This window comes from Paraburkholderia sp. BGA-UO-ETr-F12, from assembly GCF_059567945.1.
Genome location: NZ_JCAQOZ010000027.1, coordinates 57,084 through 170,782, shown reverse-complemented (window position 1 = coordinate 170,782; position 113,699 = coordinate 57,084). Strand labels below are relative to the sequence as shown.

At 61.3% G+C, this 113,699-nt stretch carries 108 protein-coding genes and 2 pseudogenes (2 of these 110 cut by a window edge); 50 read left to right on the top strand and 60 right to left on the bottom strand.

The annotated features are described in order from the left end of the window. Positions 1-1,735: the 3' portion of a glycoside hydrolase family 15 protein gene (locus AC57B6_RS11740; RefSeq protein WP_496421381.1), read on the top strand. 137 nt of this gene lie to the left of the window's left edge; the window shows 1,735 of its 1,872 coding nt (coding positions 138-1,872); its start codon lies off the left edge, out of view; it ends in the stop codon at positions 1,733-1,735. An 84-nt stretch (positions 1,736-1,819) separates the two neighbouring features. On the opposite strand, the gene AC57B6_RS11735 is transcribed toward AC57B6_RS11740, so the two are convergent. After that, positions 1,820-2,182 carry a winged helix-turn-helix transcriptional regulator gene (locus AC57B6_RS11735; RefSeq protein ID WP_028195824.1) on the bottom strand — a complete coding sequence of 121 codons (363 nt, stop codon included), beginning with the start codon at positions 2,180-2,182 and terminating at the stop codon, positions 1,820-1,822. 21 nt (positions 2,183-2,203) lie between these two features. On the opposite strand from AC57B6_RS11735, the gene AC57B6_RS11730 reads away from it, so the two are divergent. From AC57B6_RS11730 to AC57B6_RS11710, 5 genes are all read left to right on the top strand, one after another. After that, on the top strand, positions 2,204-2,887 hold the full coding sequence (locus AC57B6_RS11730) for an SDR family NAD(P)-dependent oxidoreductase (RefSeq protein WP_496421433.1): 684 nt from the start codon (positions 2,204-2,206) through the stop codon (positions 2,885-2,887). Between the two features lie 140 nt (positions 2,888-3,027). Beyond that, complete coding sequence (locus AC57B6_RS11725; protein WP_046573169.1) at positions 3,028-3,444, top strand: nuclear transport factor 2 family protein; 417 nt, start codon at positions 3,028-3,030, stop codon at positions 3,442-3,444. A 369-nt stretch (positions 3,445-3,813) separates the two neighbouring features. Next, positions 3,814-4,416 carry an FMN-dependent NADH-azoreductase gene (locus tag AC57B6_RS11720; protein WP_496421380.1) on the top strand — a complete coding sequence of 201 codons (603 nt, stop codon included), beginning with the start codon at positions 3,814-3,816 and terminating at the stop codon, positions 4,414-4,416. Between the two features lie 28 nt (positions 4,417-4,444). After that, positions 4,445-5,074 (top strand): NADPH-dependent F420 reductase, encoded by a 630-nt coding sequence (locus AC57B6_RS11715; protein WP_496421432.1) that lies wholly within the window; start codon positions 4,445-4,447, stop codon positions 5,072-5,074. Between the two features lie 63 nt (positions 5,075-5,137). Further along, positions 5,138-5,986, top strand: a complete 849-nt coding sequence (locus tag AC57B6_RS11710; RefSeq protein WP_496421379.1) for a pirin family protein — start codon at positions 5,138-5,140, stop codon at positions 5,984-5,986. Position 5,987: 1 nt separating this feature from the next. Here AC57B6_RS11710 and AC57B6_RS11705 read toward each other — a convergent pair whose 3' ends face one another. Then, positions 5,988-6,299, bottom strand: coding sequence for a hypothetical protein (locus AC57B6_RS11705; RefSeq protein WP_496421378.1), 312 nt, complete (start codon positions 6,297-6,299; stop codon positions 5,988-5,990). Between the two features lie 343 nt (positions 6,300-6,642). On the opposite strand from AC57B6_RS11705, the pseudogene AC57B6_RS11700 reads away from it, so the two are divergent. The 3 genes and pseudogenes from AC57B6_RS11700 (at position 6,643) to AC57B6_RS11690 (ending at position 10,130) form a co-directional block, all read left to right on the top strand. Beyond that, positions 6,643-7,625 (top strand): annotated as a pseudogene (locus AC57B6_RS11700) (sensor domain-containing diguanylate cyclase). A gap of 256 nt (positions 7,626-7,881) precedes the next feature. Next, positions 7,882-8,178: a hypothetical protein gene (locus AC57B6_RS11695; protein WP_496421377.1), complete on the top strand. Its 297-nt coding sequence runs from the start codon at positions 7,882-7,884 to the stop codon at positions 8,176-8,178. A gap of 566 nt (positions 8,179-8,744) precedes the next feature. After that, positions 8,745-10,130 (top strand): sensor domain-containing diguanylate cyclase, encoded by a 1,386-nt coding sequence (locus AC57B6_RS11690; protein ID WP_496421376.1) that lies wholly within the window; start codon positions 8,745-8,747, stop codon positions 10,128-10,130. On the opposite strand, the gene AC57B6_RS11685 is transcribed toward AC57B6_RS11690, so the two are convergent. Then, positions 10,099-10,710 (bottom strand): class I SAM-dependent methyltransferase, encoded by a 612-nt coding sequence (locus AC57B6_RS11685; RefSeq protein WP_496421375.1) that lies wholly within the window; start codon positions 10,708-10,710, stop codon positions 10,099-10,101. The genes AC57B6_RS11690 and AC57B6_RS11685 overlap by 32 nt on opposite strands. 207 nt (positions 10,711-10,917) lie before the next feature. Here AC57B6_RS11685 and AC57B6_RS11680 point away from each other — a divergent pair, with 207 nt between their 5' ends. Together AC57B6_RS11680 and AC57B6_RS11675 are read left to right on the top strand one after the other, a co-directional pair. Beyond that, positions 10,918-11,508 carry a c-type cytochrome gene (locus AC57B6_RS11680; protein ID WP_042274646.1) on the top strand — a complete coding sequence of 197 codons (591 nt, stop codon included), beginning with the start codon at positions 10,918-10,920 and terminating at the stop codon, positions 11,506-11,508. 652 nt (positions 11,509-12,160) lie between these two features. After that, positions 12,161-13,744, top strand: a complete 1,584-nt coding sequence (locus AC57B6_RS11675; protein ID WP_496421374.1) for an EAL domain-containing protein — start codon at positions 12,161-12,163, stop codon at positions 13,742-13,744. 211 nt (positions 13,745-13,955) lie between these two features. On the opposite strand, the gene AC57B6_RS11670 is transcribed toward AC57B6_RS11675, so the two are convergent. The 5 genes from AC57B6_RS11670 to AC57B6_RS11650 all read right to left on the bottom strand — a co-directional run bounded on the left by AC57B6_RS11670 (position 13,956) and on the right by AC57B6_RS11650 (position 16,615). After that, the gene (locus AC57B6_RS11670; RefSeq protein WP_028195835.1) at positions 13,956-14,246 is read right to left on the bottom strand and encodes a hypothetical protein; all 291 of its coding nucleotides are present in this window, start codon (positions 14,244-14,246) and stop codon (positions 13,956-13,958) included. 89 nt (positions 14,247-14,335) lie between these two features. Continuing rightward, a complete protein-coding gene (locus tag AC57B6_RS11665) occupies positions 14,336-15,031 on the bottom strand; it encodes a hypothetical protein (RefSeq protein WP_496421373.1) in 696 nt (231 codons plus the stop codon). A 30-nt stretch (positions 15,032-15,061) separates the two neighbouring features. Next, positions 15,062-15,613: a hypothetical protein gene (locus AC57B6_RS11660; RefSeq protein ID WP_028646049.1), complete on the bottom strand. Its 552-nt coding sequence runs from the start codon at positions 15,611-15,613 to the stop codon at positions 15,062-15,064. Next, positions 15,610-15,813 carry a hypothetical protein gene (locus AC57B6_RS11655; protein WP_028646048.1) on the bottom strand — a complete coding sequence of 68 codons (204 nt, stop codon included), beginning with the start codon at positions 15,811-15,813 and terminating at the stop codon, positions 15,610-15,612. The genes AC57B6_RS11660 and AC57B6_RS11655 overlap by 4 nt, the downstream gene beginning before the upstream one ends. A 331-nt stretch (positions 15,814-16,144) precedes the next feature. Next, positions 16,145-16,615 (bottom strand): hypothetical protein, encoded by a 471-nt coding sequence (locus AC57B6_RS11650; protein WP_496421372.1) that lies wholly within the window; start codon positions 16,613-16,615, stop codon positions 16,145-16,147. 469 nt (positions 16,616-17,084) lie between these two features. Here AC57B6_RS11650 and AC57B6_RS11645 point away from each other — a divergent pair, with 469 nt between their 5' ends. Then, positions 17,085-18,023: an SDR family oxidoreductase gene (locus tag AC57B6_RS11645; RefSeq protein ID WP_216750799.1), complete on the top strand. Its 939-nt coding sequence runs from the start codon at positions 17,085-17,087 to the stop codon at positions 18,021-18,023. A gap of 193 nt (positions 18,024-18,216) precedes the next feature. Further along, positions 18,217-18,516 (top strand): annotated as a pseudogene (locus AC57B6_RS11640) (alpha/beta fold hydrolase); the annotation flags it as partial. Positions 18,517-18,587: 71 nt separating this feature from the next. On the opposite strand, the gene AC57B6_RS11635 reads toward AC57B6_RS11640, so the two are convergent. The 5 genes from AC57B6_RS11635 to AC57B6_RS11615 form a co-directional block, all read right to left on the bottom strand. Further along, complete coding sequence (locus tag AC57B6_RS11635; protein WP_491563744.1) at positions 18,588-19,667, bottom strand: saccharopine dehydrogenase NADP-binding domain-containing protein; 1,080 nt, start codon at positions 19,665-19,667, stop codon at positions 18,588-18,590. 14 nt (positions 19,668-19,681) lie between these two features. Continuing rightward, positions 19,682-21,178 (bottom strand): coniferyl aldehyde dehydrogenase, encoded by a 1,497-nt coding sequence (locus AC57B6_RS11630; RefSeq protein WP_496421371.1) that lies wholly within the window; start codon positions 21,176-21,178, stop codon positions 19,682-19,684. Positions 21,179-21,209: 31 nt separating this feature from the next. Next, complete coding sequence (locus AC57B6_RS11625) at positions 21,210-22,190, bottom strand: acetoacetate decarboxylase (ADC) (protein ID WP_496421370.1); 981 nt, start codon at positions 22,188-22,190, stop codon at positions 21,210-21,212. Between the two features lie 316 nt (positions 22,191-22,506). Beyond that, complete coding sequence (locus AC57B6_RS11620; protein WP_496421369.1) at positions 22,507-23,013, bottom strand: hypothetical protein; 507 nt, start codon at positions 23,011-23,013, stop codon at positions 22,507-22,509. A 292-nt stretch (positions 23,014-23,305) separates the two neighbouring features. Next, positions 23,306-24,874 (bottom strand): FAD-dependent monooxygenase, encoded by a 1,569-nt coding sequence (locus AC57B6_RS11615; protein ID WP_496421368.1) that lies wholly within the window; start codon positions 24,872-24,874, stop codon positions 23,306-23,308. Between the two features lie 599 nt (positions 24,875-25,473). On the opposite strand from AC57B6_RS11615, the gene AC57B6_RS11610 reads away from it, so the two are divergent. Next, complete coding sequence (locus tag AC57B6_RS11610; protein WP_496421367.1) at positions 25,474-26,229, top strand: hypothetical protein; 756 nt, start codon at positions 25,474-25,476, stop codon at positions 26,227-26,229. A 297-nt stretch (positions 26,230-26,526) separates the two neighbouring features. Here the strand turns inward: AC57B6_RS11610 and AC57B6_RS11605 are convergent, their stop codons facing one another. Continuing rightward, a complete protein-coding gene (locus AC57B6_RS11605) occupies positions 26,527-28,800 on the bottom strand; it encodes a xanthine dehydrogenase family protein molybdopterin-binding subunit (RefSeq protein ID WP_496421366.1) in 2,274 nt (757 codons plus the stop codon). A gap of 1 nt (position 28,801) precedes the next feature. Continuing rightward, positions 28,802-29,332 (bottom strand): (2Fe-2S)-binding protein, encoded by a 531-nt coding sequence (locus tag AC57B6_RS11600; protein WP_496421365.1) that lies wholly within the window; start codon positions 29,330-29,332, stop codon positions 28,802-28,804. Between the two features lie 150 nt (positions 29,333-29,482). On the opposite strand from AC57B6_RS11600, the gene AC57B6_RS11595 reads away from it, so the two are divergent. Next, on the top strand, positions 29,483-30,379 hold the full coding sequence (locus AC57B6_RS11595; RefSeq protein WP_496421364.1) for a LysR substrate-binding domain-containing protein: 897 nt from the start codon (positions 29,483-29,485) through the stop codon (positions 30,377-30,379). A gap of 8 nt (positions 30,380-30,387) precedes the next feature. Here the strand turns inward: AC57B6_RS11595 and AC57B6_RS11590 are convergent, their stop codons facing one another. Continuing rightward, a complete protein-coding gene (locus AC57B6_RS11590; RefSeq protein WP_496421363.1) occupies positions 30,388-31,293 on the bottom strand; it encodes a LysR substrate-binding domain-containing protein in 906 nt (301 codons plus the stop codon). A gap of 242 nt (positions 31,294-31,535) precedes the next feature. Here AC57B6_RS11590 and AC57B6_RS11585 point away from each other — a divergent pair, with 242 nt between their 5' ends. The 8 genes from AC57B6_RS11585 (at position 31,536) to AC57B6_RS11550 (ending at position 40,378) form a co-directional block, all read left to right on the top strand. Further along, on the top strand, positions 31,536-32,501 hold the full coding sequence (locus AC57B6_RS11585; RefSeq protein ID WP_042274649.1) for an amidohydrolase family protein: 966 nt from the start codon (positions 31,536-31,538) through the stop codon (positions 32,499-32,501). Continuing rightward, complete coding sequence (locus AC57B6_RS11580) at positions 32,501-33,427, top strand: amidohydrolase family protein (protein ID WP_028195848.1); 927 nt, start codon at positions 32,501-32,503, stop codon at positions 33,425-33,427. Before AC57B6_RS11585 ends, AC57B6_RS11580 begins: the two co-directional genes overlap by 1 nt. 90 nt (positions 33,428-33,517) lie before the next feature. Then, positions 33,518-34,915, top strand: coding sequence for a UbiD family decarboxylase (locus AC57B6_RS11575; protein ID WP_496421362.1), 1,398 nt, complete (start codon positions 33,518-33,520; stop codon positions 34,913-34,915). Then, positions 34,912-35,526: a UbiX family flavin prenyltransferase gene (locus tag AC57B6_RS11570; RefSeq protein ID WP_046572166.1), complete on the top strand. Its 615-nt coding sequence runs from the start codon at positions 34,912-34,914 to the stop codon at positions 35,524-35,526. The genes AC57B6_RS11575 and AC57B6_RS11570 overlap by 4 nt, the downstream gene beginning before the upstream one ends. 50 nt (positions 35,527-35,576) lie before the next feature. Further along, on the top strand, positions 35,577-36,698 hold the full coding sequence (locus AC57B6_RS11565) for a CobW family GTP-binding protein (RefSeq protein WP_406869129.1): 1,122 nt from the start codon (positions 35,577-35,579) through the stop codon (positions 36,696-36,698). 89 nt (positions 36,699-36,787) lie between these two features. Beyond that, complete coding sequence (locus AC57B6_RS11560; protein WP_030099393.1) at positions 36,788-38,134, top strand: nucleobase:cation symporter-2 family protein; 1,347 nt, start codon at positions 36,788-36,790, stop codon at positions 38,132-38,134. Between the two features lie 90 nt (positions 38,135-38,224). Beyond that, on the top strand, positions 38,225-39,604 hold the full coding sequence (locus AC57B6_RS11555) for an isoxanthopterin deaminase (RefSeq protein ID WP_496421431.1): 1,380 nt from the start codon (positions 38,225-38,227) through the stop codon (positions 39,602-39,604). Positions 39,605-39,646: 42 nt separating this feature from the next. Beyond that, positions 39,647-40,378, top strand: coding sequence for a maleate cis-trans isomerase family protein (locus AC57B6_RS11550; RefSeq protein WP_046572162.1), 732 nt, complete (start codon positions 39,647-39,649; stop codon positions 40,376-40,378). A 108-nt stretch (positions 40,379-40,486) separates the two neighbouring features. Here AC57B6_RS11550 and cyoD read toward each other — a convergent pair whose 3' ends face one another. The 7 genes from cyoD to AC57B6_RS11515 form a co-directional block, all read right to left on the bottom strand. Continuing rightward, positions 40,487-40,819, bottom strand: a complete 333-nt coding sequence (gene cyoD / locus AC57B6_RS11545; protein ID WP_028195854.1) for a cytochrome o ubiquinol oxidase subunit IV — start codon at positions 40,817-40,819, stop codon at positions 40,487-40,489. Continuing rightward, positions 40,820-41,428, bottom strand: coding sequence for a cytochrome o ubiquinol oxidase subunit III (gene cyoC, locus AC57B6_RS11540; protein ID WP_216750814.1), 609 nt, complete (start codon positions 41,426-41,428; stop codon positions 40,820-40,822). After that, complete coding sequence (gene cyoB / locus AC57B6_RS11535) at positions 41,428-43,437, bottom strand: cytochrome o ubiquinol oxidase subunit I (RefSeq protein WP_496421361.1); 2,010 nt, start codon at positions 43,435-43,437, stop codon at positions 41,428-41,430. The genes cyoC and cyoB overlap by 1 nt, the downstream gene beginning before the upstream one ends. A 3-nt stretch (positions 43,438-43,440) precedes the next feature. After that, complete coding sequence (cyoA, locus tag AC57B6_RS11530) at positions 43,441-44,334, bottom strand: ubiquinol oxidase subunit II (RefSeq protein ID WP_183797161.1); 894 nt, start codon at positions 44,332-44,334, stop codon at positions 43,441-43,443. Between the two features lie 305 nt (positions 44,335-44,639). Beyond that, complete coding sequence (locus tag AC57B6_RS11525) at positions 44,640-45,086, bottom strand: PCC domain-containing protein (protein WP_491564867.1); 447 nt, start codon at positions 45,084-45,086, stop codon at positions 44,640-44,642. Further along, complete coding sequence (locus tag AC57B6_RS11520; RefSeq protein WP_146153366.1) at positions 45,083-45,616, bottom strand: hypothetical protein; 534 nt, start codon at positions 45,614-45,616, stop codon at positions 45,083-45,085. Before AC57B6_RS11520 ends, AC57B6_RS11525 begins: the two co-directional genes overlap by 4 nt. Positions 45,617-45,795: 179 nt before the next feature. Beyond that, positions 45,796-46,695, bottom strand: coding sequence for a LysR family transcriptional regulator (locus tag AC57B6_RS11515; protein WP_028195858.1), 900 nt, complete (start codon positions 46,693-46,695; stop codon positions 45,796-45,798). A 192-nt stretch (positions 46,696-46,887) separates the two neighbouring features. Between AC57B6_RS11515 and AC57B6_RS11510 the strand changes: the two genes are divergently transcribed. After that, positions 46,888-48,030 carry a sigma-54-dependent Fis family transcriptional regulator gene (locus AC57B6_RS11510; RefSeq protein WP_216750820.1) on the top strand — a complete coding sequence of 381 codons (1,143 nt, stop codon included), beginning with the start codon at positions 46,888-46,890 and terminating at the stop codon, positions 48,028-48,030. A 72-nt stretch (positions 48,031-48,102) separates the two neighbouring features. Here the strand turns inward: AC57B6_RS11510 and AC57B6_RS11505 are convergent, their stop codons facing one another. Then, complete coding sequence (locus AC57B6_RS11505; protein WP_183797158.1) at positions 48,103-49,008, bottom strand: DMT family transporter; 906 nt, start codon at positions 49,006-49,008, stop codon at positions 48,103-48,105. Positions 49,009-49,152: 144 nt separating this feature from the next. On the opposite strand from AC57B6_RS11505, the gene AC57B6_RS11500 reads away from it, so the two are divergent. Then, complete coding sequence (locus tag AC57B6_RS11500) at positions 49,153-49,965, top strand: AraC family transcriptional regulator (protein ID WP_370577230.1); 813 nt, start codon at positions 49,153-49,155, stop codon at positions 49,963-49,965. Positions 49,966-50,040: 75 nt separating this feature from the next. On the opposite strand, the gene AC57B6_RS11495 is transcribed toward AC57B6_RS11500, so the two are convergent. Then, positions 50,041-51,627: an acyl-CoA synthetase gene (locus AC57B6_RS11495; protein WP_496421360.1), complete on the bottom strand. Its 1,587-nt coding sequence runs from the start codon at positions 51,625-51,627 to the stop codon at positions 50,041-50,043. A gap of 67 nt (positions 51,628-51,694) precedes the next feature. Then, positions 51,695-52,861 (bottom strand): acetyl-CoA acetyltransferase, encoded by a 1,167-nt coding sequence (locus AC57B6_RS11490; RefSeq protein ID WP_496421359.1) that lies wholly within the window; start codon positions 52,859-52,861, stop codon positions 51,695-51,697. 392 nt (positions 52,862-53,253) lie between these two features. Here AC57B6_RS11490 and AC57B6_RS11485 point away from each other — a divergent pair, with 392 nt between their 5' ends. The 3 genes from AC57B6_RS11485 to AC57B6_RS11475 all read left to right on the top strand — a co-directional run bounded on the left by AC57B6_RS11485 (position 53,254) and on the right by AC57B6_RS11475 (position 57,052). Further along, positions 53,254-54,273, top strand: a complete 1,020-nt coding sequence (locus AC57B6_RS11485; RefSeq protein ID WP_496421358.1) for a TRAP transporter substrate-binding protein — start codon at positions 53,254-53,256, stop codon at positions 54,271-54,273. A gap of 6 nt (positions 54,274-54,279) precedes the next feature. Then, positions 54,280-56,160: a TRAP transporter large permease gene (locus tag AC57B6_RS11480; RefSeq protein WP_030099380.1), complete on the top strand. Its 1,881-nt coding sequence runs from the start codon at positions 54,280-54,282 to the stop codon at positions 56,158-56,160. A gap of 91 nt (positions 56,161-56,251) precedes the next feature. After that, positions 56,252-57,052, top strand: a complete 801-nt coding sequence (locus AC57B6_RS11475; protein WP_244207629.1) for an SDR family NAD(P)-dependent oxidoreductase — start codon at positions 56,252-56,254, stop codon at positions 57,050-57,052. Positions 57,053-57,116: 64 nt separating this feature from the next. On the opposite strand, the gene thrS is transcribed toward AC57B6_RS11475, so the two are convergent. Further along, positions 57,117-58,322: a threonine--tRNA ligase gene (gene thrS, locus AC57B6_RS11470; RefSeq protein ID WP_106356250.1), complete on the bottom strand. Its 1,206-nt coding sequence runs from the start codon at positions 58,320-58,322 to the stop codon at positions 57,117-57,119. A 532-nt stretch (positions 58,323-58,854) separates the two neighbouring features. On the opposite strand from thrS, the gene AC57B6_RS11465 reads away from it, so the two are divergent. Then, positions 58,855-59,340 carry a GNAT family N-acetyltransferase gene (locus AC57B6_RS11465; RefSeq protein WP_496421357.1) on the top strand — a complete coding sequence of 162 codons (486 nt, stop codon included), beginning with the start codon at positions 58,855-58,857 and terminating at the stop codon, positions 59,338-59,340. 67 nt (positions 59,341-59,407) lie between these two features. Here AC57B6_RS11465 and AC57B6_RS11460 read toward each other — a convergent pair whose 3' ends face one another. Then, positions 59,408-59,992: a flavin reductase family protein gene (locus AC57B6_RS11460; protein ID WP_028195867.1), complete on the bottom strand. Its 585-nt coding sequence runs from the start codon at positions 59,990-59,992 to the stop codon at positions 59,408-59,410. Positions 59,993-60,181: 189 nt separating this feature from the next. On the opposite strand from AC57B6_RS11460, the gene AC57B6_RS11455 reads away from it, so the two are divergent. Continuing rightward, positions 60,182-60,847, top strand: coding sequence for an aspartate/glutamate racemase family protein (locus AC57B6_RS11455; protein ID WP_496421356.1), 666 nt, complete (start codon positions 60,182-60,184; stop codon positions 60,845-60,847). 75 nt (positions 60,848-60,922) lie between these two features. Here the strand turns inward: AC57B6_RS11455 and AC57B6_RS11450 are convergent, their stop codons facing one another. Genes AC57B6_RS11450 through pdxR form a run of 3 tightly spaced genes read right to left on the bottom strand, consistent with a single transcriptional unit; the run spans position 60,923 to position 63,025 of the window. After that, positions 60,923-61,252 (bottom strand): hypothetical protein, encoded by a 330-nt coding sequence (locus AC57B6_RS11450; RefSeq protein WP_028195869.1) that lies wholly within the window; start codon positions 61,250-61,252, stop codon positions 60,923-60,925. Then, the gene (locus AC57B6_RS11445; RefSeq protein WP_149029735.1) at positions 61,221-61,430 is read right to left on the bottom strand and encodes a hypothetical protein; all 210 of its coding nucleotides are present in this window, start codon (positions 61,428-61,430) and stop codon (positions 61,221-61,223) included. The genes AC57B6_RS11450 and AC57B6_RS11445 overlap by 32 nt, the downstream gene beginning before the upstream one ends. Positions 61,431-61,477: 47 nt before the next feature. Then, positions 61,478-63,025, bottom strand: coding sequence for a MocR-like pyridoxine biosynthesis transcription factor PdxR (pdxR, locus tag AC57B6_RS11440; protein WP_496421355.1), 1,548 nt, complete (start codon positions 63,023-63,025; stop codon positions 61,478-61,480). Between the two features lie 109 nt (positions 63,026-63,134). On the opposite strand from pdxR, the gene AC57B6_RS11435 reads away from it, so the two are divergent. Continuing rightward, complete coding sequence (locus AC57B6_RS11435) at positions 63,135-63,875, top strand: GNAT family N-acetyltransferase (RefSeq protein ID WP_496421354.1); 741 nt, start codon at positions 63,135-63,137, stop codon at positions 63,873-63,875. Between the two features lie 87 nt (positions 63,876-63,962). On the opposite strand, the gene AC57B6_RS11430 is transcribed toward AC57B6_RS11435, so the two are convergent. After that, positions 63,963-64,499, bottom strand: a complete 537-nt coding sequence (locus tag AC57B6_RS11430) for a GNAT family N-acetyltransferase (RefSeq protein WP_281662744.1) — start codon at positions 64,497-64,499, stop codon at positions 63,963-63,965. Between the two features lie 336 nt (positions 64,500-64,835). Between AC57B6_RS11430 and AC57B6_RS11425 the strand changes: the two genes are divergently transcribed. After that, on the top strand, positions 64,836-67,028 hold the full coding sequence (locus tag AC57B6_RS11425) for a GNAT family N-acetyltransferase (protein ID WP_281662745.1): 2,193 nt from the start codon (positions 64,836-64,838) through the stop codon (positions 67,026-67,028). Beyond that, the gene (locus tag AC57B6_RS11420; RefSeq protein WP_106356242.1) at positions 66,994-67,431 is read left to right on the top strand and encodes an ASCH domain-containing protein; all 438 of its coding nucleotides are present in this window, start codon (positions 66,994-66,996) and stop codon (positions 67,429-67,431) included. The genes AC57B6_RS11425 and AC57B6_RS11420 overlap by 35 nt, the downstream gene beginning before the upstream one ends. Positions 67,432-67,587: 156 nt before the next feature. Here the strand turns inward: AC57B6_RS11420 and AC57B6_RS11415 are convergent, their stop codons facing one another. Then, entirely contained in the window at positions 67,588-68,454 is an 867-nt protein-coding gene (locus AC57B6_RS11415; RefSeq protein ID WP_028195872.1) for a LysR family transcriptional regulator, read from the bottom strand. Between the two features lie 124 nt (positions 68,455-68,578). Between AC57B6_RS11415 and AC57B6_RS11410 the strand changes: the two genes are divergently transcribed. The 6 genes from AC57B6_RS11410 to AC57B6_RS11385 all read left to right on the top strand — a co-directional run bounded on the left by AC57B6_RS11410 (position 68,579) and on the right by AC57B6_RS11385 (position 73,382). Next, positions 68,579-69,544, top strand: a complete 966-nt coding sequence (locus tag AC57B6_RS11410) for an AEC family transporter (protein WP_496421353.1) — start codon at positions 68,579-68,581, stop codon at positions 69,542-69,544. A 117-nt stretch (positions 69,545-69,661) separates the two neighbouring features. After that, positions 69,662-70,510 (top strand): AraC family transcriptional regulator, encoded by an 849-nt coding sequence (locus AC57B6_RS11405; RefSeq protein WP_496421352.1) that lies wholly within the window; start codon positions 69,662-69,664, stop codon positions 70,508-70,510. 173 nt (positions 70,511-70,683) lie between these two features. Beyond that, positions 70,684-71,649 (top strand): quinone oxidoreductase family protein, encoded by a 966-nt coding sequence (locus AC57B6_RS11400; RefSeq protein WP_496421351.1) that lies wholly within the window; start codon positions 70,684-70,686, stop codon positions 71,647-71,649. Between the two features lie 55 nt (positions 71,650-71,704). Next, on the top strand, positions 71,705-71,881 hold the full coding sequence (locus AC57B6_RS11395) for a DUF1427 family protein (protein ID WP_035519351.1): 177 nt from the start codon (positions 71,705-71,707) through the stop codon (positions 71,879-71,881). 220 nt (positions 71,882-72,101) lie between these two features. Then, entirely contained in the window at positions 72,102-72,680 is a 579-nt protein-coding gene (locus AC57B6_RS11390; RefSeq protein ID WP_106356232.1) for a DUF4337 domain-containing protein, read from the top strand. Positions 72,681-72,764: 84 nt separating this feature from the next. Then, positions 72,765-73,382 (top strand): LysE family translocator, encoded by a 618-nt coding sequence (locus AC57B6_RS11385; protein ID WP_028195877.1) that lies wholly within the window; start codon positions 72,765-72,767, stop codon positions 73,380-73,382. Positions 73,383-73,404: 22 nt separating this feature from the next. Here the strand turns inward: AC57B6_RS11385 and AC57B6_RS11380 are convergent, their stop codons facing one another. The 5 genes from AC57B6_RS11380 to AC57B6_RS11360 all read right to left on the bottom strand — a co-directional run bounded on the left by AC57B6_RS11380 (position 73,405) and on the right by AC57B6_RS11360 (position 76,693). Then, positions 73,405-74,682, bottom strand: a complete 1,278-nt coding sequence (locus AC57B6_RS11380) for an RNA polymerase sigma factor (protein ID WP_030099369.1) — start codon at positions 74,680-74,682, stop codon at positions 73,405-73,407. A gap of 4 nt (positions 74,683-74,686) precedes the next feature. Then, positions 74,687-75,094, bottom strand: coding sequence for a VOC family protein (locus AC57B6_RS11375; protein WP_028195879.1), 408 nt, complete (start codon positions 75,092-75,094; stop codon positions 74,687-74,689). Positions 75,095-75,148: 54 nt separating this feature from the next. Next, entirely contained in the window at positions 75,149-75,676 is a 528-nt protein-coding gene (locus AC57B6_RS11370; RefSeq protein WP_028195880.1) for an SRPBCC family protein, read from the bottom strand. 97 nt (positions 75,677-75,773) lie between these two features. Further along, a complete protein-coding gene (locus AC57B6_RS11365; protein WP_496421350.1) occupies positions 75,774-76,190 on the bottom strand; it encodes a YciI family protein in 417 nt (138 codons plus the stop codon). 155 nt (positions 76,191-76,345) lie between these two features. Beyond that, positions 76,346-76,693: a YciI family protein gene (locus AC57B6_RS11360; RefSeq protein ID WP_028195882.1), complete on the bottom strand. Its 348-nt coding sequence runs from the start codon at positions 76,691-76,693 to the stop codon at positions 76,346-76,348. A gap of 230 nt (positions 76,694-76,923) precedes the next feature. Here AC57B6_RS11360 and AC57B6_RS11355 point away from each other — a divergent pair, with 230 nt between their 5' ends. Both AC57B6_RS11355 and AC57B6_RS11350 read left to right on the top strand, forming a co-directional pair. After that, on the top strand, positions 76,924-77,112 hold the full coding sequence (locus AC57B6_RS11355) for a glycine zipper 2TM domain-containing protein (protein ID WP_496421349.1): 189 nt from the start codon (positions 76,924-76,926) through the stop codon (positions 77,110-77,112). 244 nt (positions 77,113-77,356) lie between these two features. Beyond that, a complete protein-coding gene (locus AC57B6_RS11350) occupies positions 77,357-79,315 on the top strand; it encodes a carboxypeptidase-like regulatory domain-containing protein (protein WP_496421348.1) in 1,959 nt (652 codons plus the stop codon). 119 nt (positions 79,316-79,434) lie between these two features. Here the strand turns inward: AC57B6_RS11350 and AC57B6_RS11345 are convergent, their stop codons facing one another. The 3 genes from AC57B6_RS11345 to AC57B6_RS11335 form a co-directional block, all read right to left on the bottom strand. Continuing rightward, positions 79,435-81,147, bottom strand: a complete 1,713-nt coding sequence (locus AC57B6_RS11345; RefSeq protein WP_496421347.1) for a hybrid sensor histidine kinase/response regulator — start codon at positions 81,145-81,147, stop codon at positions 79,435-79,437. Positions 81,148-81,348: 201 nt separating this feature from the next. Next, on the bottom strand, positions 81,349-81,567 hold the full coding sequence (locus AC57B6_RS11340; RefSeq protein WP_046572139.1) for a hypothetical protein: 219 nt from the start codon (positions 81,565-81,567) through the stop codon (positions 81,349-81,351). Between the two features lie 346 nt (positions 81,568-81,913). Then, on the bottom strand, positions 81,914-82,228 hold the full coding sequence (locus AC57B6_RS11335) for a hypothetical protein (protein WP_030099364.1): 315 nt from the start codon (positions 82,226-82,228) through the stop codon (positions 81,914-81,916). Positions 82,229-82,865: 637 nt separating this feature from the next. Here AC57B6_RS11335 and phoU point away from each other — a divergent pair. Next, the gene (phoU, locus tag AC57B6_RS11330; RefSeq protein WP_028195888.1) at positions 82,866-83,564 is read left to right on the top strand and encodes a phosphate signaling complex protein PhoU; all 699 of its coding nucleotides are present in this window, start codon (positions 82,866-82,868) and stop codon (positions 83,562-83,564) included. A gap of 18 nt (positions 83,565-83,582) precedes the next feature. On the opposite strand, the gene AC57B6_RS11325 is transcribed toward phoU, so the two are convergent. Both AC57B6_RS11325 and AC57B6_RS11320 read right to left on the bottom strand, forming a co-directional pair. Next, positions 83,583-84,056 carry a hypothetical protein gene (locus AC57B6_RS11325; protein ID WP_030099363.1) on the bottom strand — a complete coding sequence of 158 codons (474 nt, stop codon included), beginning with the start codon at positions 84,054-84,056 and terminating at the stop codon, positions 83,583-83,585. 568 nt (positions 84,057-84,624) lie between these two features. Beyond that, positions 84,625-84,921 (bottom strand): hypothetical protein, encoded by a 297-nt coding sequence (locus tag AC57B6_RS11320; protein ID WP_127837979.1) that lies wholly within the window; start codon positions 84,919-84,921, stop codon positions 84,625-84,627. Positions 84,922-84,944: 23 nt separating this feature from the next. Here AC57B6_RS11320 and AC57B6_RS11315 point away from each other — a divergent pair, with 23 nt between their 5' ends. Together AC57B6_RS11315 and AC57B6_RS11310 are read left to right on the top strand one after the other, a co-directional pair. Next, positions 84,945-85,418 carry a GNAT family N-acetyltransferase gene (locus tag AC57B6_RS11315; RefSeq protein ID WP_496421346.1) on the top strand — a complete coding sequence of 158 codons (474 nt, stop codon included), beginning with the start codon at positions 84,945-84,947 and terminating at the stop codon, positions 85,416-85,418. Positions 85,419-85,454: 36 nt separating this feature from the next. After that, complete coding sequence (locus AC57B6_RS11310; protein WP_408333637.1) at positions 85,455-85,805, top strand: DOPA 4,5-dioxygenase family protein; 351 nt, start codon at positions 85,455-85,457, stop codon at positions 85,803-85,805. Positions 85,806-85,845: 40 nt separating this feature from the next. Here AC57B6_RS11310 and AC57B6_RS11305 read toward each other — a convergent pair whose 3' ends face one another. The 5 genes from AC57B6_RS11305 to AC57B6_RS11285 form a co-directional block, all read right to left on the bottom strand. Then, a complete protein-coding gene (locus tag AC57B6_RS11305) occupies positions 85,846-86,157 on the bottom strand; it encodes a high-potential iron-sulfur protein (protein WP_444514199.1) in 312 nt (103 codons plus the stop codon). 39 nt (positions 86,158-86,196) lie between these two features. Beyond that, positions 86,197-86,886: a nitroreductase gene (locus AC57B6_RS11300; RefSeq protein WP_496421345.1), complete on the bottom strand. Its 690-nt coding sequence runs from the start codon at positions 86,884-86,886 to the stop codon at positions 86,197-86,199. Between the two features lie 121 nt (positions 86,887-87,007). Beyond that, the gene (locus AC57B6_RS11295; protein WP_496421344.1) at positions 87,008-87,730 is read right to left on the bottom strand and encodes a PepSY-associated TM helix domain-containing protein; all 723 of its coding nucleotides are present in this window, start codon (positions 87,728-87,730) and stop codon (positions 87,008-87,010) included. Continuing rightward, a complete protein-coding gene (locus tag AC57B6_RS11290) occupies positions 87,727-88,410 on the bottom strand; it encodes a Fe2+-dependent dioxygenase (protein WP_030099359.1) in 684 nt (227 codons plus the stop codon). The genes AC57B6_RS11295 and AC57B6_RS11290 overlap by 4 nt, the downstream gene beginning before the upstream one ends. Positions 88,411-88,488: 78 nt before the next feature. Beyond that, positions 88,489-90,681: a TonB-dependent receptor gene (locus AC57B6_RS11285; RefSeq protein WP_496421343.1), complete on the bottom strand. Its 2,193-nt coding sequence runs from the start codon at positions 90,679-90,681 to the stop codon at positions 88,489-88,491. Positions 90,682-91,130: 449 nt separating this feature from the next. Between AC57B6_RS11285 and AC57B6_RS11280 the strand changes: the two genes are divergently transcribed. Next, positions 91,131-92,126, top strand: coding sequence for an aldo/keto reductase (locus AC57B6_RS11280; RefSeq protein ID WP_144193085.1), 996 nt, complete (start codon positions 91,131-91,133; stop codon positions 92,124-92,126). A gap of 60 nt (positions 92,127-92,186) precedes the next feature. Here the strand turns inward: AC57B6_RS11280 and AC57B6_RS11275 are convergent, their stop codons facing one another. The 5 genes from AC57B6_RS11275 to AC57B6_RS11255 all read right to left on the bottom strand — a co-directional run bounded on the left by AC57B6_RS11275 (position 92,187) and on the right by AC57B6_RS11255 (position 100,146). Beyond that, entirely contained in the window at positions 92,187-92,756 is a 570-nt protein-coding gene (locus tag AC57B6_RS11275; protein ID WP_496421342.1) for a YbhB/YbcL family Raf kinase inhibitor-like protein, read from the bottom strand. Positions 92,757-92,773: 17 nt separating this feature from the next. After that, on the bottom strand, positions 92,774-93,574 hold the full coding sequence (locus AC57B6_RS11270; protein ID WP_178370614.1) for an ROK family protein: 801 nt from the start codon (positions 93,572-93,574) through the stop codon (positions 92,774-92,776). 33 nt (positions 93,575-93,607) lie between these two features. Then, positions 93,608-95,209, bottom strand: a complete 1,602-nt coding sequence (zwf, locus tag AC57B6_RS11265; protein WP_496421341.1) for a glucose-6-phosphate dehydrogenase — start codon at positions 95,207-95,209, stop codon at positions 93,608-93,610. Positions 95,210-95,328: 119 nt separating this feature from the next. Beyond that, the gene (locus tag AC57B6_RS11260; RefSeq protein ID WP_496421340.1) at positions 95,329-98,106 is read right to left on the bottom strand and encodes an MGH1-like glycoside hydrolase domain-containing protein; all 2,778 of its coding nucleotides are present in this window, start codon (positions 98,104-98,106) and stop codon (positions 95,329-95,331) included. Positions 98,107-98,157: 51 nt separating this feature from the next. After that, entirely contained in the window at positions 98,158-100,146 is a 1,989-nt protein-coding gene (locus tag AC57B6_RS11255) for an amylo-alpha-1,6-glucosidase (protein WP_496421339.1), read from the bottom strand. A 374-nt stretch (positions 100,147-100,520) separates the two neighbouring features. Between AC57B6_RS11255 and AC57B6_RS11250 the strand changes: the two genes are divergently transcribed. Together AC57B6_RS11250 and AC57B6_RS11245 are read left to right on the top strand one after the other, a co-directional pair. Beyond that, positions 100,521-100,688, top strand: coding sequence for a hypothetical protein (locus AC57B6_RS11250; protein WP_278501928.1), 168 nt, complete (start codon positions 100,521-100,523; stop codon positions 100,686-100,688). A 64-nt stretch (positions 100,689-100,752) separates the two neighbouring features. Next, positions 100,753-102,906 (top strand): phosphocholine-specific phospholipase C, encoded by a 2,154-nt coding sequence (locus AC57B6_RS11245; protein WP_496421338.1) that lies wholly within the window; start codon positions 100,753-100,755, stop codon positions 102,904-102,906. Between the two features lie 465 nt (positions 102,907-103,371). Here AC57B6_RS11245 and AC57B6_RS11240 read toward each other — a convergent pair whose 3' ends face one another. Continuing rightward, entirely contained in the window at positions 103,372-104,490 is a 1,119-nt protein-coding gene (locus AC57B6_RS11240) for a succinylglutamate desuccinylase/aspartoacylase family protein (RefSeq protein ID WP_028195905.1), read from the bottom strand. A gap of 36 nt (positions 104,491-104,526) precedes the next feature. After that, positions 104,527-105,294 carry a transporter substrate-binding domain-containing protein gene (locus AC57B6_RS11235; RefSeq protein ID WP_496421337.1) on the bottom strand — a complete coding sequence of 256 codons (768 nt, stop codon included), beginning with the start codon at positions 105,292-105,294 and terminating at the stop codon, positions 104,527-104,529. A gap of 123 nt (positions 105,295-105,417) precedes the next feature. Here AC57B6_RS11235 and AC57B6_RS11230 point away from each other — a divergent pair, with 123 nt between their 5' ends. Next, complete coding sequence (locus AC57B6_RS11230) at positions 105,418-106,359, top strand: LysR substrate-binding domain-containing protein (RefSeq protein ID WP_046572124.1); 942 nt, start codon at positions 105,418-105,420, stop codon at positions 106,357-106,359. On the opposite strand, the gene lysA is transcribed toward AC57B6_RS11230, so the two are convergent. After that, positions 106,356-107,624: a diaminopimelate decarboxylase gene (lysA, locus tag AC57B6_RS11225; protein WP_496421336.1), complete on the bottom strand. Its 1,269-nt coding sequence runs from the start codon at positions 107,622-107,624 to the stop codon at positions 106,356-106,358. The genes AC57B6_RS11230 and lysA overlap by 4 nt on opposite strands. An 85-nt stretch (positions 107,625-107,709) precedes the next feature. Between lysA and AC57B6_RS11220 the strand changes: the two genes are divergently transcribed. After that, complete coding sequence (locus AC57B6_RS11220) at positions 107,710-108,639, top strand: LysR family transcriptional regulator (protein ID WP_496421335.1); 930 nt, start codon at positions 107,710-107,712, stop codon at positions 108,637-108,639. 58 nt (positions 108,640-108,697) lie between these two features. Continuing rightward, the gene (locus tag AC57B6_RS11215) at positions 108,698-109,552 is read left to right on the top strand and encodes an oxidoreductase (protein WP_144194484.1); all 855 of its coding nucleotides are present in this window, start codon (positions 108,698-108,700) and stop codon (positions 109,550-109,552) included. Positions 109,553-109,554: 2 nt separating this feature from the next. Here the strand turns inward: AC57B6_RS11215 and AC57B6_RS11210 are convergent, their stop codons facing one another. The 4 genes from AC57B6_RS11210 to AC57B6_RS11195 all read right to left on the bottom strand — a co-directional run. After that, positions 109,555-109,968 (bottom strand): rubredoxin, encoded by a 414-nt coding sequence (locus AC57B6_RS11210; RefSeq protein WP_025495981.1) that lies wholly within the window; start codon positions 109,966-109,968, stop codon positions 109,555-109,557. A 649-nt stretch (positions 109,969-110,617) separates the two neighbouring features. Further along, the gene (locus AC57B6_RS11205; protein ID WP_025495980.1) at positions 110,618-111,856 is read right to left on the bottom strand and encodes a Rieske 2Fe-2S domain-containing protein; all 1,239 of its coding nucleotides are present in this window, start codon (positions 111,854-111,856) and stop codon (positions 110,618-110,620) included. A 204-nt stretch (positions 111,857-112,060) separates the two neighbouring features. Next, the gene (locus tag AC57B6_RS11200) at positions 112,061-113,524 is read right to left on the bottom strand and encodes a glycosyltransferase family 2 protein (RefSeq protein WP_030103746.1); all 1,464 of its coding nucleotides are present in this window, start codon (positions 113,522-113,524) and stop codon (positions 112,061-112,063) included. A gap of 58 nt (positions 113,525-113,582) precedes the next feature. Continuing rightward, on the bottom strand, positions 113,583-113,699 hold the end of the coding sequence (locus AC57B6_RS11195) for a cytochrome b (protein WP_025495978.1). 483 nt of this gene lie beyond the right edge of the window; the window shows 117 of its 600 coding nt (coding positions 484-600); its start codon lies off the right edge, out of view; it ends in the stop codon at positions 113,583-113,585.

Below are 113,699 nucleotides of genomic sequence, written 5' to 3'. Positions count from 1 at the left end.
CTCGCCAACCATCTTCGCTGGCCTGCTTGACGCCGAGCACGGCGGCGCATTCGGGATCCGGCCCATGTGCGACGAGTTCAACGTCAAGCAGATGTACATCCCCGAAACCAACATCCTGCTGACGCGTTTCATGACGCCTGAAGGCGTCTGTGAACTGCTCGACCTGATGCCCGTTCAAGGCGATACCGGCGGCGAGGCATCGGGCGACGTCGCCGAGGACCATGAGTCGCTGCCCAACTGTCTCGTGCGCCTGGTGCGAATGGCGCACGGAACCATGAGCTTGCGGATGCACTGCGCGCCGCGCTTCGACTACGCGCGCACGGCGCACCGCGCGGAGATGCCGGACGAGGGTACCGTCGAGTTCACCCCGGAAGACGACGGCATGGCGCTACAGCTTCAATCGGGCGTGCCGCTCGCGGTTGAAGACGGCTGCGCTCGCGCCGAATTCGAATTGCACCACGGCGAGTCCGCCTGGTTCGTGCTCGGCTCCGCTGAGGAACTCCGCGGCCGGCGTCTCGATTGCGACCGTGTCTACGCTGACACGACGCGGTTCTGGCAAAGCTGGGCATCCCACTCCACCTATCGCGGACGATACCGTGAAGTGGTCATGCGCTCTGCCCTCACGCTCAAACTGATGAGCTCGAGCGAGCATGGCGCGATCGTCGCGGCGCCGACCTTCGGTCTCGCCGAAGCCCTGGACGGTTCACGACGCTGGGATTACCGCTTTGCGTGGATACGCGATGCCGCTTTCTCCGTCTACGCATTGCTGCGCCTCGGCTATACGTCGGAGGCGCGGCACTTCATCCGATGGATTGCCGCGCGCAGTCAGCGCTGCGATTCCGATGGCTCGCTGCACGTCATGTATGCCGTCGACGGCGAACGGGCACCGGAGGAAATCGAACTTGATACGCTGACGGGCGACAGGCAAGGCGGCCCGCTCATCGGCAACGGTGCGCGTGATCAGACCCAGCTCGATGTGTACGGTGCGCTGCTAGACGCCCTCTATTTGTACAACAAGTACGGTTCTGCGGTTCCGTACGAGGGATGGCGGCACGTCACACGAACGGTCAACTACGTGGTCGAACACTGGCGCGAGCCGGATCAAGGTATCTGGGAGCTGCGTAATGGCGCGCGACCGCTGCTCCATTCACGCCTGATGTGCTGGGTCGCGCTCGACCGGGCGATTCGCCTCGCCGACAAACGGTCCCTACCTGCGCCGTTTTCGAAGTGGTTCGAAGTAAGGGATGAAATCTACCGCGACATTCACGAAAATTTCTGGAATGAAGAGCTGCAGTCCTTTGTGCAAACACCGGACTCCGCTACGCTCGACGCGGCGGCTCTGATGATGCCGCTGGTGCGCTTCATCGGCCCGACCGACCCGCGTTTTCTCGGTACGCTCGACGCGATTGGGCGCGAGTTGCGGGTCGATCCGCTGATCTTCCACTACACACGAGGTTCCGAACTGGACGGGCTGCCCGGCATTGAAGGCGGATTCAGCGCCTGTTCGTTCTGGTATGCCGAGGCGCTTGCTCGAGCCGGGCGTGTCGATGAGGGGAGGCTCGTATTCGACAAGATGCTTGAATATGCGAACCACCTTGGACTGTTCTCGGAGGAAGTGGCCACGACGGGCGAGGCCCTGGGTAACTTCCCGCAGGCGCTCACCCATCTCGCCCTGATCAGCGCTGCGTATCAGCTTGATCGGAGTCTGGATAAAGTTCATGTGCCGTGGACGTAGTAGCCGATGGGCAGCGCGCGGCGGCAGTGTGTCTTCAGGGACTGGAAGACAACGAGGCTCAGCGATCGGCTGATTGAGCCCCCGCTAGGGCAAGGCATCACGCGCGGCGAAGATGCTTGCCATTTCCGCCGCGTGTTCGGTTCCCCAAGTGCACAGTGGGATGATCGCCTCGGCCAGGCTGCGACCAAGCGGAGTCAGCGCGTAATCCACGCGAGGCGGCACCTCTCCGTAGTCCTTGCGCGCCAGCACGCGATCGGCTTCCAGATCCTTCAATTGCTGGATCAGCACCTTGTCGCTGACGTCCGGAATCAAGCGCTTGAGTTGGCCATAGCGCTTTGGGCCGCCGCGTAGGAAAAACAGGATCAGCGGTTTCCACTTGCCCGAGATGATGCGAAGCGTGGCGTTGAGCCCGCAGCCGGTGTCGCAGATTTCAGGGGGCGTCGTCATTTTACCGGTGGCGCTACCGGCATCGGTTTTGCCGCAGCAAAGCGTTTCATCGAAGAAGGCGCGTTCGTCTTCATCGTCGGCCGCCGGCAGGAAGCGCTCGACACCGCCGTGGCCCACCTCGGGCCCAATGCCCGCGCGGTGAAGGGTTCGGTTTCCGATGAGGCCGACCTCGACCGGCTCTACGCGGCGGTGAAGGCCGAGCGCGGCACCCTCGACATCGTCTTCGCCAACGCCGGAGCGGGAAGCCCGCTTCCGCTCGGGCAGATCACCGCCGAGCACATTGACGAGACCTTCGACACCAATGTGAAGGGTACGATCTTTACGGTCCAGAAGGCGCTGCCGCTGATGAGCGCGGGCGGTTCGATCATCCTGACCGGATCAAGCGCCGGGACCACGGGCGCCCCGGGATTCACTGCCTACAGCGCGAGCAAGGCAGCGGTGCGCAACCTTGCGCGGACATGGGCGCAGGACCTGAAGGGCACTGGCATCCGGGTAAATGTGCTCTCGCCCGGCGCGACGGCGACCGAACTCGCGAAGGAAGCGCTGGGCGAGGAAGGTCAGAAGGCCTACGGTGCGATGACTCCGCTCCTGCGTATGGCCGAGCCGGCTGAGATCGCAGCGGCGGCCGCCTTTCTCGCGTCGCCGGACAGCAGCTTCATGACCGCCAGCGAGGTCGCCGTTGACGGCGGCCTGGCGCAAATCTGACGTGGCTTCGCTCTATGGCGCTCCTTTCAATATTTCGGAGCCCGTAGGGCGTGCCAAACCCGGCACAGCTTCGACCCAGTCAAATTCGATACAAAGGCCGGTTGGACCTCAATGGAAATCAACAGAATGGAGAAGTTATCGTGAGTACTGAAGACGATGTCCAGATTGTGAAGGGTTTCTTTGGAGCTATCGGCCGCGGCGATAAGCAAGCTCTGCTGGCGTTGTGTGCCGAAGATATTGAGTGGATCATTCCGGGCGAAAACTGGCCGCTGGCCGGCACGCACCGCGGGCACACGGGAGTGGCGGATGTGCTTCAGAAGGCATCCCAAGAGGTGGAAATGACATCTCCAGAGCCTCCTGAATTCGTAGCGCAGGGAGGACGGGTAATGGTCCTTGGCGTCGCGATAGGGAAAATCAAGGCTACCGAAAAGCCGTTCAAGGACGACTTTGTCTTCGCCATCACCGTTCGAAACGGCAAGATAACGAACATCCGGGAGTACGTCGACACCCAAGCCTTGGCGCGGGCCTCGGAGATGGACGCATCCGGGCCGGCGTAGCGCTGTCCATCTCCGGCCATCGGGTCAGGATAGACCGGTAGATCAGCCGCGGATCGCCCCTCCGCATGCCGCGCGTGCGCGAGAGGACAAATATAAGAGGGCGGAGGTGCCGTGCTCGGCGGCAGAGCTCGACCAGACGACCGACAGCCACGTCTTCAGCGACCAAGTTCACGGGCCTGTGGCCCCAACTGAGCCCCGAAATCAGAAGGTGCGAAGTTAGCTGATGAAACCGTGTCGAGCATGGCATCTACTCATTAGATGGATTGAAGCGATATTTCGTCAGTTTTCAAGATGATTCACTTTAACTATCTTCCATATCACGCGAGCCCACTTGGGCGACGCTTCAAAGCTGATAGGAAACAGACCGAAATGCCGACACTTCTCGCGATACAGGCAAGCCCTCGCCACGAACACTCGACCTCCCGCAAGCTCTCGGCGGTATTCGTTGAGAAATGGCTGGTCGCACACCCCGGCGGTAAAGTCATTGAACGCGATCTGATCAAGACCAATCTGCCGTTTGTCGATCTGCCGTGGATTGGCGGCGCGTTTACATCCCCGGAGCAACATTCGCCGGAGAGCGCTGCCGCCATCAAGATATCCAACGATCTGGTCGCCGAGCTGCAGGCAGCCGATCGCATCGTCATCGGCACACCGATGTACAACTTCACTATCCCGGCGGTGCTGAAAGCCTACATCGACCATATCGTCCGGGTCGGCGTCACGGTGGTCGACAATGTCGGGCAGCTAACCGGCAAGAAGGCCACCGTCATTCTTGCGAGCGGGGGTGATTTCAGTCCTGGCTCTCCGATCGAAGGCTACGATCACGCCAGCAGCTACCTCCGTCAGGTGCTGGGGTTCATCGGAATTACAGATCTGGAAATCGTACTCGCCGGATCGGCGCGCGCTGGAATGTCAGGCGAGACGGCGGTGGAGGCGTTCGGCGAGGTGATTGCGTCGGCCGCAGTTGCTTGAGTCGTCGGTTGATCTCGGAGAAACGGTCATGAAAGTTGGGTTCATCGGCGCCGGTCGCATGGCTACGACCATCGGTCGTCACTTGATCGGTGCGGGCCATGAGATCGTCCTGTCCAGTTCGCGCGGGCCGGAGGCTTTGGCCGAAATCGTCAGCGAACTTGGTCCGGCCGCCAGCGCAGGATCCAGGCAGGACGCTGCGGAATGCGATGTGGTGATCCTCGCCACGAATTGGGCGGACGCGCCGGACGCGCTCAAGGATATCGACTGGAGCGGCCGCATACTCGTCGACGGGACGAACCCCCACATGGGCGAGCAACCGGACATCAGCGCTGCCGGCGTAGCGAAATCGGTTGCCGCGCTGGGGGGCCGCACGTCGAGCGAGATAGTCGCCGCAATGGCGCCTGGGGCCAGGCTGGTGAAGTCAATCAGCAATATGCCGATGGCCTGGATACAGGATTTCTCGCCACAGAAGCGGAAGACCGTACTGTTCGTGTCGGGCGACGATCGCGATGCCAAGGCGCTTGTGGTCGAACTTATCAATTCGACGGGTCTGGTCGCGCTCGACCTCGGCTCTCTTGCGGACGGCGGTGCGATGCAACAGCTCGGTGGCCCTCTGTCCGCTGTTGAATTGCACTTCGTCCGCCGGATCGTTCGCTAAGGAGAACTCGAGCCGCGTGCATTGTGAGTTCGCGAATTGGTCGCCGTTTCAGAGGAATGCAGAATGAACACCCCAAAACCGATGTTTGTTCGAAAAATAGCCCGCATCGACGACCCCCAGTTCGTATCGGGACAAGGAGCCGGACATCGCGCTCGCCGTCTGATCGACGCACCGGACGCCGTATTCGCCGATCCGTTCGTCCTGATGGCCGAGGATTGGACGTCCGAAGGGGTGTTCCCTTTTCACCCACATCGCGGCATCGAGACGGTTACGTTCGTCATTGAGGGGGCGATTGAGCATCGAGACAGCGCCGGATATAAGGGGGTCATCCGTGCCGGCGATGCCCAGTGGATGACCGCCGGCCGAGGCATCCAGCACGAGGAAAACCCTCCGGCCGGGACAAGTGCTCATACCCTGCAGCTCTGGGTGAATTTACCTGCGGCCGAGAAGATGGCCGTTCCGCGGTATCAGGATCTGGTGGCTTCCGGCTTGCCAGTGTGGAGTGAGGACGGCGTTGAGGTCAGGATCTTTTCCGGCGCGTACGCCGATAGGGTCTCGACCACGCTCAACCACCATTCTGTCACGATGCTCGAGGTGCGGGTCGAAAACGGCGGCGGGTTTCAGCACTCGCTTGCGGCGACCGACAATGCTTTTGTCTACGTCCTCGAAGGTGCGGTCGAGATCGGGGCCGCCGGTGACCTTTTGGAGACCAGCCAGCTTGGCTGGTTAACGCGATCGGAGGAGCCGGGATTGTCGGAAATTACCATAACGGCGCGGGGCAACGCCGGCCGCTTTCTTCTTTTCGCCGGGCAGCCTTTGCATGAGCCGATCGCGTTTGGAGGCCCCTTCGTCATGAACACGCAGGCGGAAATCAAGCAAGCGTTCGCCGACTTCCGAGCCGGCCGATTCTGAATCAGGGCAAGCGGGAGTGTTCAGGAGTTCGACATATGTCGACTTCCGCCAGCAACTCACCTGGCGACTCGCGCAATCCCTGCTCCATCGCTTTGAGGTCCTGCATCCGCTGCCTGACCTTGCTGATCTTGTCGCTGATCCGACTCGTATTCGCCTCGGCAACATCGGATTTAGCCCGATCTGCCGTCTTCATCGCGCAAAGATATCGCGCGATGCTCTCATCGACCTGCTGCAGGCGCGCCTTGACCTTCGCGCTCGTAAAGTCGCGATCGCGATTGTTGACGGCCTTGAACTTGTTGCCGTCGATGGCCAAGAAGGACGTTCAGGCCGTCGGCTTCAATACCGACGGCGGAGCGTGGGCAGGCGTCGCGCCATCGGCAGGTTGATCACCCCCTCTCCCCGGCATAGTCGGCTACCCGAATACGACGGCGCGATCTGATACGCATATTTTGACAGATAACTGCTACTCGCTTTCGGACCGCAGTCACGTCATAGTACGCAACTGAGATTCGTGTACAGGGATTTCTGTATTTCGTTCATTCCGCGCATCGCACCCAATGTCAAAGATCATGAACACGATATCCTTAACGCCTGTCGCTCAAACCCTGTTTATGCGGGACCCAAATTCAAAAGGCTGTTAGAACCGAGACACTGTTATGCTTGCCGCGCCCATTCCCAACAACGAACCTGCGCGCCTCGCCACGCTGCGCGCGTTGCGACTGCTAGACACGCCCAGTGAGGAACGATTTGACCGGCTGACGCGAGTCGCACGTCGCCTGTTCAAAGCGCCGATCGCGCTTGTAAGTCTCATCGATGAGAACCGACAGTGGTTCAAGTCATGTATCGGCTTAAACGTCGCGGAGACGTCGCGCGACATCTCCTTTTGCGGGCACGCCATTTTGCACGATGACGTCCTGGTGATTCCTGATGCACGCAACGATGCGCGCTTTTATGACAATCCGCTCGTCACAGGCGCGCCCGGCATACGCTTCTATGCCGGGCAGCCGCTGACTGCACCGAACGGTAGCAAACTCGGCACGCTCTGTGTGATCGATACGCACCCGCGAGAATTCGGCAGCGAAGAGCGCGGACTCTTGCGGGATCTGGCGCAGATCGTGGAACGGGAGATTGCGCGATCGAACTCGCCACCATCGACGACCTCACGCTACTGGTAAACCGGCGCGGCTTCGAAGCGCTCGCGCAACAAACGCTGCACGTCTGCAAGCGCCTCGGCCGGCACGCGTCGCTGCTGTTCTTTGACCTCGATAGCTTCAAGCAGATCAACGACACGTATGGGCACGCCGAAGGCGATCGCGCGCTAGTGACGTTCGCCGATGCTCTACGTGCCGCGCTCCGCGACAGCGATGTAATCGGTCGTCTCGGCGGTGACGAATTCGTCGCGCTTCTCACCGATGCCAACGATGAAGAGACACATCGCGTGCTCAAACGCCTGCGCGACACGCTCGCGGAGGCCAACGCTGGATTGACACGCGGCTACGAAATCCGCTTTAGCGTCGGACAAGCACAGTTCGATCCGGAGCGGCATCAATCGGTCATCGACCTGCTTGTCGAAAGCGATGTCGGCATGTATGCGCACAAGGCTAAGCAGAGGGGCGGCAGCTCGACGCGGCAGATGTAGAAGTTTGGAAAGCTCGTCGGCGCTCTAACAGAACAGCGCAGATCACTCGCCGCGTGTCCTTGCGGCTTTTCTCGCGGCTGCGCGCCTCCATTACCTCAATCGAATTGAAATCGCAGTTCGTGCCATGCGAAGCGATTTGAATGATTCGGTGCGTCGCTTCCGCGCACATTTCCTTCGGCCGGGATAAAAGAATGCGTGGTAGCTGTCGATATCCGAGCAAGCGGTGGAACGGATTAATCTAAAACAAGGAAAAAGGATGACAAGAACGCTAAGCAAAATGGGATTCAGCCTTTATATTTTGCAGGCCATCGGTATCCTCGGCGTCCTGATTTCCCTTGCTCACCACAGAGTCGCCGAAATCTTGATTTTTGGCTTGCTGACGGGACTTAGCGGCGTGCTCGTCAATCGCATCGTGCGCCGGAATCCGGGCGTGCTTCAACGGTCTGGATTTATCACGCGAATTCACACGCTATTTTTGTGGTGCGTCATAGGGTGCATAGCTTTGCTCTTGATTGGGCCGCCCTTGCTCCAACTTCTGAATCAGCATCATTGATATCCTCCATCGACCCGGCAGCGCCGTGACCGGGCATAACCTCATCTGGATGACGGGTATGTCGCAGACCTTGTGTGCCACCTAGTCAGCTACAAAGGTGTGGTGTTCAAGGTGAAAAGCCTTCAGGAAATCTACGACCCCGCAACAAAAAACATCCTGCTGTTTATTAACTGGCATGTGACTTACGCTTGGGGCGGCCCAGACTCAATTGACGTGAAGCGGCTTATGAGCAGCCGGTAAGCATCGCTTCACGGCGTCGATTGTTAGCAATCCAGACACCCGTGGGCAACGTCCGCAGTTGGCCGAACCCGGAATTTCGTCAGCCTGATCGCACTGCACCCATGCAACTCTTCGCCTAGGACGACGAATTCGCGCTTAAGGCTGTCGGGCCAGTTGCACCGAAGCGGCGTGCAGTACTTCCAGCGCTAAAGAAACTCCGCCGGCCGCCGTAAAACAGAGGCTCCCACTCTGCGGCAAGGTTTATAGTGGCGTCTGCCGCAGCTGCGCCTCCTTCTTCCATGCAAACAACGCTTATCCACCTGCCGTCCACGCCCCGGCATCGTGTCATGGCCGCGATTGTCGCGGCGCTTGCGATTGCCGCCGCCGCGCTGGTCTGGCCACACGCCAAAGATCCGGGCTTGGTGGTTGCGCCGTTTTTTCCGGTGTTCATTACGTGGGTTACGTTGACCGAAGGCCTGACAGCGCTGCTGCTGTGGACGCAGTACGCCGTCTCGGGCAGGCTTCTGTTCGCGGCTCTGAGCGGCGCCTACGCGTTTACCAGCGTCATCGCCGCCATCCAGCTGCTCGTCTTTCCGGGCGTGTTTTCGCCTACCGGCCTGCTAGGCGCGGGACCGCAGACAGCGGTATGGATCTGGGTGTTCTGGCACGGCGGCTTCCCCGCGTTGGTGACGGCATCGCTGTTCGCCCGGTCCGTTCCGCCGAGCTTGACGCACCGCGCTCGCGGCAGAGCCGTCGCAATCGGTGCCGCGGCTGTGGCGGTCGGCCTGTGCATCCTCGCCACCGCCGGACACTCGCACCTCCCGCCTGTTGTCGCGACATCGGGTTCGTACGCCCAGTTGTCCGACAGCCCCGCTGGGATCGTTGTCGGAGCGCTCTGCCTCGCGGCGCTGGGACTGCATGTGTCGACGACCCGCCTGCGCTCGTTGATGGACTTGTGGCTCGCCATCGCGCTCCTCAGCGCGCTCATCGATGTGACGCTCACCCTCTCCGCGGGCGCGCGATACAGCGTCGGGTGGTACGCGGCGCGCGTCGCCTCGATGGTGTCATCGAGCGCCGTGCTCGGCATGCTCATCTACGAGACGACGGGCCTCTACCGGCGGTTGTCCGAGACCCACCGGAAGCTCGTTGAGACGTCGGCCCGCGACGGCCTGACGGGCGTTTTCAACCGCGCCTATTTCAACGACCGGTTCGCGCGCGACTTTGCCGGAGCTTCCGCCAGCAACCAGCCGTTTTGCGTATTGCTGCTCGATGTCGACCACTTCAAGCAGTACAACGATACGTTTGGACATATGGCGGGCGACGACTGCCTGAAGGAAGTCGCAGGCGCGCTCTCGAGCACGCTGCGGCGGCAGAGCGATTTCGTCGCGCGCTATGGCGGCGAAGAATTCGTGGTGGTTCTCCCGGCGTGCGATAAGGCGGCGGCACTGCGCGTCGCGGAATCGTTGAGAGCCGCCGTCGAGAAACGCGGGATCCGGTCGGCATCCCCGAGCGGGGCACCCGTCACCGTCTCGGTCGGCCTGGCGAGCACGTTCCCACATCAGCCAGAGTCGGCGTCCGCATTGCTGGGGCTCGCAGACACAGCCTTATACCGGGCGAAGGCATGCGGTCGCAATCGGGTGGTCGATGCCACGGAAATTGCCGGGCGGGAGTCGCCAAACGCGGTCGCCGCCACACAGATCCTCACTTCCGGAAAGCAAGCCGAGTCCAGATGACTCCCATGTTCCTGTTTGCTTGCTGAGCTGAGTCGCTGCAAACATTGAGCAGAAGTTGCAGACGATGGGCCTCGGCAAGCCTGATCGTGTCAGCGGCGGAGACGTCAAACATGCGCCGCCGCGCCGGGACCGGCCCATGACGCAACGACATGATGAGGAGGCCGCCGTCGTCTAGCAGCTCAGACAGGGTGCCCATGCCTCGTCGACGCTGCGCTTCGTCGAGATGCATCCATACCGCAGTAATCATGACAACGTTGAAGGTGTTCGCCCTCTCCCGGACGAGGCGAAGTTCTGGAAGGCTGTCGTCGAGCCAGACGACGCTGGAAGCCGGATAGAAGTTGATCGCAGCAGCCCGCAATTCGTCGACGGGCTCAACCGCTACCACCGCGTGCCCCATCGATGCCAATGCGGCAGCGTCGCGGCCCATGCCGGCACCCACGTCGAGAATGCGCGAAGGCGCCGTTGGTATCAAATGCAGAACGGGCTGGTGGTGGTCTCGGAACGAAATCTTGTGCCAATCATTAGCCAAGGCCGCGGCATACTCGGCATAACCTTCGGTTCCCGGAACGTCGATCGACATTGATGAAAATTGGATTGTCAGATCGGCTGATTGTCGACGATTCAGGCCGAGGTGTCGAATGACTGCGCCTGGCCCACTCAGGTCCGGCCTGGACCGAGGCGGCCTGCTCGGCCATGTCAGATAACAAATCGGTAATCTGCGCGTCGCTGTTCGGTAAGCAGGGCCACGGAGAATAGGAGTTCACCAACCCTACACGGCGCGCCCATCATGCTGTCCCTTCGTTCCAGAATTGCGACGATTGTCGCAACCGTTGCTGCGTTGTTCCTTTTGCTTGTCGCCGCAGGTTTGGCCTTTATGTATTCCGGCGTGTATGACGTCTCGGCAAGTTCTAAAGACAACCCGCTCGTAGCGAAGCTGTTGCATGGAACGTATGAAGCCTCGTTGCACCGGCACGCCGGATCTGACGTCGCGCCTGGCGACCTGCTGTCGTTTGAAAACATTCGTTCAGGTGCGCGGATGTACGACTCCACCTGTGCCCTCTGCCACGGTGCGCCCGACCGGCCACTGAGTGCCACCGGACAAGGTATTCAACCCGCCGCGCCCTCGCTCTTGTCTGCCAGCCGTAGGAATAAGCCGGCGCTGATGTTTTGGACGATCAAGCATGGGGTGAACATGACGGCTATGCCATCGTTCGGGAAGACGCAGTCAGACCAGGCGATGTGGCAAGTCGCTGCCTTTATCTACGCCGAGCGCGGAATATCGAAGGATAAGTACGACGAGCTCGCACATGGCGACGCCCAGGGTGACAACGCGCGCGTGTCTCTTAGAGGTCCGACGCCGGAGCCTGGTAAAGAGTGACTGCGCTGTTCTGATTCACATGCCCGGTTGGTTCAGTGGTCATCCTAGGTCCATAACATGAAGCGCGTTGTCATTGCTTTCCAATTTTTAGTGCTGTTGACCGCTTGTACAACAGAACCCGCGACCCGCTCGGTGACCGACGAGCCGACTACGCAGGGCGAGATCGTCGATTACGCGGGCCACGTATGCAGCAATCAAAACATGCATGTGAAAATACCTCTATGCCTTTTCCCCCGAACGATCACGCAGATACCCACGCAACCTTCGCAGTCTGGGTAAGACAGCTCATTGTCACAGCGACCGGTGCTTGTCTCGTTCCGTGTGCCGCGTTATGCTTTGGCACTTAAACCGATCCCACATCGACTCGATTATTACCGCCGCGACAGTCTCGGCGGAATATCTATTGAGTTGACGATACACATTCACAACCCGCCCAGAAGGCGGGTTTTTGCTTTCTGGGCCCCCATTAGCGCGCCTGGAAATGATGAGGGAGAGATCGGCTAATAGAGGACGCATAAATCGGGCACATTGAAAAAATAGCGCCAGATACTATCCTTGATGCTGACATCGTAAAGCCATACGTTCGACTCCGAGCATCCCGCACCTGTGGCGCGAAGCCTCCCTTGCGGTCATTCACGACGAGACTTGCGAGATGATCAAGCGGCTGTCGCTTATTTCTGCTTCTATCGCGCTGGGCTGCATAGTTACGGTCGCCCCAGTACTGACCAGCATCTATATCGCTGACGAGGATGCAGAACGTCGCGAGCAGGAAGATCTGCAGCAGTTCGCCGCGAAAGCCGTGATGCGCGCGGAGCTTGTCACCTACCAGGCATTCGCCGCTATTGCCGACATGGAAGCGCTCCCCGGCGGTCTCTGCTCTCCCGCCAAGGTCGCGCAGTTTGCCCGCGTGGTTTTCAATTACCGGTACGTACAGGACGCAGGTGCTTACAGTGACGGACAATATCTATGCTCACCGCTTCTAGGCGACGTTCGGGCACAACATCTGACGACGCCCCCGCCCGATTGGCGGAGCAAGGACGGCTATCTGTTCTGGTACAGGCAGCGAAACCCCCTCAGCGACGAGCGCCAGGATATTCAGATTGGTCGCAATGGAAATTACGTCTCGATCGACCCCCAGTCCTACGTCGATATTATCGACCCCGCTGGAAGACCGGTCGCGGCGATCAATGTCGAGACAAACACAATCCTTGCTTCGTCGCCTGGTGCGGACGCCGACGATATGCTCAACGCATGGAAGCTGGCTGGGAATGTGAGCGATGAACAATGGCACTACGCTGTCGCCCGTTCGTCAAGCCGGCCGCTCGGGGTGGTAGTCAAGTCTCCTCGCAGCAGCCTCGTGGGTCACTGGCGTGGGTTGCTCGTGATGTGGCTTTCGATTGGTCTCATTGTCGGCGCTGTGCTCGGCTGGATTGCGTTCAGGCGAATCTCGCGGCAACTCTCCTTCCCGGCGACGCTCGCATGGGCGATAGCACGCAAGAAACTCGATGTGGTGTTCCAGCCGATCATCCGCCTCGCGAGCGGCGAATGCGTTGGCGTAGAGGCGCTGGTCAGGTGGAACCTGAACGGACGCAACATCTCGCCGGAAATCTTCGTCGCGGTCGCGGAGCAAAACGGTCTTATTCAGCAGTTGACTGACCTCGTACTGGACAAGACGATTGACGAGTTGTCGAAGCTCTTGCGCTCATGTCCCTCGTTCTACGTGTCACTCAATGTGAGCAGCGACGATTTGCGGACGCGGCGCTTCCTGAGCGTTCTTACAGCGCGGCTGCAGGGGACGGGTATTCGACCCGCTCAGGTCAGAATCGAAGCAACAGAGCGAAGCTTCATGGATGCCGACGCAACGCGGCAAACCATAGCCGCATTCAGGGACGCCGGCCACCCTGTCTATATCGATGACTTTGGAACGGGCTATTCCAGCCTGTCGTATCTTCAAACCTTTACGATCGATGTCCTGAAAATCGACAAGTCATTTATCGACACCATTGCACAAGACGCGGCATCGAGCGTCGTCGCGCCGCATATCATCGAGATGGCACACGAACTGGGGGTTGAAATCGTGGCCGAAGGCGTCGAGCGCGAAGTCCAGGTCGAATATCTGGTGCACAGAGGTGTGCAGTATGGGCAGGGTTGGTTGTTTGCGAAGGCCATGCGGGCTAATGAACTTATCGTCTGGCTTAGCGAAAGCAGATCGACGCTTCAGTTGATCCATCATTAATCCGGATGCGCGAGGCGATGGCACGCGCGCCCAATGCACGTACGAACTGCAACTGACCGACGGCACCGCTTTCCGCGCGATGCTGAAACTGATCGTGTCTTGTGTCTGGAACAGCAGACTTCTTCGGGTCCAATCCGCAGGCAGGAAACGGCCGAGCCCGTTCGACGCAAACCTCACTCGCGCGCTACTGGCGAGTTCGACAGTCGCGCCGTTATCGCGCGCCGCCTCGGTGTAACGCGAAGGTTTCCGTGCGGGGACCGTACCACTTCGTGACTTCAGCGTCCGTCAATAGTCTGGACGACTTCAGGATCGGGCTTGCCACCACATACAGTCGATCCGAATCTGGGCCGTACATATACAAATAACCGTCGTTGCCATCCACGTGTAATTCGGTCTCACCGAGTTCACCGACACCCGCATGCTTGATCGCGCTTTCTAGCCGATGCTCCAGAACGTGAATTCGCGGCAAGTCCTTAGGGTAGTAATCGAAATGGACCATCATTACCGGTCCTGGCGGCCTCGGTGACTGCTCTGAAGCTGATGCGCTGCCCGCGAATAAAGCGAGGCACAGAAAGGTGAGTGCTCTTTTTCTCAGCATGGGAACGATACTGTCGGCGAAATGGAAATCAATTGTCGACGACGTGGGCGGGCGTGTCGAGCGTACCTTTGTGGTCGATCACTCAACCCACAAGCCAATCCGGTCTCTGCACGTTCGGCATATCGTCGTAAGCCTTTTGAATTACTTCCAGCGGTGCGAGAGTGCGACATCGACGGAGGTTTGTTACTAACCCAGTGTTCATACATCTGAATACCATTCTCGTACGCTTCCAAACCGTCGGGTGACGAATCGTCGCCGGCCTGGAACGCGAACGCCATGTAGTCGTCGAGGCCATATTTGATAATTTCGTTCATCGGCCACGGACGTTTCTCATAGCGCCATGCCGCCTCTTCGAAAACCCGCGCTCGCTCCCACTCGCCGCTTTCCCAACCCGTGTCCATCCAGTCGGCGATTCCCTTCGCCCAATGCAATTGACAGCGGTAGAGGTCCTGGCTTGCTCCAAATTTCTCGTCTGTATCAATGGCTCTACCCAACCAGTCAATGCACCGGGGCACGACAGGTGCGACTGTGATTCCAAGACCAACCAGCCACGTCTTGATGACCGTCCCCAAATTGGATTGGGCCACGTTTCCCATCGGCCTGGAGCTCTCGTACTTCGTCTCAAGCAGGAATCTCAGCATGCCTTCGGTGAAGGCGTTGCGTCGTGACGTAATAGGATAGAAGATCATCAACGGGTTACCTAAAAGAAGATTCGACTATCAACTCACGAACTGGACGCGTTCCGCGTTATCGATGGTTTCCATGCACTGCTGGCCAAAAGATTGCGCCAGAATGCCGCGCTTGAATTCCGCCATGAAGGATGGGCCATCTTTGCGCACCTGCGCATGGGCTTTCCACAAGAATCCCTGAATCAGCCTGAACGGGTCCTTTCTGTAGTACACGAACACTTCGAGCGGGACGTCCAGCCCTGGTACCCATCCCTCGATCACGAGAACATCCATCTTCGCGCCGTTACTCTGAGTGATGGCTCCCTCTCGCCCAGACGACCATCCCGAGCCCGAGGTGGCCTGTTCTCGGGCTGACTGCGCGTTCGCAACTGATTCGTGTTGCGTCGCGGCGGGATATGGAACTGGTACGGGAGTTTCTTTATCCCAGTAGACGACGTACGGGACAGTCAGCTCGCCTGGCGCGAGAAGATGCTGCACTTGAATCGCATGGCTGAATGCATACCCCATGTAGAACGCGAGGCGCTTTTCATCGATCGCCGCTTGCCGCCGTTTGCTGCCGAAAATGTCCCCGAGTCTGATCATATTTTCCCGCGCCTTTGCTCAATTGCCGGATCCTTGCCGATTTCGGTCCCACCGTCGAACGGCCGCTCATGGCCGAACGCGTTCCAACGTCGGCGGCCCGAGTTCGCCCATTCGCCATTCAATGGCCCGGCGAGAACGGTGCGTTCGCACTCGTCGTATGCCTCTGCGAGAGAGGCGTACACAGGACCGCTGATCGTCATTGACGCATCTCCGATTCCAGCCGAATGCATCGTTTAACGGCGCGCGTTGGGCGATCTTTAATGAAACGTCGAAGACGGTCCACAGCCCGAATCGGCAACGGTTTTTGAGGCGACGCGGTACCGGCACACGCGATGACCGCCAGCAAAAGCGTCGCCTTATCCACGTGCCAGTTCATGCCGCTGCCCGTTGACCAGACGGTTGCACGATCCAGTCGAGCGGTACGATTGATCGCTTCCGGCTGCACTGAGGTGGGCCAAAACCATCTCAGTGCATGAGTTGCGGAACGATTCTGATATGTGCCCTTACCACCTGCCTGTCTCTCTTGATCGCCTAGGCGGGTGCGGAAACCGACTGTTGTGCGTTGTCCTCGACGCTCAACGCCGTGGTGTTTTCCGAGGACGACCTTTTGCGCTGTGGCGCCGTTACAGTCGTTGGGAATTCTCCTGTTCGCTGCAATAGTTCCTCCGCAAGCAGGTTTGCTGCATTGCGTGCGGTGATACGGCTTTGTGGAACGCCCTTCGCGTCTAGCGCAATCACCTCATACAACTCGCGGTCGCATTCGAGTTCCTGCTGATATCGCTCAGACGTGTCCACCAGCAATTCAAGAAGCGTCTGACGACGTCGTCTTTCTTCAAGTGTAATGGGAGGATTCCTACATATTGAGGACGCAAGTGTGATCAAGGTATTCAGTTGATCCAGATGCCGGTTACATAAATCGAATGCCGACAGCGCAAGTTTTTCGTACTGGAGTGCGTCGACAGGCGGACGTGAAGCCGGTTGGTTTTTTGTGGATTTGCTCATGGTGCGATCTCCCTGTTTCTTCCTGGATCGCCCGACACTCGCTTGGAAAAGGGTGAGCGGGCACGAAGCGGGTTAGCAGACCGGGTCGAAAACAAACCGGCGAGCCTTGCGGCTCCCCACCACGGCCCGCCCATTGAAATATAGACGTGCAGAGGTAGACGCACGCCCCGCGTGAGCGGGTGTGCGGTTTTCGACTACAGGCTGCTAAACCTGGTCACCGGGTGTATCCCGACGACTTGGTAATTATAAGGCAGGCAACACGCGTTGCCTTCAACCTTGTAGGCTAAATGTTTGATTTAGCCGAACGGATAAGGAGGACTAGGACAAAACTGGATGGCGCCCTGCCAGTTCTCCAATCTTCATGATCGAAGTGCTCCGGGTGCCCGCAGAGTTTGACATTAAACATCACTTCAAAGTTAACCTTTGAGTCCATCGCACGATCAGGTGCAATTTCATAAGGGTGGACAGCATGCAGACGATATTGGGGGCGAACGGTCAGATCGCCGTAGAACTGGCGCGGGAGCTACAGCTCAAATACACCAGCGACGTGCGGCTCGTCAGCCGCCATCCACGCAAGGTCAACGACACCGACACGCTGGTGTCCGCCAACCTTCTTGATGCGAAGCAGACCCTGGATGCGGTCAAGGGAAGCAGCATCGTCTACTTCACGGCCGGCCTGCCGCCAGACACGGCGCTATGGGAAGCGCAGTTTCCCACGATGCTGAAGAATGCCCTGGATGCCTGCCGCGTGGCGGGCGCAAGCTTCGCCTATTTCGATAACACCTACATGTATCCGCAGGACGCGCGGCTACTGACCGAGGAAGCGCCCTTCGCGCCGGTGGGTCGCAAGGGAAAGGTACGTGCGGCGATGGCCACGATGGTGCTCCAAGAAATGGCCCGCGGCGAAATCCCGGTGCTCATTGGCCGGGCGCCCGAATTCTATGGCCCAGGCAAAACGCAGAGTTTCACGAACGCGCTGATCATCGAAAACCTCCAGGCCGGCAAGAAGCCGCGCGTGCCCGTGCGCGACGATACGCGGCGCACGCTGATCTGGACACCTGACGCGAGCCGGGCGCTGGCAACCCTGGGCAATGCGCCCGATGCCTTTGGCCAGACCTGGCATCTGCCATGCTGCGACGACCGGCCGACGTACAAGGAGTTCGTCGTAATGGCCAGCCAGGTCTTTGGACGCGAACCTGGCTATTCGGTTATCAGCAAGTGGGCTCTAACGACTGCCGGGCTGTTCTCGAAGCAGGTGCGCGAGCTCAGGGAATTGCTGCCCCGCTACGAGCAGGACAACCTTTTTGATTCCACGAAGTTCAAGCGCCGGTTTCCCGAGTTCGCGGTGACGACCTATCTGGAGGGCCTGGAACTGATCCGGAAAGAATGGCCAGGTAAAGTGGCGTGAGCTCACTTATCGCTTGATCTTGAACCACACTTCAAAGTTATGGTTTAAACGTTGTCCTGATCAAGCGGATTCGCCTGACACCAAACTTTTCGCGCCGTGCAAGCCGCCGCTCGATCGTCACTTCAACCTGCAGCCAGCAAGGAGTCGAAATCATGGCCTCGTTACGACCCAGGATGGGGTTCAGATCTTCTCAGAGGGCATCATCCAGAACTGGTGGCGTCAGGGCATGATGGGCAGTGCGAAGGCCCATTACGAAGGCATCAAGGCTTTCTCGGAGACCGACCAGACCGAGGATCTGAAAGCGATCACGGTACCAACACTTGTCATGCAAGGCGACGACGATCAGGTTGTTCCCTACAAGAACGCCGCGCTTCTTCAGGACAAGCTGCTCGTCCACAGCACACTCAAGATCTACCCCGGCTACCCGCACGGCATGCATACGACCAACGCGGACGTGATCAACGACGACCTGCTCGCATTCATCCGCGCATAGCTTGCCGGTGGACAATCGCAAGGATGGTTGGCAGCGCCTGGTAGGCGGGCCGATTTGACCATTGAAAGTAGCTAGACCATCTGCAGCGGCCCCGACCCCGGTAGACGCGTCACCAGATCGGCGCCGACCAGCCTGGCCGGCGTGTAGGCGCCGCCGCCGGGCTGGGCCGCCGTCAGGTGTTCGACCACGGCCAGCGAGCCGGTGATGGTCAGGCTATAGCCGTTGGCGGTGCGGATGCGTGCCGTCTTTTTCTCTCCGCGTGCGTTGGTGACTTCCCCCCAGACGAAGGTGGGCATCTGGGCACGCGCTTCCTCGCTGGGGCCCTTCACCGTCCTGGCGATGCGCGCCTTGATCAGCTTTTGCACCCAGGGTAGCCCCAGCGCTGGCCGGATATAGTTGGCACGCCTGGCGTTGGCGATCATGCGGGGCGAGCCTGGGATGAACACCTGGATGTTAGGAATGCCAGTCGTGTGCCAGGCGGTGGATACGTCGCCCCAGGGGATGGTCATCGCGTCTTTCTCGCCATCGCCGAAGTCGATGCGGCGCACCTCGTAGGCTAGCGGCACGGTGACGATCTTCCCGTCACGGCGCACCTTGCCGCCCTGGGCCAGTCCCTCGACGGAGGTCTTGGCGGTGCCGGGCGAGAAGCCCGAGCGTGAGTCAAAGCCCAGCGCGAGATGCGTGGCATCCGGCAGCGCCGCTTTCAGCGCTGCGGCCACGCAGTCGGTGGGGATAACGTCGAAGCCCACGCCAGGGCACAGCACCACACCGGCGTCCCGTGCGCGGGCATCGAGCGACTGCGCGTGCTCGAATACGGCGATCTCGCCGGTGATGTCCAGGTAATGCGCGCCGGCGCGCAGGCAGGCTTCCATCATTGGCGTTGCGGTCGCCGAGAACGGGCCGGCGCAGTTCAGCACTAGCGCATAGCCCTGGATTTGCCCGGTCAGCGCCGCCACGTCATCGAGGCCGAACGCACGTGCCTCCAGCCCCAGCGTGCGCGCCAGTTCCTCGACGCTTTCGCGCCTGCGCCCCGCCAGTACGGGCTTGAGCCCCCGCCGCGCCGCTTCGCGCGCGATTAGCTCGCCGGTGTAGCCGTTCGCGCCATAGATCATCCAGCGCATGCGCCCGGGACTACCGCTTTGCTTGCTCATTGCATCGCTCCTGTTCAGAAGTGGGACCGCGGGCTGACGGGGGAACCGTCATGGCCTGCCCGGGGCCGGGGCGGCTTAGACCGGGGTTGGCCGGCTGCTTTTCCCAACGTGAGCGAGATGGCCATGTCGGCGAGCCGGCCGAAGGGCGCGTGCAGCAGACCGGGGAAGTTCCAGCGGCCCTGCACAAAGACGCCCTTGGCGTGGCTCATCGCACGGAAACCCTCGATGCCGTGATAGGCCCCCATGCCGCTCGGGCCGACGCCGCCAAAGGGCAAATCATCCTGCGCGACGTGAATCAAGGTGTTGTTGATGCCTACGTTGCCGGATGTGGTGTGCGCCAGTAGTCTGGCGCAATCGCGGTCCTCGGCGCCGAAGTAGTAGAGCGCCAGTGGGCGGGGCCGTGCGTTCACATAGGTGATGGCCTCGTCGATGGTGCCGTAGGTACGCACCGGCAGGATAGGGCCGAAGATCTCCTCCTGCATGAGGGGCGTTTCATCACCCGCATTGACGACGAGCGTCGGCACCAGGGTGCGCTCGCGCCCGGGCATGTGGGCAGGGCGTTCTCCCACCTCGATCACGCGGGCGCCATTGCGGCGCGCGTCGTCGACCAGCCCGCGCAGCCTGTCGTAGTGGCGATCGCTGACGATGGTCGTGTAGTCGCGGCTGGCGGGGCCATCCGGGTAAAAGCGATGAACCGTGGCGGTGTACTGGGCGATAAAAGCTTCCAGGTCTTCCTTGTGCACCAGGGCGAAATCCGGCGCCACGCAGGTCTGGCCGGCGTTAGACAGCTTGCCGTACACCAGGCTTTGTACGGTGCGGTCGTTGACGTGGCCACGCGCCACGATGGCCGGACTCTTGCCGCCCAGCTCCAGGGTCACGGGCACCAGATTGTCGCTGGCAGCGCGCATTACCTTGCGACCGACCTGCGTGCTGCCCGTGAACAGCAGGTGGTCAAATGGCAGTGCACTAAAGGTGGCACCGACCTCTGGGCCGCCTAGCACCACGGCCACCTCATCTTCCTCGAAAGCCTCGGCCAGCATACGTCGGAGCGCCTCGCTGGTGCGCGGAGTCAGCTCCGAAGGCTTGAGCATGGCGCGGTTGCCTGCGGCTAACGCCGTTGCCAGCGGCACCAGTGTGAGAGAGACGGGGTAGTTCCACGGCGCCATCACGCCCACGACGCCCAGCGGCTGGTATTCGACATAGGCGCGCGCCGCGCGGTAAAAGAAATGCACGCGGCGGCGCTCGCGCTTCATGAAGCGTCGCAAGTGGCTGGAGAGATAGTCGATGGCCTGGATGACGCAGGACAGCTCCATGATGTCGGTCTCATGGCGCGAACGGTTGCCGAAATCGGCGCTGACCGCATCCTTGATTGCTTCGCGGTGCGCAAGCACGGCGGCACGTAGCCGGGCGAGCCGGGCCTTGCGCAACGCCAGGTCCGGCGGGCCGTCGTGGAGGAATGCGTTGCGCTGCCGGATCAGCAGGTCGGCCATGCGAGTGTTGTCTTCAGTCATACCGTCTTTCCCTGTTTCTGAACGACTGCTGTTAATGCCCGGCGTCGAATTTGAGCAGTTGGGGTGCGTACAGCGCCGCCTGGAACTCGGGCACGTACTCGTACTTGAGCATCTTTCCCAGCTTCAGCGACGCGATAAAGCGCGAGAGGCTGCCGTCCGTCAGCATCAGCTTCACAGCGTCCGCGCTGGACGTGCTGGCGTGCCGTGACTGGCGAGAGATGGTGTAGCCGGTGGTCAACCGCCCTTGCGGGTCGATGTTCGTGAAGCTGTTGGTCACCACGGTTTTCTTGCTGAAAGAAACATCGAGCTTTCGTGTCTGAAGCGTGACGTCCAGCGCCTGGGTTTCGCTGTCGAAGATCTTGACGACGACGTTGTTCTCGCCCTCGCTGTAGTCGATGCGCGTGAGCCACTTGGGCAGGTTGTAGCCAACCACGCCGCGCACCCGTGCCAGTTCGGTATCGACGGGCAGCTTCAGCACATAGCCCCACAAATCATTGGAAACCGACTGCCCCATCAAGGAGAACGGCCCCCAGTTCGACGAACCAGGTTTGTTGGTGACGACGGACAGGCCGATCTCGTTGTAGCTGTCGTTGTCGCAGTAGTGGTACGCGTAAGCGGTCAACGCAACAACGCCTCTGCCCGGCCATACTTGCAGCGGCTGCACCAGTTCCAGAACCTTGAGCGGTATCAATTCCCGCAGCCGTGCGAGGTCGGCGGTGAAGACGGCCGTTACACGGCTGTTTTCGTAATAGAAGTTGGGCGACCAGGTTTCAAAGCCGATGTCCACCTTATCCTTGGTGATCCCCTTGAACCAGCTCAGGTCGGTGGCCGGCGACTCGGTGGCGATGACGGAAAGCGGCGGCATGGAGCGGAAGCGGTCGTACAGCCCGCCTTTTACCACGGGGACATCGTGCTTACCGATCTTGATCACAACAGTTTCGGCCGTCGCAGCGGCCGTGGCTGTGGCCGGTAGGGAGGTGTCGACGGAGGAAGCCAGCGAAGTGCTTTTCATGCTCTTGCCTCGAAGGTGGAATGGCATCACCGCCGAGCATAGGCTTTAAGCTAACTTCAAGGTCAAGCCTCTTGGAGCACTTCATGCGCCACGGAGCATCCCGCGTCGACAATGTGCCGCTAACAACACCTGTTGAACGACCCCTATTGGCCGATGTGATGGGCCACTCAGGGTCGACAAGGGAAGTTTGCATAGAGGTTGACAGGTGACTGACGAGCACGGGCCGAAGTTCCGGGTTCGGCCAGTTGCGGACGTTCGACGTCGTGGCCTGAATCGTTGACACCTTCAAGGCCAAGTTGACTGGATGCGCCGTCCGCTACCTTTTCAATAGGGCCACGTAGTAGTCGGCGATGTTGTCCTCCGTCCCCTTTGTGATCCGATTGAATACGCGTCCCCATGGCCAGAAGCTGGAACCTGAGGTGGTTCGCAGACCCGGGAATCGGCTTCCGCCAAGGGTGACCATACCCCATTCGCCACCGTGATTGCGGCGATACACCTCTCCGACGTAACTTCCGTAGGCTTTCGCAAATGACATGACTTGTTCGTCCGTTGGCTTGGAACTCGTGCTGACGTAGGATGAACTCATTTGCGCTAGGGCCTTTTCGACATTTGCAATACTCGCGTCCGACCAGTCGAGTTTTATTCCAAACTGTTTCGCGGAGAAGTCGACGGCGTCTAGCGAGTAGGCTTCCGCAATTTTCTGGATTTTTGGATCAGGAGAAAAGGACTGGTCAGGTGGGGTTTCTGCCAGCGCAACTCCACCACGAACGCAAGCCGTCAGGGCGATCAGCGCTAACAGGAAGCACTTTACGATTGTTTTCAAGAGGATTCCCGCTCCAAAACAACTCTGAGTCGCTGCAGCGAGTCAGAGTGTTGCATTTTCGCCTCGACCGATCTTATACGTCGGAGCAGCCTATAAGCTATGTAAACGGCAGCTTTCGGCAAATCTGATGGTCCCCTGTGGGTCGAAAAGGGAAGTTCGGCCACGACGTACGAGGGACGATTGCCTGCGTTGGCCAGAGGACCGTGTTCGGCCATGAAGGGACATCCGCTCGGACAATGGAAGCGACATCCGAGCGGTTGACGTCTCAGATAAAGCGGCCATCCCGATGACGTTATCGATTAAGCGGATCGGGCATCATTTTTCTGGATTCGCCGAACCATCGCGTCAAGGCCTCGGCAAATGCCTCAGCGCAAGGAATGCCCTCACTCACCCAAGCGACGAATCCGTCAGGACGCAACAGTACAGCGCTCAGCCCCAACTGTTCCTTGGCACCGGTCGGGACGTATCTGACCTTCTCTCGCCAAAGACTTGCAAGCTCCTGCAGCGATGCGCTCGAGTCGAACTGCAGCAAGATGCCCTTGCCATCGCGTAAAAGGGCTCCAACCATGGTTCCGTCGATCAGCTCGAAATCGGGCGCACTGTGGCCCACCAGTGGATGATCGTTTCCAAGGTCGTAGCGCAGCGACACGCCCCATATACGCTCAGCGAAATAGGTTGCGCCATCGCGGGTCTCGATGAGATCCCGGATCACGGCTGCTAGCGCGCGCGTGCTTTGCGTGGGGCGCATAAGTGCAACCTGCGCGCGCGACCAGTCGAGAACGTCTGCCGCTGCCGGATGCCTTTCTCGCTCATAGCTGTCGAGGAGATCGGGCGGCGCGTCGCCACGGATAGTCGAAGCCAGCTTCCAGCCCAGGTTCATCGCGTCTCCCAGCCCGAGATTTAGCCCTTGACCGCCCAATGGAGAATGGATGTGTGCGGCATCGCCTGCTAGCAGCACGCGCCCTTTGCGGTAGGTCGTCGTCTGGAAAGCGCGATCCGTCCAGGTGGTAGCGAGCTGAAGTCTGGTCAGGGTGATATCTGCGCCGGACACCCGGCGCAACACCGCTTGCACGTGCTCTAGCGTAATTGGGTGGACTCGGTGAAAGGCGCCGCCATCGAATTCCACCATCGCAATGGTGCCGGGCCGCGCGTAGGTGAACATCCCGGTCGGCGTGTAGTGCCGGCCGGGTCGAAGTGCCTCGGGGTCAGCCAATTCGACTTCGACGGAATACCCGGTGAATTCGGGATCGGTGCCAACGAATTCGAATGCCGCCGCCTTGCGTATTGCGCTGCGACCGCCATCGCAGCCGACAAGCCACTGTCCGACAAAAGCTTGGCCGCCCGCGTGGACACTCACCTCGTTGTCTGAAGCATGAATCGCGTCGACGCTTAAGCCGCGCCGGATATCAACCCCCGTCGCAAGGGCGCGGTTGGCCAGGACGGTTTCTAGTGATTCCAGTGCGACCGCCATGCTGGTGCCGGCCGGGCTTGGCAGACGATACGGCCACTTCGAGGTGTCGATATTGTCGCGATAGAACTGGATGCCGGCGAAGTGGCCGGCCGCTCGGCGCTGCTCCCCCATCCAATGCGGGGTGCTCGCTTTCGTGCCTGCGGCATCGCTTTCACGCTGCACCGCGACTACCTCGTCCAGCAGTCCACGGCGATACAGCGCGTCCAGGGAAAGCGCCGAGAGGCCGCGCATGCCGAACGGAAGGCGTTTCAGAGGCGAATGCGGGCTTTCGGCTTGCTCCAGCACCAGCACAGAGATGTCAAACAGGCGCAACTCGCAGGCGAGTAACAGCCCGACGGGACCGGCCCCGGCAACTACAACGTCGTAGATATCTGAAGGATGCGTGTGCATGAAACACTCCTGTGTCGAAGTCCGACCGGAGCGTTTCTCGGTTGAGATCCACACGGACGAACGTTCAGACGCCTGTGCAGCGTCAAATGTTCGTCGTGGAGATCTTGCGCGCGAGGCCAAAGACCAGAGCTTTCGTTACCGAAAGGACTTGGGCTTACCGAACCAAGTCTGCCTTTTCCGACATGGCGTATATAGCATCAAAACGATGAGACGGCAACAGGTCGGAAGGCAAGTAATTGATCGGGCTGTCAGCGGTTTGCGGGGCATAGACGGTGGGCAAAGGCCGAGGTCCGGGTCGCCGCGGCCGTCGGCATTGATCCAATGGCTGAACCGCCAGATGGATCCGGGAGCCGAATGGCGTCTGTGTATCGCAAGCGGACATCGGATGATTCGTTGACGATTGACCCTTGAGGGGCGACAAGGGAAGTTAGTGTCGAGGTTGGCAGGTGACTGACGAGTGCGGGCCGAACTTCCGGGTTCGGCCAACTGCGGTCACTCGCCGTTGGCGAGCGATCGTCTGCTCCCGGTTCTAGTTCGGCCGATGCTGGAGGCTTGCCGTTTAAAATCTGCGGATAATCGAATCATACGGCGGGGAATGCATGACGTTCGAGCGAACGAAAGACTATCTGTTTTCGGGGCGACGCAATGCCGATCGCGCCCGGATGCCAGCGAAGGCCATGCGGGAAACGCCGAGTCGCGCCGGAGGCATGGCGTTTCGTTCGATGTCTCTGACGATTGCGTCCATTCTCTTGTGTGCAATGGGTTGCGGGTGTGCATCTGCCCCGGAACCACGCGACTACGCTGCCGACAATTCGAAGGCCGTTCGATCACCCGAATGCCCCGACTTGAGTGGAGTTTACGAAGGAAGGGTGCGTCAGATCGTCGAAGGCTACGGACCGAACGTATTACCTTTAGCCGACGAAATATTCCACGCGGAGAATATAGAAGCAGCAGAAGCGATGCGTGCGGGCTATAGGAGAGATGCGAACGGTCGTCGAATTGCGCCGGATGCAACTGTCTTCCAGAAGAATGCTGACGGCAACTACACGGTCACGACTTACTATGGCACCTTCCAGCTAGGCAGCTTGAAAACCCGATTCAACAGTCAGGTCAAGGTATCCTGCGAAGCGGGAACTATTGGTTGGATCGCTCCTGAGCAATCGTCACGATCCGAATTTGGCCCGAACTATTCCTTTTCCGGCCGTTCAGTCAGGCTGGATAGCAATGGCGACATTCTGCTTACCACGTGGACTCATATGAGCTATCACATGGCGCTATTGTGGCTTCCCATGGGTGCCGGCACGGATAAAACGGTTTATCGCTATAAGCGACTGCACTCATCAATCGATCACTAAAGGCCCCGGCACTGCGAAATGCGCAGCGCTACCGGTCTGTAAAGCGCCCCGTGCGTTCACGGAAACGGGCGTCCGCTTTTTGCCCTAAGTCGGACAGAGTTGCTCGCATGCTATCTGGCTGGCTTCGGGTCGCGAGCGGTCCCACGAGGCACTCTAAAGCGGCCAATCGCCGTCGGCAGGACATGCTTCGTTACGAACGACCGCCAATGCCGACTTGCAAACTCCCAATACTCAACCCCAAGACCCAACGCCACCGCGCCCCGGGACGGCCGGCGAGACCGCCCCGTCCCCACTCACTCACCCCCTCCCCTTGCCACCACCCTTCCCCTCCACCGCCACCTTATCAAGCTCAAACGGCGTCTCCCTAACCCTCTTCCCCGTCAACCTGAACACCGCATTAGCCACCGCCGGCGCCACCGAAGGACTCGACAACTCGCCAACACCGCCAGGCTTAGCCATATCCCCTTGCACGATCAAAATATCAACCTCCGGCATATCGCTCATCCGCATCACGCGATACGAATCGAAGTTCTTCTGCTCCACCTGCCCATGCCGAATATCGATGCGATCCGCCGTCGCATGCCCTAGCCCCCACATCAGCCCGCCATACAACTGTTCTTCAACCCCACCCGGCGACACAGCCAGCCCGCAATCCGCCACACAGGTCAGCTTCTCAACCACAACCGCATCGCCCTTCCGCACAACCCGCGCCACCACCGCAACATAGCTGCTATACGCCTGATTCGTCGCGACACCCAACGCCGTACCCGCAGGCAACGCTTTCCCCCAGCCGGCCCGCTCCGCCGCCTCGCGCAACACGGCCTTGTGCCGCAGGTCCTTCATATACGCGAGCCGGAACTCAATCGGATCGCGCTGCGCGGCATGCGCGGCCTCATCCATGAAAGACTCCACCGCGAACACGTTCGGGATATAACTCACCGCACGATACCAGCCGGTCGGCACACCGGTCTCATGGCGCACCCAACCAATGTCGACATGCGGCGCATCGTAAGCGAACTCGTACTTGCTGATCGCTTCGGTGGTGCTGTAGTCCATCCGATCCGGACGATCGAAATACCCCGGCTCCCATTGTTCCGGCGAAGCGGGCATCACAGCGCGCAACTGCAACGTTGTGAGATTGCCATGCGCATCAAACGCAGCTTTGGCACGGTGATAACTTGCCGAGTGATAAAAGAGCGCGCGCATTTCATCTTCGCGACTATTCATCAGCTTGACCGGCTTACCGACTTTCAACGCAAGCCACGTCACTTCGAACAACCAGTACTTCGATTCACGCGACCCAAAGCTGCCACCCGACACAAGCTCATGCAGCACGACGCGCTCAGCGGGAATGCCACCGATCACCTCAGCCGCTTCCTGCACCGTAGAAGGCACTTGCAAGCCGCCCCAATACTCAATGCGCCCGTCCCTCGCCCAGGCCGTGACATTGATCGGCTCAAGCGCGTTTTGCGCCTTATAGGGCATCGAATACGACGCCTCGATCACCTTCGCACCATGCGGCCATGCAGTCTTCGCGTCGCCGGTCTGAATCGTCGGCACGACATGCGCGACAGGATCATCGAGCCACGCAGCCTGACGTGCAGCGAGCGTACTGCTGTCGAAAGTTTCCAGTGGGCTATCTTCCCACTCGACCTTCAGCGCCGCCTGGCCTTGATGCGCCGACCAATAATCATCAGCCAGCACAGCAACACCAGCCTGATTCCCGCCGAGAAGATCGGGCCGGCCGGGAATCTGCAATACCTGTCGTACGCCCGGCACCGCCAACGCGGCTTTCGCATCCACGCTCCGCACGCGCGCATCGATCACCGGCGCACGCGTGACAACCGCGACCAGCATGCCCGGCAACGACACGTCGATACTGTACGGAAACGCCCCTCGCGCTTTCAGATCGGCGCCGCGTTTCTTCTGCAGCTTGCCGATGTATTTGAACTGCGACGGGTCTTTCAACGCGACATCTTTCGGCGCGGGCAATTGCGCGGCCACGCTCGCCAACGAGCCGTAGTTCGTACGTTTGCCGCTCGCCTTGCCGACAACAAACCCGTTCTCCGTCGAGAGCGAAGACGGCGGCACATTCCATTGTTTCGCGGCAGCCGCCATCAACATCGCACGCGCAGTCGCACCGGCACGCCGCAAGCGCTCATACTCGAGCGACACGCTCGTACTACCGCCCGTCGAAAACACTTTCCACAGCGGATGAATATAGTCACCGAAGAACGGATTCTCCGGCGTAATCACCTCCACGCGAAACGGATCGACATCGAGTTCTTCGGCGACCACGGCAGCCAACGCGGTGCGCGTCCCCGTCCCCGAGTCGTGTTTATGAACCACGAGCTTGATCGTATCGTCGGGCAGCACACGCACCCATGCGTTCGGTTCGAACTCGCCGGGCTGTGGTTTCGGATCGCCGCTTGCGTTCGCCTCGGCCGCGAATGCTTCAGGTAACCGAAAACCGATTGCGAGACCCGATGCCAACAAGGCCGAGCTTTGTTTGATGAAACGCCGACGTGCGGTGCCGTGCGCGTCTTTCAGCGCTTGCTTGTCGTTGTGCATGTCAAGCCTCCTCGTTAGCAGAGGCAGAGGCCGCGGCACAGGCCGCCGCGCACGGCGGCGCAACCGCCGCCAGCGCCGCATCACCCGAAGCCGCGCGCTTGATCGCCTTCCTGATCCGCGAGTAGGTTCCGCAGCGGCAGATATTGCCGGACATCGCCGTGGCAATCGTTTGGTCGTTGACGGTCGGCTTATCCTTCAGAAACGACGCCGCCTGCATCAACTGACCGGACTGACAGTAGCCGCATTGCGGCACGTCCTCGGCCACCCACGCGAGTTGCAGCGGGTGCGTGCCGTCTTTCGACAATCCTTCGATCGTCGTGATGTGCTTGCCGGCCACCGCTGCTATCGGCAACAAACAGGAGCGCACGGCCTCGCCTTCCAGATGCACCGTACACGCGCCGCAAAAGCCGCCGCCACAGCCAAATTTCGTCCCAGTCAATTTGAGCCGGTCGCGCAACACCCACAATAGGGGCATGTCTTCCGGTACATTGTCGAGCGAGTGCCGCGTGTCGTTGACCACGATCTCGATCATGCGTGTCTCCTGAATGTTGTTGTGCAGCGCGGCGTGAAGTGCAGTGGAATGCCTGCCACTAGGGCCGCGTGCTTGCGGCCATTATTGAAAGCCGTTAAGCACAACGCCAGCGACGATTTCTTCCATCACCCGTAAGTCCGGCTAACACCCATGCTGAAGCGCTACCCTTCTATCCAGTCGATGCAAGCCTTTCTGCAAGCGGCACGCGTCGGCAGCTTTTCGAGCGCGGCACGCCAGTTGTCGCTCACGCATAGCGCGATCAGCCAGCAGATCCGCACGCTCGAAGAGTTCGTCGGGCAGCCCTTGTTCGTCCGCGAAAGCGGCCGCGTGGTGCTGACGGACGCGGGCGTACTGTTCGCGAACCAACTCGCGGATGGCTTCGAGCAGATCGATCGCGCGTTGTCGTCGGTGAAAGAGCGCACGGTCAAGCAGTCGATCACGCTCGACGTCGACCCGGAACTTGCGCAGAGTTGGCTGGTGGGGCGTTTGCCTGCATTGCTCGCCGCGTTGAGCGGCACGTCGCTCACCGTGTTGTCCACGCCGCGCTACGAGCGCAGCGCGTTCGACCGCGTGGATATTGCGTTGCGGTATGGGTATGGAGAATGGGACGGCCTCGAGAACGCTTTGATCTGCGGCGACCGCTTGACTGCCGTGGGTTCGCGCGCGCTTCTTGAGGCACGCGGGCTGAGCCTGCCGCTCACGCCGGAACAGGTGCTCGATTTACCCTTGCTCGGCTATACGAAACGCTCGTGGATTCCGTGGCTCACGGCGGCAGGCCTACCCGCCGTCGAACCGGATGCCGTCGCCGTGTTCGATAACGCCGCCGGCCTGATTGCAGCCGCGAGCGCAGGCGTAGGGGCCGGTTTGGCACGCGGTCTGCTCGCAGTGGACGCGCGACGCGCCGGGAAGCTGGTCGAACTTACGCAAGTCGAAATCCCGACGCATTACAACCTGTATGCCGTCTGGCCGCGCGAGAAAGCCGAGCGCGTTGCACCGTTGATCGACGTGATTCGCGAGCTGGTCGCGCAAGCGGTGGTCGCGGGTTAGCGTTACGGTCAGTCGCTCTGCGCATTCACGCCCATGCTAGCGGCCACCTCGCGCACGGTATCGAGAAACAGCGCAAGCACCGGCGACGCGTCCTCCGCACGATAGCGCGCATGCAGCGACACCTCGGGACGCGGCGCTGCAAGCGGTACGAAAGCGACACCCCCGGTCGTCAATTGTCGCGCCGACGAAGGTAGCAGCGCCACGCCCAGACCTTCACGCACCAGACAAAGCAGCGTGTGCACCTCGACCACCTCCTGCTCGATCTGCGGTGTAAACCCTGCCTCGACACAGCAGTCTTGCAGATAGCGCGCTAGCTGCGACTGCCGCAAACCAAACGACACAAACCGCTCGGCCTCCAACTCGCGCAACGCGATCTCGTCACGCGCAGCCAGCCGATGCCCTAACGGCAGCGCCACCACCGCCGATTCGCGCATCACGACTTCGCTGCGAATCTCCGGTTCCTCATGCGACACGCGGAAGAAACACACGTCCAGGCGCCGCTCCTTGAGCGCGAGAATCTGCGCGGCGGGCGTCATCTCATGCAGCGTCCACTGCACTTGCGGATGCTTCTCCGCAAATGCCCGTAGTGCGCGCGGAATCGGCTCGACCATCGCCGAACTGATGATGCCGATCTCGAGACTGCCCACTTCGCCGCGTCCCGCGCAACGCGTCAGATCGATCGCGCGTTCGAACTGCGCGAAGATCAACGGCACCTGTTCCTTAAGTGTTTTCCCTGCCTCAGTGAGTTCGACACGGTGCTGCGAGCGCATGAACAACGCGGTACCCATCTCCTCTTCGAGGATACGAATCTGCTGGCTGAGAGGAGGCTGCGAAATGTGCAGCCGTGCGGCTGCCCGGCCGAAATGCAGTTCGTCGGCAAGTACCGCGAAGTAACGCAACAGCCGGATGTCCATATCGGGAACGTATCAAGATCGTGGTTAAAAAATATTGTACAGAGCGTTTTTATCTTGTGAGACTGCATCGCAAGCAGCAGTGCACATCAGTGTGACACTCGATGCCGGCGAGGGGAAGGCGCACAAAAATGGCGCCTTGCAAAGGGCCGCATGGGCAAGCCTGTCTGGGCTCCGTTCCATCGATGCGCCTGCCCGCGATCCGGCAACTGGATACACCAGTTCCTCTCAAGGAGATCGAGTACATGATCATCGACACCAGCTGTTATCCGACCAATCTGGTCGACCTCGCCTGGCGCCACGACGGCGAGCCATTTACCGGCGAGCGTCTGATCGCAACGATGGACGGCCCCTACATCATCAACGGCAAGCCGCGCCGCATCGACAAGGCTTTCATTCAGCCGCCGCAAGGCAACACGATCTATACGTGGACCGACGGCAACCGTTCGGGCCGCGAATCGATCGACGACTACATGGCGTACACCGTCGAAATGACGCAGAAGTATCCGGACCGTCTGCTCGGCTGCTTCGTCTACAACCCGCGTTGCGGCCCGGAGAACGGCGCCGAAGCAATCGAGTTCTACGCGAAGGAACACGGCTTCAAGATGGTGCAGTTGCAGGCCAACATGCATGCGTATCGTCCCGACCGCGCGCTTGACTGGCTGCGCCCGGCATTGCGTAAGTGCGCGGACCTCGGCCTGCTCGTGAAGCTGCACACCGGCGACGGCCCGTACAGCATTCCAAGCGAATGGTATCCGTTGATTCGCGAATTCCCGTCCGTGAATTTCATCATGGCGCACTTCGGTGTGCAGACGGGCGGCGTGTATTGCTTCGAGCCGTATCAAATGGCGCTCGATACGCCGAACGTGTATTGCGAATCGAGCTGGTGTCTGCAATCGCGGATCGTCGAATTCGCGAAGGTGCTGCCCACGCACAAGATTCTCTACGGCTCAGACACGCCGCCGAACGAACCGGGCATGTGGCTGCGTTTGCTCGAAGTGTTGTGCCACGAGCCGCCGCAAGGCCTGAATCTCGACGAAGACACGCTCGAGGATTACCTCGGCAACAACCTCGCACGCATGATCGGCATCGAGCCGAGCGCGCCGCCGCGAAGCGTCGAAGAAGCGCAAGCCTATCTGAAACAGCATGCCGGCGCGTCGCAGAAACACGCCGCCCAGGCATCTCAAGCAGCCTACGCAGGAGCCCGCTGATGATCATCGATACCCATCTGCACCCGACCAATCTCGTCGACGAAGCGTGGCGCCATACCGGCGAGCCGTTCACCGGCGAACGCCTGCTGAAGATGATGGACGGTCCGTACATCATCAACGGCAAGCCGCGCCGTATCGACATGGGCTTCATTCAGCCGCCGCCTGGCAACACCGGCTATCGCGACGGCAATCGCCGCGGCCGTGAAGGGATTCGCGACTACATGTCGTATATCGCCGAGTTGACGCAGAAGTACCCGGATCGCTTTATCGGCAACTTCACGTACAACCCGCGTTGGGGTCCGGAAAACGGCGCGGCCGAACTCGAATTCCACGTGAAGGAGTACGGCTTCAAGATGCTCAAGCTGCACGCGAACATGCACGGCTATCGGCCGGATCGCGCGCTCGACTGGCTGCGTCCGGCAATGAAGAAGTGCGCGGAGCTTGGCGTCGTCGTGCTGATTCACACCGGCGACGGACCGTACACGATTCCGACGCAGTTCTATCCGATCATCCGCGAGTTCCCGATGGTGAATTTCATCATCGGTCACTTCGGGATTCAAACGGGCGGCAACTACTCGTTCGAAGCCTTCTGGATGGCGATGGATACGCCGAACGTGTACTGCGAATCGGGTTGGTGCTACCAGTCGCGCATCGTCGAATTCGCTCGTGAACTGCCGCGCAACAAGATCGTGTTCGGCACCGATTCGCCGCCGAACGAGCCGGGTATGTGGCTGCGCGAGCTCGAAATGTTGTGCGGGCCTGCGCCGCAAGGCATGGATCTGGATGAGGACGGTCTCGAAGACTATATGGGCAACAACATCGCCCGTCTGGTCGGTATCGAGCCGACCAAGCCGCCGAAGGATCTGGCCGAAGCGGAGAAGCGTTTGAAGGCGACTTACGTGAACGACGTAACGCAGCCCGCTTAACGCGCTCAATACGTTAGCGCTTGCTGTACGGCAGGCGCGGCTCACCCCGCGCCTGCCACTCCAAACATTCCGCTTTCGACGGAGTTCACTATGGCGGATAACCTCTTCCGCGCCACGCAGGATTTTCATCGCTTCGCACAAGCGTATCGCGAGCAGTTTCCCGACGACGTACTGACTATCAAGCAACCGTTGGCGGCGGATCAGGACGTTACGGCTATCGTCGCTGAAATGGCCGCACGCGGACGGCACGACATGTTGATTTGTGAGAACGTCGACGGTATCGCGACGCCGCTGGTCACCAACTTCTTCGCTTCACGCACACGCATTGGCCGTTTGTTCGACGTCGATGCGTCGGGCTTATTCGACGCGTACCAGCAGCGCGCGAACGCTCCTATCGCACCGGTTTATGTTCCGACCGGTCCCGTTCTCGATCAGGTTATCGAAGGCGACGCCGTCGATCTCGCGCAACTGCCGATGATCCGCCACTTCGATACCGATCGCGACCCATACATCACCAACGCGGTGATCATCGCCGAAGACCCGGTAACGGGCGTCGCCAACCTGAGCTATCACCGTTCGATGCGTCATGCCCGCAATGCGCTGGCAACCAGCCTGCATTCGCGCGGCCACCTCTGGCGCATGCTGCAAACCGCCAAAGCGCGCGGCGACACGTTGAAAGTCGCCATGGTGATCGGCGCGCATCCGTTGTTCATGCTGGCCGCCGCGGCGCGCGTGCCCTTCGGCACGGATGAGCGCACGATTGCAGGCGGCCTGTTCGGTGCGCCGCTGGAACTGGTCCGCACGCCGCGATATGGAATCGGCGTTCCCGCTTCAGCCGAATTTGTTCTGGAAGGCACGATCGATCCTGACGCCCATGCGGAAGAAGGTCCGTTTGGCGAATTCACGGGTTATTCATCGGACCGCTCGACCAATAACGTGCTGCGGGTCGACACGATGATGCGGCGTAACGATGCATGGCTCGTCGATGTAGTAGGTGGCCCGTACGCCGAGCATCTAACGCTGGCCCGCTTGCCGCGCGAAGCGGAAATGAGCGAGAAGCTGAAGGCGCGCTTTCCTTCGGTCACTGCGCTCCATTATCCAAACTCGGGCACGCACTTTCACTGCTACGTCGCGCTGAATCAGACACGCGATGGTGAAGCACGCCAGATCATGCTCGCGTTGCTCGGCTGGGACCCGTATCTGAAGAACGTCGTGGCGGTGGATAGCGATATCGACATCACCAACGATTCGCAAGTGTTGTGGGCGATCGCCACGCATTTCCAGCCGCATCAGGACGTGTTTATCGTCGACGGTTTGCCGGGCAGTCCGCTCGATCCATCATCGTCCGCGGCGGGCACCACGTCGCGCATGGGGATCGATGCGACACGCGGCTCTCACTTCGACGGCATTCGCGCGAAGATCAGCGAGCGTGCTGCACAACACGCGGTTGAGATTCTGGCGCGCGCCGCCGCCGGAGCGCAAAAATGACCCCGCGGCGACTCGTAGTCGGCATCAGCGGCGCGTCCGGTTTCACGTACGGCGTACGCCTGCTGCAACTGCTGCGTGAACTCGGCATCGAAACGCATCTGACCGTCTCGCGCAGCGCGCTGCTGACGATGACACACGAAACCGACTACAAGTTCGCCGACGTCAGCGCCCTCGCCAGCTTCACCTACCGCTGCGACGACATGGCCGCGGCCGTTTCCAGCGGGTCGTTCCGCTCGCTGGGCATGATCGTCGCGCCTTGTTCGATGAAGACGCTGGCCGAAATTGCCAACGGCATGTCGTCGAGCCTGATCTCGCGCGCCGCCGACGTCACGTTGAAAGAACGGCGCCCGTTGGTGCTGCTGGCGCGCGAAACGCCTTACACGTTGGCGCATCTGCGCAACATGATCGCCGTGACTGAAATGGGCGCGATCGTCGCGCCGCCTGTGCCGGCGTTTTACGCGCGCCCTGTTTCGCTCGACCAGATGATCGACCACACGCTGGGCCGCGTGCTCGATCTGTTCGGTCTCGAAGCGGGCACCGTCAAACGCTGGCGAGAACAGGACATAGCAACCGAAGTGGCAACGCAAACACACGCACCGCCTATCGCCTGACCAGTTGAACAGCACGAACCGCAGTACGAACGAAGAAACGGAGACGAGTCATGAATCACATTCACACCACCCACAACGAAATCGAGAAAATCCCTGTCACGGTGCTGACCGGCTTTCTCGGCGCCGGCAAAACGACACTGCTCAATTACATTCTTCGCGAGAAACATGGCCGCAAAATCGCGGTGATCGAAAACGAATTCGGCGAAATCGGCATCGACGGTGGTCTCGTACTCGAATCGACCGAAGAAATCTACGAGATGACCAACGGCTGCGTGTGCTGCGTCGGTGCAGTGCGCGAGGACCTGGTGCGGATCGTGCGCATGTTGGTGGAAAGGCCGGACCGGCTCGATCACATCATCGTTGAAACGAGTGGCCTCGCCGATCCGTATCCGGTCGCGCAGACTTTCTTCCTTGATGATCCCATTGCAAAACAGGTGACGTTGGATGCAGTCGTCACGATGGTGGATGCCAAACACATCGCCGCGCATCTGGACGATCTGGTGCTCGACGGCAGCGACAACCAGGCGGTCGATCAGATCGTTTGCGCGGACCGTATCGTGATCAACAAAGTCGATCTGGTGACCGCGGACGATATCGCTTCGCTGACGCAGCGTATTCGCGGCTTGAACGCCACGGCCGAGATCGTCGAATCGAGCTACGCGCAGATCGACCTCGACAAGATTCTCGGCGTCGGCGCGAACGAGTTCTCGCAGATTCTCGTGGAAGCGGACGGCCTGCATGAAGAGGAGCATAGCCACGATCACGCGCATCACCACGACGAGCATGACGAACACGAAGAGGATCACGAACATGCGCACGATCATGCCCACCTCGACGACGACCACTCCGACCATCAGCACGACGAAAGCGTGTCCTCGGTCGGCATCGAAGTCGACGCGGACATCGATCTCGACGCGCTGCAAGCCTGGCTCACCGAACTGCGCGAGTCCGACGCCGTCAATCTGTTCCGTATGAAAGGCATTCTCGCCGTGCAAGGCCAGTCGCACCGCTACGTGCTGCAAGGCGTGCACAACGTCATCGAACTTCGCGCGGCACAAGTGTGGGGTACGGAACCCCGCTCGTGCCGCATTGTATTCATCGGACGCGATCTCGATCGCGCCGCGCTGACCGACCGCTTCCATGCCTGTCTTGCCGTGCCGGTTGCGGCCTGACGGGAGATTCGGCCGGCGCGCGAAGTGATGCTGCACGGCAAGTCCGTGCGGCGTGCTCCGGCCAGAAAACGATATTCAGGAGACACGTCATGAACACCGCCATACATCCCGTCGATCGGATTCTGCCGAAGCGCCAGATGATCACGCTCGGTTTGCAGCACATGCTAGTGGCTTACATCGGCGCGATTGCCGTTCCGCTGATCGTTGCGTCGGCGCTGAAGATGTCCCCCGCCGACACCACCGTGCTAATCAGCACGGCGCTGTTTTGCTCGGGCATCTCGACGATCTTGCAAACCGTCGGCATCTGGAAGTTTGGTGTGCGTCTGCCGATTCTGCAAGGCGTCGCGTTCAGCAGCGTCGGACCGGTCATCGCGATCGGCCTGAGTCCGGGTGTCGGCTTCGCCGGCGTGTGTGGCGCGGTCATTGGCGCGGGTCTCTTTACGATGTTTGCAGCGCCTCTGGTTGGACGCTTGCGAAGATTCTTTCCACCGGTAGTGACCGGCTGCATCGTAACCGTGATTGGTTTGCAACTGTTCCCCGTTGCGTATCAATGGGTCGGCGGTGGCGAGGCAGCGCAGCAGCAGTTCGGCGCGTTGCCGTTCCTGAGCGTCACCTTCTTCGTCGCAATTGTGATTCTTGGGATCAACCGCTTTGCCGGTCCGTTCCTGCGCAACCTGGCCGTACTGATCGGCCTGGTCGCGGGCGCCATCCTCGCGTGCGCGCTCGGCATGGGCAACTTCTCGAGCGTGGGCGCCGCACCGTGGTTCACGCTGCCGATGCCGTTCCACTTCGGCACGCCAGTGTTTTCGGTGGTGCCCGTTTTGACGATGATCGTCGTGATGGTGGTGCAGATGGTCGAATCGATGGGGCTGTTCGTCGCCATCGGTGACATCGTCGACAAAAACGTGAGCGAGGAAGACGTGGTGCGCGGCATGCGTGCGAATGGTCTGGCGAGCGCGATTGCCGGCATGTTCGCGGCGTTCCCCTTTATCGCCTTCATGGAAAACGTCGGTCTTGTGATCCTCACCGGTGTGCGCAGTCGCTGGGTTGTGGCAATCAGCGGCCTGCTGATGTGCGCGGTAGCACTGGTGCCGAAGATCGGCGCGGTGGTCGCCGCAACGCCCGCAGCGGCACTGGGCGGTGCCGGTATCGCTATGTTCGGCGTGGTGGTGGCAGCGGGCGTGCAAACGCTGGCGAAGGTGGACTTCGAACGCAATCGCTACAACGTGCTGATTGTCGGCTTCACGATTGCCACCGCGCTGATTCCGGTGATGGCGCCGCAAGTCTTCAAGCACATGCCCGACTGGACGCAGCCGTTCCTGCATAGCGGCGTGGTGCTGGCGTGTTTGGTGTCGGTTGTATTGAACGCGGTGCTGAACGGCGCGCCAGCGGACGAAAAGATCGTCGAGACGCACAGCAATCTGGTGCGTGAATAAGCGACCGAGGCCATAAGGCGAGCGCGGCCGTTGCGCTTTCTGGAGCCGGCGGCCGCTTCGAGATACCTGAGAGGACATTGAATCGTGAGCATGCAAACTGAAGCGTTGCTGATCAAGAACCCTGCGGCGGTCATGAGCGGCCTTCGCGGCGACGCGGCGCGGGCAGGCCAAGTCGATTTGCGGATTCGCAATGGCCGTATCGAGGCCATCGCGCCGAACCTGGAACCACGCGCCGATGAACGCGTAATCGATGCGCGTTCTTGCGTTGTTTATCCGGGCTGGGTGAACACTCACCACCACCTGTTCCAGAACCTCCTGAAAGCGGTGCCGTCCGGCATCAACGCCGACTTGCAGGAATGGCTGGCCGCCGTGCCGTATCCTCGGCTCGCGCGCTTCACGCCGGAGCTGGCGCGGGTCGCCGCGCGATTGGGTATGGCCGAGCTGTTGCTGTCCGGCGTGACCACCTGCGCCGATCATCATTACCTGTATCACGCCGATGGCAACACCGAAACAGGCGATCTGCTCTTCAACGAAGCCGCCGAGTTCGGCATGCGTTTCGTGCTGTGCCGGGGCGGTGCTTTGCAGGCGGCGGGCGATCATCCGGGCTTTTCCAAAGTCGCGCTCAAGCCGGAGACGCTCGATCAGATGCTCGCGGATATCGAACGCCTGAAATCGCGCTATCACGATGCCAGCGACGCTTCGATGCGTCGCGTTGTGGTCGCGCCGACGACCCCGACGTTTTCACTGCCACCGGAGCTGCTGCCCGAAGTCGCACGCGCGGCGCGTCGAATGGGTTTGAGGTTGCACACACACCTTTCCGAAACGACCCGCTACGTCGACTTCTGCAAAGAGCGCTTCAACAAACTACCGGTGGAATTCGTCGCCGATCACGAGTGGCTCGGGCCGGACGTGTGGTTTGCTCACCTCGTACATCTTCAGCCAAGCGAGATCGCGATGCTGGCGGAAACCGGCAGCGGCTGCTCGCATTGTCCGGTGAGCAATGCGCGCCTCGGCAGCGGGATTGCGCCGGCCCCGCAAATGGCGGCGGCGGGTGTGCCGATGTCGCTGGCCGTGGACGGCGTCGCCTCGAACGAATCCGGCAGCATGACCAATGAAGCTCACTTCGCGTGGCTGGTGCATCGCGCGGCGCAAGGTGCGTCGGCGACCACCGTCGAAGAAGTCATTCACTGGGGCAGCGCGGGCGGCGCAGGCGTGCTCGGCCTGGATGCGGTCGGCACGCTTGAGGTTGGGAAGGCCGCGGATTTCGTGCTTTACGACGTCAGCGATCTGCGCTTCAACGGCTTCCATGACGTGGCGGTGGCGCCGGTCACGGCGGGTGAGCCTGCCCGGGTTCGCTACAACGTGGTGAACGGCCGCGTCGTGGTGGATAACGGCGTGATTCCGGGCCTCGATCTCGAGCAGCTTCGCCATGAAGCGGCCGAGGGCGTGAAGCAACTGCTCGCCGACTAAACCGCTCACGCATGCACTCAAGCACCAAAGGGGTACGTCGCGATGCAGCATAGAAGAATCCGGCTCGGCATTCTCACGCCTTCGTCAAACACGGCGTTAGAGCCCATGACCGCGGCGATACTAAGCGAGCTGCCGCACGTTAGCGCGCATTTTGCGCGCTTCACGGTCACCGAGATCGCGTTATCGGAGCAGGCGCTCGGTCAGTTCGACGCGAGCCGGATTCTGGCGGCCGCACGTCATCTGGCCGATGCGCGTGTGGACGTGATCGGCTGGAGCGGCACATCGGCCGGATGGCTGGGCTTTGAGCGCGATCAGGCGTTGTGCCGGCATATCACCGAAGCGACCGGTATCCCCGCGACAACCTCGGTGCTGGCGCTCAACGAAATCCTCGTCAAAACCGGCGTGCGGCGCCTGGGTCTGGTATCGCCGTACCTCGACGACGTTCAGCAGCGGATCGTGCGCAACTACGAGAAGCTGGGGATCGAATGTGTTTCGGAACGGCACCTTGGCTTGCAGGACAACTTCAGCTTTGCCGAAGTGCCGGATACGCAGTTGGCAATCATGATGCGTGAAGCCGCATTTGCAAGACCCGATGCGGTGACAACATTCTGCACGAATCTGCACGCGGCGCATCTGGTCCGGGCGTTTGAGATGGCTACCGATATTCCCGCTTACGACACGGTAGCCACTGTGGTTTGGAAGGCTCTGAGAATGCTGGAGATAGATACGAGGCCACTCGCAAGTTGGGGCAGGCTGTTTACCGACGTGGTGTAGCACTGCGGTATCACGCGGCACGTCGCGCCGTGGCACAGCGCGCGGTGGCCGGTGCGCGCGGCGGCCTATCGGTTTCCGCGCGCACCGGCCACCTCTCCCGCGTGTGAATTACCGCGACATCATATTCATGCTCACGTTGTGCATCACCCACACCGTACCGCCGATCAGAATGATCGCGGCGACCGCTGTATAGCACAGCGCCATCACATTCCACCGTTGGCCGGAAGACGTGTTCAGATGCAGGAAGAACACTAGGTGAACAACGATCTGCACAAGCGCAAGCACGGCCAGCACAACCATGGCGGAGCGTGGTTCGAGCATGCCGTTCATCACCAGCCCGAACGACGCCGCGGTTAGCACCACAGCCAGTACGAATCCGACGATATAGCCCGAGAGACTCCCGTGCCCCTCTTCCTCATGAAGTGATCGCGTATGAGCCATTTAAAGCACGCTCCCAAGATAGACAAACGAAAACACGCAGATCCACACGATGTCTAGAAAGTGCCAGAAGAGACTCAGACAAGTCAGGCGCGTAATCTCGCGTTCGGACATTTCTGGCTTGAGCACGACCTGAACGGCAAGCACGACCATCCAGATGAGCCCCACGGTGACGTGCAAGCCGTGCGTGCCGACGAGGGTAAAGAAAGATGAAAAGAACGCGCTGCGGCCAGGACCCGCGCCTTCGGCGATCAGATGCGAAAACTCCTGCACTTCGAACCAGAGAAACGCGAGGCCCAGCACAAACGTGATCGCCAGCCACCCGAGCACAACACCTGACTTGCGCTTGTGCGCACCGAGCATCGCGAAACCGTAGGTGATACTGCTCAGCAGCAACAGCGCGGTTTCCAGCGCGACGCCCGGAATATCGAACAGATCCTTACCGGTCGGGCCGCCTGCGAACTGGTGCGACATCACGGCAAACACCGCGAATAGCGACGCGAAGAGCACGCAGTCGGTCATCAGGTAGAGCCAGAATCCGAATACCGAATGGGACGGCGCGTGCTCGCTTTCCAGTTCGCCCAGCGCGGCAAAATTGGTTTTCTGCAACATCAGTTGACCTCCGCAGCAGCAAGCCGCTCGTGACGCTTCGTTTGGCCTGCCTTGCCACCCTTCTCTTCGGTCTTCCGAACCGTCTCCGCCGAAATGTAATAACCGTCGTTATCGCCGAAGCTGCGTCCGATCACTGTTGCCATGATGGCAACCAGCGCCGCCACCGCGAGCCACGTGATGTGCCAGACCCCGGCGAAGCCCAGCAGCAGGCTAAAGATGCCGATAAAGAAGCCCGCGCTGGTATTCGACGGCATATGAATCTCGCGGTACGCCACGTCTTTACCGAGGCCCTGCCCCGTTTCCTTCATGTGAGTGAATGCGTCGAGCTCATGCACCACCGGGATAACGGCAAAGTTGTAGACCGGCGGCGGCGACGAGGTGGCCCATTCGAGCGTGCGGCCGTCCCATGGATCGCCCGTGACGTCGCGGTACGCCGGCAGCTTGCGGTTACGCACGCTGACAACCACCTGCAGAACCTGACAGACCACGCCGAGCGCGATGAACACCACACCGCACGCCGCCACAATCAGCAACGGGTGCCACGCCGGGTTGTCATAGTGATTCAGGCGCCGCGTCATGCCCATGAAGCCCAGCACATAGAGCGGCATGAACGACACATAGAAGCCGACGAACCAGAGCCAGAATGCGGCCTTGCCGAGCTTCTCGTTCAACTTGATGCCGAACACCTTCGGGAACCAGTAATGCACGCCGGCCAGATAGCCGAACACCACCCCACCGATAATGGCGTTATGAAAGTGGGCAATCAGAAACAGGCTGTTGTGCAGGACGAAATCGGCGCCGGGAATCGCCATCATCACACCGGTCATGCCGCCGATCGTGAAGGTAATCATGAAACCGATCGTCCACAGCACCGGGGTGGTGAATTCGAGGCGGCCACGATAAATCGTGAACAGCCAGTTGAATATCTTCACGCCGGTTGGAATGGCAATGACCATGGTCATAATGCCGAAGAACGCATTGACGTCCGCGCCAGACCCCATCGTGAAGAAGTGATGCAGCCAGACGAGGAACGCCAGCACCGTAATCACGCAGGTGGCGTAGACCATGGTCTTGTAGCCGAACAGAGGTTTCTTCGCGAAGGTCGCGATCACTTCGGAGTAGATGCCGAACGCCGGTAGAACCAGAATGTAGACCTCGGGGTGGCCCCAAGCCCAGATCAGGTTCAGATACATCATGGCGTTGCCGCCACCGTCGTTCGTGAAGAAGTGCATGCCCAGGTAACGGTCCAGACCGAGCAGCGCGAGCGCAATGGTCAGGATCGGGAACGTCGCCATGATCAGCACGTTCGAGCACAGCGCGGTCCATGTGAACACAGGCATCTTCATCAGCGACATGCCGGGTGCGCGCATCCGGATAATGGTGACGAAGAAGTTGATCGCGGTAATCAGCGTACCCACGCCTGACAACTGCAGGCTCCATATGTAATAGTCCACCCCGACACCCGGACTGAACTGCAATTCCGAGAGCGGCGGATACGCAAGCCAGCCGACTTGCGCGAACTCGCCGATCACGAGCGACAGATTCGTCAGAATGGCGCTGATCGCGGTCATCCAGAAGCTGAGGGAGTTCAGGAACGGGAACGCCACGTCGCGCGCACCGATCTGCAGCGGCACAATCAGGTTGAAGAGACCCACCATCAACGCCATCGCCATGAAGAAAATCATGATGACGCCGTGCGCGGTAAAGATCTGGTCGTAGTGATGCGGCGGCAGATAGCCCGGCGAGTCGAAGGCGAGCGCCAGTTGCAGGCGCATCATGACCGCGTCGGCAAAACCGCGCAGCAGCATCAGGACCGCGACCACGATATACATCACGCCGATCTTCTTATGATCGACGCTGGTAAGCCATTCGCTCCAAAGCCATTTCCACTTGCCGAACCACGTCAACGCACCGAACGTGGCCAGGACGATGATCGCCATCAGGACGCCCGCGCCCATGATGATAGGCTGATCGAACGGAATTGCCGAAAGTGTCAGTTTTCCGAACATGTGTTACCCCTTCGTACTGCAATTGCTGTTCCGCAGATCGAGAACGTGGCCGTTGTTGTACTTCGCAATGATGTTGTAGAACAGCTTCGGATCGACCGATGAGAAGTAGCGCACCGGCGCCTTCTCGCTCGGCTGCGACACCGTGCTGTATTCGTTCATGTCGAGCCGGTCCGACGACGCCTTGACCTTCTCCACCCACGCGTTGAACTGCTCCCGGTTGGTGGCGAGCGCACGGAACTTCATGTCGGAAAAGCCCCTGCCGCTGTAATTGGCCGACACACCCGCGTAGTCGCCGGCTTCGTCCGCGATGAGGTGTAGCTGCGTTTGCATGCCGGCCATCGCGTAGATCTGGCTGCCCAGTTGCGGAATGAAGAACGAGTTCATCACCGAGTCGGACGTGATCATGAAATTAACCGGCGTGCCCACCGGAAAAGCCAGTTGATTAACCGATGCAATGCCGAGGTCCGGATAAATGAAGAGCCATTTCCAGTCGAGCGCCACTACTTCGACATTGATCGGTTTCACAGCCGACTCAATGGGCTTGTAGGGGTCGAGTTCGTGCGTGGTCTTCCACGTCAGAATTCCAAGGCACAGAATGATGATGGACGGCACGGTCCAGATGACGACTTCAATCGCTGTTGAGTGCGCCCATTTCGGTGCGTACTTCGCGTGGCGATTGCTCGCGCGATAACGCCATGCAAACCACAGCGTCATCAGAATGACCGGCACCACGACAATCAACATCGTGAATGTTGCCGTGCCTATCAGCGACTTTTCGGCGAGACCGATGCTGCCCTTCGGGTCGAGCACATCGAGATTTCCACACCCGGAAAGACACGTAGTTAGCGCGGCCGCGATAGGTATCGACGCCCGGCTATGGGCTCCCTTTGTTTTCATATTTCCCGGCTTCTCATAGAACTTTCGCCTAAATTCGCTGCGCCCATAGCAACATGGGACACGCACTCAGAATGCGCATGCCGCAGGATTTTACGAAAGACCGAGGATGCGAAAGTTGATCCTGGGTAAGATAACCGCACAGAAACCGTAGTTTTCGGCAAAGAATTTTCAACACCCCAAAGGTGACTTTCTATGGGGTGTCGCGAGGTTCAATCTCGACGTATCTGTATCGGAAATTTCTGTCAGATCACAGAAGAAAACGGGCGTAGTTTCGCCATACGATTTTTTTTACTTTTGATTATTCGTCAAGCACGTTTCGCCAGTTCCTCCGCATCCGCGAGCCACTCCTGCAACGTGACCTCCACCGTGATGAACGACAGATTCATCCCGCGCACCACGCGGCCTGCAAACACCTGACTGTCCGTGCCGGACAGAATCGCGGTGAGCTCCGTCGTGCCTGTCTCGTCACGACCCGGCACGGCACACGCGAGCTCACCGAACAGTCCCACGATCTCGACGCCCGGCCCTTTGACAATCTGCGTGGCCTGCACGGCGCCCGCGCCGTTTGTCAGATATCCGTCGATCAGACTGCCGACCGCGCTGCGCACCACCGCGCGGCCGATGCCGTATTGCGCGCACAGGCGCTCGAGCGATTCGACGATGTCCTCATTCGGCTTCAGGCGTGCAATCAGGGTGCGTCCGTAGCAGCCGGCTTCGAGTTTGACCTCGGACGAGTTGGATTGCGCACTCATGCGGCATCCTCCACCGTCGGTCCAAACAAGGTGTAGCGAGTTTCCTCGTCGACATATTGCGTGAAGCCACCATGCGCGAACGCGCAGAGCCGCAACACCAGCGGTTCGCGGCCCACCTCGAGGCGATCGAGGATCACGTGGCCACCGTGCAGCCGGCCATCGCCGCCGACGAACGCACCGTGACAATGCAGCGCGACGCTGCCCGCACGATCCTTACCGATCGTTACCGCGCCGTGCAGCAACGCGACTTCGTCATTCTCCATGTTAGGGGTACCGTAGATGTAAGGCCGTTCGCCTTGCGCCGCCTTGATGACGACGTGGTACTGCAACGCGCGCGCCGAACCGCTGCAGATCCGGCCGGTTGCGCCGCAAAAGCCGTGGTGCATCATCAGGTCGCGCAGCACCGTGCCGGCGTTGCATCCGCTGGGTATTTCAACGCGCAGTTCGCGCGGCTCCCGCACTACCGTGGCCAGCACCCGCGGGTGAGCGGCTGCGCCAGGATGGCGGAATGCTTCTGTCTTTGACGTCATGAGAGGGTCACGTAAATTACGACACCCCTGATTAGCAACTTCAATGCCATTTGAACGCGATGCGCGAGGCACGCGGCGCGGCAGGCCTCAGCCCGCATGAACAGCGCCGCCTGCGCAGCAACATCTGTCGCGCGCCGTGCTACAGGTGTCGTGTGCGTGTCATAGGGTGAAGCGACTCGCTAGCTGCCCGAGCGCGTACCGACCAGGCCCAGTTGCGCGGCAATGTCTACGAACCGTGCCACGCAGGGATTCAGCGTATCGGGACTCCACACCAGCGCGACGTCGACATAAGGCGCGTGCTGCAAGGGCACGAACCTGACGTTATCCGCGTGAGTACTGCGCATCGAGCTATGCACGAGCGCAACACCGAGTTGCTGCGCGACGAGGTTCACGATGGTCTGCTGAAAATTGGTTTCGAGGCGGATACGTGGCGTAAATCCCGAGCGCCGGCAATGCTCGACGATCGTGTTGTAGATGAACGGCGAGGCCGCATGTGGGGAAATGATGAACCACTCGTCGCGCAACTCGGCAATGGAAATCGCCGCCCTTGTCGCCAGCCGGTGCCCTTCGGGGAGCACGGCTACCAGCTGCTCGCTGAAGATCGTGCGGGTCTCCAGTTCGACCGCCGAATCCGACGGATACATGATGCCGACATCGGCCTTACCGGCGCGAATATCGGCCACGAGCAAGGTGGGAATGCTTTCGCTGAGCTTCAGTTCGACCCGCGGAAAAGCCGATGCGTACTCACGCGTCAGCACCGGCACGATGCTGTACGCGGCGGCGAACATGAAGCCCGCCATCAGCGTGCCCTCCTCGCCAAGGTCGGCGGCACGCGCATGACCGCGCGCCTGGTCGACGGTGGCCATCACCGTCTTGGCATCGCGATAGAAGCGATGCCCGGCTGCCGAGAGCCGCACGCTGCGGCGTGTGCGATCCAACAGCACGACGCCCAGTTCCGCTTCGAGCAATGCGATCTGCCGCGACAGCGGTGGCTGGGAGATATTGAGCAGCGCCGCCGCCCGCCCGAAGTGCAGGGTCTCCGCAAGTACGACGAAGTAGCGTAATTGCCTCAGCTCCATGCCCGCCCCAAGTCCGCAAATAGGAATCCGACTTATACCTAACCGGTATCAGTCGTCGCATCATAATGTATTGGAGACTATTAATGAATCGCACTATGCTTGGTTTCGGAGACAAACCGCTGGCAGCTTTTTCGATCCGCCGGGCCACAAGCCGGGCCGATCCTGCCAATCAGATACATAAAGAGAGATGCCATGACCGCCCACGACCCGCTGGACCGCGCCCGTGCAGACTCATCTCGCTCATCGGGGCTACCTATTAGCCGACTATGTGGCGACGATCCTACGATGCTGGCCACGCTATCGCGTGCCCGCCTGCTCATCGACCGGCAACTTCCCATTCTGATTCTCGGCGAGACCGGTACCGGCAAGGAATATCTCGCGCGTGCGCTGCACGACTACAGCAACCGCCGGCATGCGGCGATGGTGTCGGTGAATTGCGGCTCGATTCCTGAGAACCTTATCGAAAGCGAACTGTTCGGCTATGCGCGCGGCGCATTCTCCGGCGCGCTCTCCACCGGCATGAAAGGCAAGGTCGTGCTCGCGCATCGCGGCACGCTGTTCCTCGATGAGATCGGCGATATGCCCGCAGCGCAGCAAACCCGCTTGCTGCGCGCACTGTCCGAGCGCGAGGTGACGCCGATAGGTTCGGCCGAACCTATCGCGGTCGATCTCCAACTGATCTGTGCGACGCATCAGAACATCGAATCGCACGTCGAGGCGGGAACGTTCCGCGAAGATCTCTATTACCGGATCGCCGTGGGCATCGTGCATTTGCCGCCGGTACGCGAGCGGCACGACCGTGCATGGCTGTTGCAATCGATTCTCGAACGCGAAGCACCGGGCATGACGCTCGAGGCCAATGTCGATCGCGAGGCGCGCGAGATTCTGCTGCACTGCAAATGGCCGGGCAATCTGCGGCAGATGCGTGCGGCACTTCAGTACGCATGCGCGGTGAAGAACGGCGACATGATTCGCGCGGGTGACCTGCCAGCCAATGTTCAGCCCGGTAAAGGCATGGTCGGGCGAATCGGTCTGCACCCGACCTTGCACCCAGCGTTTCAGGCAGCGCCGCAGCCGTACGCCGCGTCACGTGACAGCGGCGGCCACGCCGCATCGCATGCCGCGCGTTTCGCAGACGCGGCCCGCTTGCCGGTCGCGCCGCCGAGCGAACGCGACAACATTCTGCGTGCGCTGTCCGCGAGTCGCTGGAATATCTCGGCGGCGTCGCGCGAACTCGGTATTTGCCGCGCGTCGCTCTATCGCAAGCTCAGGCAGTTTCGCATTCCGCACGTGCGTGACCTAGGCAGCGATATGCTGATGGCGGATCACGGCTGAACGCGTGCATGCAACAACGGGGCGACGTGTTTGCCGAAACACGCGGCCCCGTCAGATGTCCCTCGTTGCGACCTAGTCTCGCGCCGTGGCCGCTTGTGCCGCGGGCCGTTTGAACATTTGCGCAACGATCACGCCGACCAGCGCCGTACCGCCGCCGAGCACGTGATACATATGCAAGGTTTCGCCGAGCATGGTGATGGCGATGAGCGCAGTCGCGATCGGCAACACGTTCATGAAGAGCGCGCAACGATTCGGGCCGAGATGCTTGACCCCCTGCATCCAGAGAAACGGCAGCACCACCGAGGCCAGCACACCGGCATACAGGATCAGCGGCACGCTGGCGCGCGTCGGCATGGCTTCGGCCGCCGGCAGACGCAGCAGCATCGGCAGCATGAACACCAGCGCGAAAAGCGCCTGCAGGTAGGTGGATTGCCACGACGGCAGCCCCACGTGCCAGCGCTTGAGCAACACGCCGTACAGCGCATACGCGAGCGCCGCTAAAATCATCAGCAGATCGCCAAGATGCGCGCCGTTGGCAAGCAGCATCGCCGGATTGCCTTGCGTGATCAGATACACCACGCCGGCCAGCGACAGGACCCCGCCACCCACCATTCCCGTGGTCGGCGCTTCGCCGAGCAGCAGCGTGCTGGCCACCATCGTCATCAGCGGCACGAGCGCGGTGATGATCGACATGTTGGTCGCCGTGGTCGTTTTGGCCGCTTCATAGGAGAGGCTCTGGAACAATGCCATCGCCAGAAAGCCGAGCACGGCGAGCTTCGGCAGTTGCGGCACGATAGCCTCGCGATTGCGCCAGGCCGGCTTCAGCGTGAACAGGCTCATCAGCGCGACCGCCAGTAACAGGCGGTAGAACGTGATGGCCGAAGGGTCGATGGTGCGCGCGGACAGCTTCGACACAATGACATTGCCGGCCCACAACAGGATTGCCACAAAGGGAAACAGGAAATACGATTTCTTCATGTCACGCTCTAACTGATTGTCGATAGGAATCGGGGGCTCCGAAGTGACATGAATTCTTGCGCTCGCAGGCAAGGTCCGTCTCACGCCAAAAGGTCTTTATCTGTCGTGAAACGGTCAACCATCCGATGAAGGGCAACACGACGAATGAACGCGCGAACTCCAATGCCCGCGGCACGCCACACCGAAACGCCCACCGCGCCGGGCGCGCACGTGCCGTTCGAGAGCACGCCCATGCCGGTCTCGGCGATGGCCGCGTGGTATCCGCACGGCACCGTGATTGCGCCGCACCGTCATCGGCGCGCGCAATTGCTCTATGCGATCGAAGGCGTGATGTTGATCGAATCGGCAACCGGCTCGTGGGTCGTGCCGCCCACGCGGGGCGTGTGGCTCGAACCCGAGGTCGATCATTCGGTGCAGATGAGCGGCGACGTGAAGATGCGCACGGTGTTCGTCGAACCCGGCGCGACCGCGCATTTGCCCACCCGCAGTTGCGTGGTCGAAGTCCATCCGCTGTTGCGCGAGTTGATCCTCGCGGCGATCGACGTGCCGCCGGATTACACCGACGGCTCGCGCCACGATCATCTGATGCGCCTGCTGCTGGCGGAATTGAATGCGGTGCCGTCGCTGCCGCTTTATCTGCCGTGGCCGACCGATCAGCGTCTACGCGAGGTATGCAATAGCCTGTTCGCCGCCCCCGACGACAACCGCACCATCGGCGCATGGGCCAGCACGCTCGATGTATCCGAAAAGACGTTCCACCGCTGGTTCCAGCGCGAAACCGGTTTGACGTTCGGCCGCTGGCGCCAGCAGGCGCGCTTGCTGCTCGCGCTCAAACGGCTCGCGCACGGCGAGAAGATCATCGCGGTCGCGCTGGATCATGGCTACACCAGCCAAAGCGCTTTCGCGGCCATGTTCAAGCGGCATTTCGGCGTGGTGCCGTCGGCGTTTTACGCGTAGCGGCTCAAGCGGCTCCACTTCCCTGCCCGGCGCGCGGCTAATCCAGCACGCGGCTGCGCCGGGCAAGCTGAAGCGTTAGCGCTCCGCCGTCACGGCTTCCATAGGCGCGGGCAGCAAGGCCTTGATATCTTTCTTGACGATCTTGCCGTAGGCGGATTTGGGTAACGCGTCCCAGAACACACAGCGTTTCGGCCATTTGTAGCGTGCGAGATGCGGTTCGAGATGCGCCAGCAAGGCTTCCTCCTCGAGTGCCCAGCCTTCGCGCCGCACCACCACCGCGACGCCGATTTCCCCCCACTTGGGATCGGGCATGCCGACTACCGCGACTTCCTGCACGGCCTTATGCGTAAGAATCGCTTCTTCGACTTCGCGCGGATAAACGTTCGAGCCGCCGGAGATGTACATGTCCGATGAACGTCCGGTGATGTACAGAAAGCCCTGTTCATCGAGGTGGCCCAGGTCTCCGGTATGAAACCAGCCATGACGGAAGGCCTTTTCGTTCGCTTCCGCATTGTTGTAGTAGCCGATGAACACCGCCGGCCCGCGCACGCAAATTTCGCCGCTCGCGCCTGCTGCGAGGCGATGGCCTTCGTCATCGAGAATGCCGATTTCAATGCCAGTGCGGGCGTAGCCGCAAGTGCCGACGCGGCTGCCCGCGGCATGGTCGTCGGCGGTGTGCAGCGAGGGCGGCAGCACCGTGATATTGCCGGTCACTTCGCCCAGACCGTAATACTGCACCAGCACCTTGCCCAGCTTGCGCAGCGCATGTTTCTGATCCTCGCGATACATCGGCGCCCCGGCATAGATCACGTACTTCAGCGAACTGTGATCGTAACGGTCCACCGATTCATGCTCGGTCAGCATCTTGACGATGGTGGGCACGGTGAACATATTGTCGACGCGATGTTTTTCCACCAGTGCCCAAGCCTCTTCAGCATCGAGTTTCTCCGACGCCGGCAGAATGCTGGCCGCCGCGCGCGCGACGTTGACCATCGCATGAATGCCCGCGCCGTGCGATAGCGGCGCCACCACGAGCGAGCGCGACTCGTGCGTCAAGCCGGGCATCAGATCGGCAATGTGATTGGTCAGCACAAAAGCCATCTGTCCGTGCGTGAGCACGCCCGCTTTCGGGCGCCCTGTCGTGCCGGACGTATAGAAAAACCACAGCGGATCGTCACGGTCCACATCCACCGCGGCGAACGGCGGTGCGTCCATCTGCTGCGCGAGTGTCTCGTAAGCGAGTTCGCCCACCCGCGGCGTGCCGATTGCGATCACATGCTGCAAGGCCGGCGACGCCGCGCGCACCGCGTCGACGTGGGCGTCGAAACCGGCTTCGTAGATCATCGCCACCGCACCGCTCGATTCGCCCAGATACGCCGCTTCCGCTGCGGTAATCCGGCAGTTGGTCGGCACCCACACGGCGCCGAGTTTGAACGCGACCCATGCGCTTTCGAAAAGCGCCAGGTTGTTGCGCGAATGCACGAGAATCTTGTCGCCCTTGCCGATGCCGAGCCGGCTCAAACCGTGCGCGACCGCGTCGACGCGTGCGTTGATGTCGTGCCAGCTCACGCTGCGTTCGGCGTGAATGAAGCCGGGTTGATCGGCGTGGCGTCGGGCTGCGTCGGTCAGCAGATTCCCGAGGTTCATGACGGTGGTCAGCATAAGCCAGTGCTTTGAACAAAGAGAGGTTGAGAGGCGCGCATACCTGGTCCAGATGATCGGATGCCTTTCAGCGGCGTGCTTCGAGAATGCTCAGATAATTGGTCACGGCCGCGCCGCCCATGTTGAACACCCCGGCCGTGCGTGCATTTGGAATCTGCATCGCGCCGGCCTGGCCGCTGACCTGCATCGCCGCCATCACGTGCATTGACACGCCCGTCGCGCCGACTGGATGCCCCTTCGCCTTCAATCCGCCCGACGCATTGACCGGCAAGCGCCCCTCTTTCGTGGTCACCCCGTCGAGAATCACGCGGGCGCCCTGTCCCGGTTCGGCCAGACCCATCGCCTCGTATTCGATCAGTTCGGCAATCGTGAAGCAGTCGTGGGTTTCGACCAGCGACAGATCGTCGAGTGTCATGCCGGCTTGCGCCAGCCCTTGTTTCCACGCGAGCCGCGCGCCTTCGAACGCGATCGGATCGCGCCGCGACAGCGGCAGGTAGTCGCTCACCTGCACCGTCGCGCGAAACCCGACCGCGTGACGCGCGCGCCGCGCGATGTCCGGCGACGCGATGATCAGCGCGGCCGCACCGTCGGAGATCATCGAGCAGTCGGTGCGCTTCAACGGCCCGGCAACGAACGGGTTTTTCTCCGACGGCGTGCGGCAAAAGTCATAGCCGAAATCGCGGCGCATATGCGCATACGGGTTCGACACGCCGTTGTGATGATTCTTCGCGGCAATCGCCGCGAGCGCATCCGACTGGTCGCCATAGCGATCGAAATACGTTTGCGCGAGCTGGCCGAAAATGCCCGCGAATCCGCCCGGCACGTCCGCTTCTTCGCTCGCATACGAGCACTTCTGCAACACCTTGCCCACTTCGGCGGTCGGCAGGCTTGTCATCTTCTCGTAGCCGATCACCAGTGCGCACGCGGAGCGGCCCGAGCGCACCGCATCGAGCGCGGAGTACACCGCGGCCGAGCCGGTCGAGCACGCGTTTTCACACCGTACGGTCGAGGTGAAACGCATTTCGGGAATCGCGTTGAAGACGAGCGCCGACGGAAAGTCCTGATAGACGAACCCGCCGTTAAACGTGCCCACGTGAATCGAATCGATCTGACCGGCTTCGACGCCGGCATGCTCGAGCGCACCGAGTGCGCTGTCGGCAATCATGCGTTCGATGTCCAACGCGTCGAGCTTGCCGAACGGGATATGGCTCCATCCGATGATGGTCGGTTGCATTGCGAACAACTCCTTGGCTTGGGGATGGGAATGACGGCTCTTCATGCAAAAGCCAGGCCAGCCAGGCAGGTCGTTTCATGATCGCGACCCCGGCCGGCACGGCGCGCATGACGCGAGCGCCGCGCCGATGCGGGCCACGCGCCGCAACGGCTTCCAATCCTGCTTTCGCGCCACGGATGAATCCGCAGTCCGCCCCCGGCTCGCGTGCGACACAAAGCATGCGACACGTGTCGCATTTGCTCGACACCTGCACGGCGTGCCCGCCCTGGCAATAACCCGGGGTTGCCGGCTTAACGCCAATAGCCACGCGGCTCCCGCCAAATGGCATCCAATTTGCTTTTAGCTGGCCGCCGGCCTTCGAAGCGGCAAACATAAAACTCAGGAGACAGACGATGAGCGTTACCACCCGGCGCGACTTTCTCAAATGCGCTTCTCTTACCGCCGCGGCGTCGTTCGCCGGTCTGCACGGCCGCTCCGCGCACGCTGCCGAATTCACCCTCAAGTACGCGAACAACCTGCCCGCCACCCATCCGATGAACATCCGCGCGAAGGAAGCCGCAGCGCGCATTGCTTCAGAGAGCAAGGGGCGGGTCGACTTCCAGGTGTATTCGAACAACCAGTTGGGCAGCGATACCGACATGCTGTCGCAGGTCCGCTCCGGTGCGATCGATTACTTCACGCTGTCGCCGCTGATTCTCGGCACCCTCGTGCCCGCCGCGCAGATCACCGGCGTCGGTTTCGCGTTCAAGGACTACGACCAGGTGTGGGCTGCGCTCGACGGTGCACTCGGTGCGCGCGTGCGCCAGGAGATTGCGAAGACCTCGGTGTTCGCGTTCGACAAGATCTGGGACAACGGCTATCGCCAAACCACCACCAGCACCAAGCCGATCCACCTGCCGGGCGACCTGAAGGGCATCAAGCTGCGCGTGCCGATGAGCCCGATCTGGACCTCGATGTTCCAGGCGCTTGGCGCCTCGCCGGCCAGTATCAATTTCTCCGAGGTGTATTCGTCGCTGCAGACGCGGGTTGTGGAAGGTCAGGAGAATCCGCTCGCCACCATCACCGCGGCCAAGCTTTACGAGGTGCAGAAGTATTGCTCGATGACCAATCACATGTGGGACGGCTTCTGGTTCCTCGCGAACAAACAGTCGTTCGCGCGTCTGCCGAAGGATCTGCAAACCATCGTGCAGAACGCCGTCAACGATGCGGCCATGCGGGAACGCACCGACGTCGCCAAATTGAACGCGTCGCTGATGCCGGAGCTGAAAGCAAAGGGCCTGCAGTTCAACGATGTCGATATCAATGCGTTCCGCAGCCAGTTGACCTCAACGGGCTTCTACGCCGACTGGCACAAGAAGTTCGGCGACGACGCGTGGGCCGCCCTCGAAAAATACACCGGCAAACTCGCCTGACGCGCCATGCATCTGACCTTGACGAAGAAACTGGAAAACGACGGCTGGCTCGCGCGCGGCCTGACGACGGCCGTCGATTGGGTGATGCACGGCGTAGGCGCGGTGGCAGCGTTCCTGGTGGTCGCCGAGACGGTGATCCTGCTATGCGGCGTGATCTTTCGTTATGGGCTGGACCAGCCGCTAATCTGGTCCGACGAACTCGCGTCGATCCTGTTTAGCTGGCTGGCCATGCTCGGCGCGGTGCTCGCGTTGCATCGCGGCGCGCATATGCGTCTCACCGCGATCGTCACGCGTTTGCCGGAGAAATGGCGCGGCTGGCTCGAAGCGGTCAGCGCACTCACCGTCTGTACCTTCGTCGCGCTGATCATCACGCCGGCCATCGAGCATATGAACCTGCAGATGCCGGTCAGCACGCCTGCGTTGCAATTGCCGGACGGCTGGCGTTGCGCCGCGCTGCCGGTCGGCGCGGCGTTGATGCTGTTGGCGGCGCTTGCCCGCATCGCGCGTGAAGTGAGCCCGGGACAGTTCGCCGGTGCGTTGCTCACCGCGGGCGTGATCGCTGCCGCGTTATGGATCGCGCAACCCTATCTGCTCGCGCTCGGCAATCTGAACCTGATCGTGTTCTTCGTCGTGCTGGTGGGTTTGTGCGTGGCGGGTGGCGTGCCGATCGCATTCAGCTTCGGCACGGCAACACTCGCCTATCTGGTGCTGATGACACATGCGCCGCTCGGCATTGTCGTGAGCCGGATGGATGAGGGGATGGCGAATCTGGTGCTGCTGTCGGTGCCGTTGTTCGTGTTGCTCGGTGCATTGCTGGAGTTGAGCGGGCTCGCGCGCTGCCTGATCGACTTCATGGCCGCGTTGCTTGGCCACGTGCGCGGTGGTCTGCAATACGTACTGCTCGGTGCGATGTTTCTGGTGTCGGGCATCTCCGGCGCAAAAGCCGCCGACATGGCAGCGATTGCACCCGCGCTGTTCCCCGAAATGCAGCGGCGCGGCGCGAAACCCGAGGAACTGGTCGCGCTGCTGTCGTCAACCGGCGCGATGACGGAAACGATTCCACCGAGCCTTGTGCTGATCACGATCGGTGCGGTGTGCGGCGTATCGATCACCGCGCTGTTCGTCGGCGGAATCATGCCGGCGGTGGTCGCGACCATCGCGATCGGTTTCGTCTGCTGGCGGCGCGCACGGCACGAGCCGGCGAGCAACAGCACACGCGCCCCCTTGCGCACGATTCTGCGGACCTTCGTGATCGCGCTGCCCGCGCTTGCGTTGCCGATGCTGATTCGCGTGGTGGTTATCGAAGGTGCAGCCACTGCCACCGAAGTGTCGACCATCGGTATCGCGTACACGCTGATTGCGGGCGTGCTGCTGCATCTGTGCGGACGGCGGATCGAATGGCGCCGTCTCTACTCGCTGCTGCTCGATACCGCCAGTCTGTCCGGCGCAATTCTGCTGATCATCGGTCTCGCCACCGCGATGGCATGGGCGCTCACGCAATCGGGTTTCTCCGCGTCGCTGGTGGCAGCGATGGAACAGATACCAGGCGGTCCGCGCGCGTTTTTGTGCGTATCGATCGTGTTGTTCGTGGTGCTCGGCAGCGTGCTCGAAGGAATTCCCGCGATCGTGCTGTTCGGCCCGCTGCTGTTTCCGGTGGCTCGCGCGCTCGGGATTCACGACGTTCACTACGCGATGGTCGTGATTCTGTCGATGGGGCTCGGCCTGTTCGCGCCGCCAATGGGCGTGGGTTTCTATGCCGCGTGCGCAATCGGCAAGGTGTCGCCGGACCGGGTCGTGAGCCGCGTGTGGGGTTATCTAGGCGCGCTATTCATCGCGCTGCTGGTGGTCGCGTTCGTGCCGTGGCTGTCGATCGGTTTCCTGAAGTGAATGCGCGTTGACGTTCGTGCTTTGACATCCAGTTTCAAGCCCTTTTTAAGCCGATTTTTTCCCGCTGTTTCCGATCATTCGAGAGTTCGCTGTGAATCTGAATACTGAAACTTCCCGCCGTACCCCGTCTTCCCTCACTCATCCGCGCGTCGCGCTCGTCACCGGCGGTGGCGCGGGCATCGGCGCGGCTATCTCGCAGCAGCTTGCCGAAGCCGGGCACATCGTCTTCATCGGCGACATCAACGCGCATACCGCGAACGATCTTGCCGGTTCGCTGTGCGCAGCCGGGCACGAAGCGTATGCCGTGCAGCTCGACGTGTCGGCGTCGGCTTCGATCGAAGCCGCCTTCAGCACCATCGAGAACCAGTTCGGCCGCTGCGACATCCTGGTGAACAACGCCGGCATCGCCAAGACATTTCCGTTTCTCGACTATCCGGTCGAGCACTGGCGCAAAGTCTTCGACGTGAACGTCACCGGACCCATGCTATGCGGCCAGCACGCTGCGCGGCTGATGCGCAAGAACGGCTGGGGGCGGATCGTGAACATCGCCTCGGTCAGCGGACTGCGCGCGAGTTCGGGCCGAACCGCCTACGGCACGTCGAAGGCCGCCGTGGTCGGACTGACGCGACAGATGGCGATCGAACTCGCCGAATACGGCATCACGACCAACGGCGTGGCGCCGGGGCCGATCGACACCCCGATGACGCTCGATCTGCATTCGCAAGTCGCGCGCGACAACTACACGCGCGCGGTGCCGGCGAAGCGCTACGGCATCCCTGCGGAAATCGCCGCGGTAGTCCAGTTCCTGTGTTCCGAACAGGCGTCGTATGTGAACGGGCAGACGGTGCCGGTGGATGGCGGCTTCATGGCCGCAGGCGTGCTGGAGATTTAGGAGGACGGCGCCCGCGCGCTATGCCGGGCGCCGCCTCCGGTGCTCAAGCCGTTTGTGACAGGCATCAGCGCGTGGCGGGCGGCAGCGCAGCCAGCCGCAAACGCTCGACGCCTTCCGCGAGCGCAAGCGTCGACTGTTGCCCATCACGCATGCGAATGCTGATCGTCCGGTCGCGCTCGTCGCGGGAGCCGACCGCGACAAAAATCGGCACCTGCTTTTCACGTGCGTCGACGATCTTCTTTTCGAGCCGCTCCGGCCGGCCATCGAGCAGCGCGCGGATGCCGGCGTCTTCAAGCGCTTGCATCACTTCTTGCGCGTAGGCCGCATTCGCATCGCTGATCGTCGCGACCACGACCTGTTCCGGCGCGAGCCATACCGGCAGCCATCCTTCATGATGTTCGAGCAGCATCGCAATAAAACGCTCCATGCTGCCGAGTACCGCATGATGAATCATCACCGGCCGCTCACGTTCGTTGCGCTCATTGACGAACTCCGCATCGAGCCGTCCGGGCAACACGAAATCGAGCTGGATCGTGCCGCATTGCCAGCTGCGTTCACGGCTGTCCGTCAGATGAAACTCCAGTTTCGGGCCGTAGAATGCGCCCTCTCCTTCGAGCACGTCGAATTCGAGGCCCGCTGCACGCGCTGCATTGGCGAGCGCCTCTTCCGCACGATTCCACGTTTGATCGTTGCCCGCCCGCATCGCGGGCCGCGTGGCCAGCGCGACTTTGAAAGCGGGGAAACCAAGGTCCGCATAGACCGCACGCAAAAGCGCACAGAAGCGGCCGACTTCGGCTTCGATATGCGCCTCCGTGCAGAACACATGCGCGTCGTCCTGCACGAATGCACGCGTACGCTTGAGGCCTTCGAGCGAGCCCGAAGGTTCGTCACGATGACACGCGCCGAACTCGCTATAGCGAACCGGCAATTCGCGATACGAGCGCACGCGCTGGTTGAACACCTGCACGTGACACGGACAACTCATCGGCTTCAGACACAGCGCGCGCCCTTCTTCCGCGTCGGCGAGCGAATACATCGCCGCGCCGAACTTCTCCCAATGGCCGCTTTTTTCCCACAACGAGCGCGCCAGCAATTGCGGCGTGCGGATCTCGCGAAAGCCCGCGCGCCGCATGCGGGCGCGAATGTAGTCCTCCAGCACGCGGTAAAGTTCCCAGCCGCGTGGGTGCCAGAAAACCATGCCCGCACCTTCTTCCTGCTGATGGAAGAGGTCGAGTTTGTTGCCCAGTACGCGATGGTCGATGTCGTTCATGATGACGCTCCATTGGGTTTGATGTTGCAGTTACTGCAGATCGGTACCGCAAACGGAGGTCCAGAAACGCCGAAGGCCCCGTCCGTTTCCGGCGGGGCCTTTGGTGGTTTGCCACAGTTTCCTGCTTCTAGCGTGCGCAACCTCCAGACGACCCGCCTGTAAAGGTGGTCGTCGTGGTGGTGACGGCAGCGAAGGGAATCGAGTGGAAGTCCATGGATCGACAGTAAACGATTTTATGGCGGGAGGTCAATCGCGATTTCGACCAGCGTCGGTTTGCGTTCGGCTGTGCGTCAAGGTCAACCATAAACCGGCGTCGCCTCGTATGGGCGCAAGGCGCCGCCGATGCGGGAATGGGTGCTCGATTGTCTCGGCGACAGTGAGAAACACCATCGCGAATGGATATCGCGAGTGACGCGGCAACCCATGTCACTACCCGGAACTTTCAGTCCCACGTACTATAGCGAGTAGAAGATTGGCCGCCATGTTTGGCGGCTCCTGCACTCCGCACTTCAGACCAACCGAGTACTTCGCCTTGACCATCCATATCCGCCCCGCCCAGGCAGCCGATTCCGCGCTGATTCTTCGCTTTATCACCGAACTCGCGGTGTACGAAAAAGCAGAACACGAAGTTGTCGCGACCGTTAAAGACATCGAAGCAAGCCTGTTCTCAGCGACCTCATCCGCGAAGGCGCTGATCTGCGAAATGAACGGCGAGCCGATCGGCTTTAGCGTGTACTTCTTCTCTTATTCGACGTGGCTCGGCAAACACGGGCTTTATCTGGAAGACCTGTACATATCGCCGGCCGCGCGCGGCAGCGGCGCGGGCAAGCAGATGCTGCGCCACCTCGCCCGGATTGCGTGCGAGAGCGGCTGCGGCCGCTTCGAATGGAGCGTGCTGGACTGGAACGAGCCGGCGATCGGCTTCTATGAGTCGATCGGTGCAAGCGCACAAAGCGAATGGGTCCGCTACCGGCTGGCGGGCGACGCGCTCACGGCGTTTGCGGAAGGCAACAGGTAAGACACGCGTGCATTCGAACCGACACCTCGCCAGGTAGCGAGTTATGCGCGCCTTGTTTGCGGACCGGTCAGCCTCCCGACCCGCTCGCCGCCGGTTCGACTTCAAATGCATCGCCCGTCGCGAAGAATGTGCCGCCGGCCACGTAGTGGCATGTGCGCAGATTGGGATCGTCGCCGAAGTGCCAGCGGTTGTTCGAATAGACCCGGCTGTCCGCGTAGGCGGCAACCACTTCGCCGATAATCAGATCGTGCCGCTGGCTATCGTCCGGGATCACCTTGCATTCCATCCACGTGATGCAGCCGGCCAGCATCGGCACGTCGATTTGCTGTGCCGGGAAGGTCTCGAGATCGAAGGCCGAGAACTTGTCGAGTTCGGTGCCCGCGTTCGTGCCCACCGCCAGCGTCTGCGCCGCAAATCCACGGCTCGGCAGTTGCAGTCCGAACACGCCGCTCGCTTCGATCAGTTGCCGGGTGAGCGTGCGGCTGTCCACCACTACTACGACTTTCGGCGGCGTGAAATCGAGCGGCATGGCCCACGATGCCGCCATCACATTCGAACGGCCACCGTGCGCGCTGGTAATGATCGTGACGGGGCCATGATTCAGCAATTGCGTGGCGCGCGACAAGGCGACGGGTTCCCGGGTGATTTTCATACGTGCTGTTCCGCGTCAAATGGATCAGGCAGATTGTAGCGGGGACACGCAAAGCGAGTGGCGCAGCGTCATGAGCGCCATGAGGGCGAGCCGCCGTACCCGCCGGATCGGCGTCGTTTCCACATGCGAGCGCTATGTCCCGCCGATCCAGGCGAGAATGCAAAACTGCCACAGATCATTGGAGAGACCGTGCGTATCGTCTGCTTGCACACCGCCAACAGCAACATCGCCATATTCGACGCGGCCGCCCGCGCCGCCGGCTACGAGTCGCTCGAGCTTGTGCATGTCGTCCGCGCGGACTTGCTCGCGGCCGCTGAGCGCGCCGGTGGGTTGACCGGCGAGATCGCGGCGCAAACCCGCGAGGTACTCCTCACGCTCACGAACAATGCAGACGCCGTGTTGCTCAACTGTTCGACGCTCGGCCCGTCAGTGGACGACGGCCTCGTCGCACAGGCCGCTCCGGTGCCCGTTTTGCGGGCCGATGCCGCGCTGGCTCAATGCGCAGTGGAAAGTGGCGGCAAGGTTGTCGTGCTGTGCACCGTATCCACCACACTCGACCCGACCACACACCTATTTGCTCAAGCCGCCACGCTTACCACAGCGAGCGTCGAGGTTCGGTTGATTAGCGGCGCCTGGGAGTGTTTTAAAGCGGGCGACACGGCGGGCTATCTGTCTACAATCGCCGCCGCTACGGATACCGCCTACGAAAATGGCGCGGATGTCGTGGCGTTTGCGCAAACATCGATGGCGGGCGCAGCCTTGCTGGTCGCGCACGGAAAGAAACCGCTGACCACGCCGGCGATTGCCCTCGCCGCCGCGGTGCACGCGGCCACGCTTGCTGCCCGAATAAAATAGAGATCGGCAGATTGGCGGCCGAAGCGTTGAGCGGCAGCCGACCGGCTGCCGCTCAAGCATTCCGTCAACCAATGCTCAATGTGCTTTGCCGTTAGGCATGGCGTCCAACGGTTTGTGCTGTTCTTCGCCGAGTCCCGGGAAAAATGCGTTCCATGCGGCGCGCACCCCTTGAGCCGCAGTGGCCTCGGCGCCGATCGATTCGGCCTCGCCATCGGCCGCTTTCGACGGGTCGGCGGACAGGCCGCGCCAGTGCGTGAACACCAGCAACGGTTTTTCGGTCCACACGCCGTCGCCATATTTCGCAAATGCCGTGTCTCCGCTCGTCAACTGCACCTCGTACCAGCCTTCGCGGACAGGTTCATGGGCAGCAAGCTCAAACCAGGCGGTCGGTTCGATTTCCTTCATGTTGTCTCCAGTCAGATAGATCGTCATAGATAAGCACAACAAAGGCATGCTTCATGCCCGAACCCGGCAGCGGCCGGGCCAGCCGGGCGCCGCGTGTCATGCGATATGGCAGGGCGGTGCGCTGGGCATGACCTGCGGGCAATTCGTCGACGTCGCGCACTTTCGAATTGCCGCGCATAAACGACACGATAGCGCGACATGGGCCATGCGGACAAACGTAAAAACTTACACGGCGCGCTTGTGTGCTGTTGCGCTCGTCGATCCGCCTGTCGACCTGCTTTCCGCCCTATTTGCCAAGGCGCCGCCCGACTCGCCTGCCATCGCGCGCGCCAGCCTGACCAGAACCCGCACAGCCGGCGCCAGTTGCCCGGCCGGCGTGCTGCCATAGCCGATCACAAGTCCGTTTGCCTCGTCGCGCTGCTGCAATGCAAAACCCGACAGTGCACGCGGATTGAGCCGCTCGGCCAGCGCGCGTGCGGCGAGGGTCCGATCGGAAATAGACGGCGGCAAGCGCAGCGTCAGATGCATGCCGCAATTGCCGCCCAGAATCGGCGACGGCGCGAAGTGTTCGGCGAGCGCATCGCGTAGCGCCTGCTGGCGCTCCCGGTACAAACGCCGCATGCGGCCCAGATGCCGCCCGAATTCGCCGCTGTCGATGAAATGCGCCAGCGCCAGTTGCTCCAGACGATGTCCGCCACGCAATGTCTCCTGCAACGCCACGGCAGTGTGCGCGGCAATGGCGCGCGGCAACACCACGAAGCCGATGCGCAAGGCCGGAAACATGGTTTTGCTGAATGAGCCGACGTACAGAACCGGCGCGTCGTCGACCAGCCCCTGCATGCTGGCGATCGGCTCGCCGGTGTGGCGGAATTCGCCGTCGTAGTCGTCTTCGATCAGCCAGGCGCCGCAGCGGCGCGCCTGGGCGATCAACTCGAGCCGACGCGCCACCGAGAGCACCGCACCGGTTGGATACTGATGGGCGGGCGACGTGTAGATCAGCCTGGGCGGATGTGTGTCCCATGCGTCGGGCGGCACCGCGATGCCTTCCGGGTCCACCGGCATCGGCACCGTAGTCAGATCGCCGAGATTGAACGCCGCCTTGGCGCCGCGATAGCCCGGATCTTCCACCCACGCGATGTCGCCCGGATTGGTGAACAGCCGCACGCACAGGTTCAGCGCCTCCTGCGCGCCTTCGGTAATGATCACCTGCGAGCCCTCGCAGCGCACGCCGCGCGCCATCCGCAAATGCCCGGCGATCGCGTCGCGCAGTGCCGGCTCGCCGGTCGGGTCGCCGTAGCCGAGCGCCATTGGCAGCGCACGCTCCATCGAGCGTTCCAGCGCACGCCGCCAGGCGGCCACAGGAAAACGATCCAGCGCGGGAGTGCCGGGAGTCATCGGCAAGGTGTTGTCGACGTGGGTGCGCGTTGCCGTGAATTGCTCGACGCGTGCCGCGCAGGCGACGTTCGGCGCGGGCGGCAGGGTTTGCGGTTCACCGCGTGCCGCCGGACTCGAGAGCGGGCTCACGCGTGTGCCCTTTTTGTCGGCCACCACATAGCCAACCGCGGCCAGATGCTCGTACGCGATCACCACGGTATTGCGCGACACGCCCATCTCCGCGGCCAGCAGGCGTGACGACGGTAGCAGCGACCCGGCCGGCAGGCGCCCAGCGAGGATGGCCTGCTGCAAACGCTCAATCAGTTGTTTTTGCAGGGGCACGGACTTTTCGCCGCTGCCGGCGGCCGGATTGGCGAGCGGACCAATGATCTCGATCATCGTGGCTGGACCTACCAAATGCTGTTCTGCTGGATCTTTTTAACATACCACGTTTACCGTATCGTTTCTCCGTAAGCAACGACGATCCCCTATTCACAGGACAACACACATGGAACCCAGACATAACGCTTTCGGGCAGCCGATCGGCGCCCCCGTGCCGGGTTGGAAAGGCGCTCAAGCACCCAGCCGTGAGCCGCTGCTGGGCTGCTATTCCCGGATCGAACCGGTGGACGTGGAGCGCCATGCGGCGGACCTGTACGAGGCGTATAGCTCGGCGGCCGACGCCCGCGACTGGACCTATCTGGCGGTTGGCCCGTTTGAGAGCCTTGCCGCGTATCGCGAACATCTGACGCGCATGGCTGCATCGCCGGATCCCCTGCACTACGCGGTGATCGATCTCGCGTCCGGGAAGGCCGTCGGCACACTCGCGCTGATGCGCATCGACCGCGCGAACGGCGTGATCGAAGTCGGGCACGTCACTTTTTCGCCGCTCCTGAAGCGCACGCGCGTTGCCACGGAAGCGATGTTCCTGCTCATGCGCCATGTGTTCGACGAGCTCGGCTATCGCCGCTTCGAATGGAAGTGCGATTCGCTCAATGGGCCGTCGCGCAGAGCGGCGTTGCGCTATGGCTTTACGTTCGAAGGCATCTTCCGGCAGGCGATCGTGTATCACGAACGCAATCGCGACACCGCGTGGTTTTCGATTATCGACAGTGAATGGCCCGCGCTGCGCCCGAGCTATGTACGCTGGCTCGATGCCGGCAACTTCGACGCGCAGGGCAAGCAGGTTGAACGCCTGGTGGATCTGATCGCGCGGGAACGGGCAGCGGCCAGTGAAGGCGGTCAATAAGACGGTCTGTACGGCGGTCAATAAGACAGCCGGTTCACACGCCGGCCGAGTGTCGGCGCGTGAACCGCGCATATGCCGCGCGACGATTCAGGCAATGCCAGCCGCTCGCCGCAGCACGATGGTTGGTTTGCCTTTATACGTCGTCCGATGTTGCTCGCGATAACCGCACTTGTGCGCGACACGCAATGACGGCTGGTTTTCCGGCGCGATGATGCAGACAGTCTCGCCGTCGGGCCATTGCGCGTCGGCCCACGCAAGTGCCGCACGCACCGCTTCGGTCGCGTAGCCGCGATTGTGGACGGCGGGGTCGAGTGCCCAACCGATCTCAGGTGTGTTCATCAACGAAGGTTCGATATCGCGGTGGTAGTCGGCAAAGCCGACTTCACCCAGGAACCGGCCGCTGTCCTTTTCCCGCACCACCCAGTAGCCGTATCCCAGCATCGCCCAATGTCCGGCGTAACGCAGCAGGCGCGCCCAGACCTCTTCACGTGTGAACGGCTTGCCGCCGATGTAGCGGATCACCTCGGGATCGGACCACATCGCGTAGCTCTCGAGGAAATCGTCGCGTGTGTGCGGACGCATGGTCAGACGGTCGGTGGTGAGGAGCGTGGGGTGGGTGGGCATGGGTGGCTGGGGTTGGCGTGGTGGCTTGGAAAATTAGGTGTTTGCTGTGCGTAGATTTTAACAACGCCACCGTCGCTTGGTCGCGCAAAAAAATTGCCAGCCAGGTTAGCTCAGTGACGATGCACAGGCCATCTTTTCATCACCCGATTTTGCAACCACATCCTATTAATATAGGCACCCTAAATAATGGTATGTTTACGGTCCCGCTCCTGCAGAGGTTGACGTACCTCGTTCAGGAATAGCTCAACCAAAATAGCCCGCAACAACTTCTCGCAAGCTATCGCACTGCAGGGAGGTATCTGATTGCGGCAAAACGCGGCGAGGCCAAACACCAAGATGATTGTCGAACAACACACCATTGACATTCTGGATCGCTACAGCGACGTTGCTCCGTTTGTAGACTCAGTCAATAAGGCAGCGGACAGCGATAAAAATGCGCTCGGGTTCTTCCCGTCACGCGTCTTTGAAGACTTCGCCCGGAAAGAACAACTCTTCGTCGCGGTAGAACGCCATGCAAATAGCATGTCATATGCGGGTCACTTACTATTTGAAGCCAGACATCCGAAAGGACGAGTACGACAGATTTTTGTCGCGCCGGCGCTCAGAAAACATGGAATAGCAACTCGCCTATTGCGGCACCTCAAAAAATATCTGACAAACCACGCTTTCATTTCCATGTATGCACGTGTGGCAGAAGATCTCAGTCAGGCCAACAAATTCTGGGAAGAGCAAGGTTTCTATGTGCAGAGCATCGTAAGAGGCGGCGAAACAAGAAACCGCACGATCGTCGTCCGCAGCCATGAGTTGGACTCGCCACAATTGTTTGCGACAAGCGGGCTCAGCGCCGCCGATCCCTTGGGTTTGAGTTCGGCATACGGCGCAACGACTCCCCTCTTCCTGCTGGACCTGAACGTCCTTTTCGACCTGGGTCCGCGCAGACGTAGAAACGAAGAAATCCTTGACCTGTTTCGAATTGAAAGAGCCGGTTCCTGCCAGTTGGCCCTGAGCACCGAAATTACGGATGAACTCACCCGCACAGCACGCGTTGGGATAACAGATCCGATGCTGGCGTATGCGCGCATATTCCCCTCTTTTCCTACTCCGAGTGCGGAGGAGTGGAATGCACTCAAGCCGGTATTGGCCTCTATCGTATTCCCGGAACGCTATCGGGCCAATACATTAAGCGATAACGACGTTTCCGATCTACGACATTTGGCCACCGCTATCCAGAACGGGCTCACCGGCCTCGTCACAAATGATTCGTCGATACTGAACGCCGCCGCGAGACTGCACGAGCGATGCGGAATCCAGGTAATCTCGCCCGGCGCTTTCAAAGACTTGAACACTGGCGAAACGAGAGAAGAAGTGTTTCAAACCAGCGCAAATGACGCACTCTCAATCGCGTCCGTTACTCAGACAGACGAAGCCGAGGTTCGTCGGCTTTTATCCCGGCTCGGAATACCGGTCGCTGCCCTTGTCGCCGAGTGGGCTGCGATCGACTCGAATGAACGAGTCTGCAACCGTCATGGCGTTTGGTCCAACGGCATCCTGGTGGGATACCTTATGTGGCCTAGGGTAATCGCTGGCGTCGATCTCAATGCTCACGTGGCCATTGATGAAACTCAACCCGGTGCGATGCATGCAGCTCGCCTTCTGCTTGGACACCTGATAGAACAAGCTATGGCGGAAGGCACTTCCCGAATCAGACTGACCTTTCCTGCGCAGCAGGCGCAAGTCCGCGAGGTGGCGGCCGGGCTGGGCTTCGGCGGATTGCCGGGCCAAACATCGCTAACCAAGATTGCCCTTGGACGCGTCGTCACGACATCGAACTGGTCGGACTGCAAAGATTGCCTTTTTCAGGCAGCCCGTGTGCGCCTTCCCGATACGCCACCGGTATATCGGGACGTTGACCAGCAGGTTCGCCTCGTCAGACCTGATGGAAACGTAGGACATGCCTCCTTGATGACGCTAGAAACGCTTCTCTCGCCTGCACTCTTTTGCCTACCCGGACGAACGGCCGTGATTTCTCCGGTGCGACACGAGTTTGCAGAGGACTTATTGGCTCATTCGCCTCAAAAAAGCCTCCTTCCGCACGCCCGAGCGAGACTATACAAAGAGCGTCACTATTTGAGCGGCTCCGCGACGCTCAGACACTTTAAGCGTGGTAACCTCATCTTGTTCTACGAATCCGCGAAGAACAAAGGTCTCGGCGCCATTGTCGCGATCGCGCGCGTACGGCACGCGTATTTGAAATCCCAAGAAGCGATGGAAAATTCGGACCTCGATCCGTCAGTTCTCGACTCCGCTGGGCTCGAAACGATTGGTCGATCCAAGACGAAAACCGTCACGGTGTTTGACAATATTATCTGCCTTGAACGTCCAGTTCCGCTCGCCACATTGCGGCTACTGGGTTGCGGCAGTCCGCAAGATCTGCTTACCACGCACGCGATCAATGATGCACAGCTTCAAGGAATCCTCCAGGAAGGATTTGTCAATGGAACATCCAGAACACGTACTTATTTCGCTTGAGGAACGGCACGCCGAAAACATCCTTGCCGGCACCAAGCATGTGGAACTTCGGCGCCGTGCAATGAACGTGAAAGCGGGTACCGTAGTATGGATTTACGTCAAGTTACCGGTTGGCCGTGTGATCGGTTGTGCCAAGGTGAGCGCGGCCCATTCGCTTGCGCCCACTACGCTATGGCGGCGATTTTCGAGTGTGTGCGGCATCACCCGGCGCGAATTCTTCGACTACTTCGACGGGTTATCCAAGGGCTTCGCTTTGGGCTTGTACGAACCACAACGACTCTCCGGCACCATTTCGCTGACGGAGTTAAGGGCGGTATCGGCGGGCTTTCAACCTCCGCAGTTCTTTATTCGCATTGCACCCGACAGTCCGCTCCTTCACGCTATTGAAGGCAAACGCGTCTAGTCGGCGCTTATCGCGAACGTGCGCGATGTGGGGTCTACGTCGGCCTAACGGCCTGAACCTTCTCTTGCCGACCGCAGCTCAAGCAGAGCGCCGTGCGCTATCCCGCAGACCCAGCGGATGCCACGGACCGTCTTGCAAATTCATGAAGCCCCCCCTTCACGCCAACTCAAGAAACCGCGCCAGACACGGATTGCGATTAGCCGGCGACCACGCCAGCACCTGCTCGATCAGCGGCGCATCGACCAGCGGCCGGAACACCACGCCCGCGAGTTGCGCCTTACGCATCGAGGCTGGCACGAGCGCCACCCCTACGCCTTCTTCGACGAGACTGAGCACGGTCTGCTGCAACTGCACTTCAAAGCGGATATCCGGTTCGAAGCCGCCCGAGCGGCAATGCTCGAGGATCGTTGCGCGCAAGCTCGGCGCGACTTCCTCCAACGCCAGCACGAACGGCTCGGCCGCCAGTTGCGCGATCGCCAGACGCCGTGCGCGCGCTCGCGGATGGTTGCGCGACAATGCCACGCACAAAGGCTCGCGCAGAATCGTCCGTGTCGCGATGCCCTTGTCGGGCACGCCAGGAAACATGATCGCCGCGTCGATCTGCCCGGACAGCACCTGCGCGGCCAGATCGTTCGACACGACTTCGCGCAGATTCAATGCGACCTCGGGAAACGCCGCGCCGAACGCGCGCGCATAGCCAGGCACGACGTTGTACGCGGCACACATCGTAAAACCGATGGCCAGCTTGCCGGCGTCGCCGTGCGCCGCCGCCTGGGCATTGCTGACCGCCTGCTCCACCGACGCAAGGATCGCCTTCGCATCGGCGTAAAAGCGCTCGCCTGCCGCGGTCAGCGTGACACTGCGCGGACTGCGCTCGAGCAGCGTCACACCGAGACTCGCCTCCAGCGCCGCCAGTTGCCGGCTCAACGGCGGCTGCGACAGATTCAGGCGCGCCGCCGCACGGCCGAAATGTCGCGTCTCGGCGAGTGTCACGAAGTAGCGCAACGGCTTGATATCGATCACGACGCCCTCGGGCTGATTGACGATGCAGAAAAGGTATTATTGGACTAAAAAAACAGTATTGGATTGTATCAACGCAAGCCACTACGCTGGCGCATCGTTCTCCGCGCCCCTACCTTTTGCACCGATGTTAGCCACTCTAGAGATTCTTCTTCCCGTATTCGGCCTGATTTTCGCGGGCTTTGCCTGCCGCCGGCGCGGCGTGCTCGGACCGAACAGCGCGTCCGAACTAAACCGCTTCGTTGTATGGCTGGCATTGCCGGCGCTGCTGTTCGACACCATGGCGCATGCCACGTGGCAGCAGCTCTATCAACCGGCCTTCGTCGCGGCATTTTCGATCGGTTGCCTCGGCGCGTTTCTGCCGATTCTCGCCATCCGTATGTTCAGCGGCCGGCATCTGGCTGACGCGAGCGTCGACGCCATTGCGGCGTCGTATCCGAACACCGGCTACATCGGCTTTCCGCTCGGCATGATCGCGTTCGGCCCGGCCAGCCTGACGCCGACCACGATCGCCACGATCCTCGTCGCGTGCGTGCTGTTTGCGCTTGCCATCGTGCTGATCGAAGTCGGCTTGCAGACCGAACGCACGCCGCACAAGCTGGGGCTGAAAGTGCTGGGCTCGCTGGCGCGCAATCCGTTGATCGTGTCGCCGATTGCGGGCGTGCTGCTGGCGGCCACTCACGTCGCATTGCCGCAAAGCGCGGAGACCTTTCTGAAGCTGTTGAGCGGCGCTGCCAGTCCGTGTGCGCTGGTCAGCCTTGGCCTGTTCCTCGCAGAAAAACGTCCATCGTCCGAAACCGGCACCGGCACCGGCACCGGCACGCGCGGCATCGCGTTGCTGCTGAGCGGCGTCAAGCTCCTGGGGCAGCCGGCGCTGACCTGGTGGCTCGCGGCGCGCGTGTTCGGGCTCTCGTCCGCGCTGGTCGAAATGGCCGTCGTGCTGGCCGCGCTGCCCACCGGCACCGGCCCGTTCATGCTGGCCGAGTTCTACCGCCGCGAGGCGCACATCACCTCCCGCACGATCTTGCTGTCGACGGTGGGATCGGTGGCGACCTTGTCGTTGCTGCTGCTGGTGATGGGGCATCGCACGTAGGCGAAACGCGCGGAATATTCACCCTTGCATGCCTCGCGCTATGCTTCGCACACGGACCATCCGGGTCCACACTCTTCATGCGCGAAGAGCGGACCGTGAACAGCGAAGCGAACCGCCGTGCCCAAAGCCCGCCCACCCGAACTTCACGACGACGCCGACGCCCGCTCGCTCGCGCGGCACTATCCGCGCGGGCTGCGCATCGATCCGCATTCGCATACGTGGGCACAGGTGCTGTACGCGGTATCGGGCGTGATGTGGGTGGAAGTAGGCCGCGAGGCGCTGGTGGTGCCGCCGCAGCGCGCGGTCTGGCTGCCGGCCGGCACCGTTCACTCCATCCACATGATGAGCGAGGTGGAAATGCGCAATATCTATTTCCACGAGCGCAACGTCGGCCACCTGAGTCAGCGCAGCGACGTGTTCGAGATCAACGGGCTGTTGCGTGAACTCATCACATCGATTGCGGAACACGAGCGCACCCATGCTCGCGACGAGACCTATCTCGACGCCGCCTATCGTCTCGCGATGCTGGAGCTGGGGCACGCCCCGCGCTCGTCGCTGCGCATCGCGCTGCCCGATGCGTCGGACCGGCGGCTCGACGCCTTGTGCCGCGCGGTCATCGACAACCCTTCGATCGCGATCAGCTTCGAACAGCATGCGGCGTCGGTCGGCGCCAGCGTGCGCACGCTGGCGCGTCTCTTCACCCGCGAGTTGGGGCTTGGTTTTGCCGAATGGCGGCGCCAGGTGCAACTGGCGGTCGCCGTATCAGGTCTCGCCGAGGGACGCCCGGTCAGCAGCATCGCCCGCTCGCTGGGTTTCCAGCCGAGTAGCTTCAGCGACATGTTCCGGCGTGAGTTGGGCGCACCGCCGACCGGCTTCGATCCGGGCGCGACGCTGGGCGACGCGAGCACGGCGAGTGCGCCGGAGCCGACGAAACATAGCCAGTCTACGAACGCCGCAAACGGGTGAGCCCTGCGCGCCGGCCGCCCTACAGTCCAGCATGGCCCAACACGGCCGCAGCAGCTCACACCGCGTTTTGTCCGAAATTCGAAAGTCTTTGTCTCAACGCTTCCATACCGGCCACGTAGACTACGCTCATCCGCTGCACGAAGCAGCACAAGACCTGACAGGAGTAACAAGCGATGAAAGCGATTCAGTTCAAGACTTTTGGCCAACCCCAGGTACTCGAAATCGTCGATCTGCCGACGCCGCAAGCCGACGCGGATAGCGCCGTGGTGCAAATCAAGGCGGCCTCGGTGAATCCGAGCGACGTCAAGAACGTGTCCGGCCATTTCGAGCACACGATTCTGCCGCGCACGCCCGGCCGCGACTTCAGCGGCGTCGTGGTGGATGGCCCGCCGGCCTGGCTCGGCGCGGAAGTCTGGGGCACGGGCGGCGACATCGGCTTCACACGCGACGGCACCCACGCCGAGTTCATCAAGATTCCGCTCACCGCCTTGTCGCGCAAACCCGCGACGCTCAGCCATGCGCAGGCCTCCGCGATCGGCGTGAGCTTCGTGGTCGCGTGGCTTGGCACGGTCGAGTATGCCCATCTGCAGGCGGGCGAAACGATTGCCGTGATCGGGGCGGGCGGCGCTGTCGGCGGCGCGGTGGTGCAAATCGCGAAAGCGCGGGGCGCCCGCGTGATCGGGGTCGACCGTCATCCGCTTTCCGCCGACACCCCGGCGGCGCGTTTGCTCGACGAGTACGTCCCGCTCGACGAAAACGTGACGGCGCGCCTGAAGGCGCTAACCGGCGGCGCCGGTGCGGATGTGGTGTACGACACCGTCGGCGGTGTCGCGTTTCAGACTGCACTAAGTCTCGTCAAACGACGCGGCCGGGTGCTGGAGATCAGCGCCACGGGCCAGCGTCGCGTGGAATTCGATCTGATCGATTTCTACCACAACGAAACGCAACTCCTCGGCGTGGACAGCGCCAAGCTGGGCGTCGCCGAATCGGCACCGCTGATGACCGCGCTGGTGGAAGGCTTCGAAAGCGGCAAGCTGCAAGGGCCGGTCATCGCGCAGGAATTCCCGCTCGAACGGGCACGCGAAGCCTATGAGGCAGTGGCCGCCGGTGCGCGCGGCCGGATCGTCATCACGATGTAATTGCCGAAGCGACCAGCGGGCGTGGCAGCCCGCATTTCAGATGGGTTTATCGAACATGAAAGCGTATTTGATCTCGCTTGTTGCCGGCGTCGTGGTCGGTCTGCTGTACAGCATCATGCAGGTGAAATCGCCCGCGCCGCCGACGGTCGCGCTCGTCGGCCTGCTCGGCATGCTGGCCGGTGAACATATGATCCCGCTCGTGCGGACGTGGCTGGCCGCCGGTATTCACTGACGGTCGCCCTTCGTCCGCCTGTTCGTCCGCCTGTTGACGTTCCTCATCGACGTCCGTCATCGACAGCCCTTCGCGCCGATAGCTTTTCCATCACCGGTCGCCACACGCTAAGATTGAGCCCGCCGGGCCGGTGGGCAGCGCTTGCCGCGTCGTCCACGCAGGGGCCTGCGCCATGCGCGCCGCCCGGAGATCACAAGAAAAGCTTCGCTCGGAGAATCAGATGTCTGAAGAATATGAAGTGCATGGTCCGCACGACCATGCGGTTGAACACGCCGGCCACCACGACGAGGATCCCTTTGCGAGCCGCATGGCCGTGATGACGGCGATCCTCGCGACGATTGGCGCGCTGTGCGCCTACCAGAGCGGCAACAGCGAAAATCTGGCGCTTTACTACAAGAACGAAGCCGCCATTAAAAAGACCGAAGCGTCTAATCAATGGAACTACTACCAGGCCAAGGGCGAGAAAGAGAACCTCGCTGAACTCGGCGCGGCGCTATCGGCCGGCAATGCCGACGCCCATGCCAAATTCCTCGCCGACGTCGACAAGTACAAACAGCAGAAGGAGCCAATCCGCGCGAAGGCGGAAGCGATCGAGAAGGAAGTCGTCGATAACGACACGAAAAGTGAAGCGCTGCTGCACGGCCATCACCGCTGGGCCCAGGCCACGACCCTGATTCAGGTAGCGATCGCCCTGTGCGCGATCACGTTGCTGACGCGCAAGAAATGGCTGCGCAATCTGTCGTTCGGTGTTGCCGCAGCGGGTGTGGTTACGGCCGCTGTGGCGTTCTTTGCGGCTTGATTGAGCGACGGGCGCTGCGCCCATATCCGGCGCGATTGGCGGTTATGCTACGTCTTGCCCGATGGATGAGTTAAGGAGCAATGCGTGATTGATGGGTCCGCCGTTCTAGGCGTTTTTTCCGTGTACATAGCCGGCGTGGTGATCCCCGGCCCGAACTTTGTCGCAGTGGCGCACAAGGCCGCCTCGGCGACGCGCGTCGAGGCGCTCTCGATGGTCGGCGGCATCGTGCTCGTCAATCTGTTCTGGGCAAGCTGCGCGATTCTCGGCGTCGGCATCGTGTTCACCGCGTTTCCGTGGCTCGCGCTGGCAGTGAAGATCGCCGGCGCCGGTTATCTGATCTGGTTCGGCGGCCGCCTCATCGCGAACGCTTCCGCAGGTAAGCCGGCGCAGCGCCTGCATGCGTCGACCGGCGGCTTTCGGCAAGCATTCGCGCAGGGCTTTGCGACCAACATCGCGAATCCGAAGTCGATGGCGTTCTTTGCCGCGGTGTTTTCTTCCGCCGCGCCGCCGCATGTCAGCGTCGGCACATTTGCCGCCATGCTCGGCATGGTCTGCGTGGTCGCGAGCAGCTGGTATGGATTCGTCGCGCTCACGTTGTCGCAAGCGCGGATTGCTTCGGCGTACCGGCGCTGCAAGGCGTGGATAGATCGCGTGTGCGGCGGCCTGATCGTCGCGCTGGGCGTGCGCCAGTTGATCCGGTAAGTTGGCCGGGTACGCTTCAGGTTCAATGCGTGCGGCCGCGCGCGGCACGCTCGAGCAACAGTTCGCGCTCGCGCGCATTGCGCGTCATGGCGGCAGCGCGTTCGAATTCGGCGCGTGCCTCATCCACGCGGCCAAGTTTCTCCAGCAGATCGCCACGCACGCTCGGCAGCCAGTGATAGTTCGCGAGCGCCGCATCGGCGGCGAGCGCATCGACGATTTCCAGTCCGGCAGCCGGCCCGAACGCCATGCCGACTGCCACCGCCCGGTTCAACTCGACCACCGGCGAAGGCGCCACCTGCGCCAGCGCGTCGTACAACGCAACGATCTGCACCCAGTCGGTCTCGTCGGCGCGACGCGCGCGCGCATGACACGCGGCTAACGCGGCCTGCAACGCATACGGCCCGCTCGCGCCGCCCAACGCGTGGGCGGTGGCGAGCGCGGCCAGGCCACGGCGGATCAGCAACGGGTCCCAGCGGCTGCGGTCCTGATCGAGCAGCAGCACCGGCTTACCCTCGCTATCGGTACGCGCGTGGGTGCGCGACGCCTGGATTTCCATCAATGCGACGAGGCCGTGCACTTCGCCTTCGTCCGGCACGAGCCCGCTCAGCACGCGCCCCAGTCGCAGCGCTTCCTCGCACAACGCAGGTCGCATCCAGTCGTCGCCGGCAGTGGCCGAATAGCCTTCGTTGAAAATCAGATAGATCACCTGCAGCACCGAGGCGAGCCGCGGCGCACGCGCATCCGCCTGCGGCACTTCGAACGGCACCTTGGCCGCGGACAGCGTGCGCTTGGCCCGCACGATGCGCTGTGCGACGGTCGGCTCGGGCACGAGGAATGCCCGCGCGATTTCGTCGGTGGTGAGACCGCCGAGCAGGCGCAGCGTGAGCGCGACGCGGGCGTCGGTGGACAACACCGGGTGGCACGCGGTGAACACCAGCCGCAGCAGGTCGTCGCCGATATCGTCGGCGCGTGCGGCATCGAGGCTATCGACGAAATCCGGCACGAGGTGCGCCTCCCTTGCGTCGAGATCGTGGCCCAACTCCTCGCGCTTGCGGGCATGCAGTGCTTCCTGGCGCAAGCGGTCGAGGGCACGGTTCTTCGCGGTTGCCATCAGCCACGCCCCCGGATTGTCGGGCACGCCCGCATCCGGCCAATGTTCGAGTGCCGCCACCAGCGCGTCCTGCGCCAGCTCTTCGGCCAGTCCCACGTCGCGCACGATCCGTGCGACGTGGGCGATGACCTTGGCGGATTCGATCCGCCAGACTGCCTCGATGGCACGATGGGTGGCCTGTGTTGTCACGGAATCAGCCCGCCGCCTTGGCGTTCGGGTCCATGTAGATCAACTCCCAGATATGGCCGTCGATATCTTCGAAGCCATGTCCGTACATGAAGCCGTAGTCCTGCGGCGCGCGCGGCACCGTGCCGCCGGCGGCAAGCGCCTTCGCGACCAGCGCATCGACTTCGCCCCGGCTCTCGCATGAGAGCCCTAACAAGGCCTCCGTGCTTTCCTTCGGATTGCAAAGCGACTTGCGCGTGAAGGACTTGAACAGGTCCTTGACCAGCAGCATCGCGTAGAGGTTCTCGCCGAGGACGAGGCAAGCGGCCTGCTCGTTGGTGAATTGCGGATCGAAAGTAAAACCGAGTGCGCTGAAAAATGCCTTCGACCGTCCGAGATCGTCGACAGCGAGATTGACGTAGATCTGCTTATGCATGATGGAATCCATTGATTCTGCGATGTGTCCGCCCGTGCAGCACATCGCGCGTATTCAGTTCGCCTCGGCAAGCGTTTTCAGGTTGCTCAGGCCGTCTTCGAAATCCTTGCCGACCATTCGGTCCATGCTGAAGAACACCTGCATCAGCTTCGACAGAAACGGCGCGGGTCCGTGCATCGCCCATGTGACCTGGGTTTCGCCCGCCTCCGGCTTCAACTCGAATTCGGCGACGTTGTGCGCTTCGAACGGCTTCAGAAAATCGAGCTTCATCGTTACGCTCGACGGCACCGCCGTATCGACGATCTCCATCTGCCCCACGCCGATCTTCTCGCTTTGCCACGCATAGCGCGCCCCCTTGCCGTCCGGCGTGCCGCTGTAAGTGCCTTGCGTCGCGGGATCTTTGCGCAGGAACGGATTCCAGCGATTGAATTGATGCAGGTCGTCGATCAAACCATAGACCCGCTCGGGTGACGCCTTGATGCGCACGCTGCGCTCGATGCGGAAGGTATCGGGCCGCGTTGCCGCGTAGATGAGCACAAGACCCACCACCGCAACGATGGCGATCAGAATGGTTTTGAGCATGATGAATCCCTTTCGATGTGGCCGGATCGGCGCCTCATGGGGCGCGCGGATCGGCATGACGATCACTTGTGTAGCCGCGGTTAGTGCTTAACCACCTTCAGCCGCGTTTATCCGCGTCCAGCTCTTTGAAGCGCTCCAGTTCCGGGCTCGGCTCGAAGTCCTCGAGTTCATACAGTTGCCGAACTTCGATTTCGCCGTCGGCCTGCTCGCCGAACGGCGCCGGAAACCGCCGCGCCCACTCCATGGCTTCTTCGCGGGAGCGAACCTGGATCAGCGTATAGCCGGCAATCAGCTCCTTGGTTTCCGCGAACGGACCGTCGATCACCGTACGCTTGCCCGCGCTGTAGCGGATGCGCCAGCCTTTCGAACTCGGCTGCAGACCGGTTGCATCGAGCAGCACGCCGGCCTTGACCAGTTCTTCGTGGTACGCGCCCATCGCCGCCATCAGGGCTTCGTCCGGCGGCCCGCCGGCTTCGCTCAGGGCAGTGGCCTTCACTATGATCATGAATCGCATCGCAATCGCTCCTTGGGTGGCGTGTAGTAGATGGCGAGCCCTTCGCTGTTGGCTGGCTCCTTACTTGCACGACGGGCGATGCACGGGTGGATCGACATATTTGCCGTCGATCCAGGGAAAACCCCAAGAAAATAATGGCGAACGGGCGAGCCGGTTTACAGGAAACAGGGTCCGGTTTTGCGGACTTCAACGGTGCACCACGACGCGGCCGGACAGGCTTGCGCAATCGCCACCGCTTCTTCGCGGGTTTCACAATCGAGCAGGAAGAAGCCGCCGATCATCTCCTTGGCTTCGGCGAACGGGCCATCGAGCAGTGTGGGCTGACCGTCGCGCATCTGCACGCGCACGGACTCGGAGGCCAGCGATTCGACTGCGAGCAGCTTGCCGCGCTCTTTGAGGTCGGCGGCAAAACGCACCATCTGGTCATAGACCTCGCGCCCCGCCTGCTCGCCGCGTTCAACACGTTGATCCGGGGGTTCGACAATAAGCAGCAGGTAGGACATGGCGTCTCCGATTGATTGCGTCGCGGACGTGAACGCCAGGCCGGCGCACGACGGCAAAAACGCGCTTGCAGTTGGGTGGCGAAGGGCAGTCTAGCAAGCGCGGAACACTCCAGCAAACCCGTTTGACCGCCCGTACACCAGTACATCGCGAACTCTACGGACACTCGTAATACGGACGCGGCATGGCAATTGCTGAGCCCTTGGCATCGCTACACATCCGAGGTGACATCATGCGAAATCTGTCTGGCTTGGGCACGCTTGCAGTGGTATTTGCGGTACTGACGGCGACGACCGGCTGCACTCTTGGGGGCGCGGCGGCGGGTGGGGTCATCGGTAACGAGGCGACCAATCACAGCACAGTCGGCACGGTAGGCGGCGCGGTGGCCGGCGGGATTATCGGCCATGAGTTGGGTAAGTAAGAAAGAGACGCTGAACTTGAATGAGCGCCTCCCCGGCGCACGACACAACAGCGCCGCTTTGCAGTATTCTCCGAACGCGTTAAAGCCCGTCGGGAATGTGCCGTTTATCGATTAATCGCAGGTGATAATCGGCATCCAATCCAGCGGCCTTGCGCGACAAACCTGGAACACCGTCAAGTTCACCGGCATGTCTGGTCTGCCAGGGTAGCAAGCGAATCATATAAACGAAGCATCGGGGAATTTCATGCATCGATCGTTAGTGCGCAGCGGCGTCGCGGCCGCCGTAGCCCTTGCCATGCTCCAACTGGGCGGTTGTGGCGGCGGCGGTTCCAGTTCAGCGTCATCATCGAGCACGCCGGCGGTCACGGCCACCACGGTAAGCGGCACAGTTGCGCGAGGCACCGCCGTGGCGAGCGCGACCGTTACGCTAACCGATGCGACCGGGGCGCAGGCCAGCACAAGCACCAACGCCCAAGGCGCGTACACGATCTCGGTGAAGGGCATGAGCGCGCCATTCCTGATCGTCGTCACCGACCCCACGGGCGTCTCCGCCCCGCTCGTCTCCGTACTCGCCAAGCTGCCGGGCGGCACGGCGCCGGCTATCGCGAACGTCACCACGCTGACCACCGCGATTGCCGCCATGCTGACGGCCTCGGGTAATCCAGCCGACCTCGCATCGACCACCGCGCTGGCCAAGGTGACGCTGACGTCCGTGCAGGTCGCCACCATCACGCTCGACGCGATACTGGCGAAAATTCTCACGCAGAACGGTATTCAGGCGGCGGGCTTCGATCCGGTCGGTACGACCTTTACGCCGAATCACACCGGCGCCGATGCGGTGATCGATACGGTCTCGCTGGTGTCGGCGGCTAATGGCGGCTTGTTGCTGGTGTCGAATGCGGCGCCGGGCACGACGGTCGCGCTGAACAACCAGACCACCCAGTCGGTCACGCTGGCAGCGCCGGCCGCGGCGGCCAACTATCTGGAGCCGCTTGCGTCCCTGCTGACTGCCTGCGCGGCGAATGGCGCGCTCAACACGTCATGCTCGCCGGCCATCGACGCCACCTTCCTCGAAAACGGCTCGACCGATCTGGCCTTAGGCCACAACCAGGCCGATGGTGTCTTCAGCGGCGCGGTGTTCGGTTCGCCGAAGACACTCGCTTTCTTCACGCGCAATGGCAAGCAGCAGGCGCTTGTGCAGTTGCCGGTCACGCTGGTGAACGGTACGTCAGCCGGTGTGCTCTACACCATCGCGCAACAGCTCGCCACGCCCGTCACGCTCCCGAGCGGCGTGCAGCTCGGCTGGGATCTGATCGGCAATCAGTCACAATTTGCCGTGTCGATCATGTCGCAAATCCAGCGCCGCACCTTCCTCGATTCGAAGCTGGCGGACGTGAACCGTTATGAGTCGGGTCTCAAGATTGCGATTCCAACCGCCTCGAATCCGGCGGTGTATTCGGCTTCCGTCACGGGGCCTGGCCTCGCTGCGCCGGTCTGGCTGACACAGCGCAACGCGCTTGGCAGCAACTCGCTGGGCCTGTCGGATCTGCCGTTGAACGCAGCACCGGTTGCCCCTGCAATGACGAACAGCAATACAGAGCTTTATCGCTGGTCATGGCAATCGCTTTCGTCGACCGCGAACTTCACGCCGGCTTCGAGCGGCTACTACGCGGCGCAATCGATCGACGCGAGCACCGTGCCGCTCTATGCGACCTACACGGTCACCTTCTACGACCAGCGCGGCGTGCAGCTCGGCCAGTCGTCGATCATCAATCCGGGCAGTCCGCTGAACGCTACGGCGGGCAGCACGGTCGCATGGCCGACGCTGTCGCAGGACGCGATTCCGTTCCTCACGCCAGGCGGGGCGCTGGCCGGCGTGCAGTACGCGATGAGTTTCACGTGGTCGAGCGTCGTGACCGGACCGAATCCCACCTATCCGGTGACGTCCGTGCAGGTCCAGGCCAGCCCTGGAACAGCCTCCGGCTCGACAACGTCAATCTACGGCTTCTCGATCGGCGCACCGAACAATACAACGGTCGGTCAGTATCAGAACACTGTCTACTCGGGGATCGATTCCACCGGCGCCCAGACCTGCACGAACTGCCCGTTCCCGGCGTTGACGTCCGGTGGTTCACGGCTCGTGCAGTTGGGTGGCGGCCAGAATGGGACCACGTACTACGATACGACGCAGTACAACAACTAGAAGCGGCCAGGCTGGAAGCGCAACATTTCCGGATTGCACAACGCTCCGCCAGGGGCGTTTTTCATATATCCGGTGCGTCGTGGAGATCAAGGGGTCACGGGTTCAACTGTCCAACGAACCTAGACAATACCTCGCAACGTGCCGTCGGCACGATTTGCCAGGATGTATTGCAGCTTATCGAGCGAAAGCGGCTTGGTCAGATGGAAATCGAAGCCGGCCGCCAGCGCTCTCGACTTGTCGGATTCAGACGCATAGCCCGTGAGCGCAACGAGCACCATGTCGTCGAGCCGGTGATTAAGGCGCACCGTTCGCGCCACCTCGAAGCCGTCCATTTCCGGCATCCCTACGTCGACGATGGCCACCTCGGGGTGCTTTTCAGACATCAGCCGTATCGCATCGCGCCCATTGTCCGACGTCGTGACCTCGTGCCCCTCGAGTTCGAGCAGGACGCTCAGCGCCCGAAGCGCATCCTGATTGTCGTCAACCAGCAGCAGACGCGCTGGCTCGGGCGTCATGCTCGGCATCTTGCGGGCCGCGATGTCTGCGGCATCCACTGCTTTCTGGAGTATCGGCAAGCGCAGCGTCACAACCGTACCTTTGCCTGAACCTTCGCTCCTGAGCGAGATGGTTCCTTGATGCAACTCGACCATGCGCTTCGCTACCGCGAGCCCTATCCCCAACCCTCCTTCAGAGCGTGCTCGACCGCGGGCGGACTGGGCGAACAGGTCGAAGACGCGCGGCTGAACCGCGCTATCGATTCCCATGCCGTTGTCTGCAACGTCAATGACAAGCAGCGCGTCTGACTGGTCGCTCGAATTGTTTGCCTCGACGCGCACGTTAAGCTCGATAGTCCCTCCGACAGGCGTATATTTCGCCGCGTTCGACAGGAGGTTGCCCAACACCTGGCTCAAGCGGACATGGTCGGCGCGCACGTAGACGGGCTCGTCCAGCCCGGTGATCCTGAGCGTGTGCCTGCGGGACAAGATGTGGTGCCTGATGGCTGTCACGGCATCAAACACAATCTCGCTGAGCGAAGTGTCACTCTGCTTGATCGCGAGCTTGCCATGCTTCAGGCGGGCGGCGTCGAGCAGGTCATCGACCAGCGTGCGCAGATGCCTCATCTGGCGTTGCGCGACCGTCAACATTTCCACGGCTCGTTCGTCTTCGACGCAAAGCCGTTTTGCCGCACTGATGGCGCCGTCGATCGGCGTCATTGGATTGCGCAATTCGTGACTGAGCATCGCGATGAACTCGTTGTGCCGCCGGTCACTCTCTTCACCGCTGTCGCGTGCGTTGACAATCGTCAGGCCAGAACCCGCGAAAACGGCGAGATTCGACAGCAGCCTGACGTCTTCGAGGTCGAATCTGCAATCTTGCGCATGCGACATGACCCAGATGGCGCCCAGCGCTCCGTTATCCGCCGGAATCGGAACGACAATGCCTTCAGGCACTTCCACGCCGGGAAACCGAAGACAAGGAAACCGGGCTTGCGGATTGATGAAAAGTTGCGGGGCGCCTGCCTCCAGTGTGACGCCGCACGGGCACTCATTCCACGTGGTGGTTTTGCCGCGCAGGTCGGCGCAAAGTCCGGCAACCGCGAACCAGCGAAAGACCCGATTATCGTCAGGTCCTTCGACCAGACTAATCCCCGCGCTATCAGCATGACAAAGGGACAGAGCCGTATCCGCGATAGCCTGAAGGAATTCGGAACGCGGGCCGGCCTGAACGCGAGCGAGTGCCACCAGCGCCCGGTTTTCGGCCGCGTAATCTGCGGCGCGAGCAGGCCTGCGGGCGAGCTCATCCGTTTGACTGGGCGCGCGATTGCTTTCCATGGCTGACAGAGCGGTTGACGAAGTAGAGAAAGTTCGAAGGTCAGAATGCCGGGGTGCTGCCAGCTCGACTGGCGGGCGCGGGAGCGATGCTCTTCACAGCGGCGAATTTCACACTACGGGAGGGAGGGCACAAAGTCAACGAGGGTTCGTACCCGCTTGCTTACCGGCAAAGGCGGCCCCGAACAGGAGGGGGTTCGGCTGTCAACCGTGCGCGTCGACCCAGGCGCGTGCCCAATCCCGCCCGGCAAGTTGCGCTTCTTCCTCAGTATCAAAATAGCCGAGGATGCCCGACGCTTCAATCAGCTTCCCGCCTAACGTAATCGTCCCGCTGGCCGCATAGCGTTCCGGCTGGAGAATGCCTTCCTGTTGCAGGATCGCGTGCCCCCACACGCTATAGCCCTTGTAGATTTCCGATTCCATCAACGCGTGACCTCAGCCGACATGCCGCGGGAATCAACTCGAAGCACGTTTCCCTCAGGGGTGATCTGGCGGGGAATTCCAGACATGTCCGGCTCGTTCGCCGGCGGACTTTTTTGTATCGTGCCCTGTTTCGCAACCAGTTTCGGTGCCGGCGCCGGAGCGCGTCGTGCCCGCACGTTAACTGGATGAGGAGCGACGTGCGGACGAACTGCGAGCTTGTGCGCGGTACCGGCTCTGCGCGGTGCGCTCGCCCGTGCCTCGGGCGGGTTCCAAACCTCGGTATAACCGCCAGCCGCGTACACGGCCGGCGTGAGCGTCGCCATCAATACGGCCAATCCAATTCTTTTCACGAGTTCTCCTTGGCTGCTTTCCGTTGCAGCCACTCCTTGCAACCCACATCCTGCCCGACGCAGCCACCATCGCACCCGGCGCAATATTGCCTGTTCCGGATCGTGGAGTCGACAAGCCAGACGCTGCCGGTCGCGGAACTTGCCGTGCCAACCGAGTTGCCATTCTCGCAGGCATAGAAGGTTGGCTCGCCAGCTTTACCTCGTCTGACTGCTTCGTCAACCGTCTCGTCTCCGAAAGCAGAGCGCAGCTTGGCCATAAAGGCTGCCATCTCAGGCATTGGATGACCCGGCCTGCGAACGCGTGCATCCATGGCCAGCCTCCAGTTAAAAGTGTCAGTTCGTGGTTGTGAAATTGCGCCCCGGATACTGTATAAATATACAGGTTTTTTCGGGCGTAGTGTCCACTGTTGTCGCGCGTCGTCATTGAGCATTGACAGGCATGGCGGATTTTCCGGGGCCATCCAGGTACGGACAGGAATGCGCGTTGGCGTTCGGGAATTCGCCGTTGTACGATTCCATGAGTGGCCGACAGCTTTCGCCATCACGGCGCGTTGCGAATTCCCCGGCGAACAATCATTCGCCGCTTATATCGGTCGCTTGCTGCCGTGCTCATCCTGCCGTGCTCGAGGACGTCCCGGATCTGATGGCCGCTGTGGCCATCCGTCAAATGCGCGCACTCGGCGCGCCACGTAAAAATCCAGTCATTTCATCAGCTTGCGATGCTTGCCCGGGGGTTGTCCACAGCCTTGCAAACAAAATCTGGGGATAACTTCATCCCACGTCGTGAACGACAGCAGCAGCCTGTCTGGCGGAACCACTGCAACAAGGCGGTCGCGTCAACCTGTTCCTGAAATTGTCATAAACTGTATATACTGTTTATATCCTTTACTGATCCGGACATGCACCGCCGCTCATCGAGTCGCAGGCAAATTTGTCCAGGGAGCGCAGATGTCGGATAAGCATCTTTCCAGCAGATTTGATTTCGACCTCGATCTGCTTTTGACCCGATTGCTGGAAATGGGCGGCTTGGTGGAGGCGCAGATTGCATGCGCAATCGAGACGTTGAACACGTTCGATCTGAGACTTGTTGAGCAGGTCCTTCAGGGCGAGCACCGGCTCAACGCGATGGAAATAGAAATCGACGAGGAAGTCAGCAACATCATCGTCCGCCGGCAGCCCACCGCTCGCGACCTGCGACTGCTGATGGCCGCCTCGAAGTGCATCACCAACCTCGAACGTGCGGGCGACGAGGCACGGAAGATTGCGAAGCGAACCCGTCGCATTGCGATGGGTTCGTCCACGCCGCAGGCCGTCAACATTTCTGAAATCAAAGCCGCCGGCAAACTGGCCGTGGATATTCTTCGTCATGCGCTGGATGCTTTCGCGCGAATGGACACCGTTGCCGCCGCACAGATCGTCAAGGACGACGAAGCCATCGATAACGAGTTCGTGGCGTTCATGCGCAGGCTCATCACGTCCATGACGCAAGATCCCCGCACCATCGCGACAGGGTTCGACTATCTGTCCATCGCGAAGGCCATCGAGCGTATCGGCGACCACGCCACCAACATTGCGGAGCTGGTCGTCTACATTGTTAAGGGCACCGACGTCCGGCACGCGCCACGAGAGTTGATCGCGCGTTGCTGAACCGTACCGGCACGCTGCTTAAACCACCGCTTCGACAATCGCCTGCGCGCGAGCCGATCTCATCAGCCCTTCGACCATCTTCGCTTCCGCATTCGCGATCTCGCTCAACGATGCGGCCGACAGTTGTCCATCGAGAATAGCCAGCGCCGTGCAGAGACTGGCGTATTCGCCGTCCTGCAACTTCCAGGCACCGTCCTGGTGCTCGCGCGCGTCGAGTTGAACCATGGCCGCGTGCGCGCTCTCGATATCGGCAAGAACGTCCTCGCCGAGACCCAGACGCGCCAATTCTTGCGACACCAGCAAATGCCGGCTCAAGGTCAAATGCAAATCCCGTGAGCCCCGACCGCGTTGGAACGCATCGAGAGCGGTGTAGCACTGCAGGAGCATCGCCGTGGTGACCGGTTCGTGGGCGGTGCGGCTAAAGGTTAGCGCGCGCAGCAGCGGGGACATCGCCGGCTGGTTGTGCTTGCGGACTCGCGATTTACTGGACATATCGATTCAACCTCCTTCGCTAACTCTCGGCTTCGCCACCGAATGATGTGACCTCCGGTGGCAAACGCCGCCGATGCGCCGGCGGCTTGACAGGCCCTTAATGTGAGTCTGTGTAGCCATCATGGCAAGCAACTATTAAGACAGACTTAAACAACTTGAAGTCTCGATTGCGCGTGGCATCTCACCGCGCACGAGCAGACTACCCGCTACGGCCGCGCCGAAATGCAACGCAGGCATATAGGTTCGAACGGGCTAAATACAAGTCACACTTCCCGCATCAACGAAAAAAAACCCTGTTCCCGCGAAGGAACAGGGTCTGACAGGATGGAACAGTCGTGCAGGCGCGTGGATGCTTGCCGACTTAAACCCACCATAAACCAACAAAACAAAGCTGTTGCTGCTTGCGCTGCTACTACGTTGCTGCTGTGCTGCTGCATTGTTACTTGCACTGCTACTGCGTTACAGCTCGGTCCCTCGCCATCAACATCACCTCGCTGCAACCCCCTGCTGATTCGCGCATGGATACTGCAACTGCGCGTTGTTTGCATTGCTTCGGCTTCCTACTGCTTTACTGCCCTGCCGCTTTAAACAACCGCGGCAAACTGCCATCAACGGTACGGTTCAAAACAACGCGGGGGAAGACCGCGTCGATGGGCGCGGTGACTTGTCGCTCCATGGAAAACAGTTTATGTGAACGAGCACGAATGCAATTGCGCGAAACGAGGGGAAATGGCCGCCCAGTTTGCCGAATCGGCGCAGCGCGCGATTTCTTCAGACGTGAGCCGCGATATTGAGGGGTCGAAACATCATGCATGGCAAAAAAGCGCGGCTGGCGCGACAATTCACGACCGTTCCAATTCGCCACCCGCGCGCCGGAGACGCCCCCGCATGTCCGCTCAAGAACCTGTCCTTACCCTGCGCCCAGCGCTAGAAGCCGACGAGCACTTTCTCTTCGAACTGCGCAAGGCCACCATGACCGAGCATCTGGCGCAGGTCGGCGAGCCCATCGACGATGCCCAGCATCGCGCGCGCCTGCGCCACCGCTACGATGCGGCGCGCGTGATCTGCCTCGGCGGCGCACCGGTTGGTTTGCTGAAAGCGTATCGCACCGAGACCGAATGGGTCGTCGTGCAGTTGCAGATTGCGCAGGCACATCAAGGGCGCGGCATCGGCGAGCGAGCGCTGCGGACGGTCTTGCTGGCCGCGCAGGCCGACGTATTGCCGGTCACGCTCAAGGTGCTCAAAGGCAATCCCGCGAGGCGTCTCTATCAACGCCTCGGCTTCGACATTGTCAACGAGGACGAAATACAGTTTCACATGAGGTGCATGCCGCACGCGCCGGCGCAAACTCAAGCAGAATGAGTGTCCGATAAAAACGGAACCGCAACGGACCTCGTTATGACCTTTCGCGACACCTCAGCCATCCAGAGTTGGCACGCCCACGTTTACTTCGATTCCGGCAGCCGCGACGCCGCATGGGCCTTTCGCGAGCAGATCGAGGCGCACTGGAACGGCAAGCTGCAATTAGGCCGCTTTCACGAACGCCCGGTCGGGCCGCATCCCATGTGGTCGTATCAGCTCGCGTTCGCGCAGGACCAGTTCGCCGAACTCGTCGGCTGGCTCACGCTGAATCACGGCGCGCTCGATATTTTTCTGCACCCGAATACGGGCGACGCGTTACGCGATCACCGCGACGCAGCGGTATGGATCGGTCATTCGCATGACCTGGTACTGAGCGCGCTGAACTAGAGTCAGCGCGTTTTTTTAATCGCCCCTACCGCCTGCGCGATCACATATTCGAATACGAACTGCACCAGCCGTGCGCGGCGACCTGCTTGTCGCCGAACAGCGTGCAGCCACCATAGGCGTCCGTGGCTTTGCCCTGGAACAGCGAACAGTTGGCGCAGGTTTGTCCAGCGGCATAGCCAGGGAATTTCGCCTTATCGACCTTGGATGCGTCCTCGGTATAGCCGACGGCTTGTGCCTTCGGATCGGCTTCGCTCAATCTGTTCGCGGTGTCGGCGAATGCGACGCGGGACAGCATGAGCGATGAGCTCACGCCCGCACTCAGCATCAGAAAATCGCGGCGTGAGGTTTTCATTGTGGTCCGATAAGAAGTGGGGAAGCCCGTCAATCGGCATCAATCGAGGAATCGCGTGAACCGGTCAACCGGTTCGCGCTCGGTGCGCAGTGTATTGACCAGCGCGCTTTCGTCGGCGAAACCGAGCGACATGCCGCACACCAGTTGCTCTTCGGGCGGCAGGCCAAGGTGCCCGGCAATCACGCTGTGAAACGGCGTAAAAGCGGCCTGCGGACAGGTATCGAGACCACGCCCGCGCGCCGCCGTCATGATCGCCTGAAGAAACATGCCGTAGTCGAGCCAGCTGCCGCGCCCCATCACCCGCTCGATCGTAAAGAACAGGCCGACCGGTGCACCGAAGAAGCGGTAGTTCTGCGCATGCTGTTCATGCATGCGCGCCTTGTCGCCCTTTTCGATGCCGAGCAAGCCGTACAGATCCCAGCCGATCTTGCGACGGCGGTCGATATACGGCGACACCCATTGACGCGGGTAGTAGCGATACTCTTCCTGATACAGCGCATCGCGCTGGGGATCGTCATAAGCGGCTACCAGGGCCTGCGACAGTCGCGCGAGCGACTCGCCCGTCACCACATACACCTTCCACGGCTGGGTATTGGTGCCCGACGGCGCGCGGCTGGCCGCTTCGAGAATCGCTTCGATATCGGCGCGCGCAACCGGCGTGGGCAGGAAGGCGCGGATCGAACGCCGCGAGATCAGCGCGGCGTCGACGGGATTGGGGGATGTCTTCATTGGCAGAATTTCGACAGGGCCAACAATTTTGGTGGTCTGCGAAGATTCTAGCGCGAGTGCCCATTTTCGCGCTGGCGGTCGGGCAGGAAGTGGGATGCGCGCGTGCTTGCCGCGGCGCCATCTAGCTCAGCGCCATGCACGCCGCGGCGACAATCGACCCGATCACCAGCACCGCGCCGACAGTTTTGCGCTTGTTCAACTCCGTCCAAAGCAGCACGCCGGTGAGCGATAGCAAAATGATGCTCCCCGCCAGCGTATCGATCAGCAGTACCCAGCCCACACTCAGGCCGACGCCCTTGTGCAGATTCGTAAGCGTCGCGAGAAACGTGTTCTCGCTGCGCTTGACCGTCACGTAGCCGTTGCCGACCCAGTACTCGGCGGTGGTGTTTTCATGGGGCAACGCGAAGTTGAGCTGCCAATGTTCGGGTTGGACCATGCTGCGCTCACCCCACGCGACCGGATGCGCGGGCTCTTTCTGCACACGCCCTGGGCTGCCGGCCAGTTTCAGTTCCTGCTTGAGCCACTTGCCGAGTTCGCGCGGCGTTGGCGGCGCCGGTTGCGGCAACGGAACCTGCACGACCGACACCTGCGGCTCGCCAGTCGACACCCTGAGCGGCCCGCCGCGATGGTTCAGCAGAAAGCCCGTGGTGCCGAACAACAAGCCGAGCGCCGCGCCCCATAAACCGATCCAGCCATGCACTTTGCGCAGCCATTTGACGAAGGTGGCCCGGCGCGAGCGTTGCTGCCGCGCATTCCGTTCGTCGCGGTCGAGCCGCTGTGGTTCGCCCGGCACGGCGCCGTTCGCCTCGGCCGGTTGGAAATCGATCACTTCAGGCACGCTCACGTTTCACTCCAGGTACGCAACAGATTGTGATAACAGCCGACCAGACTGCGACGCGCGGTATCGTCGGCCTGGGTGGCGTTCAGACGTTGGATCGCCGTGTCCATATCGAATAGCAGCGCGCGCTGCGTGTCGCTGCGCACGAGGCTTTGCACCCAGAAGAAGCTCGCGAGGCGCGCGCCGCGCGTGACCGGCGTGACCTGATGCAGGCTGGTGGCCGGATAGACGATCATGTCGCCCGCCGGCAGCTTGACCTGCTGTACACCGTAGGTGTCTTCGATCACCAGTTCGCCGCCGTCGTACTCGCCGGGTTCGGAGAGGAACAACGTCACCGACACGTCCGTACGCAGCTTCACGCCGTTGGGCAGCACCCGCACCGCGCCGTCCACGTGGCTGCCGAATTGCATGCCGCCTTCGTAACGGTTGAAGAGCGGCGGATACACCTGGTTCGGCAACGCCGCGCTGATGAACAGCGGGTTGCGCTCGATCGACGCGAGAATCACGTCGCCGAGCTCACGCGCGATCGGCGAATGCTCGGCGATCTGCTGGTTGCGTTTGACCGGCGCGCCCTGGTAACCGGCGGTCGCACGGCCATCGACCCATGCGTCGCCGGCGCTATCGAGCCGTTCGCGCACAAGGCGCAGTTGCTCGGCGTTCAGTACATTCGGAATGTGCAGCAGCATCTTGAGTTTCCCCTGGCCTCGTCACGTCGGCCTGCCGTTTGCGAAAGCGGCAAGCCTACCGTATCGATGAGGCACGCTTCAGAACCGGTAGTCGACCGTTGCCAGCAACGTGCGTCCGATACCCGGCACGGAACGGCCACCGTCCGACTGGATGAGCGCGTCGTAATACATCTTGTTGGTCAGGTTCAGCAGATTCAGCCGAACATCGTATTTCTTCGCGTGATACGCGGCGGTCGCGTCCCAACGGGTGTAGCCCGGGACCTGCACGTAGTTCGTATTCGACGCGTAGCGCGGCGACATATAGGTCGGGCCGCCGCCGATTTCCCAGTGCGGCGTGATCGCGTAGGTGGACCAGAGCGTCAGCGTGTTGCGCGGCGTGTTGGCCGGCGTGTGTCCTTGCGTGCCGTCGAGCGCCTTCAGCACGATCGCGTCCATGTACGTGTAGCCGCCAAAAATCTGCCATTTGTCGGTGATGTGGCCCGTCACGCCGGCCTGGAATCCGTCGACGCGGATGTCACCGTCGAGTTCGTATTCGGTCGGCGAAACTTGCGTGCGGGCATTGGTCATCTCCTCGCGGAAGAACGCGGAGGTCACCGAGATATTGCCGCCCAGCAGGTCCCACTTGCCGCCGACTTCATATGACCGGGTCGACTCGGGCGCGAGGTTCTGCGTCAGATTGGTCACCGTCAACGCTTCAAGCGACGGATCGAACGACGTGCCATATGACACGTAGTACGACTGCCAGTCGGCCGGCTGATAAATCACGCCCGCGCGCACGCTGGTGAAGAAGTTGGTCTGACTCGCGTACTGCGGCGCCGTGATCGAGTTGTGAATCTGCGCCTGGAAGCGATCCCAGCGCAAACCGCCAATCACCTTCCAGTGTTGTCCGATCGACACCGTATCGTTCACGTAACCGGCGATCTCGTTCGAATCGGAATTCGCGTAGTTGCCGACCGTGGTGGTCACACCCGCAGGCGACGACAGATACGCCGGGTCCACCATCGAGACGACCGGCAAGTTATTCCGCGTGTACGCCTGGTTCGAATAGCTGTCGTGACCGAGTTCGACGCCGGCGATCAGGTCGTGCCCGATCGCACCGGTGTTGAATTTGTATTCGAGGGTCGTGTCGTTGTACAGCGAGTGGTTCTCGATCACACGGTCGTGGCTTTGCAACTTGATGAACAGTTGCGACGGCGACAAGGTCGTGTAATTTCCGTTGGTCAACGCGGTGCTGCTGGCAAGCGGCCCCGTCAGCACCGCTTGCGGCGCGGTTTCGCGAGCATCGGTCAGCGAGTGCGAGAACTGCGTCTGGTTCTGCAGCGTGAGGTTGTCCGAGAACTTGTGCTTGATACCGGCCGTGAAGGTCTGGACGTCCTGAATCGTGCGATCGGTAGTCAGGCCGTAGAAGGTGTTCTTCGGCACCGGCGAAGGATGCCCGTTCAACGCCTGCACGCCGTAGTCGGGCATGTCGTAGTTGTGCTGGATCAGCGCGGAGATCGTCACTTCGGTCGGCGTGCCGATGCCGAAACGCACTTCCGGCGCGATACCGTAGTCCTTGTTCTTCATCTCGTCGCGCGTCGAGCCGAGACTCTGGCCGAACGCATTCAGGCGGATCGCCGAGGTGTCGGTCAGCTTATGGTTCACGTCGACGGTGCTGCGATAGCGATCGTCGGTGCCGATCATGCCCGTGACTTCCGCGGAGTCCTTCAGATTCGCTTTCTTGCTGACCTGGTTGATCACGCCGCCCGTCGAACCACGGCCGAACAGCATCGACGACGGTCCATAAAGCACCTCGAGTTCTTCGAGGTCGAAGGTGTCGCGATAGTACTGGTTGCGGTCGCGGAACCCGTCCAGATAGATGTCGTTCTGCGCGGTGAAGCCACGCAGGTTGATGTTGTTGCCGATCTGACCGCCTTCAGCGCCGCCGATGGTCACGCCCGGCGCGTTGCGCAGCGCGTCCTGGAACGACGTGGCGCCTTGCGAGGCGAGCACCGACTTATTGATCACCGTCACCGTCTGCGGAATATCGCGCAAAGCGGTAGGGGTCTTTGCACCGACCGTCGAACGTTCTGCCTGGAAGTCCTGTTGTTCGGCTTGCGCGGCCACGCCGATAGTCGGCAAGGTCGCGTTATCGGCCCCCGTGTTCGCCGCTGCGTTTTGAGCCGACGGCTGCGATGCGGTTTGCGGCGCGGTCTGAGCGACTGCGGGTGTGGCGAATGGAACGGCAAAAGCTAGCGCTAACGCAGTCGCAAGCGGCGTGTGATTGAGCATGGGAAATCCGGTCAGAAGTGCGCTCGCCCGATCCGCATGCTCAACATGGAATCGATGACAAAACCGCAATTGGCTGGCTGCCGGTCTCCTGCTCAGAGCAAAGACGACGCGATGGCTGGCTCGTTGTTAAATGAGAATCGATATCATTCCATACGCATAAAAACTCATCAATCGCGTCGAAGCTTACCTGGTGTAATCGAATTGTTTCGGTTTATTACTTACGTATGGCATTCGTAATTTTCAATGAGCCGTCAGCAGCTATTTATTACTCGTTTGTAATATCAGGCCGTTTATTACACGGCGATGCTTGCAGTTCACCTGCCGATAAACTTTCGAAATACTGACGGCTTATCACGCCCGCATGCGCGGGTGATCCAACGCGAAATCGCCACACCGTTTATCCTTTTTGCAACACCGCAACCCGCAACCGTTCCGCTTCGGAGTTGAACATGCAATACCGCAAATTCGGCCACACCGGCCTGACCGTTTCGCGCCTGTGCCTCGGCACGATGACCTTTGGCCTGCAGACTGAAGAAGACGTCTCGCAGCGCATTCTCGATACGGCAGCGGACGCCGGCGTGAACTTCATCGATACCGCCAACGTTTATCCGCTCGGCGGTGGCGAGAGCATTGCCGGACGCACGGAGGAAATCGTCGGGCGCTGGCTGAAGGGCAAACGCGACCGCTTCATTCTGGCGACCAAGGCGGTGGGCAAGATGGGGCCATCGGCATGGGATCAAGGCGCGTCGCGCAAACATCTGCTGGATGCCATCGACGCATCGCTACGGCGTCTCGGCACCGATTACGTGGACCTGTACCAGCTCCATTCCGACGACGCGGCTACGCCGCTCGACGAGACGCTGGAGGCGCTGGACGTGATCGTACGATCGGGGAAGGCACGGTATATCGGCGTGTCGAATTTCCTGGCCTATCGGCTGGCGCGAGCGCTAGGTCGCGCCGATGTGCTGCGCGCAGCGCGGTTCGTCTCGGTGCAGCCCCGCTACAACCTGTTGTTCCGGCAGATCGAGCGGGAGTTGCTGCCTTTGGCGGCCGAAGAACAATTGGCCGTGATGCCGTACAACCCGCTCGCAGGTGGTCTGCTGACTGGTAAGCATCGGGTGGATGCGGCGCCTGCGTCCGGTCGCTTTACTGAAACCGTCGGCAAGGCGGGGGCGATGTATCAGGAGCGCTACTGGCACAAGCGCGAGTTCGACACGATCGAAAAGCTGAAGGCGATTGCGGCAACGACCGGCGAGTCGTTGACCCGGGTTTCGCTTGCGTGGGTGCTGGCCAATCCGCTGATTACCTCGGCGATTATCGGCGCCAGTCGCGCTGAGCAGTTGAGCGATACGCTGGCGGCTTCGGAGCTTGTGCTCGATGCACAAGTCAAAGCGCAGCTCGATGAGGCCACGCTGGAATATCGTTGGGGCGATGCGGCGAGGTGATGCGTAAGCCGTGACGGTGTCGGCCGAACATCCGGCCGGCCACCGCAAGGGCAACGGCGATCACCGTCCGTATCGTAGTACCGTGCTGGTGGCAGCGAGGACATGGTCCTTCATGGCCGCCTGCAACGCGTCTCGCGTCAATCCCGCCGGCAATGCATCCGGCGGTAGGTCAAGCGCATAAATCTGCACGACATAATGATGCGGCACATCGCCGACCGGCGGGCATGGTCCGTAGTATCCCGGGCCGCCAGTCCGATTCGTTCCGGCCACGCTCCCCGCCGGCGGCGTAGTACCGCTGCCCAGTCCGGTCACCGAAGGCGCGAGGCCATATAGCACCCAGTGCACGATTCCCAATCCCTTCGCGCCGTCCGGATCGAATAGGGTGACCGCGTAACTCTTCGTGCCGGCGGGTGCGTTCCGCCATTGCAAGGCCGGCGACACGTTCCCGCCGCCGCAATTGTTCGCGCTCGCCGCGTGGCTCGAATCCAGCGTGCCGCCGTCGGCCAGACCCGGCGACGACACCGCAAAACCATCCGCCGCCCGGACATTGGCCGCAACCAGAACCAGCGTGGCGCACATGCCGGCCGTGAGCAGGCGTCGCAGATGGCTGGCGTCATTGAGTCGAGGCATCGCTGAGCGTCTCCGTTTCACTTGAAATGGCCGGTCCGCGCATTGGCCTCCGGCAACTGCCGCGTCTCGCGCAACGACTTCGGATGCCACAGGCGCGCGCCGCCTTCGATCCCCGCGTCGTTCGACACGGTCGCGACGTTCGCGGGCAACTCGAAGTTCAGCCGGGCCGCGTTGCCACCGCCGATCCACAGCTTGTCGTAGTTCACCAGCGAATCGAGAATCTCGATCACCTTCTCGACCCGTCGATTCCAGCGCTTATTGCCCGCCTTCTTGCGCGCCGCGTCGCCGATGTACTCGTCATACGCAACGCCCTTCTTGCTGACCGGATGATGCGCAAGCTCGAGGTGCGGCATCAACTCGCCGTCGCGGAACAGCGCCGTGCCCGCGCCTGTGCCAAGCGTCAGCACGAACTCGAGTCCGTGTCCTTCGATCGCGGCGAAGCCCTGCATTTCGGCGTCGTTGATCATTCGCACCGGCAAACCGCCCAGGCGCTTTGCCAGCGAATCCGCTAGCGGAATGTCGTGCCAGCCTTCAACGCCAAAATGCGGCGCCGTCAGAATGCGGTTGTTGCGCACCACCCCGGGAAAACCGATCGACATGAGTGTAGGCGGCGCCTCTTTGACCAGCGGCTCGACCAGCTTCGCCAACGCATCCACCAGTTGATCCGGCGTGCACGGATGCGGCGTCGCCACGCGCAAGCGCTCGGTTTTCATCTGCCCGTCCGCATCGATGATCGCGGCTTTCAGGCCCGTGCCGCCGACATCGATCGCCAGAATCCGCTCGGTACTGCTTTTTTCTTTCGTCTTACGTGTGGCCACGGTACCCCCGGTTGTGTTGGTGCGTTTCACGATTTACTTCTTTTCCACTGCATCCCGCTTCAAAGGCCGCCATGCGTGGCCGTCGCGCGCGAGCAGCGCGTCTGCTTCCGCCGGCCCCTCGCTGCCGGCCGGATAACCGTGCACGGGCATCGCGCCGCCGCTCTTCGGATGCAGCACATCGTCCACCACGGCCCAACTTGTCTCGATGCTATCGGCGCGCTGGAACAGCGTCTCGTCGCCGAGCATGCAGTCGTACAGCAGGGTTTCGTAACCGACGTTTGCTTTTTCCGCGAAGAAGTCCGCATAGTCGAAAGACGATTGAACCGCGCCGATCTGCATCAGCGGCCCCGGCGTCTTCACATTGAAGTCGAAGCTCGTGCCGTGCGCGGGATCGATGCGCAAAGTCAGTACGTTCGGCGTTAGCGCATCGACCGGCGTGTCGCGGAACAGACGGAACGGCACCGGCTTCAGTTGCACCGAAATCTCCGTACGGCGCGCGGCAAGCCGCTTGCCCGTGCGCAGATAGAAAGGCACGCCCGCCCACCGCCAGTTCTCGACGTACACGCGCGCCGCGGCGTAGGTTTCCGTCGTGCTGTCTGGCGCAACGTCCGGTTCCTCACGATAGCCGACGCCCGCCGGCCCCTTTTCGTATTGACCGAAGACGACGTCGTCGGCGGTCAGCGGCTGGATCGCGTCGAAGATTTCGGCCTTCTTATCGCGCACGGCTTCGGCATCGAACGAATTGGGCGGTTCCATCGCGACCATGCCGAGCAACTGGAACAGGTGGTTCGGCAGCATGTCGCGAAATGCGCCGGTCTGCTCGTAAAACTTGCCGCGCCCCTCCACGCCGATCGTTTCGGCTGCGGTTATCTGCACACTGTCGATATATTCGCGCCGCCAGATCGGTTCGAACAACGCATTCGCGAAGCGCACCGCGAGAATGCTTTGCACGGTGTCCTTACCGAGAAAATGGTCGATGCGATACACCTGTGATTCGTTCGCGAACGACAGAATGTGCGCGTTCAGATCACGCGCGGTGGCGAGGTCGGTGCCGAACGGCTTCTCGATCACGATACGGCGGAAGCCGCCGTCAGCACCGTCGGCTTCTTTCAGCAAACCTGCTTTGCCGAGATGTTCGACGATCGGCTTGAAAAAGCGCGAGCTGACCGCGAGGTAAAAAATCACGTTGCCGCCCGGCGCTTGATCGAGCTTTTGCTTGAGCTTCGTGAACGTGTCGTCGGTTTCAAATTCGCCGGCCATGTATTCGAGCCGTTGCGCGACCCAGGCCCACGCTTTGTCGTCGAGCTTGCCGGCGTGGAACGTGCTGGCTTTGTCGGCGGCGAACTGCTGCAGCGACTTATGTAGATCCTCACGCCATACGCTCGTCTCGCGCTCGCCATGATTCACGCCGATGATCTTCATGCCGTCGTCGAGCAGGCCATCGACAGCGAGGTTGTAGAGCGCGGGCACCAGCAACCGTTTGGTCAAATCACCGCCCGCGCCGAAGATCACAAGCGTGCAAGGCGGCGCAGGCCGCTTGCCGGCCGGCGAAGACGGTCCCTCATGCGGACCCGCGCTGACTTTGCAACTCGGTTCGTGGCTGGCGGAAGTTGGAGTGTTCGGTGTAGTCGACATGGGATTCACTTAAGGAAGCCAATGGAATGGACGTGGCAGTACAAGACAGACCACGCTTGAACCCACACAGTTCAAAAACAAAGACCAAACCTGCCCGGCGCCCGGTACTCGTTCGCACGCTATTTGGTCACGATCGGTTCCGGCGCGGATTCCGGCGGACTTGCGGGGCTGGACGCCGCGGCCGGCGCCTCGTTCGGGTCGCCGGTCAGCGGGACATTACCCGACGCGCCCATCGCCCGCGGCTGCAGCAGCAACGCCACCAGCCCGCTCCAGCCGGTCTGATGCGAAGCGCCCACGCCACGCCCGTTGTCGCCATGAAAATACTCATGGAACAGCACGAGATCGCGCGAACGCGGATCGGCCTGCAGCAGTGGATAAGCGCCCATCACCGGACGTTCACCATTCCTGTCCTTCAGGAACAGCGTGGTTGCCCGGCGCGCCAGCTCGTCGCCGATTTCGCTAAGCGAGAACTTCTGCCCCGATCCAGTCGGATACTCGACGCGAAAATCGTCTCCGTAGTAGCGATGAAATTCGTACAACGATTCGATCAGCAGGTAGTTCACCGGCATCCATACCGGCCCGCGCCAGTTCGAGTTGCCGCCGAACACACGGGTGTCGGATTCGGCTGGCAGGTAGCGGACCGTGACGCTGGTGCCGTTGTGATTGAACTCGAACGGATGGTCGCGGTGGAATTGCGACAGCGCCCGCACACCGTGATCGGAAAGGAATTCGCTCTCGTCGAGCGCGCGGCGCAACAAGGCTTTCATCCGGTGCCCGCGCAACAGCGAGAGCAGCAGCGCGTTGCCCTTGCCCGGCTCGTCCCAGCGCGAAACCAGCCGCGCCAGATCGGGACGATGTTCGAGGAACCAGACGAGCCGTTCGCGCAGACCCGGCAAGTGGCCATGCAAACGCTCTTCGAGCACGTGCACGGCGAACAGCGGAATCAGACCGACAATCGAGCGCAGCCGCATCGGAATATTGCTGCCGTCAGGCAGGCGCAGCTTGTCGTAGAAGAATTCGTCTTCACTGTCCCAGAGACCGGTATCGCAGCCGTCGTCGCAACTCACGGCTTCGGCGATATACAGGAAGTGCTCGAAAAACTTCACACCGATATCGACGAACACATGGTTCGCATACGCGAGTTCGAGCGCGATCCGCATCAGGTCGAGTGCGTATGCGGCCATCCAGGCCGTACCGTCCGCCTGGTCGATATGTCCGCCGGTGGGTAGCGGCGACGAGCGGTCAAATATGCCGACATTGTCTAGCCCGAGAAAACCGCCCTGAAATATGTTGTGACCGTCGGCGTCCTTGCGGTTCACCCACCACGAGAAGTTCAGCAGCAGCTTGTGGAACACCAGCTCCAGAAAATCCCGATCCGCTTTGCCCGTGAGCGCACGGTCGATTTCGTACACGCGCCAGGCAGCCCACGCATGCACAGGGGGATTCGCGTCGCCGAGCGCCCATTCGTAGGCGGGTATCTGACCGTTCGGATGCTGATAGCGATCCTTCACCAGCAGCAGCAATTGACGCTTGGCAAACGCGGGATCGATCAGCGCGAACGCGGCGGCATGAAACGCCAAATCCCATGACGCGTACCACGGGTATTCCCACTTATCAGGCATCGACACGATGTCAGCGTTGCACAAATGCCGCCAATCCACATTGCGGCCGTGCTTGCGGGACTCAGGCGGTTTGGGTTGCAGCGGGTCGCCTTCGAGCCAGCGCTGCACGTCGTATTGGTAATACTGCTTGGACCACAACATGCCGGCGAGCGCCTGACGCTGCACCAGGCGTGCGTCGGGGTCGGCGATCTCATGCTGCAACGCGCCATAGAACTCATCGGCCTCGGCGATACGGCGGGCGAACACCGCATCCGCGTCGAGTTGCGCATCATCGGGACTCGACTGCGGACGCCAGCGCATGTACACCACCGCACGGCCATGCGGGCCCAATTCGATCGGCGCGTGCGCGCCCGCCTTGGTGCCGGCGTCGCGGCGTATTGCCTGTTCGTCGCTGTGGACCAGGTAGTCGTTGAAGCCGTCCTTGAATGGCCCGGCGCCGTCCATGTTGAACAGGCGTTTGACGTTGGTGTCGTTTTCACAGAACAGCCACGTCATGTGCGGCGCGTCTTTCGACCACGCTGTCACGACGATCGGTTCATGGCCATGCTGATGGCCAACCACCTGAACTCCTCCGTCGTGGTCCTGGCCTGCAACGAGCGACGGCTTGTCCTTGTTCTCTTTCCACGACCACGAATTGCGCGCCCAGATTTGCGGCAGCACGTCGAGCGAGGCCGGCTCGCCCGCGCGATTCTCGATGGTCACGCGCATCAGAATGTCGTCGGGCGCATGTTTCGCGTATTCGACCTGCACGTCGAAGTAACGTAAATCGTCGAATACACCGGTGTCGAGGATTTCGTATTCCGGCATGTCCCCGCCGCGCCGCGCGTTTTCCTGAACCAGGTCGTCGTACGGAAAGGCGGCATGCGGGTACTTGTACAGCATCCGCATGTACGAATGCGTAGGTGTGCCGTCTAGGTAGAAGTACAGCTCCTTCACGTCCTCGCCGTGGTTGCCCTGCGCGTTGGTGAGCCCGAACAGGCGCTCCTTCAGGATCGGGTCCCTGCGATTCCACAGCGCGAGCGACACGCACCAGCCGAGTTTATCGTCGCCGAAACCGGCAATGCCGTCCTCACCCCAACGGTAGGCTCGGCTGCGCGCGTGATCGTGCGGAAAGTGGTCCCAGGCGGTGCCGTCCGGGCTGTAATCCTCGCGCACCGTCCCCCACTGACGCTCGCTGAGATACGGCCCCCAGCGCTGCCAGCGCGGGCAGTCGGTGGAGTGCAGGCGGGTACCTTCGATCGTGGCGAGCAGATTGGCAGCGCGCAGCGGTGGCATGAATATGTCCTTGCGTCGGGCCTGGAGGTGGGATACACATCGTAGCGCGGTTTACGCGGCGATGGGCTCCAACCGCGCAAGCAGGGTTTCGAGGCGCAGCAACTCCCCCAGCGACCACGCCTGAAACGGCGTGCCGGCGGGCGTGTGAGGCGAGTCACCGTCGGCGATTTCGGACAGGTGGTCGAGGCCCGCGTGATCGAGATGCGCGTACAGAGGGTCGATAAAGCGCGCTTTGGCTTGTGCGCGGGCATCCGGTTCGCCGCCATGAACCCGCAACCAGGCTTCGACGAACGGGCCCAGCAGCCATGGCCAGACCGTCCCTTGATGATAGGCGCCGTCGCGCTCAAGCGGGGTGCCGCCGTAGTGCCCACGGTAGGCCGGATCGGACGGCGCGAGCGTTCTGAGGCCGAGCGGCGTGAGCAGGTGAGCTTCGACCTGATCGACCACCGCGCGCGCCGCCGCGCCTTCGAGTAACGGAAACGGCAAACCGCCTACCGCGAAGATCTGATTCGGACGGATTGAACGATCGACTGCGCCTTTGACGAAATCCACATCGACATTGTCGACCAGCGCTTGTGTCGACGGATCGGTAAACCGTTCATGAAACGCTTGCAACGCTCGCTCCGCAGGCGCCTGCCACCGCGAATTCCACGTTGCTGCAATACGCAATGCGTTGATCCAGAGCGCCTGCACTTCCACGGGTTTGCCGATGCGTGGCGTGACCACCCAGTCGCCGACCTTGGCATCCATCCACGTGAGTTGCACGCCGGGGACGCCGGCGCTCAGAAGAGCATCCTCGGCGGATGCCTTGATGTTGAAGCGCGTGCCGTTCGTGTAGCCCGTGAGGATGGTTTCAACGGCCTGCCGCAGACGCGTTCGCGTGTCGGCTTTCGCGTGGTTCGTCGCCAGATAGTCGTGCACGGCGACGACGAACCATAACGATGCATCGACGGAGTTGTATTCCGGCGTGTCGCCATAGTCGGGAAAACGATTCGGCAGCATGCCGGCGGACAAGGTGCCCGACCATTCGAGCAGGATCGCTGCGGCTTCGTCGAGACGGCCCGTGGCGATCAGCAGGCCGCGCATGGCGATGAACGTGTCACGGCCCCAGTCAGTGAACCAGGGGAAGCCGGCGAGAATCGTGCGGCCCTCGTTACGCGCGACGACGTAGGCATCGGCCGAACGCTGCAGACGTGAGCCGAGGGCGTTGCGGCGCTGCTGTTCGACGCGCGCGAGTTCAGTTGCGTGGGCGGCAGCAGGTGCGGTGCTGACCGGCACCGTTGCCGCCCCTGAGGACGCGATCGACGCGCTGAGGATCATTACCGCTTCGCCATCAGCGGGATTGAAGCTGAACACGCCGGGCGTGGCGAGGTCTTCGCTGAAATCAAGGCCACGCTCGCGCTCGCGAACGTAGCAGAAGTTCCGGTACCAATCCGGCGCGTGCGTATAAGCGCCGTTCGTTGCGACGTTGATGACCGGCAGGTCGCCATAGGGCTGCCAACTCACGCAGCCCGGGTTGTCGCTCATCCTCGCGTTAAAGTTGAACGCGAGATTCTCATGATGCAGTGCGTGGTAATCCCGGCCGGAGAGCAAAGGCCGCACTTTCAGAGTGAACGCGCCAGAAGCAGGCGCGCCGCCCAATCCTTCCAGCCGCCAACGCAAAACCGTTTCGCGCGTCGCCTTGCTCACGAATACTTCGGTCGTCACCACGCGCTGCGGATCAACCTGGAAGCGCCACGTGGGCCACGGCTCGGTATTGAATGCAAGAAGACTTGTCGTCAGATCGGGATAGATTACGTCTGGCACGTATCGCTGCATGCTCAACGGGTAACGCTTACCGTCCGCCTCGAGCCACACTTCGACTCCGTTGACGAGCACCACGCGCCCGCCAGGCGCTCGCGTGGCCGTGAGCAGCAACGCGTGATAGCGGCGCGTGCGCAGCGTGCCCACGGTTCCCAAGGCGAAGCCGCCGAAGCCGTCTGCTTCGAGCCATTCGTCTTCGAGACGCGTGATGTCGAAAGGTCTGCCGATGTGTGTCATGCGCGTACCGGGTTATGCAAACCGCAATTCATTCGGTGTGCCTGGACTTCAGGCGCGTGGCGTTACTGTGACCATTCTCCTGCTTATCGCTTTCCATTTCCTTTCGTCTAACCGACGAATTTAATAAGCCTTATTCACTCGCAAACGTTTCACAATTATTTCTCGAAAGGATTGGAGACTGCATCCGCCGCCACAAATTGGATGCAGACATGAGAACAGACACTCGCCTCGCCGGCGTCGTTCTAGTTGCGCTCGCAACTTGCGCGTTAGGCGGTTGTGGCGCCGACGACTCCACTTCTGCCTCGACGTCTTCAACGTCTTCAACATCCTCATCGCCAACCGCCGCGAACAACGCTGCCACACCAGGCACCACGATGGTCCCCGCAGCCGGCATGCCCGACGCATCGGCACCCCTCGCAGCCGACCCCGCTGCCGCGTCCGACGCCATTACCCAGAACATGCAAGCCAGCCTTGCTGCCGACAGCCAGCAAGTTACGCCCGTGATGCATTACGCCCCGGGCGACAGCGCCAATAGCAACTGATCTGATTCCACCGGCGCGCGCGAGGCGCGCTATTCTTTCCCCCCCCCGCAGAAGGTGATATTCGATGACATCAAATAGCCGTCGCCGTTTCCTGCAGACCGTGGCTTCATCGGCCGGCGCTGCTGCCGCGCTGACCGCGCTGCCCGAGTCCATTCGCAATGCGCTTGCCGTGCCCGCGTTTTCGCGCACCGGCACGATCCGCGATGTCGAACACATCGTCGTGTTCATGCAGGAGAACCGTTCGTTCGACCACTACTTCGGCCATATGCGCGGCGTGCGCGGCTACAACGACCGCTTCCCGATTCCGCTGCCGGGTGGCCAGCAACCCGTGTGGTACCAGCCGTCGAAGGAGAATGCGGCGCAACCAGTGCTGCCGTTCCACCTGAACACGGCGACGACCAGTGCGCAATGTATCGGCGACCTCGATCACTCGTGGTACCCGACGCACTACGCGATGAACAACGGCGCGTACAACCAGTGGCCGCAGTACAAGACCGACATGACGATGGGCTACTACCTGCGTAGCGACATCCCGTTCCACTACGCCCTGGCCGACGCGTTCACGGTGTGCGACGCCTATTTCTGTTCGCTGCCGGGACCGACGCACCCGAACCGCGCCTATCTGATGACCGGCATGGTCGATCCGACCGGCACCATGGGTGGCCCGCTGCTCGACAACAACGATTTCGTCGACAACGACGGCCCGCCGACTTATCAGTTGCTCTCGTGGACCACGTATCCGGAACGTCTGCAAGCCGCGGGGATTACGTGGCAGGTGTATCAGCAGGGTCTGACGGGCGCCGATCCGTTGAACGGCAACTACGGCACCAACGTCCTGCAGAACTTCGCGAACTTTATCAACGCGCAACCGGGCAGCGCCCTGTACGAGCGCGCGCAGACTGTGCGCACGATTGCGGACCTGAAGAACGACGTGCTCGCGGGCAACCTGCCGCAGGTATCGTGGCTGTGCCCGCCCGCCGCATACTCCGAGCACCCGAGCTATACGCCCGCATACGGCGCGGAATACACGTCGCAGATTCTGGACGCGTTGACGTCGAATCCCGAAGTGTGGAGCAAGACCGTGTTGTTCATCATGTACGACGAGAACGACGGCTTCTTCGATCACCTCGTGCCGCCGCAACCGGCGACGACGCCGGCCCAGGGCCAGTCGACGGTCAGCACCGAAGGCGAGATTCACAACGTGGTGAATCCGGGGCGCGGCGGCAGCTACACTGCTGACGGCTTGCCGTACGGTCTCGGCCCGCGCGTGCCGATGACGATCGTATCGCCTTGGAGCAAAGGGGGTTTCGTGTGCTCGCAGGTTTTTGATCACACGTCGGTGATTCGCTTCATCGAGACGCGCTTTGGCGTCTACGAGCCGAACATCACGGCATGGCGCCGCGCCGTTTGTGGCGACCTGACTACTGCGTTCGACTTCCGCACTCCGGACGCCTCAGTGCCGACGCTGCCGGACACGAGCAATTACCAGCAGATCGCCAACGAGTGCTCGTCGCAGCCGAAACCCACGGTGCCCACCACGCCGGTCGCCTTTGACCCGCAGGAAAGCGGTATCCGTTTCGCCCGTGCGTTGCCGTATGAGTTGCATGTGAACGGGCATGCGGACGTGAAGAAGAACACGTTTGAGATCGTGTTCGCCAACAGCGGCCGTCAAGGCGCGCATTTCTACGTGTACTCGACGAATCGCACGGACGGCCCGTGGCGCTACACCGTCGAGGCTGGCAAGTCGCTCAGCGAGAGCTTCGATCTGACGACGACGAATGGCGTGTACACCTTCGAGGTATTCGGACCGAACGGTTTCGTGCGCAAGTTTGCTGGTAACACGCAGACGGCTACGGCACAGACCGCGCAGGCGGCGGGTTGGCACGGCCACAACAAGCCCGCGGAGCCGGAAATCAAGGTGCAGTATGACGTTGCGAACGGAAACGTGTTTATCAAGTTCAGCAACAAGGGAGGCGGTATTGCGCGCTTAACGGTAACGGACAATGCGTATGGCGCGCGCACGCGTCCCGTGCTGGTGCCGGCGGGGGCGCATATCGAAGAAGGCTGGGTGCTGGCATCGAGCCACCACTGGTACGACTTGACGGTGACGAGCAACGACGACACGAGTTTTTCGCGTCGTGTGGCGGGGCACGTAGAGAATGGCCGACCGAGCATCAGTGACCCGGCGGCTGTCGCGCCGGTGTTGGTGGTGAGCTAAGGGCGAATGGGGGAAGTAGATGGGCCTCGGTTGGGTGGCTGCTGTTGGGCCGCTCGACCGAGGCTTGGCGATGCAATATTGAAGCGCGGTAGGAATCTTGCGGACGACTTGGGCCGATTGACCAAAGTTAGCGTCTTGCAACGACAACAGCAACGGCAACGTCTTGAAGAAATACCGCATCGGCGCGCGCAGCGCCGCCGGAAGTATGACTGCCTTGTCACTGAGGCGGAGTGTGCGAGGAGACAGATTCCAGATGCACCACTACCGTAGCTGCGCGGGGGACCCGCTTATGAGCTGGCGGTGTAAAGCCGCTTTCTTTTGCCTACTTTTCTTTGCGGCAGGCAAAGAAAAGTAGGTGCCGCCCCGCACAGGGGCAACGCTAATACACCACTAACAAAGCAAGGAAAGGCCAAAGGCAAAAAACCGTAGCGCAAACGAACTGCCGAGCAGGCCGCACCCAAGCCCTTAGGCCCCCAACAAGACTCCAGTCCTAAAAGCCCGCGCCCCAGTCACCCGCCCCAACGGCGCCCCAGCCGTCACAAACCGAATCGCCCGCCGCATATAAAACACACCCTCTGTATTGCTAAACAAAGTAGTAGTTTCATCAGTCAACGGATCGACAATATCGAACAGCGCTTGCCCGACACGAATCGTGTCCCCAATCCTGGCGCGATGAACAAGAATCCCGCTAACGGGCGCATAGAACTGCTCGCTACCAGCAAGCGGCGTCGCAGGCGCCAACAACTCGGGCAATGGCTTAACAGCATCAACCCAAACGGCCTTCCGCCAAACCAGATAATCAATCAACGCATCCGCATCTTCCTGCGCGACTTCATAAGAAACATCCCGCTGCCCACGGCACTCCACCGTAACAGCAATCGCCCCATTGGGCACAGGCTTATCGGCGGGCAAAGCTTGCTGCAATTGCCACCACAACAAGCTATGCGTCTCATCAAACGACTCCCCACCCGAGTTAGTCGCCAGCAACGAAGCCTGCGCCCCCAGATACCGCGCCAAAGGCTCAAACTCCGGCCACGCCGCCTCACTGGTATAGAGATGCATGACCGCTTCCAACGAGCAATGCAAATCGATCACCACATCCGCATCGAAGGAAAGCTTCAGCAAGGCCAACTGCAGCGACTCGAACTCAGTCAGCGGTTTCTGCTCAGCCAACTCAGCGCCGATCAGTTCGCGAACAATCCGCCGATTCTCCGAAGCATCCGAACCCAACGCCTCCTTAGCCCGCGCCACCAGCCCGGAGAACTGCAGAAAGTGCCGATTGAAGTTCTTGCCGCTGCCAAGATCAAAGCGTCCAAGAAACTGCCCCAGCACGTACTGGCCAAGCCCGACCGGATTCGCCACCGGCACCAGCACGATTTCCGCATTTAGCGCACCCTGCTTCTCCAGTTCGAGCAAGCGACGTTTAAGCAAAACCGTCGTCAGCATCGCCGGCGTTTCATCTGCGTGCAGCGACGACTGGATATAGATTTTCTGCCCGCTATCCAACGGGCCAAAATGAAACGACACCAGCTCACGGTGCGTGCCGATAGCCGGCGACAGAAGCGGAATTGATTGCTTATTCATGAACAGAGAATCTGAAAAAGAAAATTAGAAGGAAGATCAATTGCCGTACGGATCGAAATCGAAATACTTCTTCGCGATTTTCGCGTACGTACCGTCCTTAAGCATTGAAGCAATCGCCTCGTTCATGGACGCCTGCACCGCGGTCTCGTCCTTACGCAGACCAATCCCCACGCCACGATCGCCCATCGAAAGCGGCTCGCCGACAAAAGCAAACCCCTTCCCGGCCGGCGTGCGCAAAAAGCCGTAGTCAGCTTCGACAGTGCCGAGCAATGCGCCATCAAGCCGGCCATTCTGCAAATCGGCGAACACCTCATCCTGACTCTTATACGCGACCACATGCGCGCCAAGCGGCGCCCAATTCTTCAATGCGTACCCTTCAAACTGCGTCCCCGTCTGCACGCCAATCTGCTTGCCGGCCAACGCATTCGTCCCACCCGCAAGCGCCGAACCTTGCCGAGCGATCAGCCGCGATTTGAACTGAAACAGCTTCGAAGTGAAGAGAATCTGTTGCTCGCGCTTCTCCGTGATCGCCATCGACGAAAGAATCGCGTCGATCTTGCGCGCCTGCAGCGCCGGAATCATCCCCGAGAACTCAAGTTCGACCCACTGGCAACGCGCGTGAATGCGCCGACAGATTTCGTTGCCGAGATCGACGTCGAATCCTTTGAAGCCGCCGTCGGGCGCCTTGGCGTCCATCGGCGGATAGCTCGGATCGATACCGAGGCGCAGCGTGGCGGGGTCGGCGGCAAACGCACTACTGCTGAAAGCCAGCGCGGCGCTCAAGATCATCAGCGAGATTTTCATGGGAGGCGGGTGTGGGTTGGGCGGATTACTACGGAGTAGGGAGCCATCCTATGCCGCCGCCGCGCCTCAAAGAAGTCCCGAAAGTAATATCATGATCACTTTTACCGATCACGGAAACTCCGCATGGCGTTGACGATCTCCCAACTACGCGCATTCACCGCTGTCGCCGAGCATGGCAGCATTCGCGCTGCGTCGCGGGCGCTCGGCATCGCCCAGAGCGGTATCACGCAACAGTTGCAGCACCTCGAATCGATGCTGGGCGCGACCTTGTTCACCCGCACGAACCGCGGAATCGCGCTAACCGCGCTCGGCCAGCGCCTGTTGCAGCGGGCCGGCGCGATTCTCGGCGAATGCGAGCGGGCCGAACAGGAAGTGCAGCAATTGCGCGGCGACTATGCAGGCGAAGTCACGTTCGGCATGACCACCGAGCCGCTCGTCGACGCCTTCGCACCGGTGCTGACGGAATTCCGCGCGCGCTTCGAGCGGGTCGCGGTGCATTTGCGCACCGGTACGTCGCGGATGATGATTTCGTGGATTCGCGAAGGCACGCTCGATTTCGCTGTCGCTCTGGTATCGAAGCATACGGACACGGCCGATCTGTCCGTCACACCGCTCTATCCGTCCGATCCCGTGATCGTCTGCCGTCGCGGTCATCCGAAAGCGGGCGCCACTTCGCTTGCCGAGCTCGCCGATTGCACGTGGGTAGCAACGCGTTCGCCCAATCTCACCGACGACCCGCAAGTCAACCGGCTGACCCATCTGCTGGAGAGTCACGGCTTGCCACCGCCGAAAATCATCGCCACGGTGGAAGGTCTGTACGAGACGCTGCACCTGGTCAGTGCGACGGACTGCCTGTCGCTGGAGGCCTCGATTGTGGCGAAACGCGGGCCGTTTGCGAGCACGCTCACATCGATCAACGTGCGCGAGCGTGCGGTCGAACAAAACGTGTGCCTGCTGCAGCGTGCGGCGATTCCCATCACACCCGCCGCCCAGGAACTCGCGACGATGATCGCGTCGTACACACGCACGGTGAGGGCTCGCAGCGACCACGCTCGACAGAATTAGCCGGGCATTTCGAGCGCAATCAGTTCCTGCATGCTCTGCCTGCGCCGGATCAAACGCGGCTTGCCCTTCTCCAGCAGCACTTCAGGCGCCAGCGGCCGGCTGTTGTAGTTCGATGACATCGACGCACCATATGCGCCTGCATCGTGAAACACAATGAAGTCGCCCACTTCCGGCGTCGGCATGGCGCGGTTCGTCACCACCCCACCCGCCTCCTGCGTAAACACATCGCCCGCTTCGCACAACGGTCCGGCCACCGTGAAGGCGCCAACCGTCGCTTCACTCCGCATGCCATGGCCTTTTACTACCGTCATCTCATGACGACTGCCGTAGAACGACGGCCTCACCAGGTCGTTAAAGCCCGCATCGACCAGGACGAATTGCCGGTTCGGCCGGCGATTTAGCGCGTGCACCTCGGCGATCAGCACACCCGCTTCCGCGACAAGAAAGCGCCCCGGTTCGATCTCCAGTCTCACGTGATGTCCGAGGTGTGCTTCGATCTGCTTGCGCGCATCGTCCCAAAGACGAAAATAGTGCCCGGCGTCAATCCGCGGCTCGCCTGCGCTATACGGCACGGACAATCCGCCGCCTGCCGAAATCGCTTCGATATCGTGTCCCAGACTCCGCACCGCTTCGACCATCGCGTTGCACACGCGCGCTAGATGTGTGTAGTCGACGCCGGAGCCGATATGCATGTGCAGCCCGACCAGCTTCAGGCCGTAGCGCCGCACCATCGCTATCGCCAGCGGCACGTCGTCGAGCCAGATGCCATGCTTGCTATGCTCACCGCCAGTGTTGGTCTTGTTGCTGTGGCCGTGACCGAAACCCGGATTGATCCGCAGCCAGACCCGGTGCCCTTCAGGCGCATGCTGTCCCACCCGTTCAAGCATATCGCGCGATCCGGTGTTGACCGTAATGCGATGTTCGATCACCGTAGCCAGCGTCGCGTGATCGACGAGATCAGCCGTCAGCACCACGCCCTCAGGATCGCGATCCGGCGTAAAACCCGCCGCGAGACTGCGAGTGATTTCGCCCAGCGACACAGCATCGACCATCGCCCCTTCGTCGCGCATCAGCTTCAGGATGTGCACATTCGAACACGCCTTCTGCGCATAGCGGATCACGTCGAAGCTGCGCAGTTCAGCGATACGTTGACGAATCACGTCAGCGTCGTAGACCCAAAGAGGCGTGCCGTACTGACGCGCGAGTTCGACAAGCTGTTGTGGATTGAAAGTAGTCACGGTGCTCGGCTCTTGATCTGAAAGCATGGTTGTGACCAACATGATGCTAAGAACTGGCCATTCAGTAAAATACCTATTATTCGCCAACCCATTCATTTCTGATATAGACATCATGGCGCTCACCCATCGGCACATCGAAGTCTTCCGCGCATTGATGACGGCAGGCAGCGTCACCAAAGCGGCCGACATGCTGTTCACCTCGCAGCCCACGGTAAGCCGCGAACTTGCACGCATGGAGCAAAGCATCGGCTTTGCTCTGTTCGAACGCGTGCATGGGCGGCTGCGTCCAACCCTGTCTGCCTTGACGCTGTTCGACGAAATCAAGCGCGCGTATATCGGACTCGAACGAGTGGCTTCCACAGCCGCAAGCCTGCGCGAATTTCAAGGCGGCCAGCTTTCCATCATCGCGTTACCTGCGTTTTCGCATTCGATTCTGCCCGGCGCGTCGAAACGTTTTCACGATGCGCAGCCCGGCGTCAGCCTCTCGATCGCGACGCAGGAATCGCCCTTTCTCGAAGAATGGCTGACCGCGCAACGTTATGACCTCGGTTTGACCGAACACGACGCGCCACCCGCCGGAACCCGCCTGACGCCATTGCTCGAAGTGGACGAAGTGTGCGTGCTGCCCGATGCACATCCTTTGCTCGCCAAGCGCGTAATCGAGTTGCAAGATTTTGCGAGTCAGCGATTCGTCAGCCTGTCGTCGAACGATCCGTACCGGATTCAGATCGACGAAGCCTTCGCACAAGCGGGCATTGCGCGCCGCCAGATGATCGAGACGCCCACCGCCGTCTCCGTGTGCAGTTTCGTGCGGCAGGGGCTCGGCGTGGCCATTGTCAATCCGCTTACCGCGCTCGATTTCGCGGGGCGCAATCTGCATATCCGGCCGCTCGCCATTTCGCTGCCGTTTCGCGTGAGCGTGGTTCATCCGGAGTATCGTCCGAGCCATCCGCTCGCGGGCGCGTTCGTTGAAGCGCTGCAGAGCGAGGCCGCGGCACTGCGACTACAATTGAAAACCCATTCACGACGTAAGAAATATTAACGGCGCTGCTCGACGATCCATCCGCGCCACGTTAGTCCCCTGAACCGGAGTTTCCCAAATGATGAACCGAGACGATCCCGTCTGGCTAATTACAGGTTGTTCCACCGGCTTCGGCCGCGAGTTGGCGAAGTTGGTGCTGGAGCGTGGCTGGCGCGCGGTGGTCACCGCGCGCGACCCGTCTAAAGTGAAAGATATCGCCGAAGGGCACGGCGACCGCGCGCTGGTGCTGCCGCTCGACGTAACGAACCGCAAGCAGATCACCGACGTGGTCACTCAGGCCAAACAGCGTTTCGGCCGTATCGACGCGCTCGTCAATAACGCGGGTTACGGCTATCTGGCCGCGATCGAAGAAGGCGAGGACGACGAAGTCCGCGCAATGTTCGAGACCAATGTGTTCGGTCTCATCGATATCACGAAGGCGGTGCTGCCGATCATGCGTGAGCAGCACAGCGGCTTGATCGTGAATGTGTCGTCGATTGGCGGCCTCGCGAGCTTTGCCGCGACCGGTTATTACCACGCCACCAAATACGCGGTGGAAGGCTTGTCCGAATCGCTTGCCACTGAGGTGAAGCCGCTCGGCATCGACGTGCTGATCGTCGAACCCGGCCCGTTCCGCACGAACTGGGCAGGTCCGTCGATCAAGCAATCGGCAACGTTGATCGACGACTACGCCGCCACAGCCGGCGAGCGCCGCAAGCAGACCGAGGCGCGCAGCGGCAAACAGGCGGGCGATCCGGTGCGCGCGGCTCAGGCGATCATCGACGCCGCGCTATCGGACACGCCGCCGCTGCGTCTGCTGCTCGGCAAGGTTGCGCTCGAACTGGCACGCAAGAAGCTGGACTTCATGCGCGGTGATTTCGATGCCTGGGAAGCCACGACGGTCGGCGCGGATTTTCCGCAAGGAACGGACTAAGCTTAAAACTCGACCAGCGCGAAATCTTCCTTGCCCACGTCGCACAGCGGGCAGCGCCAGTCGGCCGGGACATCTGCCCAGCGGGTGCCCGGCGCGATACCTTCTTCCGGCAAACCGGCGGCTTCGTCGTAGATCCAGCCACAGATCACGCAGACCCATTGTTTGAAGTCGTCCGCGGACACCGCGCTTGGTGGCGAAGCCGTCTCAGCAGACGCTGGCGACGCCGGCGTTGCATCGAGGCTTACCACCAACGGCGCTGCCGTTCCCACGCTGCTTTCAGCAAGGCGGGTCTGCAAGCTTTCCAATAGCCGTTGCGCTTCGGCCTGCGTCAAATCGATCCAGTACGGATCGCCGGCGCCGTCGTTGAGCCGTTCGGGGGAAAACTGGATTTCTACCGCTACGCCCTTCTTATACATGGCAAATCGGGATATCGATGAAGCCGACGGCGAGCGCCGGCTTAGGGTCGGATGCTTGAAGCGAGCGCTTTATAGCGGGAGATGGGGTCAGACAAACTGGTTCAGTACGATCGCTGCGATCAGTCCGGCGGCGCCGATGATGCCCAGCAATTGCAGCAGGGTGAGGGACTTACGGGATGCGGTGGGGATTTGTTGCGTAGTCACGGAGCTATTCTTCAAGGTCGGAAAAAGCGAAATGGTACACGGGTCGACGTCCGACGCATCTCGATTGGCGCAAACCCGCGTGTGTCAGATGCCATTATCGCCGCTCGAACGGCCAGAATTCCCCACCGGCTGGAGATGGATTAATTCCCCAGCGAGTGGAAAGTTGTAATCGACGCGAGCGGCAATGGCTGCTTGGAACCGCCCTTCACCAGCGCCACCGCCATGACGGCGAGACCTACCAGCAACACGACAACCGGCATCACTGCATGCAGTTCGGTACTTATCGACTAGCACCCTCAAGCGGATCTTTATGATTTTGGCTTTACCGATCGATGAGCCCGCACTGAATGCGTGTTATGCGTCTCGTTATAGCCGGCGCCGCCGGCGTACCGCTCATCGTCGCCGACGATTGTGCGGTCCGCTGTAGCGCCAAAAAACTCGAATATTAGGTATTCGACAATCGGTTGCCGTGGCGCGAATCCCAGAAACGGATCACCTGAGCATCGCCCGTGCCCGCGCCCACTACCTGATCGGGCGCGCCGCTCTCGCGCAGCAACGCGCGTAGTTCGTTGATGACCGGAAACACCTCGTGATTCCAGTCCGCACCCTGCGTATCGTGCGCGCGCTGCTCGGCTTCGACGATCTCGCGGTCTTCCTTGAAAATGCGTTCGGTGAACCACACGAGCAACGGCCACGCGAGGTTGAGCACGCCGGGAATTCCCGGTTTGCGAATCGACAGCAGGCCGAAGGTGCGGTTCGTGCGCTGTTCGCGATCGAGCGGCACGTAGACAATCCACAAGTCCATCACCAGTGTCTGTTCGGACGTGCGGATCTGCAGCGTCTGATACGGATACTCGGTGCGGATCGTCATGACGTCCTTGTCGTTGTCACCGCCCGCCTTGCGGCTCTGGCCGAACACGATCGCTTCGCCGATCGGCTGCTGGCCGGCCATGCGCGCAAACGTGTAATCGACTTCGACCCAGCCTTCGCCGCGCCGCCGACCCAACGACCGCGCGCGCATCTGCCCCATCTGCCGGCGATGCAGGAACTGATGGTTCATATCCATCAGGTTCTCGTGCATGAACGAGTAGTGGCAATTCACCGGACGGCCGAAACGGCGCGTCTTGTACTTCTTGTCGGACACGGAGCCGAACGCCGGTAACGGCCGTTCGTTGGCCAATTCGGCGTTGCCGGGAAAGACGAAAATCAGGCCCTCGATCTCGCGGCACGGATAGGAGCGCACGCCATTCGGCAAACGTTCCCGGCCCAGATACGGCACGTCGATACATTTGCCCGAGCAGTCGTAAGTCCAGCCGTGATAGCCGCAGCGGATCGATTCACCGTCCACCACCCCCTGATGCAACGGCACCTGACGATGCGCGCAACGATCTTCGAGCGCGAACACCTTGCCGGACTCCGTACGCGCCAGCACGATCGGCTCGCCCGCGAACGTCACACCATGCGTCTTGCCCCGCTTCACTTCATGCGACCATGCGAGCGGATACCAGTAGTCCGGGTGAATACCGACACGGCGCAGATCGCGCACCGGGGCATCGGGGGCGGCCTGATTGGGCGCGCCTGCATTCCCGGTTGCTGGGGCTTGGGTTTGCGCGGCTGCCTGAGCAACCGACGCATCGACCGGCGCATCGACGATGTCTTGTTCGAGCGGGGGAACAGCATGCATGTGTGGGGCCTCCGTGCACGAGCGGATAGAAGGTCACCGCCCTGCAATTCGCAGGCCGGTATCGTTGCACAGTCTACTAGAAGCCGAAGCCCCGTGGTTCCATGGCAGACACGGCACGCCATGCCGCCACCCGGCGGACCATGGCCGCAAGCGCGCCGGTCTGCCGCTATGGCCGTGTCAGATAAGGCGATTGAAGACGATTGGCTAGTGACTTTCGTCGTGCGTGACGAGCCCGGAGCGGCGTTGCACGCCCCACGAGCGGCCGCCGCGCAGGAAATGGAGCCAGCCAAGCAGTGCGCCGACGTGCCGCACCAGCTGAAACGTGAACGGCTCGGCGATCGCCGCGAGGACCGCCATCCGCAAACTGGAGCCGGTGCGCAGTCCGGTCCAGCGGCGGTATAGATGGATACACCAGAGATAGAACGCCAGATCGATCGCCGTTTTGAGGCCAATCACGCTGAAAATCGACACGACGATCGCGCCATGGCCGCCGAACAGAAAGCCGAGCAACAGCGCGAAGGCAGTCAGCCCGTAAATCGGCTGCATCGTATCGATGGCCTTGACCGGCAGCATCAGCATGCCCATCGTGCCGTAGCGCGGGTTGCCGGTCATATCGCGGTTCCAGTATTGCGTTTGCAGGAAGCCCGCGAACCAGCGGCGCCGTTGCCGCAGGAAACTGCCGAGGTTATCCGGCGCGTCGGTACGCGCGCGGGCGTCGCCGACCACACGCACGTCCCAGCCGAGACCATGGTCGACCGAATAGCGGCGCAGCCGATGAATCAGTTCGTAGTCTTCGACCAGGCACTGCGGATCGAAACCGCCCACGTCGACCAGCGCATCGCGCTTGAACGACGCGAAGGCGCCTGAAATCAGCAGCAGACTGTCGGCGCGCATCCACGCAAAGCGGGCGATGAAGTTGCGCATGTATTCGTAGGTCTGGAACCACTGGAACACACGGCCCGACGCTGATTTGCCGCACACCGGCACCAGAATGCCAGCCGCCGCGACCAGCTTCGGCTCGCTCGCGAAAGCGGCACGCATCGCGTAAGTGGCGTCGTCTTCGAGCAGCGTGTCGGCGTCGACGGTCATGACGGTGTCGGTGGTCATGACCATGATGGCGGCGTTCAGCGCGCGCGCCTTGCCGCCGTGCGGCACGCGCAGCCAGTAGAGATTGGGGTAGAGCGTACTTGGCGCGCTCAGCACGCCCTCGGCTGCGGCGACGAGGCCGAAGCGTTCGGTGAGCAGCGCGTGGGTCGCATCGGTGGAACCGTCGTCGGCAATCACGATTTGCGCCGGACCGTGGGTCTGGCGCAGCAACGCCGCGAGCGTGACCGGCAACACCGTCGCCTCGTTGTGGGACGCGACGATCACCCCCATGTCCGGCAGGGCGTGCGGATCGACATCAGGTCCATCAGGTTCGAGCGGTAACGTAGGCCGCATCAGCGGCAATGTTTTCCACGTGACGAACGCGAGCAGCAATGTGTCGTACACCACGTACGCAATCCCGGTCGACCACGCCACCACACCTTGCAGAAAGAATGCGCGCGCGAACAACAGCAGCCACAACACAACAACGCTGAGATGAATCAGCGAACTCAGCAGCGTCGTGGGACGCGGCAGAATGCGCGGGGAGGCAAGGGCAAGCGCCTGTTCCAGAGTTTTCTTCAAAATGACTGCTGAGTCCGTCGTTGATGCGGTTGTTAGAGTAAAGACAGCGCGATTGCGCTTACGGCACCATGCGCTTCAGAACCGACTTCCGATCGATCCATTGATGCTTCAACGCGCCGCCGATATGCATGGCCAGCAGCGCATACAGCGCATAGCCAAGCCACGTATGCAAAGC

What these genes read in the sequence shown, in the direction of transcription:
- AC57B6_RS11735 (WP_028195824.1), bottom strand. Translation starts at nt 2,182, where the DNA reads ATGACGACGCCCCCTGAAATCTGCGACACCGGCTGCGGGCTCAACGCC.
- AC57B6_RS11720 (WP_496421380.1), top strand. Translation starts at nt 3,814, where the DNA reads ATGCCGACACTTCTCGCGATACAGGCAAGCCCTCGCCACGAACACTCG.
- AC57B6_RS11715 (WP_496421432.1), top strand. Translation starts at nt 4,445, where the DNA reads ATGAAAGTTGGGTTCATCGGCGCCGGTCGCATGGCTACGACCATCGGT.
- AC57B6_RS11710 (WP_496421379.1), top strand. Translation starts at nt 5,138, where the DNA reads ATGAACACCCCAAAACCGATGTTTGTTCGAAAAATAGCCCGCATCGAC.
- AC57B6_RS11695 (WP_496421377.1), top strand. Translation starts at nt 7,882, where the DNA reads ATGACAAGAACGCTAAGCAAAATGGGATTCAGCCTTTATATTTTGCAG.
- AC57B6_RS11690 (WP_496421376.1), top strand. Translation starts at nt 8,745, where the DNA reads ATGGCCGCGATTGTCGCGGCGCTTGCGATTGCCGCCGCCGCGCTGGTC.
- AC57B6_RS11685 (WP_496421375.1), bottom strand. Translation starts at nt 10,710, where the DNA reads ATGTCGATCGACGTTCCGGGAACCGAAGGTTATGCCGAGTATGCCGCG.
- AC57B6_RS11680 (WP_042274646.1), top strand. Translation starts at nt 10,918, where the DNA reads ATGCTGTCCCTTCGTTCCAGAATTGCGACGATTGTCGCAACCGTTGCT.
- AC57B6_RS11675 (WP_496421374.1), top strand. Translation starts at nt 12,161, where the DNA reads ATGATCAAGCGGCTGTCGCTTATTTCTGCTTCTATCGCGCTGGGCTGC.
- AC57B6_RS11670 (WP_028195835.1), bottom strand. Translation starts at nt 14,246, where the DNA reads ATGATGGTCCATTTCGATTACTACCCTAAGGACTTGCCGCGAATTCAC.
- AC57B6_RS11665 (WP_496421373.1), bottom strand. Translation starts at nt 15,031, where the DNA reads ATGATCTTCTATCCTATTACGTCACGACGCAACGCCTTCACCGAAGGC.
- AC57B6_RS11660 (WP_028646049.1), bottom strand. Translation starts at nt 15,613, where the DNA reads ATGATCAGACTCGGGGACATTTTCGGCAGCAAACGGCGGCAAGCGGCG.
- AC57B6_RS11655 (WP_028646048.1), bottom strand. Translation starts at nt 15,813, where the DNA reads ATGACGATCAGCGGTCCTGTGTACGCCTCTCTCGCAGAGGCATACGAC.
- AC57B6_RS11650 (WP_496421372.1), bottom strand. Translation starts at nt 16,615, where the DNA reads ATGAGCAAATCCACAAAAAACCAACCGGCTTCACGTCCGCCTGTCGAC.
- AC57B6_RS11645 (WP_216750799.1), top strand. Translation starts at nt 17,085, where the DNA reads ATGCAGACGATATTGGGGGCGAACGGTCAGATCGCCGTAGAACTGGCG.
- AC57B6_RS11635 (WP_491563744.1), bottom strand. Translation starts at nt 19,667, where the DNA reads ATGAGCAAGCAAAGCGGTAGTCCCGGGCGCATGCGCTGGATGATCTAT.
- AC57B6_RS11630 (WP_496421371.1), bottom strand. Translation starts at nt 21,178, where the DNA reads ATGACTGAAGACAACACTCGCATGGCCGACCTGCTGATCCGGCAGCGC.
- AC57B6_RS11625 (WP_496421370.1), bottom strand. Translation starts at nt 22,190, where the DNA reads ATGAAAAGCACTTCGCTGGCTTCCTCCGTCGACACCTCCCTACCGGCC.
- AC57B6_RS11615 (WP_496421368.1), bottom strand. Translation starts at nt 24,874, where the DNA reads ATGCACACGCATCCTTCAGATATCTACGACGTTGTAGTTGCCGGGGCC.
- AC57B6_RS11610 (WP_496421367.1), top strand. Translation starts at nt 25,474, where the DNA reads ATGACGTTCGAGCGAACGAAAGACTATCTGTTTTCGGGGCGACGCAAT.
- AC57B6_RS11605 (WP_496421366.1), bottom strand. Translation starts at nt 28,800, where the DNA reads ATGCACAACGACAAGCAAGCGCTGAAAGACGCGCACGGCACCGCACGT.
- AC57B6_RS11600 (WP_496421365.1), bottom strand. Translation starts at nt 29,332, where the DNA reads ATGATCGAGATCGTGGTCAACGACACGCGGCACTCGCTCGACAATGTA.
- AC57B6_RS11595 (WP_496421364.1), top strand. Translation starts at nt 29,483, where the DNA reads ATGCTGAAGCGCTACCCTTCTATCCAGTCGATGCAAGCCTTTCTGCAA.
- AC57B6_RS11590 (WP_496421363.1), bottom strand. Translation starts at nt 31,293, where the DNA reads ATGGACATCCGGCTGTTGCGTTACTTCGCGGTACTTGCCGACGAACTG.
- AC57B6_RS11585 (WP_042274649.1), top strand. Translation starts at nt 31,536, where the DNA reads ATGATCATCGACACCAGCTGTTATCCGACCAATCTGGTCGACCTCGCC.
- AC57B6_RS11580 (WP_028195848.1), top strand. Translation starts at nt 32,501, where the DNA reads ATGATCATCGATACCCATCTGCACCCGACCAATCTCGTCGACGAAGCG.
- AC57B6_RS11575 (WP_496421362.1), top strand. Translation starts at nt 33,518, where the DNA reads ATGGCGGATAACCTCTTCCGCGCCACGCAGGATTTTCATCGCTTCGCA.
- AC57B6_RS11570 (WP_046572166.1), top strand. Translation starts at nt 34,912, where the DNA reads ATGACCCCGCGGCGACTCGTAGTCGGCATCAGCGGCGCGTCCGGTTTC.
- AC57B6_RS11565 (WP_406869129.1), top strand. Translation starts at nt 35,577, where the DNA reads ATGAATCACATTCACACCACCCACAACGAAATCGAGAAAATCCCTGTC.
- AC57B6_RS11560 (WP_030099393.1), top strand. Translation starts at nt 36,788, where the DNA reads ATGAACACCGCCATACATCCCGTCGATCGGATTCTGCCGAAGCGCCAG.
- AC57B6_RS11555 (WP_496421431.1), top strand. Translation starts at nt 38,225, where the DNA reads ATGCAAACTGAAGCGTTGCTGATCAAGAACCCTGCGGCGGTCATGAGC.
- AC57B6_RS11550 (WP_046572162.1), top strand. Translation starts at nt 39,647, where the DNA reads ATGCAGCATAGAAGAATCCGGCTCGGCATTCTCACGCCTTCGTCAAAC.
- cyoD (WP_028195854.1), bottom strand. Translation starts at nt 40,819, where the DNA reads ATGGCTCATACGCGATCACTTCATGAGGAAGAGGGGCACGGGAGTCTC.
- cyoC (WP_216750814.1), bottom strand. Translation starts at nt 41,428, where the DNA reads ATGTTGCAGAAAACCAATTTTGCCGCGCTGGGCGAACTGGAAAGCGAG.
- cyoB (WP_496421361.1), bottom strand. Translation starts at nt 43,437, where the DNA reads ATGTTCGGAAAACTGACACTTTCGGCAATTCCGTTCGATCAGCCTATC.
- cyoA (WP_183797161.1), bottom strand. Translation starts at nt 44,334, where the DNA reads ATGAAAACAAAGGGAGCCCATAGCCGGGCGTCGATACCTATCGCGGCC.
- AC57B6_RS11525 (WP_491564867.1), bottom strand. Translation starts at nt 45,086, where the DNA reads ATGAGTGCGCAATCCAACTCGTCCGAGGTCAAACTCGAAGCCGGCTGC.
- AC57B6_RS11520 (WP_146153366.1), bottom strand. Translation starts at nt 45,616, where the DNA reads ATGACGTCAAAGACAGAAGCATTCCGCCATCCTGGCGCAGCCGCTCAC.
- AC57B6_RS11515 (WP_028195858.1), bottom strand. Translation starts at nt 46,695, where the DNA reads ATGGAGCTGAGGCAATTACGCTACTTCGTCGTACTTGCGGAGACCCTG.
- AC57B6_RS11510 (WP_216750820.1), top strand. Translation starts at nt 46,888, where the DNA reads ATGACCGCCCACGACCCGCTGGACCGCGCCCGTGCAGACTCATCTCGC.
- AC57B6_RS11505 (WP_183797158.1), bottom strand. Translation starts at nt 49,008, where the DNA reads ATGAAGAAATCGTATTTCCTGTTTCCCTTTGTGGCAATCCTGTTGTGG.
- AC57B6_RS11500 (WP_370577230.1), top strand. Translation starts at nt 49,153, where the DNA reads ATGAACGCGCGAACTCCAATGCCCGCGGCACGCCACACCGAAACGCCC.
- AC57B6_RS11495 (WP_496421360.1), bottom strand. Translation starts at nt 51,627, where the DNA reads ATGCTGACCACCGTCATGAACCTCGGGAATCTGCTGACCGACGCAGCC.
- AC57B6_RS11490 (WP_496421359.1), bottom strand. Translation starts at nt 52,861, where the DNA reads ATGCAACCGACCATCATCGGATGGAGCCATATCCCGTTCGGCAAGCTC.
- AC57B6_RS11485 (WP_496421358.1), top strand. Translation starts at nt 53,254, where the DNA reads ATGAGCGTTACCACCCGGCGCGACTTTCTCAAATGCGCTTCTCTTACC.
- AC57B6_RS11480 (WP_030099380.1), top strand. Translation starts at nt 54,280, where the DNA reads ATGCATCTGACCTTGACGAAGAAACTGGAAAACGACGGCTGGCTCGCG.
- thrS (WP_106356250.1), bottom strand. Translation starts at nt 58,322, where the DNA reads ATGAACGACATCGACCATCGCGTACTGGGCAACAAACTCGACCTCTTC.
- AC57B6_RS11460 (WP_028195867.1), bottom strand. Translation starts at nt 59,992, where the DNA reads ATGAAAATCACCCGGGAACCCGTCGCCTTGTCGCGCGCCACGCAATTG.
- AC57B6_RS11450 (WP_028195869.1), bottom strand. Translation starts at nt 61,252, where the DNA reads ATGAAGGAAATCGAACCGACCGCCTGGTTTGAGCTTGCTGCCCATGAA.
- AC57B6_RS11445 (WP_149029735.1), bottom strand. Translation starts at nt 61,430, where the DNA reads ATGCGCGGCAATTCGAAAGTGCGCGACGTCGACGAATTGCCCGCAGGT.
- pdxR (WP_496421355.1), bottom strand. Translation starts at nt 63,025, where the DNA reads ATGATCGAGATCATTGGTCCGCTCGCCAATCCGGCCGCCGGCAGCGGC.
- AC57B6_RS11435 (WP_496421354.1), top strand. Translation starts at nt 63,135, where the DNA reads ATGGAACCCAGACATAACGCTTTCGGGCAGCCGATCGGCGCCCCCGTG.
- AC57B6_RS11430 (WP_281662744.1), bottom strand. Translation starts at nt 64,499, where the DNA reads ATGCCCACCCACCCCACGCTCCTCACCACCGACCGTCTGACCATGCGT.
- AC57B6_RS11425 (WP_281662745.1), top strand. Translation starts at nt 64,836, where the DNA reads ATGATTGTCGAACAACACACCATTGACATTCTGGATCGCTACAGCGAC.
- AC57B6_RS11420 (WP_106356242.1), top strand. Translation starts at nt 66,994, where the DNA reads ATGGAACATCCAGAACACGTACTTATTTCGCTTGAGGAACGGCACGCC.
- AC57B6_RS11410 (WP_496421353.1), top strand. Translation starts at nt 68,579, where the DNA reads ATGTTAGCCACTCTAGAGATTCTTCTTCCCGTATTCGGCCTGATTTTC.
- AC57B6_RS11400 (WP_496421351.1), top strand. Translation starts at nt 70,684, where the DNA reads ATGAAAGCGATTCAGTTCAAGACTTTTGGCCAACCCCAGGTACTCGAA.
- AC57B6_RS11395 (WP_035519351.1), top strand. Translation starts at nt 71,705, where the DNA reads ATGAAAGCGTATTTGATCTCGCTTGTTGCCGGCGTCGTGGTCGGTCTG.
- AC57B6_RS11390 (WP_106356232.1), top strand. Translation starts at nt 72,102, where the DNA reads ATGTCTGAAGAATATGAAGTGCATGGTCCGCACGACCATGCGGTTGAA.
- AC57B6_RS11375 (WP_028195879.1), bottom strand. Translation starts at nt 75,094, where the DNA reads ATGCATAAGCAGATCTACGTCAATCTCGCTGTCGACGATCTCGGACGG.
- AC57B6_RS11370 (WP_028195880.1), bottom strand. Translation starts at nt 75,676, where the DNA reads ATGCTCAAAACCATTCTGATCGCCATCGTTGCGGTGGTGGGTCTTGTG.
- AC57B6_RS11365 (WP_496421350.1), bottom strand. Translation starts at nt 76,190, where the DNA reads ATGCGATTCATGATCATAGTGAAGGCCACTGCCCTGAGCGAAGCCGGC.
- AC57B6_RS11360 (WP_028195882.1), bottom strand. Translation starts at nt 76,693, where the DNA reads ATGTCCTACCTGCTGCTTATTGTCGAACCCCCGGATCAACGTGTTGAA.
- AC57B6_RS11355 (WP_496421349.1), top strand. Translation starts at nt 76,924, where the DNA reads ATGCGAAATCTGTCTGGCTTGGGCACGCTTGCAGTGGTATTTGCGGTA.
- AC57B6_RS11350 (WP_496421348.1), top strand. Translation starts at nt 77,357, where the DNA reads ATGCATCGATCGTTAGTGCGCAGCGGCGTCGCGGCCGCCGTAGCCCTT.
- AC57B6_RS11345 (WP_496421347.1), bottom strand. Translation starts at nt 81,147, where the DNA reads ATGGAAAGCAATCGCGCGCCCAGTCAAACGGATGAGCTCGCCCGCAGG.
- AC57B6_RS11340 (WP_046572139.1), bottom strand. Translation starts at nt 81,567, where the DNA reads ATGGAATCGGAAATCTACAAGGGCTATAGCGTGTGGGGGCACGCGATC.
- AC57B6_RS11335 (WP_030099364.1), bottom strand. Translation starts at nt 82,228, where the DNA reads ATGGATGCACGCGTTCGCAGGCCGGGTCATCCAATGCCTGAGATGGCA.
- phoU (WP_028195888.1), top strand. Translation starts at nt 82,866, where the DNA reads ATGTCGGATAAGCATCTTTCCAGCAGATTTGATTTCGACCTCGATCTG.
- AC57B6_RS11325 (WP_030099363.1), bottom strand. Translation starts at nt 84,056, where the DNA reads ATGTCCAGTAAATCGCGAGTCCGCAAGCACAACCAGCCGGCGATGTCC.
- AC57B6_RS11315 (WP_496421346.1), top strand. Translation starts at nt 84,945, where the DNA reads ATGTCCGCTCAAGAACCTGTCCTTACCCTGCGCCCAGCGCTAGAAGCC.
- AC57B6_RS11310 (WP_408333637.1), top strand. Translation starts at nt 85,455, where the DNA reads ATGACCTTTCGCGACACCTCAGCCATCCAGAGTTGGCACGCCCACGTT.
- AC57B6_RS11305 (WP_444514199.1), bottom strand. Translation starts at nt 86,157, where the DNA reads ATGAAAACCTCACGCCGCGATTTTCTGATGCTGAGTGCGGGCGTGAGC.
- AC57B6_RS11300 (WP_496421345.1), bottom strand. Translation starts at nt 86,886, where the DNA reads ATGAAGACATCCCCCAATCCCGTCGACGCCGCGCTGATCTCGCGGCGT.
- AC57B6_RS11290 (WP_030099359.1), bottom strand. Translation starts at nt 88,410, where the DNA reads ATGCTGCTGCACATTCCGAATGTACTGAACGCCGAGCAACTGCGCCTT.
- AC57B6_RS11285 (WP_496421343.1), bottom strand. Translation starts at nt 90,681, where the DNA reads ATGCTCAATCACACGCCGCTTGCGACTGCGTTAGCGCTAGCTTTTGCC.
- AC57B6_RS11280 (WP_144193085.1), top strand. Translation starts at nt 91,131, where the DNA reads ATGCAATACCGCAAATTCGGCCACACCGGCCTGACCGTTTCGCGCCTG.
- AC57B6_RS11275 (WP_496421342.1), bottom strand. Translation starts at nt 92,756, where the DNA reads ATGCCTCGACTCAATGACGCCAGCCATCTGCGACGCCTGCTCACGGCC.
- zwf (WP_496421341.1), bottom strand. Translation starts at nt 95,209, where the DNA reads ATGTCGACTACACCGAACACTCCAACTTCCGCCAGCCACGAACCGAGT.
- AC57B6_RS11260 (WP_496421340.1), bottom strand. Translation starts at nt 98,106, where the DNA reads ATGCCACCGCTGCGCGCTGCCAATCTGCTCGCCACGATCGAAGGTACC.
- AC57B6_RS11255 (WP_496421339.1), bottom strand. Translation starts at nt 100,146, where the DNA reads ATGACACACATCGGCAGACCTTTCGACATCACGCGTCTCGAAGACGAA.
- AC57B6_RS11250 (WP_278501928.1), top strand. Translation starts at nt 100,521, where the DNA reads ATGGTCCCCGCAGCCGGCATGCCCGACGCATCGGCACCCCTCGCAGCC.
- AC57B6_RS11245 (WP_496421338.1), top strand. Translation starts at nt 100,753, where the DNA reads ATGACATCAAATAGCCGTCGCCGTTTCCTGCAGACCGTGGCTTCATCG.
- AC57B6_RS11240 (WP_028195905.1), bottom strand. Translation starts at nt 104,490, where the DNA reads ATGAATAAGCAATCAATTCCGCTTCTGTCGCCGGCTATCGGCACGCAC.
- AC57B6_RS11235 (WP_496421337.1), bottom strand. Translation starts at nt 105,294, where the DNA reads ATGAAAATCTCGCTGATGATCTTGAGCGCCGCGCTGGCTTTCAGCAGT.
- AC57B6_RS11230 (WP_046572124.1), top strand. Translation starts at nt 105,418, where the DNA reads ATGGCGTTGACGATCTCCCAACTACGCGCATTCACCGCTGTCGCCGAG.
- lysA (WP_496421336.1), bottom strand. Translation starts at nt 107,624, where the DNA reads ATGCTTTCAGATCAAGAGCCGAGCACCGTGACTACTTTCAATCCACAA.
- AC57B6_RS11220 (WP_496421335.1), top strand. Translation starts at nt 107,710, where the DNA reads ATGGCGCTCACCCATCGGCACATCGAAGTCTTCCGCGCATTGATGACG.
- AC57B6_RS11215 (WP_144194484.1), top strand. Translation starts at nt 108,698, where the DNA reads ATGATGAACCGAGACGATCCCGTCTGGCTAATTACAGGTTGTTCCACC.
- AC57B6_RS11210 (WP_025495981.1), bottom strand. Translation starts at nt 109,968, where the DNA reads ATGTATAAGAAGGGCGTAGCGGTAGAAATCCAGTTTTCCCCCGAACGG.
- AC57B6_RS11205 (WP_025495980.1), bottom strand. Translation starts at nt 111,856, where the DNA reads ATGCATGCTGTTCCCCCGCTCGAACAAGACATCGTCGATGCGCCGGTC.